Source organism: Arthrobacter sp. BG3, from assembly GCF_056680185.1.
On record NZ_CM155270.1, the window covers coordinates 859,199 to 974,541 of the forward strand.

The 115,343-nt window shown below is 68.6% G+C and carries 91 protein-coding genes and 2 tRNA genes (1 of these 93 cut by a window edge); 34 read left to right on the top strand and 59 right to left on the bottom strand.

All coding sequences use genetic code 11. The annotated features are described in order from the left end of the window. The 5 genes from cobA to AC1MFL_RS03870 form a co-directional block, all read left to right on the top strand. Positions 1-468, top strand: partial view of a uroporphyrinogen-III C-methyltransferase gene (gene cobA / locus AC1MFL_RS03850; protein WP_479813548.1) — the 3' end only. Its footprint begins 567 nt before the window's first position; the window shows 468 of its 1,035 coding nt (coding positions 568-1,035); its start codon lies beyond the left edge, outside the window; it ends in the stop codon at positions 466-468. Positions 469-473: 5 nt separating this feature from the next. Beyond that, entirely contained in the window at positions 474-1,679 is a 1,206-nt protein-coding gene (locus AC1MFL_RS03855) for a uroporphyrinogen-III synthase (protein WP_479813549.1), read from the top strand. 149 nt (positions 1,680-1,828) lie between these two features. Next, a complete protein-coding gene (locus tag AC1MFL_RS03860) occupies positions 1,829-2,689 on the top strand; it encodes an FAD-dependent oxidoreductase (protein ID WP_479813550.1) in 861 nt (286 codons plus the stop codon). Between the two features lie 193 nt (positions 2,690-2,882). Continuing rightward, positions 2,883-3,623 (top strand): deoxyribose-phosphate aldolase, encoded by a 741-nt coding sequence (gene deoC / locus AC1MFL_RS03865; protein ID WP_479813551.1) that lies wholly within the window; start codon positions 2,883-2,885, stop codon positions 3,621-3,623. A gap of 63 nt (positions 3,624-3,686) precedes the next feature. Then, positions 3,687-3,920 carry a hypothetical protein gene (locus tag AC1MFL_RS03870; RefSeq protein ID WP_301228907.1) on the top strand — a complete coding sequence of 78 codons (234 nt, stop codon included), beginning with the start codon at positions 3,687-3,689 and terminating at the stop codon, positions 3,918-3,920. A 78-nt stretch (positions 3,921-3,998) separates the two neighbouring features. On the opposite strand, the gene AC1MFL_RS03875 is transcribed toward AC1MFL_RS03870, so the two are convergent. Next, the gene (locus AC1MFL_RS03875) at positions 3,999-4,832 is read right to left on the bottom strand and encodes a metal-dependent hydrolase (RefSeq protein ID WP_479813552.1); all 834 of its coding nucleotides are present in this window, start codon (positions 4,830-4,832) and stop codon (positions 3,999-4,001) included. Positions 4,833-4,835: 3 nt separating this feature from the next. Then, on the bottom strand, positions 4,836-8,528 hold the full coding sequence (gene mfd, locus AC1MFL_RS03880; protein ID WP_479813553.1) for a transcription-repair coupling factor: 3,693 nt from the start codon (positions 8,526-8,528) through the stop codon (positions 4,836-4,838). Positions 8,529-8,823: 295 nt separating this feature from the next. On the opposite strand from mfd, the gene AC1MFL_RS03885 reads away from it, so the two are divergent. From AC1MFL_RS03885 to AC1MFL_RS03895, 3 genes are read left to right on the top strand one after another with little or no spacing between them, the layout of a single operon-like run. Continuing rightward, on the top strand, positions 8,824-10,359 hold the full coding sequence (locus tag AC1MFL_RS03885; protein ID WP_479813554.1) for an SDR family oxidoreductase: 1,536 nt from the start codon (positions 8,824-8,826) through the stop codon (positions 10,357-10,359). 48 nt (positions 10,360-10,407) lie between these two features. Further along, positions 10,408-10,905, top strand: coding sequence for a DUF2505 domain-containing protein (locus AC1MFL_RS03890; RefSeq protein WP_226761901.1), 498 nt, complete (start codon positions 10,408-10,410; stop codon positions 10,903-10,905). Between the two features lie 3 nt (positions 10,906-10,908). Beyond that, positions 10,909-11,130, top strand: a complete 222-nt coding sequence (locus tag AC1MFL_RS03895; protein WP_479813555.1) for an SCO4848 family membrane protein — start codon at positions 10,909-10,911, stop codon at positions 11,128-11,130. Between the two features lie 63 nt (positions 11,131-11,193). On the opposite strand, the gene sufU is transcribed toward AC1MFL_RS03895, so the two are convergent. The 11 genes from sufU to AC1MFL_RS03950 form a co-directional block, all read right to left on the bottom strand. After that, positions 11,194-11,664, bottom strand: a complete 471-nt coding sequence (gene sufU, locus AC1MFL_RS03900; RefSeq protein ID WP_479813556.1) for a Fe-S cluster assembly sulfur transfer protein SufU — start codon at positions 11,662-11,664, stop codon at positions 11,194-11,196. Between the two features lie 12 nt (positions 11,665-11,676). Further along, positions 11,677-12,990, bottom strand: a complete 1,314-nt coding sequence (locus AC1MFL_RS03905) for a SufS family cysteine desulfurase (protein ID WP_479813557.1) — start codon at positions 12,988-12,990, stop codon at positions 11,677-11,679. A 134-nt stretch (positions 12,991-13,124) separates the two neighbouring features. After that, positions 13,125-15,959, bottom strand: a complete 2,835-nt coding sequence (locus tag AC1MFL_RS03910) for a helix-turn-helix transcriptional regulator (RefSeq protein ID WP_479813558.1) — start codon at positions 15,957-15,959, stop codon at positions 13,125-13,127. Positions 15,960-16,025: 66 nt separating this feature from the next. Beyond that, on the bottom strand, positions 16,026-18,809 hold the full coding sequence (locus AC1MFL_RS03915) for a LuxR C-terminal-related transcriptional regulator (RefSeq protein WP_479813559.1): 2,784 nt from the start codon (positions 18,807-18,809) through the stop codon (positions 16,026-16,028). Positions 18,810-19,760: 951 nt separating this feature from the next. Then, complete coding sequence (locus tag AC1MFL_RS03920; protein ID WP_479813560.1) at positions 19,761-22,469, bottom strand: helix-turn-helix transcriptional regulator; 2,709 nt, start codon at positions 22,467-22,469, stop codon at positions 19,761-19,763. After that, a complete protein-coding gene (locus AC1MFL_RS03925) occupies positions 22,456-25,200 on the bottom strand; it encodes a helix-turn-helix transcriptional regulator (protein ID WP_479813561.1) in 2,745 nt (914 codons plus the stop codon). The genes AC1MFL_RS03920 and AC1MFL_RS03925 overlap by 14 nt, the downstream gene beginning before the upstream one ends. A gap of 178 nt (positions 25,201-25,378) precedes the next feature. Then, a complete protein-coding gene (gene pth, locus AC1MFL_RS03930; RefSeq protein ID WP_479813562.1) occupies positions 25,379-25,966 on the bottom strand; it encodes an aminoacyl-tRNA hydrolase in 588 nt (195 codons plus the stop codon). Positions 25,967-26,075: 109 nt separating this feature from the next. Then, entirely contained in the window at positions 26,076-26,678 is a 603-nt protein-coding gene (locus AC1MFL_RS03935) for a 50S ribosomal protein L25/general stress protein Ctc (protein ID WP_479813563.1), read from the bottom strand. 259 nt (positions 26,679-26,937) lie between these two features. Continuing rightward, the gene (locus AC1MFL_RS03940; RefSeq protein WP_226761891.1) at positions 26,938-27,918 is read right to left on the bottom strand and encodes a ribose-phosphate diphosphokinase; all 981 of its coding nucleotides are present in this window, start codon (positions 27,916-27,918) and stop codon (positions 26,938-26,940) included. A gap of 5 nt (positions 27,919-27,923) precedes the next feature. Then, on the bottom strand, positions 27,924-29,405 hold the full coding sequence (glmU, locus tag AC1MFL_RS03945) for a bifunctional UDP-N-acetylglucosamine diphosphorylase/glucosamine-1-phosphate N-acetyltransferase GlmU (protein WP_479813564.1): 1,482 nt from the start codon (positions 29,403-29,405) through the stop codon (positions 27,924-27,926). A gap of 212 nt (positions 29,406-29,617) precedes the next feature. Continuing rightward, positions 29,618-29,689 (bottom strand) — tRNA-Gln (locus tag AC1MFL_RS03950). A 215-nt stretch (positions 29,690-29,904) separates the two neighbouring features. On the opposite strand from AC1MFL_RS03950, the gene AC1MFL_RS03955 reads away from it, so the two are divergent. Continuing rightward, positions 29,905-30,504 carry a TetR/AcrR family transcriptional regulator gene (locus tag AC1MFL_RS03955; protein WP_479815291.1) on the top strand — a complete coding sequence of 200 codons (600 nt, stop codon included), beginning with the start codon at positions 29,905-29,907 and terminating at the stop codon, positions 30,502-30,504. Positions 30,505-30,823: 319 nt separating this feature from the next. Here AC1MFL_RS03955 and AC1MFL_RS03960 read toward each other — a convergent pair whose 3' ends face one another. From AC1MFL_RS03960 to AC1MFL_RS03980, 5 genes are all read right to left on the bottom strand, one after another. Beyond that, positions 30,824-32,650, bottom strand: coding sequence for an ABC-F family ATP-binding cassette domain-containing protein (locus AC1MFL_RS03960; protein ID WP_479813565.1), 1,827 nt, complete (start codon positions 32,648-32,650; stop codon positions 30,824-30,826). Between the two features lie 105 nt (positions 32,651-32,755). Beyond that, positions 32,756-33,718 (bottom strand): 4-(cytidine 5'-diphospho)-2-C-methyl-D-erythritol kinase, encoded by a 963-nt coding sequence (locus tag AC1MFL_RS03965; RefSeq protein ID WP_479813566.1) that lies wholly within the window; start codon positions 33,716-33,718, stop codon positions 32,756-32,758. 80 nt (positions 33,719-33,798) lie between these two features. Then, positions 33,799-34,710, bottom strand: coding sequence for a 16S rRNA (adenine(1518)-N(6)/adenine(1519)-N(6))-dimethyltransferase RsmA (gene rsmA / locus AC1MFL_RS03970; protein ID WP_479813567.1), 912 nt, complete (start codon positions 34,708-34,710; stop codon positions 33,799-33,801). Positions 34,711-34,890: 180 nt separating this feature from the next. Continuing rightward, a complete protein-coding gene (locus AC1MFL_RS03975; RefSeq protein ID WP_479813568.1) occupies positions 34,891-36,069 on the bottom strand; it encodes a transglycosylase family protein in 1,179 nt (392 codons plus the stop codon). A 281-nt stretch (positions 36,070-36,350) separates the two neighbouring features. Further along, the gene (locus tag AC1MFL_RS03980) at positions 36,351-37,238 is read right to left on the bottom strand and encodes a TatD family hydrolase (RefSeq protein ID WP_479813569.1); all 888 of its coding nucleotides are present in this window, start codon (positions 37,236-37,238) and stop codon (positions 36,351-36,353) included. A gap of 207 nt (positions 37,239-37,445) precedes the next feature. Here AC1MFL_RS03980 and AC1MFL_RS03985 point away from each other — a divergent pair, with 207 nt between their 5' ends. The 3 genes from AC1MFL_RS03985 to AC1MFL_RS03995 are packed head-to-tail and all read left to right on the top strand — an operon-like array spanning position 37,446 to position 42,710. Further along, the gene (locus AC1MFL_RS03985; RefSeq protein ID WP_479813570.1) at positions 37,446-38,603 is read left to right on the top strand and encodes an AAA family ATPase; all 1,158 of its coding nucleotides are present in this window, start codon (positions 37,446-37,448) and stop codon (positions 38,601-38,603) included. A 13-nt stretch (positions 38,604-38,616) separates the two neighbouring features. Continuing rightward, positions 38,617-40,131, top strand: coding sequence for a DUF58 domain-containing protein (locus AC1MFL_RS03990; protein WP_479813571.1), 1,515 nt, complete (start codon positions 38,617-38,619; stop codon positions 40,129-40,131). Next, positions 40,128-42,710 (top strand): transglutaminase TgpA family protein, encoded by a 2,583-nt coding sequence (locus tag AC1MFL_RS03995; RefSeq protein ID WP_479813572.1) that lies wholly within the window; start codon positions 40,128-40,130, stop codon positions 42,708-42,710. Before AC1MFL_RS03990 ends, AC1MFL_RS03995 begins: the two co-directional genes overlap by 4 nt. A 23-nt stretch (positions 42,711-42,733) precedes the next feature. On the opposite strand, the gene AC1MFL_RS04000 is transcribed toward AC1MFL_RS03995, so the two are convergent. After that, a complete protein-coding gene (locus AC1MFL_RS04000) occupies positions 42,734-44,233 on the bottom strand; it encodes an NAD-dependent succinate-semialdehyde dehydrogenase (protein ID WP_479813573.1) in 1,500 nt (499 codons plus the stop codon). Between the two features lie 192 nt (positions 44,234-44,425). Further along, positions 44,426-45,247, bottom strand: a complete 822-nt coding sequence (rsmI, locus tag AC1MFL_RS04005) for a 16S rRNA (cytidine(1402)-2'-O)-methyltransferase (RefSeq protein ID WP_479815293.1) — start codon at positions 45,245-45,247, stop codon at positions 44,426-44,428. Positions 45,248-45,468: 221 nt separating this feature from the next. Here rsmI and AC1MFL_RS04010 point away from each other — a divergent pair, with 221 nt between their 5' ends. Further along, the gene (locus tag AC1MFL_RS04010) at positions 45,469-47,181 is read left to right on the top strand and encodes a dolichyl-phosphate-mannose--protein mannosyltransferase (RefSeq protein ID WP_479813574.1); all 1,713 of its coding nucleotides are present in this window, start codon (positions 45,469-45,471) and stop codon (positions 47,179-47,181) included. 58 nt (positions 47,182-47,239) lie between these two features. Further along, entirely contained in the window at positions 47,240-49,069 is a 1,830-nt protein-coding gene (locus AC1MFL_RS04015) for an AMP-dependent synthetase/ligase (protein ID WP_479813575.1), read from the top strand. 134 nt (positions 49,070-49,203) lie between these two features. Here AC1MFL_RS04015 and AC1MFL_RS04020 read toward each other — a convergent pair whose 3' ends face one another. The 6 genes from AC1MFL_RS04020 to AC1MFL_RS04045 form a co-directional block, all read right to left on the bottom strand. Next, the gene (locus AC1MFL_RS04020; RefSeq protein ID WP_479813576.1) at positions 49,204-50,514 is read right to left on the bottom strand and encodes a TIGR01906 family membrane protein; all 1,311 of its coding nucleotides are present in this window, start codon (positions 50,512-50,514) and stop codon (positions 49,204-49,206) included. Positions 50,515-50,706: 192 nt separating this feature from the next. Continuing rightward, positions 50,707-51,906: a L,D-transpeptidase gene (locus AC1MFL_RS04025; RefSeq protein WP_479813577.1), complete on the bottom strand. Its 1,200-nt coding sequence runs from the start codon at positions 51,904-51,906 to the stop codon at positions 50,707-50,709. A 152-nt stretch (positions 51,907-52,058) separates the two neighbouring features. Further along, complete coding sequence (locus AC1MFL_RS04030; RefSeq protein WP_479813578.1) at positions 52,059-53,285, bottom strand: L,D-transpeptidase; 1,227 nt, start codon at positions 53,283-53,285, stop codon at positions 52,059-52,061. 193 nt (positions 53,286-53,478) lie between these two features. After that, complete coding sequence (gene ahcY, locus AC1MFL_RS04035; protein WP_479813579.1) at positions 53,479-54,966, bottom strand: adenosylhomocysteinase; 1,488 nt, start codon at positions 54,964-54,966, stop codon at positions 53,479-53,481. A 123-nt stretch (positions 54,967-55,089) separates the two neighbouring features. Beyond that, the gene (locus AC1MFL_RS04040; RefSeq protein WP_479813580.1) at positions 55,090-55,368 is read right to left on the bottom strand and encodes a Trm112 family protein; all 279 of its coding nucleotides are present in this window, start codon (positions 55,366-55,368) and stop codon (positions 55,090-55,092) included. 82 nt (positions 55,369-55,450) lie between these two features. Beyond that, positions 55,451-55,840 (bottom strand): DUF3499 domain-containing protein, encoded by a 390-nt coding sequence (locus AC1MFL_RS04045; protein ID WP_479813581.1) that lies wholly within the window; start codon positions 55,838-55,840, stop codon positions 55,451-55,453. 106 nt (positions 55,841-55,946) lie between these two features. Here AC1MFL_RS04045 and AC1MFL_RS04050 point away from each other — a divergent pair, with 106 nt between their 5' ends. Beyond that, the gene (locus AC1MFL_RS04050) at positions 55,947-56,483 is read left to right on the top strand and encodes a metallopeptidase family protein (protein WP_479813582.1); all 537 of its coding nucleotides are present in this window, start codon (positions 55,947-55,949) and stop codon (positions 56,481-56,483) included. A 100-nt stretch (positions 56,484-56,583) separates the two neighbouring features. On the opposite strand, the gene AC1MFL_RS04055 is transcribed toward AC1MFL_RS04050, so the two are convergent. The 3 genes from AC1MFL_RS04055 to AC1MFL_RS04065 are packed head-to-tail and all read right to left on the bottom strand — an operon-like array spanning position 56,584 to position 62,304. Continuing rightward, complete coding sequence (locus tag AC1MFL_RS04055; protein WP_479813583.1) at positions 56,584-58,371, bottom strand: DUF5719 family protein; 1,788 nt, start codon at positions 58,369-58,371, stop codon at positions 56,584-56,586. Continuing rightward, positions 58,364-61,762: a glycosyltransferase family 2 protein gene (locus AC1MFL_RS04060; RefSeq protein WP_479815295.1), complete on the bottom strand. Its 3,399-nt coding sequence runs from the start codon at positions 61,760-61,762 to the stop codon at positions 58,364-58,366. Before AC1MFL_RS04060 ends, AC1MFL_RS04055 begins: the two co-directional genes overlap by 8 nt. After that, a complete protein-coding gene (locus AC1MFL_RS04065; RefSeq protein WP_479813584.1) occupies positions 61,762-62,304 on the bottom strand; it encodes a WhiB family transcriptional regulator in 543 nt (180 codons plus the stop codon). Before AC1MFL_RS04065 ends, AC1MFL_RS04060 begins: the two co-directional genes overlap by 1 nt. Positions 62,305-62,653: 349 nt before the next feature. Here AC1MFL_RS04065 and AC1MFL_RS04070 point away from each other — a divergent pair, with 349 nt between their 5' ends. Beyond that, positions 62,654-63,358, top strand: coding sequence for a TIGR03089 family protein (locus AC1MFL_RS04070; RefSeq protein ID WP_479813585.1), 705 nt, complete (start codon positions 62,654-62,656; stop codon positions 63,356-63,358). Positions 63,359-63,443: 85 nt separating this feature from the next. On the opposite strand, the gene AC1MFL_RS04075 is transcribed toward AC1MFL_RS04070, so the two are convergent. After that, positions 63,444-64,037 carry a GtrA family protein gene (locus tag AC1MFL_RS04075; RefSeq protein ID WP_479813586.1) on the bottom strand — a complete coding sequence of 198 codons (594 nt, stop codon included), beginning with the start codon at positions 64,035-64,037 and terminating at the stop codon, positions 63,444-63,446. Positions 64,038-64,291: 254 nt separating this feature from the next. Here AC1MFL_RS04075 and AC1MFL_RS04080 point away from each other — a divergent pair, with 254 nt between their 5' ends. The 5 genes from AC1MFL_RS04080 (at position 64,292) to AC1MFL_RS04100 (ending at position 70,058) form a co-directional block, all read left to right on the top strand. Next, positions 64,292-65,440, top strand: a complete 1,149-nt coding sequence (locus AC1MFL_RS04080; protein WP_479815297.1) for a 5-(carboxyamino)imidazole ribonucleotide synthase — start codon at positions 64,292-64,294, stop codon at positions 65,438-65,440. 89 nt (positions 65,441-65,529) lie between these two features. Then, positions 65,530-66,054: a 5-(carboxyamino)imidazole ribonucleotide mutase gene (purE, locus tag AC1MFL_RS04085; RefSeq protein ID WP_479815299.1), complete on the top strand. Its 525-nt coding sequence runs from the start codon at positions 65,530-65,532 to the stop codon at positions 66,052-66,054. A 10-nt stretch (positions 66,055-66,064) separates the two neighbouring features. Then, positions 66,065-67,711: an LCP family protein gene (locus AC1MFL_RS04090; RefSeq protein ID WP_479813587.1), complete on the top strand. Its 1,647-nt coding sequence runs from the start codon at positions 66,065-66,067 to the stop codon at positions 67,709-67,711. A gap of 57 nt (positions 67,712-67,768) precedes the next feature. Then, entirely contained in the window at positions 67,769-69,061 is a 1,293-nt protein-coding gene (gene manA, locus AC1MFL_RS04095; protein WP_479813588.1) for a mannose-6-phosphate isomerase, class I, read from the top strand. 4 nt (positions 69,062-69,065) lie between these two features. Next, the gene (locus tag AC1MFL_RS04100) at positions 69,066-70,058 is read left to right on the top strand and encodes a lipid II:glycine glycyltransferase FemX (RefSeq protein ID WP_479813589.1); all 993 of its coding nucleotides are present in this window, start codon (positions 69,066-69,068) and stop codon (positions 70,056-70,058) included. Between the two features lie 246 nt (positions 70,059-70,304). Here AC1MFL_RS04100 and galE read toward each other — a convergent pair whose 3' ends face one another. Beyond that, the gene (gene galE, locus AC1MFL_RS04105) at positions 70,305-71,285 is read right to left on the bottom strand and encodes a UDP-glucose 4-epimerase GalE (RefSeq protein WP_479813590.1); all 981 of its coding nucleotides are present in this window, start codon (positions 71,283-71,285) and stop codon (positions 70,305-70,307) included. A gap of 106 nt (positions 71,286-71,391) precedes the next feature. Further along, the gene (glpX, locus tag AC1MFL_RS04110; protein ID WP_426979832.1) at positions 71,392-72,414 is read right to left on the bottom strand and encodes a class II fructose-bisphosphatase; all 1,023 of its coding nucleotides are present in this window, start codon (positions 72,412-72,414) and stop codon (positions 71,392-71,394) included. Between the two features lie 219 nt (positions 72,415-72,633). Here glpX and AC1MFL_RS04115 point away from each other — a divergent pair, with 219 nt between their 5' ends. The 3 genes from AC1MFL_RS04115 to AC1MFL_RS04125 all read left to right on the top strand — a co-directional run bounded on the left by AC1MFL_RS04115 (position 72,634) and on the right by AC1MFL_RS04125 (position 75,514). Continuing rightward, entirely contained in the window at positions 72,634-73,380 is a 747-nt protein-coding gene (locus tag AC1MFL_RS04115) for a DUF4245 domain-containing protein (RefSeq protein ID WP_479813591.1), read from the top strand. A 10-nt stretch (positions 73,381-73,390) separates the two neighbouring features. Next, a complete protein-coding gene (locus tag AC1MFL_RS04120) occupies positions 73,391-74,005 on the top strand; it encodes a carbonic anhydrase (protein ID WP_479813592.1) in 615 nt (204 codons plus the stop codon). 72 nt (positions 74,006-74,077) lie between these two features. After that, on the top strand, positions 74,078-75,514 hold the full coding sequence (locus tag AC1MFL_RS04125) for a class II fumarate hydratase (RefSeq protein WP_479813593.1): 1,437 nt from the start codon (positions 74,078-74,080) through the stop codon (positions 75,512-75,514). Between the two features lie 106 nt (positions 75,515-75,620). On the opposite strand, the gene AC1MFL_RS04130 is transcribed toward AC1MFL_RS04125, so the two are convergent. Both AC1MFL_RS04130 and AC1MFL_RS04135 read right to left on the bottom strand, forming a co-directional pair. Next, entirely contained in the window at positions 75,621-76,283 is a 663-nt protein-coding gene (locus AC1MFL_RS04130; RefSeq protein WP_479813594.1) for a VWA domain-containing protein, read from the bottom strand. A 124-nt stretch (positions 76,284-76,407) separates the two neighbouring features. Then, positions 76,408-76,971, bottom strand: a complete 564-nt coding sequence (locus AC1MFL_RS04135) for a prepilin peptidase (protein WP_479813595.1) — start codon at positions 76,969-76,971, stop codon at positions 76,408-76,410. A 60-nt stretch (positions 76,972-77,031) separates the two neighbouring features. Between AC1MFL_RS04135 and AC1MFL_RS04140 the strand changes: the two genes are divergently transcribed. Together AC1MFL_RS04140 and AC1MFL_RS04145 are read left to right on the top strand one after the other, a co-directional pair. Then, positions 77,032-77,859: a hypothetical protein gene (locus AC1MFL_RS04140; protein WP_479813596.1), complete on the top strand. Its 828-nt coding sequence runs from the start codon at positions 77,032-77,034 to the stop codon at positions 77,857-77,859. Positions 77,860-77,907: 48 nt separating this feature from the next. After that, positions 77,908-78,561 carry a GNAT family N-acetyltransferase gene (locus AC1MFL_RS04145; RefSeq protein WP_479813597.1) on the top strand — a complete coding sequence of 218 codons (654 nt, stop codon included), beginning with the start codon at positions 77,908-77,910 and terminating at the stop codon, positions 78,559-78,561. Between the two features lie 237 nt (positions 78,562-78,798). Here AC1MFL_RS04145 and AC1MFL_RS04150 read toward each other — a convergent pair whose 3' ends face one another. Both AC1MFL_RS04150 and AC1MFL_RS04155 read right to left on the bottom strand, forming a co-directional pair. Then, entirely contained in the window at positions 78,799-80,241 is a 1,443-nt protein-coding gene (locus AC1MFL_RS04150; RefSeq protein ID WP_479813598.1) for a PhoH family protein, read from the bottom strand. 233 nt (positions 80,242-80,474) lie between these two features. Further along, positions 80,475-81,236, bottom strand: coding sequence for an isoprenyl transferase (locus AC1MFL_RS04155; RefSeq protein ID WP_479815301.1), 762 nt, complete (start codon positions 81,234-81,236; stop codon positions 80,475-80,477). 214 nt (positions 81,237-81,450) lie between these two features. Between AC1MFL_RS04155 and trhA the strand changes: the two genes are divergently transcribed. Further along, positions 81,451-82,113 (top strand): PAQR family membrane homeostasis protein TrhA, encoded by a 663-nt coding sequence (gene trhA / locus AC1MFL_RS04160; protein WP_479815303.1) that lies wholly within the window; start codon positions 81,451-81,453, stop codon positions 82,111-82,113. A 48-nt stretch (positions 82,114-82,161) separates the two neighbouring features. On the opposite strand, the gene AC1MFL_RS04165 is transcribed toward trhA, so the two are convergent. From AC1MFL_RS04165 to mca, 4 genes are all read right to left on the bottom strand, one after another. Continuing rightward, positions 82,162-82,383 carry a hypothetical protein gene (locus tag AC1MFL_RS04165; RefSeq protein ID WP_479813599.1) on the bottom strand — a complete coding sequence of 74 codons (222 nt, stop codon included), beginning with the start codon at positions 82,381-82,383 and terminating at the stop codon, positions 82,162-82,164. Next, positions 82,380-84,659: a thioredoxin domain-containing protein gene (locus AC1MFL_RS04170; RefSeq protein WP_479813600.1), complete on the bottom strand. Its 2,280-nt coding sequence runs from the start codon at positions 84,657-84,659 to the stop codon at positions 82,380-82,382. Before AC1MFL_RS04170 ends, AC1MFL_RS04165 begins: the two co-directional genes overlap by 4 nt. Further along, positions 84,637-84,996, bottom strand: coding sequence for a hypothetical protein (locus AC1MFL_RS04175; protein WP_479813601.1), 360 nt, complete (start codon positions 84,994-84,996; stop codon positions 84,637-84,639). The genes AC1MFL_RS04170 and AC1MFL_RS04175 overlap by 23 nt, the downstream gene beginning before the upstream one ends. A gap of 110 nt (positions 84,997-85,106) precedes the next feature. Then, a complete protein-coding gene (gene mca, locus AC1MFL_RS04180; protein WP_479813602.1) occupies positions 85,107-86,012 on the bottom strand; it encodes a mycothiol conjugate amidase Mca in 906 nt (301 codons plus the stop codon). A gap of 107 nt (positions 86,013-86,119) precedes the next feature. Here mca and AC1MFL_RS04185 point away from each other — a divergent pair, with 107 nt between their 5' ends. Together AC1MFL_RS04185 and greA are read left to right on the top strand one after the other, a co-directional pair. After that, on the top strand, positions 86,120-86,578 hold the full coding sequence (locus tag AC1MFL_RS04185) for a DUF4307 domain-containing protein (protein WP_479813603.1): 459 nt from the start codon (positions 86,120-86,122) through the stop codon (positions 86,576-86,578). A 207-nt stretch (positions 86,579-86,785) separates the two neighbouring features. Beyond that, positions 86,786-87,280, top strand: a complete 495-nt coding sequence (gene greA / locus AC1MFL_RS04190; protein ID WP_301228816.1) for a transcription elongation factor GreA — start codon at positions 86,786-86,788, stop codon at positions 87,278-87,280. 142 nt (positions 87,281-87,422) lie between these two features. Here the strand turns inward: greA and AC1MFL_RS04195 are convergent, their stop codons facing one another. Genes AC1MFL_RS04195 through AC1MFL_RS04210 form a run of 4 tightly spaced genes read right to left on the bottom strand, consistent with a single transcriptional unit; the run spans position 87,423 to position 91,660 of the window. Next, the gene (locus AC1MFL_RS04195) at positions 87,423-88,049 is read right to left on the bottom strand and encodes a rhomboid family intramembrane serine protease (RefSeq protein ID WP_479813604.1); all 627 of its coding nucleotides are present in this window, start codon (positions 88,047-88,049) and stop codon (positions 87,423-87,425) included. Between the two features lie 5 nt (positions 88,050-88,054). Continuing rightward, positions 88,055-89,293, bottom strand: a complete 1,239-nt coding sequence (ilvA, locus tag AC1MFL_RS04200; RefSeq protein ID WP_479813605.1) for a threonine ammonia-lyase — start codon at positions 89,291-89,293, stop codon at positions 88,055-88,057. A gap of 45 nt (positions 89,294-89,338) precedes the next feature. Beyond that, positions 89,339-90,613: an AI-2E family transporter gene (locus AC1MFL_RS04205; protein ID WP_479813606.1), complete on the bottom strand. Its 1,275-nt coding sequence runs from the start codon at positions 90,611-90,613 to the stop codon at positions 89,339-89,341. 48 nt (positions 90,614-90,661) lie between these two features. Then, positions 90,662-91,660, bottom strand: coding sequence for an aldose 1-epimerase family protein (locus AC1MFL_RS04210; protein WP_479813607.1), 999 nt, complete (start codon positions 91,658-91,660; stop codon positions 90,662-90,664). A gap of 85 nt (positions 91,661-91,745) precedes the next feature. On the opposite strand from AC1MFL_RS04210, the gene galK reads away from it, so the two are divergent. Further along, complete coding sequence (gene galK, locus AC1MFL_RS04215; RefSeq protein ID WP_479813608.1) at positions 91,746-92,906, top strand: galactokinase; 1,161 nt, start codon at positions 91,746-91,748, stop codon at positions 92,904-92,906. A gap of 82 nt (positions 92,907-92,988) precedes the next feature. Here the strand turns inward: galK and AC1MFL_RS04220 are convergent, their stop codons facing one another. Next, positions 92,989-93,924, bottom strand: a complete 936-nt coding sequence (locus AC1MFL_RS04220) for a Bax inhibitor-1/YccA family membrane protein (RefSeq protein WP_479813609.1) — start codon at positions 93,922-93,924, stop codon at positions 92,989-92,991. 510 nt (positions 93,925-94,434) lie between these two features. Between AC1MFL_RS04220 and AC1MFL_RS04225 the strand changes: the two genes are divergently transcribed. From AC1MFL_RS04225 to AC1MFL_RS04240, 4 genes are read left to right on the top strand one after another with little or no spacing between them, the layout of a single operon-like run. Then, the gene (locus AC1MFL_RS04225; protein ID WP_479813610.1) at positions 94,435-95,718 is read left to right on the top strand and encodes a branched-chain amino acid ABC transporter permease; all 1,284 of its coding nucleotides are present in this window, start codon (positions 94,435-94,437) and stop codon (positions 95,716-95,718) included. Positions 95,719-95,727: 9 nt separating this feature from the next. Next, positions 95,728-96,699, top strand: a complete 972-nt coding sequence (locus AC1MFL_RS04230; protein ID WP_479813611.1) for a branched-chain amino acid ABC transporter permease — start codon at positions 95,728-95,730, stop codon at positions 96,697-96,699. After that, on the top strand, positions 96,696-97,778 hold the full coding sequence (locus tag AC1MFL_RS04235; protein ID WP_479813612.1) for an ABC transporter ATP-binding protein: 1,083 nt from the start codon (positions 96,696-96,698) through the stop codon (positions 97,776-97,778). Before AC1MFL_RS04230 ends, AC1MFL_RS04235 begins: the two co-directional genes overlap by 4 nt. Next, positions 97,775-98,548, top strand: coding sequence for an ABC transporter ATP-binding protein (locus AC1MFL_RS04240; RefSeq protein WP_479813613.1), 774 nt, complete (start codon positions 97,775-97,777; stop codon positions 98,546-98,548). Before AC1MFL_RS04235 ends, AC1MFL_RS04240 begins: the two co-directional genes overlap by 4 nt. An 89-nt stretch (positions 98,549-98,637) precedes the next feature. On the opposite strand, the gene glpK is transcribed toward AC1MFL_RS04240, so the two are convergent. The 14 genes from glpK to AC1MFL_RS04310 form a co-directional block, all read right to left on the bottom strand. Further along, entirely contained in the window at positions 98,638-100,155 is a 1,518-nt protein-coding gene (gene glpK, locus AC1MFL_RS04245; RefSeq protein WP_479815305.1) for a glycerol kinase GlpK, read from the bottom strand. 74 nt (positions 100,156-100,229) lie between these two features. Then, positions 100,230-101,984 (bottom strand): glycerol-3-phosphate dehydrogenase/oxidase, encoded by a 1,755-nt coding sequence (locus AC1MFL_RS04250; RefSeq protein WP_479813614.1) that lies wholly within the window; start codon positions 101,982-101,984, stop codon positions 100,230-100,232. Between the two features lie 418 nt (positions 101,985-102,402). Beyond that, complete coding sequence (locus tag AC1MFL_RS04255) at positions 102,403-103,758, bottom strand: ABC transporter substrate-binding protein (protein ID WP_479813615.1); 1,356 nt, start codon at positions 103,756-103,758, stop codon at positions 102,403-102,405. Between the two features lie 176 nt (positions 103,759-103,934). Continuing rightward, positions 103,935-104,008, bottom strand: a tRNA-Leu gene (locus tag AC1MFL_RS04260). Between the two features lie 32 nt (positions 104,009-104,040). Further along, the gene (locus AC1MFL_RS04265; protein WP_479813616.1) at positions 104,041-104,988 is read right to left on the bottom strand and encodes an N-acetyltransferase; all 948 of its coding nucleotides are present in this window, start codon (positions 104,986-104,988) and stop codon (positions 104,041-104,043) included. Positions 104,989-105,110: 122 nt separating this feature from the next. Then, positions 105,111-106,580 (bottom strand): NAD(P)/FAD-dependent oxidoreductase, encoded by a 1,470-nt coding sequence (locus tag AC1MFL_RS04270; RefSeq protein WP_479813617.1) that lies wholly within the window; start codon positions 106,578-106,580, stop codon positions 105,111-105,113. Positions 106,581-106,618: 38 nt separating this feature from the next. Beyond that, the gene (locus AC1MFL_RS04275) at positions 106,619-108,007 is read right to left on the bottom strand and encodes a S8 family serine peptidase (RefSeq protein ID WP_479813618.1); all 1,389 of its coding nucleotides are present in this window, start codon (positions 108,005-108,007) and stop codon (positions 106,619-106,621) included. Between the two features lie 139 nt (positions 108,008-108,146). Next, positions 108,147-109,094, bottom strand: a complete 948-nt coding sequence (locus AC1MFL_RS04280; RefSeq protein ID WP_479813619.1) for a Ppx/GppA phosphatase family protein — start codon at positions 109,092-109,094, stop codon at positions 108,147-108,149. Then, positions 109,091-109,810 (bottom strand): DUF501 domain-containing protein, encoded by a 720-nt coding sequence (locus AC1MFL_RS04285; RefSeq protein ID WP_479815307.1) that lies wholly within the window; start codon positions 109,808-109,810, stop codon positions 109,091-109,093. Before AC1MFL_RS04285 ends, AC1MFL_RS04280 begins: the two co-directional genes overlap by 4 nt. Before the next feature lie 101 nt (positions 109,811-109,911). Further along, the gene (locus tag AC1MFL_RS04290; protein ID WP_479813620.1) at positions 109,912-110,739 is read right to left on the bottom strand and encodes an FtsB family cell division protein; all 828 of its coding nucleotides are present in this window, start codon (positions 110,737-110,739) and stop codon (positions 109,912-109,914) included. 186 nt (positions 110,740-110,925) lie between these two features. Further along, positions 110,926-112,206 carry a phosphopyruvate hydratase gene (gene eno, locus AC1MFL_RS04295; protein WP_479813621.1) on the bottom strand — a complete coding sequence of 427 codons (1,281 nt, stop codon included), beginning with the start codon at positions 112,204-112,206 and terminating at the stop codon, positions 110,926-110,928. A gap of 157 nt (positions 112,207-112,363) precedes the next feature. After that, the gene (locus tag AC1MFL_RS04300; protein WP_479815309.1) at positions 112,364-112,987 is read right to left on the bottom strand and encodes a MazG nucleotide pyrophosphohydrolase domain-containing protein; all 624 of its coding nucleotides are present in this window, start codon (positions 112,985-112,987) and stop codon (positions 112,364-112,366) included. 64 nt (positions 112,988-113,051) lie between these two features. Beyond that, on the bottom strand, positions 113,052-114,206 hold the full coding sequence (locus tag AC1MFL_RS04305; protein ID WP_479813622.1) for an adenosine deaminase: 1,155 nt from the start codon (positions 114,204-114,206) through the stop codon (positions 113,052-113,054). Between the two features lie 103 nt (positions 114,207-114,309). After that, positions 114,310-115,236 carry a DedA family protein gene (locus AC1MFL_RS04310; protein WP_479813623.1) on the bottom strand — a complete coding sequence of 309 codons (927 nt, stop codon included), beginning with the start codon at positions 115,234-115,236 and terminating at the stop codon, positions 114,310-114,312. Positions 115,237-115,343: the final 107 nt, after the last annotated feature.

The following is a 115,343-nucleotide window of genomic DNA, read 5'->3' on the forward strand; positions in this document are numbered from 1 at the left end:
GCCTGCGTGAAGGCCGGTGTCCCGGTCCGCGTGATCTCCGGTGTCACGAGCGCCATTTCCGTTCCGGCCGCGGCCGGGATCCCGGTCACGCACCGCGAGGTCAGCCACATGTTCACCGTCGTCTCCGGCCACGCCCCGCTGACCGAGAAGGAGCACATGCACCTGGCCGGGCTGGGCGGGACCATCGTGGTGCTGATGGGCATCGGCACGCTGCACCAGCTCGCCGCAGGGCTGCGCCGGGCGGGGATGCGCGCTGACATGCCGATGGCCGTCGTCGAACGCGGCTACCGCCCCGGCCAGCGGACCACCGTGGCCGAGCTGGCCACCATCACCACGGCGGCTGCGGACTGCAGCAACCCGGCTGTACTGGTGATCGGCGACGTCGTCCGGGTGGCTGAGGCCAACCGCGGCTGCGCGGAGGCGGAAGCCGAACTGGACCGCCTGGCTGCTTCCCTGATGGGGGCGTGAAGGCCGTGAGCGCGCTCAACGCCATCGCCCCGGCCGGGCTGCCCGGCGCCGGCCCGGCACCGCAGACCGCGGAGCAGGCTGGGTCCGGGACGGTGACCGGGGCCGCGGAGCAGATTGTGGAGCTGCCGTTGGAGGGCTTCCGGATCGGCGTGACCTCGCACCGCCGTTCCCAGGACCTGATCGAGGCCCTGGAGCGGCGCGGCGCCGAGGTGCTGCATGCACCGGCGCTGAAGATCGCCCCCGTGCAGGAGGACCTGAGCCTGATCGAGGACACCCGCACCATCATCGCCGCACGCCCGGAACTGTGCATCGCCACCACCGCCTACGGCATGCGGCGCTGGTGCGAGGCCGCGGACACCTTCGGGATCGGCGAGCAGCTGCTGGAAACCCTCGGCGCCACCCGGATGTTCGTCCGGGGCCCCAAGGCCCGCGGCGCAGTCCGCGCGGCCGGACTGGCCGACGTCGGGATCAGCAGCGACGAAACCACCGCCACCCTGGTGGACCTGCTCCTGGCCGAGGGGGTGCGCGGCAAAACCGTCGCGGTGCAGCTGCACGGCTATACCGACGTCCGCCAGCTCGAACGCCTCCGGATGTCCGGGGCCACGGTCCTGACGGTCACCCCGTACCGCTGGGTCAAGCCCGACGGCGCCGACCGGCTGCCGCGGCTCATCGAGGCCGCCTGCAGCGGCAACCTGGACGTGCTGACCTTCACCAGCGCCCCCGCGGTGGACGCGATGTGGAGCACCGCCCACGAGATGGGCCTGTACAAGCAGCTCGTGGAGAGCCTGAAGACCACGGTGGCCACCGCCGTCGTCGGCCCGATCACCGCGCAGCCGCTCATCGATGCCGGACTGCAGCCGCTGATCCCGGAGCGGTTCCGGATGGGCGCCCTGATCCGGCTCGTGGTGGAGCACCTCGCCCTCAACCACGTCCGCCGCCTGGACACCGTGTCCGGCCGGGTGGAACTCCGCGGCCGCTCGCTGCGGATCGACGGCGGGTCCGTGGAGCTGGCTCCCGCGCCGCTGCTGCTGCTGCGGGCGCTGCTGGGCGCCGGCGGCGCTGTGCTGTCCCGGGAGTCGCTGTCCGAACTGCTGGAACTCCGCGGGTCCGTCCACGCCCTGGACATGACGGTCAGCAGGCTGCGCTCCGCCCTGCCGGACGGCCGGCTGGTGGAAACCGTGGTGAAGCGCGGCTACCGGATCCGGGTGTGACCCACGGCATTACTGGCCGGTAAACATTGGCGAACGGGCCGCGAAAATACGGCAACACCGTGGAAACACGCCGGAAAAATCGGCCGCCTACGCTGGGGACCAACAAGCAGTCAGGCCACACCAACGGCCCCCAGCGAAAGGGACCCACCATGTCCGCCACCCCCACCGCTTCCGCCGATTCCCAGACCCGGCCCAGGATTGTCATCGCCGGGGCCGGCCCCGCCGCGCAGGCCCTCGTCCGCCAGCTCACCCGGACCCCGTTCGCCGGCGGCATCACGGTGCTCAGCAACCGGGATGACGCCCCGGAGGAGCTCCTGGAACTCGCTGCCCTCCCGCAGGTCTCGGTCCGCTTCGGCCAGCCGGCCAGCTACGTTGACCCGGACAGCCGTTATGTCACCACGGCGGACGGCCTGGAATTCAGCTACGACCAGCTGGTCATCGCAACCGGGTCCTCCCCCGCGGGCGCACCGCTGGCAGGGGAAGGCCGGTGCCTGAACTACTCAACGATCGACGACGCCGCCGGACTGGGCGAGGCCGTCAAGGACGTCACGCGGGTCCTTGGCCGGCGGCCGCTGGGCATCCTGGTCGGCACCGGAACGGCCGCGGGCCAGGCCGAGGCCGTGCTGCGCGCCCGCGGTGTCCGCCCCCTCCGCACGACCCGGCGGCCGGCCGCCGTCGTTCCCACCCTCGCCGGGTCGGCCCTTGCGGCTGCCGGGATTGTGTTCGAGGACGGTTCCAGCATGGCCGGGGACCTCGTGGTCCTGGCCGAGGAACCGGTGGCCCGTGACGCCCTCGCGGTCAGCGCCGGGCTGAAGACAGCCCGTCAGGGCGGGATCGTCATCGGCCGTGACTTCCGCACCTCCGTCCCGGGAATCTGGGCCATCGGGGATGCCGCCGTGTTCGACGGCGTGCGCCTGGGCCTGCTGGTGGCCGCCTCCTCGGCGGCGTCCGTCTGCGCCTCCCAGCTGCTCCAGGCCGGCATGGCGGCGCCCCTGGCGAAAGCCGCCTGAACGCCTGCGCGGATGCCCTCCGGCGGGAGGGCCTGTTATGGCAAGATGGACACCTGAGAAGCCACGAAGAATGCGGTGTCTGCAGGCCCCAAGGCCCCCGGAGGGACAACCTTGGGGACAACCTCGGGGACAACCCCCGGGGGCAACCCCCGGGGGGCAATACAGTCCCAGGCCCGCCAGGAAAGGGACCACCATGAGCAACGAAGCCGCGACTGCCGGAAGGGCTGCCGCCGCTGCCGGGGAAGCCGTAACGCCCGGAACCCCGGGAAATATTGCCTCCCATATCGACCACACGCTGCTCAAGCCGGAGGCAAGCGAGGCTGAGATCCTCAAGGTCTGTGCCGAGGCTGCCGAATACCGGTTCAAGTCAGTGTGCGTCAACCCGGTCTGGGTCAAGACGGTCAAGAAGGCCCTGAGGGGCTCCGGTGTGCTGACCTGCTCCGTCGTCGGCTTCCCGCTCGGCGCCACCCCCAGCGACGTCAAGGCCTTTGAGGCCCGCGGTGCCGTACTGGACGGCGCCGAGGAAGTCGACATGGTGATCAACATTGCCGCGGCCCGGGCCAATGACAAGGGCGCCCTGGTCGATGACATCACGGCCGTCGCGGAAGCCGTCCACGAAGGGGGCGCCATCCTGAAGGTCATCATCGAAACGGCGCTGCTGGACGACGCCCAGAAGGTGCTGGCCTGCGAGGCCGCCGTCGAGGCGGGCGCCGATTTTGTGAAGACATCCACCGGCTTCAACGGCGGCGGGGCCACTGCCGCCGACGTCGCGCTGATGCGCCGGACGGTGGGCCCGGACCTCGGTGTCAAGGCCTCGGGCGGGGTGCGTTCGCTCGCCGATGCACAGGCTATGATTGCTGCAGGTGCAACACGTATTGGCGCCAGCTCCGGCATCGCGATCGTCAAGGGTGAACAGGGTTCCTCCGCGTACTGACTGCTATCCGATAACAACCGAAGCCGCCACAGTTTTGAGCCCCACGGGGCCGAGGAGGAACGAATGTCCAGCAACACCGCGAAGACCCAGCAGACCCCGCAGAACGAGAACGGCCTCGGCTCCAGCATCGTCCTGTTTGTCCTGATGATGGTCCTCTTCGGCGCTTCCCTTTACTCGCTGAGCTTCCTGTCGCTGGGCAACCCGTGGCCGATGGCCGCCTGCCTCGTCCTGTTCGCCCTGGCATTCTGGATACCGCAGACCATCACCGGCCGCTCTGACTCCGCGGGCGAAAGCTGAAGCGCCCGATACTTAAATGACTGAAGCTCCGGATCTTTCGGAGCTTCAGTCATTTAACCGGGGCCACCTGGCCGGCCGCTACGCGGCGGCGAGCAGCCCGAACAGGCTTTGGACCAGGCCGGTCCCGATGGCCACCGCGGCGGGCCAGTGCACCTTGGCCACGGCCAGCACCGCGCCGAACATGCCGATCATGGCGTAGGCACTGACCGGGATCAGCACGAACCACTCCCGCCGCGACCCGGCCCGGCCCAGCAGCGGGACCGAGAACGCCCCGTTGGCCTTCCAGACGTCCTTCAGCAGCGGCAGCTTCCGCAGGGCTTTCGGCGGCTTGATCACCAGCGGCCAGAGCAGCGGAACTCCCCCGGTCGTGATCATGTCCCCCACAATGTGCACCAGCACGCCGGTCAGCATGGAGACCGGCAGCCAGGTCCACTGGTGCGGCGCGAACCAGGTCACCAGTCCGGCCGTGGTGAGGGCCAGGACCCAGTTGCTGATCCAGCCGTACTTCGGGAAGAGCTTCAGGGCTTTCGCGGCGATGTTGATCATGAACATGCACAGCAGCCCGGCGCCCACCGACAGCAGGCCCCAGTCCGTCTGCAGCTGCAGCTGCCCCGCCAGCGCCGCGAGCAGCACGAAGAACGCGGCGCCGAGCAGGGAATGCGTGCCCTGGCGGTGCCCGCCGGAGACGTTCTCGATGCCGACTGCGATCACGTTCGACAGCGGCGGCAGCGAGTGCGCCACCGTGCTGGAGCGGTGGTCCCAGTCACAGACCAGTGCCGTCCCCGCCGTCGCCATCCCGCCGATCACAATTCCGGTCGGGTCCAGCGGATACCAGCCCAGCGTGTACGGACCGGTCGAGGCAATGGCCACCCACGCCGCGGCTCCCGACGCGGCGTGGTGTCCTCCCATCATTCTTTACTTCACCGCAAGCGGGGCGTCGGAGAAAATGTTGCGGATGACGCCGTTGGCCCATTCGAGGATCTCGGCGTCCTGCAGGTCGCGGCCGCCGATCCGCGCGGTCTTGGGCTTGGGGATAAGCACCGCGTCCAGGGCGGGTTTGGACTGCGATCCGGGGTACATCCGGGTGAGCCGCATCAGCTTCGACTCGGGCAGCTGTGCCGGGGAGAACTTGATGAAGTTCCCCTGCAGGGCGACATCGCTGAGACCGGCTTCGCGGGCGCCGACCCGGAAGCGGGCGACGTCGATGAGGTTCTTCGCGGGAAGCGGCAGCTCACCGTAGCGGTCCACGAGCTCGGCGAGCACTTCCTCGATCGCCTCGTAGGTGATCGCCCCGGCAAGCTTGCGGTACGCCTCGAGGCGCAGCCGCTCGCCCGGCACGTAGTCGTGCGGCAGGTGCGCGTTGACCGGCAGCTCGATCTTCATCTCCGCGGCCTTCTCCTCGGCCTCGCCCCGGTATTCGGCCACGGCCTCGCCGACCAGGCGGATGTAAAGGTCGAAACCCACGCCCTGGATGTGGCCGGACTGCTCGCCGCCGAGCAGGTTGCCGGCGCCGCGGATCTCGAGGTCCTTCATGGCCAGCTGCATGCCGGCGCCGAGCTCGTTGTGGGTGGCGACGGCCTTGAGCCGTTCCAGCGCCACTTCGCCCAGCGGCTTTTCGGACGGGTACAGGAAGTAGGCGTAGGCGCGTTCGCGGCCGCGGCCCACCCGCCCGCGCAGCTGGTGCAGCTGCGAGAGCCCGTACTTGTCGGCCCCGTCCACGATCAGGGTGTTCGCGTTGGAGATGTCCAGCCCGGTTTCGATGATGGTGGTGCAGACCAGCACGTCGAAGCGCTTCTCCCAGAAATCCACGATGATCTGCTCGAGCCGGCTCTCGGACATCTGCCCGTGCGCCACCTCGACCCGGGCCTCCGGGACCAGTTCGCGGATCTTCGCCGCGGTGCGGTCGATCGTGGACACCCGGTTGTGCACGAAGAACACCTGGCCTTCGCGCATGAGTTCGCGGCGGATCGCCGCGGAGGTCTGCTTGTCCGTGTACGGGCCCACGTACGTCAGCACCGGGTGGCGTTCCTCCGGCGGGGTGGCCAGCGTGGAGGTCTCGCGGATGCCGGTCAGCGACATTTCCAGGGTCCGGGGAATCGGGGTGGCGCTCATGGCGAGGACGTCCACGTTGGTGCGCATCTTCTTCAGCGCCTCCTTGTGTTCGACGCCGAACCGCTGTTCCTCGTCCACGATCACCAGGCCGAGGTCCTTGAACGCGAAGTCCTTGGACAGCAGCCGGTGGGTGCCGATCACCACGTCCACGGACCCGGCCTTGACGCCCTCGGCGGTCTCTTTTGCCTCCTTGGCGCCCTGGAAGCGGGACAACGGCTTGACCACCAGCGGGAAGCCGGAGAACCGTTCGGTGAAGGTTTCGTAGTGCTGCTGGGCGAGCAGCGTGGTGGGCACCAGCACGGCGACCTGTTTGCCGTCCTGGACGGCTTTGAACGCGGCGCGGACCGCGATCTCGGTCTTGCCGTAGCCCACGTCGCCGGAGATCAGCCGGTCCATCGGGATCTCCCGCTCCATGTCCGCCTTGACCTCGTTGATGGTGGTCAGCTGGTCCGGGGTCTCCACGTACGGGAAGGCTTCCTCGAGCTCGCGCTGCCAGGGGGTGTCGGGGCCGAAGGCGTAGCCGCGGGAGGCCATCCGTGCCGAGTAGAGCCGGATCAGTTCCCCGGCGATTTCCTTGACGGCCTTGCGGGCCCGGGACTTGGTGCTGGCCCAGTCAGCGCCGCCCATTTTGCTCAGCGCGGGGGTGTCCCCGCCGACGTAGCGGGTGACCTGGTCCAGCTGGTCGGTGGGCACGAAGAGCCGGTCGCCGGGGGCGCCGCGCTTGGACGGCGCGTATTCCAGCACGAGGTATTCGCGCACACCGTCGCCTCCCCCGGCCACCTTGCGCTGGATCAGTTCCACGAACCGGCCGATGCCGTGCTGTTCGTGCACCACCGAATCGCCGGCCACGAGCTGCAGCGGGTCCACGGCGTTCCGCCGCTTCGACGGCATCCGGCGCATGTCCTTGGTGGAACCGGCCGAGGTCCGTCCCAGCAGGTCCGCCTCGGTCAGCAGGGCGAGCTTGAGCGGCTCCAGGACAAAACCGCGTCCGACGGCGGCCGTGGTCACCTCGATCAGCCCGGCCTGCGGGTCCTCGTCCAGGGAGTCGACCCGGGCGCAGGGGATGTCGTTGTCGTGGAAGAGTTCGGCGAGCCGCTGCGCCGGGCCGGGACCCTCGGTGACGACCACGATGCGCCACTGGTCCCGGACGTGGGAGCCGATGAAGTCCATCATTTCGGCGACGTTGCCCTGGTAGCCGCGGGGTTCGCGGGCGTGCAGGTTCAGGACGTCGACGTCGGGCAGCAGTTCCTCGTCGGTGGCCAGCGAGGTGATGGACCACCAGGACACCTCGTGCCCGAGGGCCGCGGAGCGGGTATCGGTGAGGGAGCGGAAGCTGGCCGAGTGCAGGGCCTCAGACGCGGCGGAGCTCAAATCCAGGGGTGCGGTGCCGCCGTCGGACGCCGTCGACCAGGCTGCCTCAAGGAATTCCTCGTTGGTGGCGGCGAGGTCGTGGGCGCGGGTCCGGACTTTTTCCGGTTCGATCACCACGGCCATCGAGCCGGCCGGGAACTGGTCCAGGAACGGCACCATGGCGTCCACGAGCACCGGGGCCAGTGACTCCATGCCTTCGACGGCGATGCCGCCGGCGATCTTCTCCAGCATGTCCGCGGCGGCCGGCAGCTGTGATTTCAGTGTCGCGGCGCGGGACATCACCGAGGGAGTGATCAGGATTTCACGGCACGGCGGGGCGTGCAGTTCGGTGGGGTGGTGCACCCCCGGCGCGCTCAGCGAGCGCTGGTCCGCGACGGCGAACCAGCGCATCTGGTCCACTTCGTCGCCAAAGAACTCCACCCGGATGGGGTGGTCCTCGGTGGGCGGGAAGACATCAAGCATCCCGCCGCGGACAGCGAATTCACCGCGCCGGGTGACCATGTCCACGCGGGCGTAGGCGGCGTCGGCCAGGCTCCGCACGACGCTGCTGAACGGGGCCTCCTGGCCCACCTTCAGGGTGACCGGCACCAGCTCGCCGAGGCCGGCGACGATCGGCTGCACGACCGCCCGGACCGGGGCGACGACGACGCGCAGGGCGCCGGCGCTGGAGGTTTCCGGGTGCGCGAGCCGGCGCAGCACGGACAGGCGCCGGCCCACCGTGTCCGAGCGCGGTGACAGCCGTTCGTGCGGGAGCGTTTCCCAGCTGGGGAACTCGGCGACGGCGTCGGCCGGCAGGAAGGCGCGCAGCGCTTCGGTCAGGTCCTCGGCTTCACGGCCGGTGGCGGTGATGGCCAGGACAACCGGCGCGAGGCTGCCGCCGCTGCCTTTCGCCGCATCTGCCGCGGTGTCTGCTGCGGTGGCATCCGCGGTGACTCCCGCTAGGGCGGAGAGCCCGTCGGCCATTTCCGCCAGCAGGGCCGAGCGCAGGCCGGCGGGGGCGCTGATCTGGTAGTCCTCGCTGCGGTCCGCGAACCCGCGGGCCGCTTCGGCCCGGACGCGGGCGTAGTTCCGGTCTTCGGCGAGGACACGGCGCAAACCGGTGAGTGAGGGGCCGTTGAGGCTCATGACGGTAGCTCCTGAAGGGATCACGGGGGACGCAGGCAACACGAATAGCCGGAATTCGCGAGAATCCCGGGTACCCCCAGCCTACCGCGCGGCCCGAAGTCACCGGATGCAGCGTCCCGCCGGAACAACGCGGGGTCACGTAGCGCCCATCCGGAGGGCCATTATGGGCGCTAGGTGACCCCGCGTTGCTAGACCGGCCTGCCGGCGCCAACGGCCCCCGGGCTAGGCTGGCAGGACACGCGGCCGTCCAGACGGCCTGGCGCTCCGAATGCTTTGTAGACGACAAGGAGTCACCATGACCGGCACCCCCGAATCCGCACAGACACCGACCGCTCCCACCGGCAAGCCGAAGACGGTGCTGGTCACCGGCGCCACCGGCTATATCGGCGGCCGGCTGGTTCCCCGCCTGCTGGAAGCCGGGCACAAGGTGAAGGTCCTGGTCCGCACGCCGGCGAAGATCGCCGGCGTTCCGTGGCTTGATCACGTCGAAGTCATCCAGAGCAGCCTCGACGACGGCGATGCCCTCCGCGCGGCGCTGGACGGCGTCGACGTCCTCTACTATCTGGTCCATTCCATGGCGGCCGGGGCGGGCTTCGAATCCAAGGAAAAGGCGATGGCGGAGATTGCGGCGCGGGCGGCAGCCGACGCCGGGGTGGCCCGGATCGTCTATCTGGGCGGCCTGCACCCCGCGAACGCTGAACTGTCCACCCATATGCGGTCCCGCGAAGCCGTCGGCAGGGTCTTCCTCGACAGCCCGGTGGACGCCATCGTCTTCCAGGCCGGCGTCGTGATCGGCTCGGGCTCGGCGTCGTTCGAGATGATCAGGCACCTCTCGGAGACGCTCCCCCTGATGCCGGCCCCCAGTTGGGTCCGCAATAAGATCGAGGCGATTGCCGTGCGCGACGTGCTGCACTACCTCGTGGGTGCCGCATCGCTCGAAGGCCCGATCAACCGCACCTTCGACATCGGCTGCCGCCAGGTCCTCAGCTACGCGGGAATGATGCAGGAATACGCTGCCGAGGCCGGGCTCCCGCACCGTGTGGTGCTGGCGCTCCCCATTCCCGCGCCCAAGCTCGCGGGCATGTGGGTGGCGTTGACCACGCCGATCCCGCTGTCGATGTCCCTGCCGCTCGTGGAGTCCCTCCAGCACGATGCCGTCTCCCGGGAACACGACATCGACGCGTACATCCCGCCGCCCGAGGGCGGGCTGACCCCCTACCGCGGCGCCGTCGCGCTTGCCCTGGCCAAGGAGCGCGACGGTCAGGTCGAGACGACCTGGGCCAGCGCCGGGGCCGACGCCGATCCCCTTCCCAGCGACCCGGACTGGGCCGGGCACCGGGTGTACCTGGACGAACGCACCTACTCCAGCCCGGTGGATCCGAAGTACGTCTGGACCATCATCGAAGGCATCGGCGGCCGCAACGGCTGGTATTCGCTACCGCTGGCATGGCGCGTCCGCGGCTGGCTGGACAAGCTCACCGGCGGCGCCGGGCTGCTGCGCGGCCGCCGGCACCCGCACCTGCTGGCCGAGGGCGAAGTGGTGGACTGGTGGCGGGCGGAGCGGATCGACCGCGGCCGGCTGCTCCGGCTGCGCGCGGAAATGCGGGCGCCGGGCCGGGCCTGGCTGGAGCTGTCCGTGGAGCCGGAGGGAACCGGCAGCCGCTACCGCCAGCGGGCAATCTTCTTCCCGAAAGGCCTCAGCGGGCGCCTGTACTGGCTCGCGGTGCTGCCGTTCCACAGCCTGATCTTCCCGGCCATGTCCCGGAATATCACGGCTGCGGCCAAGGATCTCCAGGACCTCGAATCGGAGCCGGCCCGGCACACCGCGTAGGATGTTTGGAGCCCGAAACGACCAGTTCCACCCCACGGAGGACCCCCAATGGCATTGAGTGCATCCACCAACCTTCCGCACAGCGTTGACCGCGTGACCGCGGTTTTCGTGAACGAGGACTTCCTGCGCCACACGAGCGAACTCGTCGGCGGCACCCTTGAGTCCTTCGTCGTCGACGGCGACACGGCCGGCGCCTTCAACACCACCACCGTGCGGACCATCCCCACCAACCGGATGCCGGATATCGCCCGGAAGTTCGTCGGCGAGAGCCTGAAGGTGACACAGCTCGACAGCTGGGACGCCCCAGCCGCAGACGGCTCGCGGCTGAGCAACATCACCCTGAAGGTGTCCGGCGCGCCCCTGGACGTCAACGCCGTCCAGCGCCTGGTCTCCGACGGCGGCAGCACCCGGATCGAACTGGAGGGCACCGTCACGTCCTCCGTGCCGTTCCTGGGTGGCAAGATCGCCGAAGCGGCCGAACCGATGGTGGGCAAGGCCCTGAACATCCAGTCCACCCAGGCCCAGGCCTGGCTCGAAAGCCACTAGCGCGTGGAGCTGCCGGCAATCCTGGCCGTCGTCCTGATCGTGGCGGGCCTCTGGTCCCTCGCCGTCTGGCCGCAGTTTCTGCGCCGGGTCATGAAGGATGAGCGGTCCCGCGACGCGAACGGCAAAGCCACCCGCTTCCTCACGGTCCACGTCGTCCTCGTCAGCATTTCCATGCTGCTCGGGGCGGCGACGGCGGCCATCGGGGTTGCCGGCCTGCTCGGCTAACGAGCCGGCCGGCCGCTGCCAGGGTGCCGCGGGGCTGGGCGCCAGAGTGCCGGCTGGCCGCTGCTAGGGTGCCGCGGGGCTGGGCGCCAGTGCCTGGGCGAGGGCGTCTTCGGCCGCCACCCAGGAGATCATGGCGCACTTGACCCGGGCGGCGTATTTCGAAACGCCTTCAAAGGCTGACGCGTCGCCGAGGATTTCGGGGTCCGCGGCCAGTTTCCCCCGGGACCGCAGGACTTCGCGGAAGTTGTCGATGACCGTCGTGAAGCTGCCGACGTCCATTCCTTCGGCGAGGTCGGCGAGCACGGAGGCTGAGGCCATGGAAATCGAACAGCCCGCCCCGTCCCAGCGCAGCTGGGCGACCTTTCCCTCAGACACCGCCACCCGGACGGTGATTTCGTCCCCGCAGACGGGGTTGAGCTGGTGGGACTGCCCGGATGACGCCCCCGCCGGAACAGGAGCCTCCGCCAGTCCACTGCCGGTACGCAGTTTCGCGTGTTCCAGAATGATCTGCTGGTACAGCTGTTCAAGGCTCATGCGGAAAAATCCTTAGGCTCCAAAGTAGGCTCGGACCTCGGCGACAGCCGCGAGGAAAGCGTCCACATCAGACGTTGTGTTGTACAGGTAGGTGCTCGCCCGGGTGGTGGCTGTCAGACCCAGGCGGCGGTGGAGCGGCTGCGCGCAGTGGTGTCCGACCCGGACCGCGATTCCTTTGCTGTCAAGGAACTGGCCGACGTCGTGCGCGTGCACTCCGGCGACGTCGAAGGAGGCGAGGCCGATCCGGTCCTGTCCCGGGGCCGGGCCGAGGACCCTGATGCCGGGAATCGATGCCAGACCCTCGACGAGGCGCTGCCCGAGCAGCGATTCCCAGGCATGGATGCGGCTCATCCCGGTCTCCGTGAGGTAGTTCGCCGCCGCGGCGAGCGCGATGGCCTGGGAGACTTTCTGGGTGCCTGCCTCGAAGCGCTGCGGCGAAGGCAGGAACGCGGCACGTTCCATCGTCACCGTGGTGATCATCGATCCGCCGGTGAGGAACGGCGGCATCGCGTTCAACAGTTCGGACCGGCCGTACAGCACGCCGATGCCGGTGGGCCCCAGCATCTTGTGTCCCGACAGGACCGCGAAGTCCACACCGAGGTCCTTCACGTCCAGCGGCAGGTGCGGCGCGGACTGGCAGGCGTCCAGCACGGTGAGGGCGCCCGCCTGGCGGGCCATCGCCACGAGCGTTTTAACCGGGTTGATTGTGCCCAGGACGTTTGAGGCGTGGCTGAAGGCGAGGACCCGGGTGGCGGGGTTGATGATGCCGGCGGCGGCCTCGAGGTCCAGGACGCCGGCATCGTCGACGGGGATGAACCGGAGGGTCGCGCCGGTCCGCTCCGCGAGCTGCTGCCACGGGATGAGGTTTGCGTGGTGCTCCATCTCGGTGACCACAATCTCGTCGCCGGCGCCCAGCGCGAATTGTGCCGCCGGCGCCCCGGCGCCCGGGAGGGACGCGTTCAGGAACGAGTAGCTGAGCAGATTCAGGCCCTCGGTGGCGTTGGAGGTCCAGATGATCTCATCGGCCCCGGCGCCCAGGAAAGCAGCAAGAGTTTCCCGGGCGTCCTCGAAGGAGTCCGTGGCTTCGACCGCCAACAGGTGGGCCCCGCGGTGCACGGCGGCGTTCCGCTGCTCATAGAACTCCTGCTCGGCCTCGATCACGCTGACCGGGTTCTGCGAGGTGGCCCCGGAATCCAGGTAGATCAGGGCGTGCCCGCCCATGGACCTGGAGAGGATGGGGAAGTCGTTGCGGATCCGCAACACCTCGTCGTCGCCCAGGGCAGGCGTGAGCAGTGCCTGGGACTCTGACGTCGCCGTAAATGCCACGCTGGTCTCCTCGGATCGGGTGAAATGGACTACTGTCCATCATCCCACGGAACGGCACCCCCTGGTTGGCAGCCGGTTCCGCGGGCGGCCGGCGGGTGGTTCCGACCGGGACCCGGAGTGTCCCGCTGGGGGCCTCAGGGCCGGTGGGAATCGCCGCCGGTGTCAATGAGGTCAACCCGCCGGCTGACGCCGAGTTTGGCGAAGACCCGGTAAAGGTGTCCTTCCACGGTCCGCTGGGACACGCAGAGCCGGCTGGCGATCTCGGCGTTCGTGGCACCGCCGGACACCAGATCCAGGATTTCTGTCTCCCGTGCCGTCAGTTCCGCGTCCTGCTCCGGACGGACCAGGTCAATGTGGGCAGCCATCCCGGCAGCAGTCATCCGGTTCTGGATCTTGCGCTGGACGGCCAGCAGTTTGCGCTTGTCCGTGGTCTCGGCCAGGCACCGTTCCGCCTGCTGCGCCGCCTCCAGTGCCAGCAGCACGTAGCCGGCACGCAGTGCCTTGTCACTGATCCGGACGAGTTCGGCGTCGTCGGCATGCAGCACGGCGAGCGCATAGTCGTGCAGCATGCCGGCTTCCCGCCCCTCGACCGCGAGGCTGCTGAGGGCAAGGCCGTCCGCGGCTTCGGTGTCTCCCCGGCGCACGGCAAGCCTCCTGATGTCTGTCTCCACCGCCCGCAATCCCTGCCGTTTGGCCTCCGCTGCCAGGCCGGTGAGTCTCCTGCTGACATCGCCAACCCCGCCGGGTGCCCCGCTGGCCGCGGTGGAATACGCCTCGGCGAGCAGCGGAACGGCCCCCGGCCCCCGGTATCGGGACAGCCGGAAGGCGGTCGCATGCTCCTCAGCCTCCCGCATGTGACCCACCACGGACGCGGCATAGGCTGCCACGGCATGGGCCAGCGGCAGGAGCTCCCAGGGGTCGGCAATCGTGAGTTCCTCGACGCCGAGAACAAGTTCGGCAATGCCCTCGGGCATGCGTCCCTGACGGACGCGGGCGAGGCCCCTCATCAGGTGCAGGATGCCCCCGCTAAGCAACAGCCTCCTAGGGTAATGAGCCTCGTACTCATCGAGGGCAGCGGCGAGCGCCTCCCACTCCCCCGCCCAGTTCAAGCTCAGGCTGTAACGGACCAGCAGGTCTTCGTAGACGAGCGGCAAGGCCGCGCCCCAGTCCTGCGCCCCCTGCCAGGCATCGCGGGCGAGCCCAACGCCCTCCACGACCCTGCCCTTGGCACAGAGCAGCTCGGCGAGCAGCGATTCCGCCGGAAGCTTGATTTCGGGCCGCTCCCCTGCGGCCACGACCAGCCGGCTTAGCCTGCCCTCCCGGTCCTCATGGCTGCCTTTCAGCTGGCTGCCGGGGATTCCCGCTGCACCGGCGACCGGGGCAAGATCCAGCCACGACGGGCCCGCCGCGGCATCGATTTGAGCGGCCGGATGGCCGGCCCGCGGAGAGCCGACCTCGGGTGCCGCGACAGCGGGAACTGCTGCTGCCGTTTCGCTTCCGGCCGGAGCCGTTGCGGCGGCCAGCCAGGCTGCCGGTTCTGTTGGGGGTGCAGGCCCCCCGGCCGGAGCCGCTGCGGCGGCCGGCCAGACGGCCGGTCCTGTTGGGGGTGCAGGCCCGGGGGCACCGGCGGAGGAGGCGCCGGTTGCCCTCGCCTTTGCAGCTCCGCCCAGGCGACCGGACAACAGCGCCGCCAGATAGCGGGATCTTTCGTTGATGAGGGGTTCCGCGAGCTGAAGGAATTTCTCGGACTGCTCGCGGTCGCCCAGCAGATACCGTGCATAGGCGATCTGCAGCCGGGCCTCGGGAATCATCGCATCGTCGGAAATGGCCTCAGCGGTCCTCAGCGCGGCCGGGGCATCAAGGTTGGCATTAGCCGTACACGCCGCTTTAAGGAGCTGGTCCGCCGGGACGACAGCCCCGCAGTCCAGCGCCCACCGGACCCGGTTGAGGAATGCGTCCGGGGGCACCGTTGCTCCCGACGGAAGTGACACGAAGCTGGCACGCAGTCCCGCGCTCCTGCCGGCCGGCACCCAGCGGCGGATGATCTCGCCGATCAGGGGACTCGCGGGGCGCACGGTCCGGTCGCCGCTGCGGGAAACGCTGATGATGCCGGCCCTTTCCAGGGCGTCGACGGCTTTCGGGCCGCCAAATCCCAGGAGCTGGCCGAGCGAAAGTGGTCCGGCCAAGGCAACAATGGCGGCAGCTGTCCTTTCCTCGGGCGACATCGACCGCAGTTCGTGGCCAATCAGGTCAGCGACGGGGATATCGGACATGCCGGGAGCTGAAAGGAGGAACCAGATGCCGTGGCGCAGCCCCAGGGCCCCGGTCTTCCGGGCGTGTTCAATCAGCGAAAGCAGCATAAACGGATTCCCGGCTGACGCATCCGCGAACACTGCGCTGGCCCAGGGCGAGACATCGGCGCGGAGGACTTGCTCGCAGAGCTGGTGCACCTCGGCCCGGGTGAGCGGCTCCAGGTCAAACTTCGCCAGGATCCCGTCATCCCAGAGTGCCAGGAATTCCTCGGGGATCAGCAAACCCGGCCGGCAGGTGGCCAGCACGCTGGCGGCACCTGTGGCAACGGCCTGGGCGACAAGCTGCGTTGTCCCGCGGTCCAGGCACTGGGCATCGTCGATCACGAAGAGCGGCCGGCTGGGCTGCGCCTTGATATTGTCGGTCACGGCCTTGACGACGGCGGAAAAGGAGTCCAGGTCGTGCGCGGGCAGCTGGCCGAGATAGGGCGACAGCGCACCGAACGGCACGGCCGACAGTGCCGGAGTTGCTGCGAGTCGGATCACGGCAGTATGCGGCCGGAGTTCCCGGATGACCGCCCGGGAAACTGCCGTCTTCCCCGTGCCCGGGTTGCCCACGATAAGGGCACCGGATTTCCCCTCGTCGCGCAGGCATCTGACAATGTCCTTCACGATGCCGGAGCGGCCAACCAGCGTGGCGGACTCAGTCAGGCTTTCCACCAGCCGCCCTCCCTGCTGCGGCGCGGCGGTTCCCGAACGGGCCTGGACACTGGCGGGCCGGGTCGGTTAGCCGAGGCGGGCGTGTTCCACGGGTCCGGAGATGACATCTTTGAGCTCCGACCTGCTTGCGACGTGGAGTTTGGCGTACACCTGGTACAGATGTCCCTCAACCGTGCGGACGGATACGTGCATCTCATCGGCAATCTTCCGGTTGGAGGTACCCGCGGCCGCCCGGACCGCAACCTCGGATTCCCGGGCCGTCAATGTGGAGGTCAGCAGGGAGAGCACACCGTTCCTCGGATTCCCGAACCGGTCTTCCAGGGACTGCTGGGTGCGCTGGGCCATCCTGAGGGAGATGCGGTTCCCGGCGTCGTTGGCGCAGCTGACAGCTTTTCTCGTCACGTCACGGGCGAAGACGGCGTGTCCGGCGGCATCGGCGTCCTTGGACGTGGCCAGCAGTTCCTCGCTGTCGGCATCCTTGAGCCCGTCTGCGAGGCGCGAGCACAGGCCGGCGAAGTGCCCCGTAACCTGGCCCGCAAGATCGCTCAGTTTTTGGCCGGCCTGGCGGTCCCCCAGCCTGGCCACCGCCGAGAGGAACTGGAGCCCGGTGGCAAGCGCGGAGGCTTCGGCGTCAGTGTCGGCTTCCTGCTTCAGCGCGCGGAGTGCCTCGGTCTTCTGACCGATTTCCGCTTTGGCGGACAGCTCGAAATACCGCGTGATCCGATTTACGAGCCACGATGCCCGCGGCATGGGTTCCTCGACTTCCATCAGCAGGGCCCCGGCTTTTTCCTCGTCGCCCTGGAGCGCGAACGCATAGGCGCATGCGGCCGATGCGAGACCGGCCACAGCATCCGGATCGTGCACGTTGAGCTGCCATACCCCGGCCTGCAGCCGCTGGATTGCCCGGGTGAGGTAACCCCGGTGGAGGTCGACGATCCCCTGCCCGATCTCGAACATGCCGCCCAGCCTGGCCTGCTCGTCCCAGGACTCAGAGGTGGCGGCGATGAATTCCGCGGCCTCCCGGAACTTTGCCGAGAGCAGCAGGAGAAGCAGAAACCGGCCCCTGACATCCCGGATCGACCCATCGGCCAGATCCAGCGTGCCGGCGGCGAATATAACCTGCCTGCCCAGCCCCACAGCGCCGAGGATGTCTCCGGTGACAGCCATCGCCTCACACAGCAGGCTCGCCGCCATGATCTTGGCTTCGCTGCCCAGATCGGTGGAATCCACATCCTGGAACATTTGCAGTACATCACCGTACCGGCCTTCGAATACAGCGAGCTCGGCATATGCCAGGCGTACCCGCTCAGCAACGGGGCCCAGCTTCGCCCCGGCATCCCCGGACATCGTGAGCCGCAGCTCGATCTCCTGCAGCCTGGCCAGTGCGTTTGACGCCGCCACGGGGCTGCGCCTGTCCAGCTCCGCCCACAGCAGCTGAAGGGCGGCCCACTGGTCCAATGCCAGACTGTCACCGGCCCGCTGTTCAACGTCAGTGAGAGTTCTTCGGGCTGCTTCGTCGTTGTGCAAGGAGATGAAGGCGCGGGCAGATTCAACGGCCACATCCGCCAGCTTTTCCCGTCCGGCGATCTCCCGGGTGAACCGCAGGGCGGTCTGCGGGTCGGACGCGTTGTTCGCGAGGCGGGCCGCGGCCAGGGCAAGCCGGGGATCCACCTCTTCCCCGCAGTCCAGTGCCCACGCGACCGCGGTGGATCCCGTATATTCCTCCAGGTCCAGGTCTTGGAGCACAGCCCCGAGCCGACGGCGGAGCTCCGCGCTGCGGCCGGGCGGAACGACGCTGGCGACGATGCCGGCAGTCACCGGGTTGGCGATGCTCACCATTGGCGGATGTTCATGGCTGACGCGGATCAGCGCGCGCTCCTGGAGGGTGTCAATGTCCTGCGCCTTGGAGACGCTCATCAGGGTCTGCAGGGGCAGGGCTCCGGCGAGCGATAAGAGTTCAAATACATCGCGCTGCCCCGGGCTGAGCCGGTTGAGGCGGGCTTTCAGCACGTCCCGGATTTCACCGGCCAGCGCCACCGGGCGGTCCCCCAGAACCCAGGAGTCCTCGTGCCGGACAATCGTTCCCAGCTTGATCTGCTCCCGCGCCAGGGAGTGCAGGAAGAGCGCGTTGCCGCCGCTGGCGTTCCAGAGCGCGCGTGCCGCGGCGTGGGAGAAGTGTCCACCGTACTCCTGGGCGAGGCTGTCCGCCGTTTCGCGGAAGTCGAAGGGACCAAGGTCCACCCGGCGCAGCAGGTCGTCCTTCCAGAGACCCATGATGTCGCTGCCCAGATTGGGCAGGTCAACACACGCGGCAAGCAGCAGGACGTGGCCGCCGGCGCAGAGCTGCGCAACCATCATGGTGGAGAGTTCATCCAGGTCATGGGCGTTGTCGACAAAGAGAACGACGCTGCGGCCCTGGGCACGGGTATGGAGCAACTGGGTCAGGCCCCGGAGCACCATCAGCGGGTGCTCAAGGTGGGAGGCGTCGAGTTCGTTAAGCAGTACGCTGAGGGCGCCATACGGGAGCTTGGAGGATATGGAGCTGCCCCGGACCTGAACCACCAGGTACTCGTCACCGAGCTTTTCGAGGGCCCGCTGGGCAATAAAGGACTTCCCGGCTCCGTGTTCCCCCACAATCACCGCCCCGCAACCGGATCCCGAGGTCAGTGCCGCAACTACGTCAACAACGGTTTTGTGTCGTGTGTAGTGCTTCCCTTGCCACGCCTTCCCCTGGCGTTGGGCGGCTGAAATCACATCTGTTCTGCCGCTGCCCGAAGACAGGCCGGCTTCTTGCTGAAACATGAGAGAGACCTTCGCAATCAAAGTATTGACTACCGATAGCTCCAACATATTGACCGCAGGAAAGTTAGGGATGCGTATGCGCTACTCGATTACCAGCGCAGGGTTTTGACCCGGGCTACGCGGATGTACTCAGGGTCCGCGGGCAGTGCGGTGATCAAAACCAAGTAGTCAGGCCCGTCCGCGTGGCGGGCGCCGGCGCGCTCTTCGCCGCGGGACGCCGCCCCCTGGGCGAAGGCTGCGGAGGGCTGCCGTTTGGGCTGATTCTGCGGCTCCGGACGGCTGCCGTTGGGCCTTGTTTCGGCGGGCTCCGGACGGCCGCCGTTTGGGCCCTTCTTCTGCGCCCTGTTTCCGCGGCTCGATGCCTACACAGTCCTGGCACGGCCGCCCGGCCTGCGGGCGGCCGAGCCAGGACTGGGGCCACTGAAAACTTTAGGGAGCCGACGGCGGCTGGGGGGAGGAACCTCGGTCTCAGAAGGTTCCGACGCCGTCGGCTCCGTCAAAGGGGTTCACGCACTCGGCGGGAACCATTTCGGGAGACCATTTCGGAATATGTTTAGTGTCTATGGCACCAGCGCGGACCGTCATTCCCCACATCTGCGGTCCTGGCAGCTTCATCGGAGGGCCTGGGCCGCATCTGCGTTGATGGCTCCACGTTCAAAGTCCTTTGTCGTGTGGTTCCTGGTGCTGACTACAATCTAGCGAACGGGACGCCGGCCGCGCACCGGTAGTGCGTACTCGAATTCATGGCGGCTTCCGAACGAACTGCGATCGAAGGTACTTGTCCTGGCGGCCGGCTTCCAACGCTTCCGCGGTCCGGCTACGCGGTCCCCATACCCGGCCGGCTTGGAGCCTACTTGCCGGACCCCGCGAGCTACGCACGCCGGGCGGGCAGCGGCGGGTGGATCCTTCCGGGCGCCGGACATCCGGGGCGCCGCGGTGGGCGGAAAGGCGCCACAGCGGGCGGAAATAGGCCACGGCGGGCGGAAAAGGGGCGGGAGGCTATGAGGGGGACACTCCAGGCAACTGATCCCTGCCCTTGACGTTGAGCTTGGCGTAGCTGCGGTACAAGTGGCCCTCGACTGTCCGGATGGACACCTGCAGTTCGGCGGCGATCTGGCGGTCGCTGAGGCCCCGCACGGCCAGTGCCACGATGTCGCGCTCACGCCGTGTCAGCAAACCGAGGGCGTCGGTCTCGGTTTCCTGTTCCTGGCCATCAACGCTGTCTGCCCTGTCCAGGCACCGCTTCCGCTGGGACATCGCCATGCGCTCCCGCAGGGTGTCGCCGGCTGTCCGGAAGCTGTTCGCAGCGGCATCATAGGCCAGGGCCGCAAAGCCCCAGAGCTCGGCATCTTCGCAGCTCTTGCCTGCGTCCAGATAGTCCCCGGCCCGATCGGTGCTGATCGCCGCCGCATAGCGACAGATCGCGGCAGCCCGGGGACCCTCCAGACCAGGCTGCAGTTCAAGCAGCCGGGAAGCGGAGTTCCGGTCCCCCAGGGCGAGGCAGAAGGAAAGCGAATCGAACTCCAGGCCGGCCGTGGAAGCATCCCCATGCGGCCGGCCCAGCGCCCGGAGCTCGTCGACGGTACCCGGGTTTTTGCCAAGTCGGGCTTTTCCGTACGTGACTGCCATTTGTGAGAGGATGCGCAGGTAGCGTGAGACGGCCCGCGGCGCTGCCTCGTAGTCTCCGAGGAATGCTGCGGCCCTGTCTTTGGCGCCGACTTCAGCGGCCGCAGCGAAGGCCATCGAGGCCGTCAGGGCAAAGAGCTGCTGGGGATCCGCGAGGCGCAGTGATTCCAGCGCCGCGCTGAGGGTGTTGACGGCCTGGGCGGCCTTGCCCTGGTACAGCAGGATGATGCCGTGGGCGGCGTGGACTCCCCCGCCGAACGAGATGAGGTTCGGTCCCTGGCCGGCGGCCGCTTCGGCCAGGAGGGTTCCGGCTGCGTCCCAGTCGCCGCCGTGGATCACGGCCGCTGCTGCCCGGGCCACGAGGAACTCCGTCAGGACGTACAGTTCGTCGTGTCCGGTGCCTGCCGTCTCCAGGGCCTTGGACGCCGCGGCGAACGCCTGGACCGCTTTGCCCTGCACCAGGAGCTGCTCCGATTCCAGGGCCAGCCTGAACGCGGCCTCCAGGGAGTTGGCCGGCGGTTCGGCCTCCGGTTCGGTCCCCGTGCCGGCACCGTCCGGGTACTCGCCTGCCAGCGCGGACACCATGGCCTGCATGGTGGCGTAGCGTTCCCTGGTGGCCCCGAGGATTACTTCGGCATCTTCCGGATTTTCGCTGGCCAGCCGCTCCCCTGCCGCCAGGAGGGCCCGGGCGCGGTCCATGATCTCGGCCGGCGAATGGCCGAGAGCGGCCAGCACCGCGGCCCACATCAGGGTTCCGGTGAGCAGCACAGCCACACTGTGTCCCTTGGCGAAATCGGTCTCCAGGATGTCCCGGGCGGCCGCATAGTCCGAGGTGTTGAAGTAGGTCCGTGCCGTGACGGCCCGTGCCGCCACCTGCAGTTCCGGGTCCTTGACCAGTGCTGCGGCCTTGCGTGCCAGCTCGTCCTCGTAGAGCCGGCTGGCCAAAACGGCTGCGCGCAGCAGCTGCCGGTCATCCACTTCTGCCCCGCATTCCAGGGACCAGCTCACCTGGCGCAGCAGGCCTTCTGCAGACGTCGGCTCGCTGTCCATGAGCCGAAGGAGGCTCTGGCGCAGCTGGAGGCTGCGCGCCGGCGAAATCAGGTTGCGGAGCGTGTCGGCGTAGATTGTGTGCCACAACCGCAGTTGAGGGTGTGGTGCCGGCGTGACGCGGATCAATTCGTGCTCGATTAGTGCAGCCACCGGGACCTCGCCCACGGTCGACTCAATGAGCTCTCGGGACACTGGTTCGGCCAGGGCAATCAGGTTCAGGGCCTGGCGTTCTTCCGGCGAGCGCCGGAGCAACTGCCGGCGCACAACGTCGGTCAGGCGGTCCCCGTGGCTGTTGAGCGGACGCGTCAGCAGCCACACTCCGTTGCGCTGCAGCAGTGAACCGTCACTCTTCGCGTCATCGATCAGCCCGCTGAGCAGCAGCGGGTTGCCTTCAGAGGCTTCCCAGAGGATTTCTGCGGTGTTCGGAAGTATCCGGGATCCCAGCGCGCGTTCCAGTATGCCGTTCGTCTGCTGCTGGGTCAGCGGACGGAGGTCGATGCGTTCCGCAATGCCTTCAAACCACAATTGCAGCAGCGGTTCCGGCAGGCCCGGGCGGGTGGCCGCGGCGACAAGAAGTTTGGCCCAGCCCGCGGCGGCGAGTTCCACTAGGATCCCGGCCGTCGACTCATCAAGGTCGTGCGCGTCATCGACGATCAGCAGCAGGGGCTTCTGGGACACGCGGCGCTCTTCCTCCAGCCGGGACCAGAAGGTCCTGAGCACCGCCAGCTGCGAGGTGGCATCCTGAACTGGCAGTCCGACGATGAAGGGTCCCAGGACGCCGTACGGAACGTTCGCCAGCGCAGGGCTGCCGTGGATGCGGACGGGCGTCACAGCCGACTGCAGTTCCTCCACCACGGCTTCCAGCAGCGCGGTCTTGCCGATCCCGCTGTCGCCGAGCAACAGGGCCGCGACGTGGGTGCTCCCCTGGATGGCCTCCACCGCCGACCGCAGGTCCTCCGTCCGCCCGGCCAGGGCGTCCTTGGGTTCTTCTGTCGCGTCGGGGGCGGCTGCACGGTTCCTAGATAAGTCCAAGCAGATCACTTCGCGAAGAAACCCCGAGCTTGGTGAACACCTGGTACAGGTGGCCTTCCACTGTTCTGACGGAGATGCCGATGGCCAGGGCAATGTCCTTGTTCGAAACGCCGTTCCCGGCGAGGGTGGCTATCTGCCGCTCCCGGTCTGTGAGCAGCGGCCCCTTGTTCCGGGGCATGATCGGCAGCGCCGGTACGGAGTCGGCAAGGCCCTCCAGGATGGCGTGCGCGGCGCTGGCTTTCCCGCTCAGGCCCGCGAGCTTGGCGAAGTCGAAGGCGAGGGCGGCGCATCTGGCCTGCACTGCGTCGAGTTCCATGGCCGCGGCCTGGGCTGCGGCTTCGAGCATGATGGCGGCGTCCTTCTTGCGGCTGCCCACCGCAACCGTCCGGGACAGCTCCGCAAGCGGACCCTGCCGCAACGCCGCGATCTCCTCCATGAACTGGAAGTCCTTGGTGGTGCCGTTGACCGTCGCGCCGAGCATGCAGATGCCGGCCAGGGTGTAGCGGCCTGCCCGGTAGTGTTCCTCGGCCGAACGGACCAGCCGGTCCTTCGCCTCCGGGTCCCCGAGCCAGCGCGAGGCCATGTCCAGGCAGAAGTCCGCGGAGCTGCTGACCGCAAAGCGGGCGGGGCCATCGGCTGACCGGGCCCGGTCCAGGTAGACGGTGGCCTGCACCGAATTTCCGGTCTGGGCGTAGGCGAAGGCAGTGGCCGCGTAGGCCTGCCGCAACGAGTGCAGGCTCGCCCGGACTTCGAGTTGCGCGATCGCGGCGAGGAGGGGGTCGAGGGCCATGTAGCCGCGGCCCGCGTAGACGTAGGCGAGTCCCACGGCCAGATCAGTGGCCGCGCTGCCGGAATGCAGCCCGTGGCCGGCCCGGCCGCTGGCGTCCTTGAGCATGTCGATGCTCTGCCGCCATTGTCCGGACAGCAGCAGCACGTTGAAGGACCGCCAGGCGTAGTTCTCGCGGATCCGCGGGACGTTGGACCATTCCCCCAGCTGCCCGCCGATGTCGCGCATCAGCTTGCGGGCATCGATTTCCTTGCCCGTCATGCAAAGGGCTTCCATCAGGATGATCCCCGACCTGAGCCGGTGGACCGGGTTGATGTCCTCCGCATCCGGGGAGGCCGCCGCGGCGAGCCGGTCCATCATGGGCTGGTAGTCCCCGATGAAGGAGAGGTAGTTGAATTCGCAGAGGTCCAGGCACAGGCCGGCCCGGGTCAGCTCCTGCGTTGACGCTGCCTGCTGGATCTCGCCGAGTTCGTGGAGCCGCAGCCGGGCCTGCCGGAGCAGCTCGGGGACCTGCCCGGTCCGGTCCTCGAGCCACGCCATGCAGTCCGCTTTTGCGGCGATCAGTTCCGCGTACGCCTCCGCGCCGAGGCTGTTGAGCTGGGCCTCGGAGACGTCGTCCAAGGCAGCCATGGCCTGCAGCGGCAGCCCCAGCTGGAGGTAGGCGGCGGACTTCTGCAGCTGCCCCTCGGTCCATTCCGGTTCCTCCGGGCTCAGGCTGCCGGCGCATTTGAGGGCAAACTTGGGGTCAAAGAGTTTAACGGCAGCGGCAGCAGCCGCCACGGCGTGGGCAGGTGCCAGCGGCGCGTCGCAGTCGTGGGTCCAGGCGGCGTAAGCCAGCAGGTCCTCCACGGTCAGCTCATTCAGCTCGTCCTGCTGGTGCCCCGGTACCTTGTCCCGCAGCTCAAGCCTGCGCTCCACGCTGAGCCAGTTGCGGACGATATCCCCCAGGTAGCGGTCCCCGAGCGAAACACGGTGCCGGTCCGTCCGGTCCACCACTATCTGGCCCGCATCCTCCATGTCCGCGATAATCCCGGGGCTGTACATCCGTGCCAGCCGGGCCAAGGGCAGCGTCCTGGCGCAGGACAACACCTCGATGAGCTCCCGGGCGACGGGGGTTTCCCGTGCATAGCGCGCGCGGACGATGTCCTCCAGCGCCGTGCGTCCGTCGAGGACCACCTCATCCACCAGTGTCCAGACGGATCCGGACAGGACGAGGTTGCCGCGTTCGATCTGCTCCGAGACCACGGCCTGCAGCAGGGTCGGGCTGCCGCCGACCAGCTGGTGCAGCTGGCTCGCCAGCGCGCTGGAAACCCGGTGCCCGAGCGCTGCCTTGAGCACCTCGAGGGTTTCGACCTCCGTGAGGTTGGCGAGCCGGACCTCGGCCAGCTGCCCGGAGGTGATGAGCCGGTAGAAGTCCGGCGGCAGGTCCGTCGTGCGCTGGGCAGTGGCGACGAGCCGCGCGGTGCGGGTCTGGAGCAGGTTGAGCAGGACGCCCGTGCTCAGTTCGTCCAGGTTTCCGGCGTTGTCCAGCAGGATGACGCACTTGCGTCCGGCGGCATCGTCCCGGATCAGGGAGGTGATGCCGTGCAGGATGGCGGTCGGCGATCCGAGGGAGCTCTGGGGCAGGCGGGCGAGCGTGAAGGCCAGGCACCCGTAAGGGGTCGCCGAGCCCGGTCCGGAGGTGCGCAGCTGGAGCGTGTAGACATCGGGTCCGAAGCCCGCGATCGCAGTGCGTCCTACCTGGGTCTTGCCCACGCCGCGGTCGCCGGTGATGACGACGCCCATGCGGTCGTCCGCGAGCAGGACGTTGCGGACCCGGTCGGCGTCGGCATTGCGCGCGAGCCCGGTCCACCTGTGCCGGTCCAGCGGACCGGTTGAAGCTTCTTCTTCGGCGGGTGCCAATGTAGTGGAAACATTTCCCCAGCCCAGCGATTCCCTCGACATCTAGTTTCCTTCGTACCGCTTGGCGGACAGCAAAACCGATACCGTCCGCTTAGAAGTAGCGTATCTCTATCCCCCGACATGAGAGTAGAGCGATCATATCGGCATTTCTGGACGCGTGGAAGCAATTCAAGGGCTGGCGGCGGCGCGTTACGCGGCGGAAGTGCCGCCCGCGTTCGGCCTAGGGTGCCTTCGCGGGGTGGAACTGCTGCTGGGCCGCCAGCAGGCCGTCCCGGACCAGGGCTTCCACGGCGTCGGCTGCGGTGTCGATCAGGAACGGCAGTTCCTTCTTCTCCGAACCGGAAAAGTCCTTCAGTACATAGTCGGCGGTGTCCATCCGGCCCGGGGGCCGGCCCACGCCGACCCGCACCCGCAGGTAGTCCTTGGTGGCGATGGCCTTGGAGATATCCCGGAGCCCGTTGTGGCCCCCTTCGCCGCCGCCGAGCTTCAGTTTTACCGTGTTAAAGGGGATGTCGATTTCGTCGTGCACTGCCACGACGTGGCCGGGGTCGATGTCATAGAACCTGGCCAGGGCCGAGACCGGGCCGCCGGACACGTTCATGTAGCTCAGCGGCTTGGCCAGCACGACCCGCGGTCCGCCGATGCCGAGGCGGCCCTCGAGGACCTGGGCACGGGACTTGTGGGACTTGAAGCCGCTCCCGATCCGGGCTGCGAGTTCATCGAGGACCATTTGTCCGACGTTGTGCCGGTTGTGGGCGTACTCCGCTCCCGGGTTGCCAAGGCCTACGATCAGCCAGGTGTCAGTCATGGGTCAGTCCTTTGGTGGGGCAGTGCGGGCCGGCGGCCAGGATGGGCACGCTGAGCAAACGACGGCGGCCGGGTCCCATCGGGACCCGGCCGCCGCAAAATCGCCGGAATTAATCGGCGGCGACTGCGACCGAAGAACCTTCGGTGGTGTCAGCGGATGCTTCTTCCTCGGAAACCTCGGTGGCCTCGGAGATGTGAACGACCAGCGCCTCGGCGTCGGCCAGCAGGACGGAGCCCTTCGGCAGAACCAGGTCGGCAGCGTGGATGTGCTCGCCGGCGGTGCGGCCCTCGATGCTGACCTCGACAGCGGTCGGCAGGTGGGTTGCCTCGGCCTCGAGGGAGACGGTGTTCATTTCCTGGTTGAACACGTTGCCCGGTGCCAGCTCGCCGGTCACGTGCACGGGAACGTCCACGGTGACCTTCTCGCCGGTGCGGACGGTCAGGAGGTCAAGGTGCTCGATGATCTGCTTGATCGGGTCGCGCTGGATGTCCTTGACCAGGGCGAGGTGCTGTTCGCCGTTGATGTCCAGGGTCAGCAGCGCGTTGGCGCGGCGGACAGCCAGGGTGGTGGACTTCGACGGCAGGGTGATGTGGATCGGGTCGGCGCCGTGGCCGTAGATGACGGCCGGGATCAGGCCTTCCATGCGGGCGCGGCGGGCGAAGCCCTTGCCGAATTCGGTGCGTACTTCTGCTGCGAGCTTCTGCTCAGACATGGATATCTCCTAGGGTACTAGCGGTGATCAGCAAGGGCGGAGGTCTGTTTGCGACCTTCAACGCCGGGTGGCCGTGCGGCCGCCCTTCCGAAGGGAGATTCAGACCCAGTCGATAACGGAGACCAGCAGTCCGGTTCGCCGCGAATACGGTTACCGGCGCTCTCCCTCGCCAAGGTTCGGTTCAAGGCTACCAGTGCGGGGCCGTATTCCTATAAACGGCCCCGCACCGGGGGTCGGTTGAGCAGGCTCAACCCGGGGGTCAGGCGATGCCGTCGAACAGGCTGGTGACGGAGCCGTCGTCGAACACTTCGCGGATGGCGCGGGCGATCAGCGGTGCGATCGACAGCACGGTGAGCTGCGGGAAGCGCTTGCTGGCCTCAATCGGCAGGGTGTTGGTGACGACGACCTCGCGGGCGCCGGACTCCGACAGCCGCTGGGCCGCGGGGTCGGAGAAGACGGCGTGGGTGGCGGCGATGATGACATCCTTGGCGCCGGCGTTCTTGAGCACCTGGACGGCGCCGGAAATGGTTCCGCCGGTGTCAATCATGTCGTCGATCAGGACGCAGGTGCGGCCCTCGACCTGGCCGACGACCGTCTTGGAGATGGCCTGGTTCGGAACGGTCATGTCGCGGCTCTTGTGCACGAAGGCCAGCGGCGCGCCGCCGAGGCGCTCGGCCCACTGCTCGGCCACCCGGACACGGCCGGTGTCCGGCGAGACGACCGTGATGTTGTCCGCCGCGACGCGGGTGCGGATGTAGTCCGCCAGCAGCGGGATGGCCATGAGGTGGTCCACGGGACCGTCGAAGAAGCCCTGGATCTGCGAGGTGTGCAGGTCAACGCTCATGATGCGGTCGGCGCCGGCGGTCTTGTACAGATCGGCGATCAGGCGCGCGGAGATGGGCTCGCGGCCGCGGCCCTTCTTGTCCTGCCGGGCGTAGGGGTAGAAAGGCGACACCACGGTGATGCGCTGGGCGGAGGCCCGCTTGAGCGAATCGATCATGATGAGCTGTTCCATCAGCCAGTTGTTCAGCGGTGCGGGGTGCGCCTGGATGACGAAGGCGTCGGTGCCCCGCACACTCTCCCCGGCCCGGACGTAGATCTCGCCGTTGGCGAAGTCATAGGCGTCCAGGGGCAGCAGCTCGGTTCCGAGCTCCTTGGCGATTTCCCTCGCCAGCTCAGGATGCGCGCGCCCAGCGGCAAGCACCAGCTTCTTCTCGCCGCGTGCCGTAATTTCGCTCATTTTTGCTAGCCCTCTTCTGTAGATGCCGGAGTACTGGAGGAAGTTGTGGTGGCGCCGGCGGCCTCGGCCAGGGACGCGGAAATCGAGCCCGGGCGGTTCGCGAGGACCCAGCCCTCGGAGTTCTGCTGCTTGGCCAGGGACAGGACCAGGGCACCTGGGGGCACGTCGCCGCGGATCACGGCGCCGGCGCCGCTGTAGGCGCCGTCACCGACCTGCACGGGTGCCACGAAGACGGTGTTGGAACCGGTGCGCACGCCGGAACCGATGACCGTGCGGTGCTTCTTCTCACCGTCGTAGTTCGCGGTGATGTTTCCGCAGCCGATGTTGGTGTCCTCACCGATCTCGGCGTCGCCCGCGTAGCCGAGGTGGGAAAGCTTGGATCCCCGGCCGATGGTGACGTTCTTGGTCTCGTAGAAGGCGCCGATCTTGCCGGTCTCGCCGAGGACGGTGCCGGGGCGCAGGTAGGTGAACGGCCCGACGCTGGCCTTGGCACCGATCGTGGCGCCGGAACCGTGGGTGCGGACCACCTTTGCGCCCTCCCCCACGTGGACATCGGTGAGGGTCGTGTCGGGGCCGACGACGGCGTCCCGCGCCACCGTGGTGGCGCCGTGCAGCTGGATGTTGGGCAGCAGCCGCACGTCCTCGTCGAGGGTCACGGTGGCGTCGATCCAGGTGGTGGCCGGGTCCACGACGGTGACGCCGGCCCGCATCCAGGCTTCAACGGTCCGCCGGTTGAGTTCCGCGCCGAGCGCCGAAAGCTGGACCCGGTCGTTGGCGCCTTCAACCTGCCAGCGATCTTCCGTGACGACGGCGGCGACGCGGCCCCCGGCGGCACGGGCCAGGCCGAGCACGTCGGTGAGGTACTTTTCGCCCTGGGCGTTGTCGGTCGTGACGTGGGCCAGCGAGTCGCGGAGCACTGCGGCGTCGAAGGCGTAAATGCCGGAGTTGACCTCCCGGATGCCGCGTTCGGCGTCCGTGGCGTCCTTGTGCTCCCGGATTCCGGTAACCGATCCGTCTGCGGCACGGAGGATGCGGCCGTAGCCGGTGGCGTCGTCCAGGACTGCGGTAAGGACGGTGACGGCGTTGTGCCCGGCCTCGTGGCTGGCGACGAGTTCGGCGAGCAGCTGGCCGGTGAGCAGGGGGACGTCACCGTACGTGACGACGACGGTACCGCTGAGCGGCGCGCGTGCATCCAGCGCCTGGAGGGCGGCTTCCACGGCCCGGCCGGTGCCGGGAACCTCGTCCTGGTCCACGATCAGGGCGGCCGGGTCGACGGCGTTGATGTGGGCGGCCACGAGGTCGCGTTCATGACGGACGACGAGGGCCAGCTCCTGGGGCCGGATGGTGCGGGCTGCATGGAGGGCGTGGCCGACGAGGGACCGGCCGCCGATCTCGTGGAGGATTTTAGGGGTACGGGACTTCATCCGGGTACCGGCACCTGCAGCTAGGACGATTACGGCGGCTGGGCCGGACTTCTCGGGGCTCACGTACGGGCTCTCCTTGCTCAGTGGCTTAGCTCATGCCGCTGCTCGGTGGATCTGGGTGGCCGGCGGCTGAGGCCTGGTGATGCACCTCGGTTGCCGGATCCGCGCGGTTTGGCCGGACAAGAGTCCGGCCGGGGCGCCAGATTCATCCTACTGGACCCGCACCAGCCCGCGCCCGCCGGGTGCCGTTCCCGGTACTTCAAAACGCGCCGCAGTTCCGCCCATAGGACTCGAACCTATACTCCACGGCTCCAAAGGCCGGGGTGCTGCCATTACACCAGGGCGGACCATGCCAAGGCGGTGAGCCTGTGGCACGAGAGTCAATTCTGCCATACTGCGTTGCAGCCGAGTGTTGCCCCACGGACGGTACGCGGTTGCGCCCCTCCCGGTGGTTGATCTGGGGCATGATGGACCTGTGAGCAACAGCACAGGGGTATCCGGAGGGGCGGAAGGCCGCAGCGGCAGGCCCGTGCGGTCCGCTGACTACGTACCCCGGATCCGGATGACAGGGCCCCAGCGACGCAGCCAGCTGATCGGCGTCGGCCGGGGGCTCTTCGCGCTCCGCGGGCTGGACGGGACCACCATCGAGGAGATCGCCGCCGCGGCAGGGGTGTCCAAACCGGTGATTTATGAGCACTTCGGTTCGAAGGAGGGCCTGTACACGCAGGTCGTTGACTTCGAGTTCCGGATTCTGCTGGGCTCCATCAACGACGCGCTGTCCGAGGAGGCCAAGCCGCGCGTTCTGGTCGAGAGAGCCGCACTGGCACTGCTGAGCTACATCGAGGACCGCGCCGAAGGCTTCCGCATCCTCATGCGCGATGCGCCGCCGACGCAGCCCGAAGGAGCCTTCTCCACCCTGCTCTCGCACGTCGCGGCCCGCGTGGAGTACATCCTCGCCGACGAGTTCGCCCGCCGCGGCTTCACTTCGGCCGACGGCGCCATGTACGCGCAGATGCTGGTGGGAATGGTGGCGATGACGGGCCAGTGGTGGCAGGACAGCCGCACCCCGGACAAGCGCGAAGTAGCCGCGCACCTCGTCAACCTCGTCTGGAATGGCCTCACCGGCCTCCAGAAAGACCCCGAACTCCGCAGCGACGACTAGCGCCCCGCAGGACATGCCCTCCCCTGGCCCCAGGAATGGACATAACGCCACCATGTCCAACCGTGGCCTGCGCCAGGGGACATGTCCAGAGAGCTCCGGGTCCCCCGCAGGACATGCCCTCCCCTGGCCCCAGTACGGGCCCTGGTGACACAGGGCGCCCCGCGGGACATGTCCTCCCGTGGCCTCCGCGGAGGGACATAACACCACCATGTCCAACCGTGGCCTGGGCCAAGGGACATGTCCAGGGGGCTCGGAGTTGACCGGGGGACATGTCCAGCCGTGCCGCAGCACACTGGGCATGTCCCCCGGGTCCGAACAGCTATTCGCCGAGGACTTCGAGGGCTCCGAGCCATTCGAGTTCGAGCGCTTCGCGTTCTACCGACAGGTCCTTGAGCTTCTTGTTCAGCTCGCCGAGCTTGCCGGCGGCGGAGGCATCGGCGGCCGCAGCGGTCATCTGGGCGTGGAGCTTGTCTTCCTGCTGCTTAAGCTTGCCCAGCTGCCGGTCGATCCGGTTCTTGGCCTTGCGGGCGTCCCGCTTCTCGGCTTCCGAGGGTCCGGCTGTGGGGGCCGAACTGCCGCTGGCGGCGATGACGGGGTTGCCGCCGCCGGTGATCGTGGAGCCGGCCAGCGCCGCTTCGCGCAGTTCAAGGTACTGGTCCACGCCGCGCGGTAGGGCACGGATCTTGCCGTCGCCCAGGAGCGCCATCTGGTGGTCCGTGACGCGCTCCAGCAGGTAGCGGTCGTGGCTGACCACAACGAGGGTGCCCGGCCAGCCGTCCAGCACATCCTCGACGGCGGCCAGGGTGTCCGTATCGAGGTCGTTGGTCGGTTCGTCAAGCATCAGCACGTTCGGCTCCCCGACGAGCAGGCGCAGGAGCTGCAACCGGCGCCGTTCGCCACCGGAGAGGTCCTTGACCGGGGTCCACTGCTTCTCGTTGGTGAAGCCGAGCTGCTCCACCAGCTGGCCGGCGGTGAATTCCTTGCCGCCGACGTTGAAGGAACGCTTCTCGCGCTCGATCACTTCGATGACGCGCAGGTCCGAGACGTCGTCGAGCTCCTTGACCTCCTGGGTCAGGACCGCCGTGACCACTGTCTTGCCGCGCTTCACCGTCCCGGAGGTGGGCTGGATTTCGCCGTTGAGCAGCTTCAGCAGGGTGGTTTTGCCGGCGCCGTTGACGCCCACGAGGCCCAGCCGTTCACCCGGGGCGAGCCGCAGCGTGATGTTGTCGAAGAGCTTCTGGCCGGGTTCGCCGCCGAGGAAGTCGAGGGAGAGGTTCTCCAGGTCCAGGACGTCCTTGCCGAGCCGGGCGGTGGCCATCTTGCTCAGCGCCGTCGAGTCGCGCGGCTCGGGGACGTCGGCGATCAGGGCATTGGCTGCCTCGATCCGGAACTTCGGCTTGGCGGTGCGGGCCGGGGCGCCGCGGCGCAGCCAGGCGAGCTCCTTCTTGACAAGCTGCTGGCGCTTGCTTTCCACCACGTTGGCCGAGCGGTCACGCTCGGCGCGGGCCAGCACGTAGGCGGCGTAGCCGCCGTCGAACGGGTCCATGATGCCGTCGTGGATTTCCCAGGTCTTGTTGCAGACTTCGTCGAGGAACCAACGGTCGTGGGTGACGACGAGGAAGGCGCCCTGGTTCGGCCGCCAGCGGGTCTTCAGGTGCCGGGACAGCCACGCGACGCCTTCGACGTCGAGGTGGTTGGTGGGCTCGTCGAGCATGATGACGTCATGGTCCTCGATCAGCAGCTTGGCGAGCGCCACGCGGCGCTTCTGCCCGCCGGAGAGCGCGTGCACGTTGGCGTGCCAGTCGACATCGGACACAAGGCCGCCCATGACTTCGCGGATCTGGGGGTTGCGGGCCCATTCATAGTCGGCCTGGTCGCCAACGATCGCAGCGCCGACGGTGAGGTCCCCATCGAGCACGTCGCTCTGATCCAGATAGCCGATGTTGACCTCGCTGCGCTTGGTCACCCGGCCGGAGTCAGGGGTGGCGCGCATTGCCAGCAGCCGCATGAGGGTCGACTTGCCGTCACCGTTGCGGCCCACCATGCCGATCCGGTCGCCCTCTTCAAGGCCGAGGGTAATGCCGTCGAGGACGGTACGGGTTGCATACGAAACCGTGAGGTTCTCGCCGCCGAGCAGGTGTGCCACTGGGAACTGCTTTCCTAGAGAAAAATTATGTCGAGCTAATTGGCCAGGCCGAAACGGCCCCAAGCCAAAGACGCCGTGCGGGAGACGACAATCCTATTAAACCTATTAAAGGAGCGTATCGGAGATGATGCGCGCCCCGTGAACCGGGCCGTGCACCGCGATGGCCTCGAGACCATGGTGCCGGAGGTCTTCGGCCAGCCCCTCCGCCGCCGCCGGGCTGTGGGACAGTAGCGCGACCGTGGGTCCGGAGCCGGAGACGATTCCGGCGATGGCGCCCAGCGATTCACCGAGTCCGAGGGTGTCCCGGAGGCTGGGCGCCAGCTCAATCGAGGCACGCTGGAGGTCGTTGACCAGCACCCGGCTCAGGGCATCGGCGTCGCCGCCGCGCAGGGCCTGGAGGATCATCGGGTCCACCGCGGCGGGCTCCTCGACCACGGCACCTTCGGCTGCGCGCAGCCGGTCCAGGGTCCGGTAGACCTCCGGGGTGGGCAGGCCGAAGTCCGCGGTCACCAGGACCCAGTCGGTCTGGGCCTTGACGAGGGCGGGCGAGAGCTCGTCGCCCAGGCCGAGCCCGACAGCCGTTCCGCCGAGCAGGGAGAACGGCACGTCCGCGCCAAGTTCCGCGGCCAGGTGGGCGAGTTCGTCCCGCGAAAGTCCGCTGTTCCACAGCGCGTCGCAGGCAAGAAGCGTGGCGGCCGCATCGGCCGAGCCGCCGCCCATGCCTCCGGCGACGGGCACCCGCTTGGTGATCTCAAGATGGACACCGGTGGAGTGCTCGGAGACGTCGGTCATGATCGCGGCGGCCTTGTAGGCCAGATTGCGCTCATCCAGGGGGATGTCGACGCCGTCGAGGTCGAGGGTGCTCGCCGGGCTGAGGCTGACCGTTATTTCCCCGGTGTCGGTGCTGGTGGCCGCGACTTCCTCGTAGAGGGATACCGCCAGGTAGACACTGGCCACCGAGTGGTAGCCGTCCGGCCGCAGGGGCCCGACGTCGAGTGAGACGTTTACTTTGCCGGGAGCCTTGACCCGGACAGTCCTCGCGGCAAAGCGCCCTCTCACTGCGTTCATGGCTCCACGCTATGGCATGGCAGGGTCAGGGTCCAAGCACAGCCCCGGCCAGCCTTCAGCTTCCGGGGCCGCCGCCGGGCCTACGGGAGCGGCCGCTCGTGTGCTTCCGCGATCCTGGAAAACGCCGCAATGTCGATCACTTCACCGCGGGCGGTGGGGTCCACGCCGGCGGCACGCAGGCAGCGTTCGGCCTCCGCGGCGCTGCCGGCCCATCCGGCCAGCGCCGCGCGGAGCGTCTTGCGGCGCTGGGCGAAGGCGGCATCGATCACGGCGAACACCTGTTCCCGGGTCGCCGTAGTGACGGGCGGTTCCCGGCGGGTGAACGCCACCAGGCCGGAGTGGATCTTGGGCGCGGGCCAGAAGACGTTCATGCCGATCACCCCGGCTTTGCGCATGCTGCTGTACCAGGCCGCCTTGACCGACGGAACGCCGTAGGTCTTGGACCCCGGCCCGGCAGCAAGCCTGTCGGCCACCTCGTCCTGGACCATGACCAGGCCGTGGCGCAGACTCGGAAAGTGTTGCAGCAGGTGCAGGACCACCGGGACGGCAACGTTGTACGGAAGATTCGCCACGAGCGCGGTCGGCTCCACCGGGAGGTCCGTGACCCGCATCGCGTCGGCGAGGACGAGGTGGAAACCCCCGACGGCGTCCGGGCGCCACTCGGCGACGGTGGCCGGGAGTTTGGCCGCCAGGACCGGGTCGATCTCGACGGCGACGACCGAGCGGGCGGCGTCCAGCAGCCCCAGGGTCAGGGATCCCAGCCCGGGGCCCACTTCCAGGACCGTCTCATCCGGGTGGATGTCCGCGGCGGCGACGATCCTGCGGATGGTGTTGCCGTCAATGACGAAGTTCTGCCCGAGGGACTTGGTGGGACGGATCCCGATTTCCTCGGCCAGCCTGCGGATGTCCGAGGCTCCCATCAGGGGCGCGGGAGCGGTCGCGGGCGCAGGGGCCGGCGTACTGCCAGGCGCGGAGGGGGTCGGTTCAGTCACCTAGGTATCCTATCCCGCCGGCCAGCCCGGGCATGGCGAAGGCCGGGTCCGAGAAACCGGACCCGGCCTGTGCCGGGGGTCCGCCGCTGTGGTCAGCCGCTGCGGATACCCTGTCTTCATTTGTCCGCCGGGCGGAGCCAACCGGTGCCCTGGCCGGAGCCGGGGGCGGCGTGGCCCGCCTTAGCTTGTGGCTGCCCAGCCGCAGCCCCAGGGCTGCAGGCCGCGCTGCGCGTAGATCCGGTTGGCGATGTCGATCTGCTGTGCCTTGGTGGCCAGGCTGGCATTCGGGGCGTACGCGCCGCCACCGGCTCCGAGCCAGGTCCGGATGTCGAACTGCAGTCCGCCGTAGTAGCCGTTGCCGCTGTTGACGGACCAGTTGCCGGTGGACTCGCACTGCGCGATCTTGTTCCACATGGCTTCGTTCATCATCGACGGGGCTGCGGCGCCGGTGTTGGCGCCGGCGGCCTCGGCGGCGGGCTTGGGCTTGGTGCCGACGGTGACCTTTTCGGTGACCGGCTGCGTGCTCACCGACTGGGACACCAGCGTGCGGGAGGCTTCGCGGCCGTCGACGAGGACCAGCTTGAAGCTCTTGTTGAGGGTGCCGGCCACGCCTGGCTGGGTCACCTTCTTCTCACCCTTGGCCATCCCGGCGTCCTCGGTGGTGAGGGTGTCGAAGGCAACGGCTTCGGTCGCCTCGGCCGTCTGGCTGGCATCCACGCGCGAGACCTTGATGACCATGTCGTTCACGACCGGCGCGTTGCCGGGCTGGGAGAGGCGGTCGCTGGCGCCCAGCGAGATGCCGGCGTCGGCGAGGAGCTGGGAGACGCTGGCGGCCGTCGTCGTGGTCTTGTCGGCCTTGCCGTCAGCGACGATGCTCACGCTCTTCGGCGTGGAGATCGAAACGAAGGAACCGGAGACCGCGAGCTGCGCGTCCTTCGGGACGGACAGCTCGGAGGAGCTCGCGACGCCGAGTTCCGTCACGAGGCCTTCGACGGTGGGCGAGGTGGTGTTGATGGTTTTCTCCGCGCCGTCCAGGCTGACCTTGACGGCCTTGGCGAGGTTGACGTTGATGACGGAGCCGTCCTGTACATGGGAGTCCGCAGCGGGCGTGACCCTGTCCGAGGACTGGAGTTCAAGGTTGGCGCCCTTGACGACCTGGCCGACGGTACCGCCGAAGGTCTGGACCGAACTCACTTTGCCGTCGACGTTGAGGGTGACTGTCTTGTTGTTGCCGACGAAGGCGACGAGCCCCAGCACGAGTGCCACGAGCACGACGAACTGCGTGCCGACTTTGACGACGCTGACCTTGCCATCCGATGTAAAGAACTTGACCACGATTGCCCGTATCTCTTGGACCATCCGGGCACGGGGAAAAGCGCACAGGTTCACCCGCCGCGGACAGCCCTGGGGCGGCACCCCCAGGGTGCATGATGTCCGCGGCAGCTGTGTGCACTGCCACACTCACAAACGAGAGCGCGCCCATGGTTCGTTGGCCACGATGCGCGCCCTGCAGGAGTGAAATTATCCGTTGGCCTTCCCCGACCCCGGCTAATAGTTGTCCACTGTAACCGGAGCGTTATAAAGCAGCCAACAAATTGTGCATACGCGGTATCTGTCTAACGGGGCCAGTTTTCGTCACATCAGTCCCAAGATCCGTATGCCCGCACCGTATTTCCGGCAATCCGGGAACACAGTTCCGAGAGCTCCCATCCAGTCAATTCGGCCATCGCCCGGACCGTGTAGGGGACCATATAGCTCGCATTGGGACGTCCGCGGTGCGGGTGTGGGGTGAGGAACGGGGCGTCAGTCTCGACGAGGATCCGGTCCGGCTCGGCGATGGCCAGGGCGGCCCGGAGGTTGGCGGCGTTTTTGAAGGTCAGGGTCCCGGCGAAGGACATGTACCAGCCCTCCGAATTGCAGATCCGGGCCAGCTCGTCCCCGCCGGAGAAGCAGTGGAAGACCACCCGCTCGGGGGCGCCCTCCTCACGCAGCACCTGGACGACGTCGTCGTGGGCGTCGCGGTCATGGATCTGCAGCGTCAGCCCGAGGCGTTTGGCGATATCGATGTGGCGCCGGAAGGAATAGCGCTGATGGGCCAGCCCCTCACCCTCGGTACGGAAGAAATCCAGGCCGGTCTCCCCGATGGCCCGGATCCGCGGGTGCGCCGCGAGGGCCTCGATTTCGGCCAGGGCATCCTCCAGTTCGCCCCGGGCGGCGTATTCCGGCGCGTCGTTGGGGTGCAGGGCAACGGCGCCCAGCAGCCGCGGATCCAGCTCCACCGCCTGCACCGTGAACCTGGACGATTCGAGGTCGCACCCGACCTGCACAGCACCCTGGACCCCGACGGCTGCGGCGGCATCAAGGGCGTCAGCGATGCTGACTTTCAGGTCGGCGCTGGGGAAATCGAGATGTGTGTGGTTGTCCATGACCGGCACGGGAAGCGGTTCCGGGGCCGGCGGGTATCCCTGCCGGCCGGTGCCATCGCTGCCGGGCGCACGGAACGGGACGGGGGTGCGGGGATTGATCATCTGTCCACCTTAACTTCCGGTCCCTCGCCCGGATGAACCGGGCCCGCACCGGGAGTTAACCCAGACGCACTATCTCCGGGCCCGCGCCGGGGCCCAGATTTCCCGGGAACTCTCTGTCAGGCCCGGCAGTTGTGTTAGTACTCTGATATAAACACCGGCTGCAGGACAACGGAAGGTCGGGAACCCACCAGGGCTGAGAGGCTACCGATGGACTACCACCGCATCTCCCTAGACGAAGCTCTCCCGGAAGGCCAGGGCCGCCGGGAGGACTCCGCCGCGGCCGGGCTCCCGGCCCCGCGGCGCCCTGCCCAGCCGCCCGCCGCCCTGGATGCGGAGGAGTTCCGCTCCGCCAGCGAGCGCATCCTGGGGGCCATTAACACCGTGATTGATGGCAAGGCGGAAGCGGCCAAGCTGGCCCTGACCGTGCTTCTGGCGCAGGGCCATCTCCTGCTTGAGGACGTCCCGGGGGTCGGCAAGACCCTGCTGGCGAAGACTCTGGCCCGGACCATCGACTGTTCGGTGAGCCGCATCCAGTTCACCCCTGATCTGCTCCCCTCGGATGTCACCGGCGTGTCCATCTACAACCAGGCGTCGAGGTCTTTTGAGTTCCGGCCCGGGGCGGTGTTCGCCAACATCGTCATCGGGGACGAAATCAACCGCGCCTCGGCCAAGACGCAGTCAGCCCTGCTGGAATGCATGGAGGAACACCAGGTCACCGTGGACGGCAAGTCCTACAAGCTCGACGAGCCCTTCATGGTGGTGGCCACGCAGAACCCGATCGAAATGGAGGGGACGTACCCGCTCCCGGAGGCGCAGCGGGACCGTTTTATGGCCCGGATCTCCATGGGCTACCCGGACAAGGATGCCGAGATGGAGATGCTGGAGACACACCAGTCGACGTCGCCGCTGACCAGGGTCACCGCCGTCGTCACCGCCGGCGAGGTCGCCTCCATGATCGCCACCGTGCGGCAGGTGTACGTTTCCCAGTCGATCAAGGAATACACCGTGTCCCTGGGGCGCGCGACGCGGGAAAGCGGGATGCTGCGGCTCGGCGCCAGTCCGCGGTCCATGCTCCAGCTGCTGCGCGCGGCCAAAGCCACCGCGGCCCTGGAGGGCCGGGACTTTGTGCTGCCGGATGACGTCGTCAGCGTGGCCGAATCCGTTCTGGCGCACCGGATCATCCTGGACCGCAAGGCCGCCAGCATGGGCGAGACCGCCCAGAGCGTCATTCGTGCCATCCTGGCGAAAATCCCGGTCAGCCCGGACATAGCGACGGCATCCGCATCGGGCGCCGGCCGTGGCGCCCGTGACCAGGCTGCCGGCGCGGCGGCCGCTCCGGCTGCCTCCTTGCCGAATCGCCGCTAGAGGTGGCTCGGCCATGGCGCTGATTGCCCGGTTCCCGACCCAGATCTTTACCAGCCGCGGCTGGGGGCTGCTGGGCGCGGGAGCGGTCTTCCTGCTGGCGGCCCAGGTGATGGGACGCCGGGACCTGTTGGCGCTGGCCATCCTGCTGCTTGTCCTGCCGCTGCTCTCGCTGGCCGGAACCCGCGTGCTGAAGCCGAATTTCCAGGTCTACCGGGAGTTCAGCCCCGCCAGCGTGGAAACGGCGGCGACGACGACGGTCCGGCTGGCCGTCGCCCGGACCGGAATCGGCTCCGGCCATGCGCTCATGGTCGAACGCCTGCCTGCGCGGTTCGGCGAATCCCCGGTGTTCCGGTTCCCGGCGCGCTCGTCCGCGGGCGGGACCAGCCGGTACGAATACCATTTGCGCTCCAGTAAACGCGGCCAGTTCCTGATCGGTCCGGTCACGGCCGAGTTCAGCGACCCGTTCGGGTTGTCCCTGCACCGCCATGCCATCGACGACGGCGACATCCTCACCGTAACGCCAGCCGCGCTCGGGCTTCCCGTCACCGGGCTGGCCGGCGCCCGGGGGCACGACGGCGTCACCGCCACGCGCATCCGGGCCAACCCGAGCGACGACGACGTCATGACCCGGGAATACCGGCATGGAGACCCGATGCGCCGTGTGCACTGGGCGGCGACGGCCCGGCACGGGGAGCTGATGGTCCGCCAGGAGGAGTCCGTCACCACGCCGGAGGCGACCATCATCCTGGACCAGCGGCTTTCCGCCTTCACCCGCGGCGCCTTCGCTGCCGGCCCGAATGCGTTCCTCACCCACCATCCTTTGGGCGGCAGCCCGCGCGGGACGGACAACCGCCGAGGCGGCCACCGCGGCGCCGCGGGCCCGGACGGTCAGGAACCCCTGACCAGCGAGGCCTTCGAGTGGGCCGTGACGGCCGCAATGTCCATCGGCGCTCACCTCGCCGAGCGCAACTACGCACTGCGTTTCCTCGACACCGCCGGCGAGCCCGCGTTCCGGCATTCACCCTCGGCCCCTGAGCCGGAGGCCGAGGAATACGTCGGCGCAGCCGGGCTGCAGTCCGTCGCCGAGAGCCTGGCGGCGATCCAGCTCACCGGGTCCCACCTCAGCCGCAGGGACCCGAAGGAGCCGGTTTCGCAGCGGCACCCGGGCCGCCACCCAGCGGGCGGCGAGACCGGCCCGCAGCCTTTTGATGACCGGCTCCTGGACAGGCTGTCCGCCCACCGGATGCGCGGACCCGTGCTGGCGATCCTCGGCAGCCTCACGCCGGCCGAGGCCCGGTCGCTGGCCCCGGCGGCCGGTTTTGCAGCCAACGCCTTCGCCCTGGTCGTCACGGAGCGGGTCCGGGAATCCGACGATGCGCTCGAGGCCCTCCGGCTTGGCGGCTGGCGGGCGGTGGCCGTCTCCCCGTCGACACCGCTGGGCGCCGCGTGGACGTCCTTCGATGAGGCCGGGACCGCGCCGCTGGCAGCCGCGGCTGACCTGCGGCGCGGAACGGGGTTCCGGCGATGACTCTGACACCCCAGCGCAGCGCCGGTGCCCGCTCCGGCCAGTCCGGGCCGGCTGCGGGTGCCGGCTCCGCCGACCTTGGCCCGGGTTCCCTCCGGCCGGGCCGGAAGGGCCTGACGAAGGTCGGGGCGCAGCCGTGGCTGATGGCCCTGGCGGTGGCACTCGCCGTGGCCGGTGCTGCGCTGAGCCTCAACGGAGTGCTGCGGGGATGGGCATGGTACTCCCCCGTCCTCTCCACGGTCCTCACGGTGGCCTTCACCCTGGCAGCGCTCCGGGCGCTCCGGTGGCGCAGCGTTTTCGTGACTGCCGGGGCGCTGGCAGCCCTGGCCCTGATCCTGGCCTTCACCTTCTTCCGCCCGCAGAGCATCATGGGCTTCATTCCCTCCGGCGCCACCATGGCGCAGCTGGGCCGGTACCTGCGCCGTGCCAGTGAGACGGTCCTCGCCGAAAGCGCCCCGGTGGCGCCGAATGCCGGCATCGTCCTGCTGGCCTGCGCCGTCCTTGGGCTGCTGGTAATCCTGATCGATGCCCTGGCCTATCCGCTGGCCCTGCCGGCGACGAGCGGCCTCGGGATCCTCGCCATCCTCATTGTTCCCGCCATGATCAAACCGCAGAGCGCCGGCGTGCTGGGTTTCGCGGCGGCCGCCGCGGGCTATCTCATGATCCTCGGCTGCAGCCACTGGTTCGCGCCCGACTCACGGACCGGAGCGGACACCGCGCGCAACCCGGGCCAGTTCCGCCGTGGCGCCCTGACCGGGGCGGCGGCCCTGACCGTGACCCTGCTGCTCCAGCTGGTCATCCCGGGATTTGACCAGGGCCTTTTCCCGCAGGGCTCGCGGCTGAACCCCTTCGGCCCCGCCACGGGACTCAACCCGATGATCAGCCTGGGCAACAGCCTGCGCAGCCCCACCGGCGACGGAAGGATCACCTTCGCCACCAATGCAGCCACCACCCCGTACCTGCGCTCCGTGACCGTGGACAGTTTCAACGGCGACAACTGGGCCCCGGAGGACCGCAATGAGACCCGCCGGCTGGGCACGGGCCGGATGGAATCAGGCGTCGAGTCCGCCGCCACGGAAGTCCGGGTGGTCACCACGGTCAACACCGGCCAGTTCACCAGCCCCTATCTGCCGGTGCCCTACGCCCCGGAGGCCGTCAATGGCCTCACCGGCCGCTGGAGCTGGGACCCTGCCACGCTGAGCATCAAGGGGGTCGACACCAACTCCCACGCCCAGCAGTACGTCGTGCTCTCGGTGGCCCCGCAGCTCACCCCGGACCTGCTCGCCCGGGCCACCGGGCCGGTGCAGGGCGTGCCGGACCAGTTCATCCGGCCGCCGGACAATGTCCCGGAGATCATCCGCACGACCGCAGCGACTGTGACCGCGGGCAGCGCCACCCCCTACGCCCGGGCCCTGGCAATCCAGCGGTACCTGCGCTCGGCAAATTTCAGCTACTCGCTGCAGTCACCGGTCCAGGGGGGCTATGACGGCAACGGACTGTCGGTGCTGGCGGACTTCCTGACCCAGAAGAGCGGATACTGCATCCACTTCGCCTCGGCCATGGCCGTGATGGCCCGGCTGGAAGGGATCCCCAGCCGCATTGCCGTCGGCTACGCGCCGGGCCGCCCCACCGGCTCCACGGTCTCGATCGGCGGCCAGGGCGCCCTGCCGGAGTTTGAGGTCGATGCCCGTGACGCCCATGCCTGGCCGGAGCTGTACTTCCAGGGACTTGGCTGGATCCCCTTCGAACCCACACCCTCACGCGGCGTGGTTCCGTCCTATGCCGAGGACGCCGCCTCCCCCGGCGGCGCCAGCACCAACGAAACCAACGATGGCCTGGTTCCCGGCAACCGTGCCACCGCCGCACCGCCGCCCAGTGTCGCGCCGCTGCCGCTCCCGGGGAGTGCGGCCGCGCCGGCGGACGCGGCAAGCCGGATCCTGCCCGTGCTGTACGGCGCCGCTGCCATGCTGTTGCTGGGGCTGCTGGTGGCGTCCCCGCACCTGGCGCGCACCGCAGTGCGCCGCCGCCGGCTCTCAGGTTCCGGGGCCAGCGGTGCCGCGGCGTTGCGGGCGTGGGCGGAACTGCGCGATCTGGCGATGGACTTCGGTGTGGCGCCGCGGGACAGTGAAACCCCCCGCCGTTTCTCCGACAGGCTGCGCTCCTCGGGGGCACTCGGAGAGCCTGAGGGCCCGGACGCGGACGGCCACGAGGCTGTCCGGTCCCTGGCCGCGGATTTCGAACGCGCGCAATACGGCCGGCCTCCGTCCGCGTCCGACGTCGGCGGCCTGCCCGGAGGCGCCCGCAAGCCTCCCGGTGCCGGGGCTCCCGCCGGCGGTCCCGGGGAACCAGCCGCCCACTGGATCGCAGCGGTCCGCGCCTCGCTGCGGGCCCATGCCGGGCCGCTGGTCCGGTTCCGCGCAGCGTGGCTGCCGCCTTCCCTCCTGTCCGCCTGGCGCAGTGCCGCCACGGCGCCGTTCCGCGCCGCCCGCCGCACAGCAAAGCGCACCCGGCGCGGCCTCGCGGGTGCCTGGTCAAGGACCCGCGGGGGGTTGCGCCGGGTGCGCTGGCTGCGCCGGAGCTGAGGCAGCTCCGGCCGGGATGGTTCCTAGCCGGCGTAGGGGTCTGCGATGCCGATGTACTGGGTGTAGAGGTATTCCTCGATGCCTTCGAGGCCGCCTTCACGGCCCAGGCCGGACTGCTTGACCCCGCCAAAGGGTGCCGCCGCGTTGGAGACGACCCCGGCGTTCAGGCCCAGCATGCCGGTCTCGAGGCGTTCGCCCATCCGGATGCCGCGGTTGAGGTCCCGGGTGAAGACGTAGGCGACCAGGCCGTACTCGGTGTTGTTCGCCAGCCGGACCGCCTCATCCTCGGAGGAGAAGGTGATGATCGGGGCGACGGGACCGAAGATTTCCTCGGACAGGATCCGTGTCCCCTCGGTGACGCCCTTGAGGATGGTGGGCTGGTAGAAGTAGCCCGGGCCCTCGACAGCGGCGCCGCCGATGACCGCGACCGCACCGGCGGACACGGCATCCGAGACGAGCTCGTGGACCTTGTCACGGCTCTTCGCATCGATCAGCGGGCCGACCTTGGAGGCCGCCTCGGTGCCGCGGGCCGTGGTCATGTCCGCCATCTTCGCGGCAAACTTCTCCGCGAACTCGTCGGCGACGGATTCGTGCACAATGAACCGGTTCGCGGCCGTGCAGGCCTCGCCCATGTTCCGCAGCTTCGCCAGCATGGCCCCGGCGACGGCGGCGTCGACGTCGGCGTCCTCAAACACCACGAACGGGGCATTGCCGCCGAGTTCCATCGAGGTCCGCAGCACGTTCTCGGAGGCATCGGCGAGCAGCCGGCGGCCGACCTCGGTGGAACCGGTGAAGGAAAGCTTGCGCAGCCGGGAGTCCTTGATCAGCGGACCCGTGGTGGCGCCGGCAGTGGAGGTGGGGATGACGTTCAGCACCCCGGCCGGCAGCCCGGCCTCCATCATCACGGCGGCGAACAGCTGGGAGGTCAGCGGGGTCAGGTTCGCTGACTTCAGCACCATGGTGCAGCCCGCGGCGACGGCGGGGGCGACCTTGCGGGTCGCCATGGCCAGCGGGAAGTTCCACGGCGTGATCAGCAGGCACGGGCCCACCGGCTTCTTCGTCACGAGCAGCCGGGACTTCCCGTCCGGGGAGACCGAGTAGCGGCCGAAGGCCCGGACGGCTTCCTCGGAGAACCAGCGCAGGAACTCGGCGCCGTAGGTGACCTCGCCGCGGGCCTCGGCCAGCGGCTTGCCCATTTCCAGGGTCATCAGCAGTGCGAAGTCCTCGGCGCGTGCGGTGACGAGCTCGAAGGCCCGGCGCAGGATCTCGCCGCGCTCCCGCGCGGGGACCTTCGCCCAGGACTCCTGCGCGGCGGCCGCCGCGTCCAGGGCAGCGGCGCCGTCCTCGGGGCCGGCGTCGGCGATGCTCAGCAGGACCTTGCCCGTCGAGGGGTCCTCCACGTCGAAGGTCTTCCCGGACGCGGCCGGACGCCACTGGCCGCCGATCAGCAGACCGGTGGGAACAGAGGCCAGCAGGGCGCTTTCACGCTCTGCGGTAACAATGGGCTGGGCAGTTACAGTCACGGTTGACTCCCTCGTCAGCGATTCGGGGTGAATGGGATTGGGTTCAGCACTGCCCGAGTTCACACTCAACAGGTGCTGATTTACTGCCACGGTACTGCCGTGCTCTCCGGACTGTCTACGCATGCCCGCACTACGTCGTACCGGATCCGCTGTGCAGCTGCACAGCGGATGTTCCGGCCGGGGCCGGCCCTGCTACCGGGCGGCAAGCACCGCGGAGTAGAGTTCCCGCTTGCTGACCTTGGCGTCCTCCGCCACGGCCGCGACGGCTTCCTTCAGCCGGATACCCTGCGCCATGAGCGCGTTGACGTCGGCCACGTGGTCTTCCGGCTTGCCCGGTTCCCGTTCCGGGGCGCCGCCCACAACGACGGCGATCTCGCCGCGCACCTCGCTGGACTCGGCCCACTCCAGCAGTTCGCGCAGGGTGCCGCGGATGACCTCCTCGTAGGTCTTCGTCAGTTCCCGGCAGATCGCGGCATGCCGGTCCGCACCGAACCGCTCGCGCAGGGCCCGGAGCATGGGTTCGAGCCGGTGCGGGGCCTCGAAGAAGACCATGGTGCGCCGCTCGGCGTCGAGGTCCGCGAGCCGGGAGGACCGTTCCCCGGCCTTGCGCGGCAGGAACCCCTCGAAGCAGAAGCGGTCGGTCGGCAGGCCGGAGAGCGCGAGGGCGGTGAGCACGGCGGAAGGTCCGGGGGCGGCGGTGACCGTCAGCCCGGCGGCCACGGCCCCTTCGACCAGGCGGAAGCCGGGGTCCGAGACGGACGGCATGCCGGCGTCGGTCACCATGACGAGGGTCTTGCCGGCGCGTACCTGGTCCAGGAGTTCGCCGGTCTTGGCGGCTTCGTTGTGCTCGTGGTAGCTGATGATCCGGCCGGCCACGGTGATGCCCAGGTTCTGGACGAGGCGGTGCAGCCGCCGGGTGTCCTCCGCGGCGACGATGTCCGCCGTGGTCAGCAGTTCGATCAGCCGGTAGGTGGCGTCTCCGACGTTCCCGATGGGGGTCGCCGCCAGCACGATCCGGCCGGGGCCGCCGCGTGGCGCGACGGCCGGCGCCGCGGGGCTTTCCTCGGGCCCGGGACCTGCGCCGTCCCCGACGTCGTCCGGCGCGGCCGCGCCATCGCTGGGAAGATTCGGGGCAGTGCTGAGTTTAGGATCCACACGACCAGCCTACTGGCACAGGGCGCGGGCGGACGGCGGGGCTGACCACCTGGCCAGCGGCCACAGCCGCGAAAGGTAGCATGGGCAACGTGACGCAGACCCCCACGCGGCCTGTCGAGACCGGTCCCACCGGTTCGGCGCCCCCAGCCACCAGCACCGGACGCAACCTGGAGGGGCACCGCTGGGTCAGCCGCCCGGCGGAGGCGTTCACCCCCGAAGCCCTCCGGGACCGCCTGATCGGCAGCATCCAGAGCTGGCGGGACTATCCGCCCTCACTCCGGCTGTGGTTCTGGCTCATTCCGGCCATCACCGCGGCCCTGGGCGGAATCCTCCGCTTCGTCCGGCTGGACACGCCGCGCAGCCTGGTCTTCGACGAGACCTATTACGTCAAAGACGGCTACTCGATGCTGGTCAGCGGCTACGAGCGGGCCTGGCCGGAGAAGGCCAATGACGCCTTTGCCGCCGGCAATCCCGGCGTGCTGCTCGACTCGCCCGAGTACGTCGTCCACCCGCCGGTCGGCAAGTGGATGATCGCCGCCGGCATGTGGCTCTTCGGCCCGGACAATCCTTTCGGCTGGCGGTTCGGAGCGGCCCTGACCGGCACACTGTCCATCTTCCTGCTGGCCCTGATCGCCCAGAAGCTCTTCGGCTCCCTGACGCTCGGGGCGGTGGCGGGCCTGCTGCTGGCGGTGGACGGCCACCACCTGGTGATGTCCCGGACCTCCCTGCTGGACATCTTCCTGATGTTCTGGGTCCTTGCCGCGTTCGGCGCCCTGCTGATGGACCGCGACGACGGCCGGCGCCGGCTCGCCGCGCGGCTCGGCCGGCAAGCCGCCGCCTCCCCGGACGGACGGCCCGGACTGCTCCAGCTGGCGTCCGGCCCCTGGCTGGGGATCCGCTGGTGGCGGATCGCGGCCGGCGTGTGCCTGGGACTGGCTGTCGGCACGAAATGGTCCGCCCTGTTCTTCCTGGCCGGCTTCGGGCTGCTGACGGTCTTCTGGGACCTGAGCGCGCGGCGCATCGCGGGGATCCATGGCTGGATCAGCGGCGGGATCCTCAAGGACGGGGTTCCGGCCTTCCTCAGCATCGTCCCGGTGGCCGCCCTGGTGTATGCCGCCACGTGGACCGGCTGGTTCCGCTCCACAAACGCCTACTTCCGGCACTGGGCCGAAACCGTTCCGTCGGCGGAATGGGGCTGGCTGCCGGATGCCGTCCGGTCCCTGGCGCACTACCACCTGGAGGCCTACAAGTTCCACCAGGGGCTCAGCGCCGAGCACCCCTACGAGGCCAGCGCCTGGAGCTGGCTGGTGCTCGGACGGCCCACGTCGTTCTTCTACGAATCCCCCAAACAGGGCAGTCCGGGGTGCGACACGGCCAGCTGCACGACGGCGATCCTCTCCGTCGGCAACCCGCTGATCTGGTGGGCCGCCGCCGTCTGCCTGGGCGTCCTGCTGTTCTGGTGGGCCGGGCGGCGCGACTGGCGTGCGGGGGCGGTCCTGGCCGCGGTGGCGTCCGGGTACCTTCCCTGGTTCCTGTACCCGGAGCGCACCATGTTCTACTTCTACGCCGTGTCCTTCGAACCTTTCCTGGTGCTGGCCCTGGTGTATTGCCTGGGACTCGTCCTGGGGCAGCGCACCGATCAGCTGTGGCGGCGGCGTTCCGGGCTCTACCTCGTGGCCCTCTTTGTGGTCACCGCCGTCGTTGTGTCGGCGTTCTTCTATCCGATCTGGACCGCCGAGACCATCTCCTACCAGGATTGGCGGTTCCGGATGTGGATGCCGTCCTGGATCTAGGGCAGGATTGCAGGGGACGTCCACCACCGCCAGGCGGACCCGGAACGGAGAAACGGTCGTGAGAGAAGCAAGCACCGCACTGCTCGTCGAGCTCGACCCGGGCAGCAACGTGACGGACCTGCTCCTGGAACAGCACGCCAAGGATCCCGTGCATGCGCTCTACTCCCGCAAAGGACCGGCCGGCTGGGCCGATGTCACCGCACAGCAGTTCCTGGACCAGGTCCGGGCACTGGCCAAGGGCCTGATTGCCGGCGGCATCACCCCGGGGGAAACCGTGGCGGTCATGTCCGGCACCCGCTACGAGTGGACCGTGGTGGACTTTGCCATCTGGTTCGCCGGCGGCGTTACCGTCCCCATCTACGAAACGTCCTCGGCCAGCCAGATCGAATGGATCCTGCACGACTCCGGCGCCCTGCGCATCTTCGCGGAGAACGAGGCGAAGGCCGGCCTGCTCCGGGAGGTCCTGGACGGCGCATCCCTGCTTGGCGCCACCGTGCTCCCCGTGGTGCGGATGGACTACAACGGCGCGGCACCGAACCTCGCCAGCCTGGCCGCGGCGGGCGCCGGAGTCGGCGACGCCGAGCTGGAACGGCACCGGTCCGCCGCCGGACTCGCGGACGTAGCCTCGCTCGTCTACACCTCCGGCACCACCGGCCGGCCCAAGGGCTGCGAAATCACGCATGGGAATTTCGCCCTCGTCGCCAAGAACATCGTGCTGTTCCTGCCCGAAATCCTTTTGCAGCCCCGCTCCAGGACCCTGATGTTCCTCCCGCTGGCCCACGTCCTGGCCCGCGCCGTCCAGGTGATCTGCCTGAGCGCCGGGACCACCCTGGGCCACTCCGCCAGCGCCAAGGAACTGCTTGAGGACCTCGCCAGCTTCCGGCCCACCTTCCTGCTCGTGGTGCCCCGGATCTTCGAGAAGGTCTACGCCGGTGCCGCCCGCAAGGCGGCCCTGGCGGGGAAGCAGCGTTTGTTCGACCTGGCAGCCGCCGCCGCCATCGAATACTCGAAGGCCCTCGACGCCGCGGCCCGGGGCAACGGGACGGGCCCCGGCGCCGTGCTCCGCGCCAAGCACGCCCTTTTCGACCGGCTGCTGTACCCCAAGCTGCGGCAGGCCTTCGGCGGCCAGTTGGGCTATACGGTCTCCGGTGCCAGCCCGCTCAGCCCCCACGACGCGCACTTCTTCCGCGGTGCAGGCATCCCGGTCCTGGAAGGCTACGGACTCACCGAAACCACGGCACCGTGCACCGCCAACACCCCGACGCGGACCAAAGTGGGCACGGTGGGCATCCCGGTGCCCGGAACCACCATCCGGGTCGCGGAGGACGGCGAGATCCTGGTCAGGGGCATCGGGGTCTTCAAGGGCTACCACAACAACGCCGCAGCCAATGCGGAGGCGTTCGTGGACGGGTTTTTCCGCACCGGCGACCTCGGGTCCCTGGACAGCGACGGTTTCCTGACCATCACCGGCCGGAAGAAGGACCTGCTCGTCACCGCCGGCGGCAAGAACGTCGCCCCCGGGCCGCTCGAGGAGAAGATCCGCGAGCACGAACTCGTCCTGCAGGCCGTGGTGATCGGGGACGGCAGGCCGTTCGTCTCAGCCCTGATCAATCTGGACCCCGAGGGCCTGGAAAGCTGGTGCGCCGTGCAGAAGATTGCCGCGATGAGCCCCGCCGAAGCCAGCCGCGACGCCCTGGTCCGCAACGCCCTGCAGCGTGCCGTGGACGAGGCGAACGCGCTCGTCTCCCAGGCCGAGTCGATCCGCAGCTTCGTGGTGCTGGACGCCGACTTCACGGTGGAATCCGGGCACCTGACGCCGTCGCTCAAACTCAAGCGCGCCGCCGTCGTGCGTGACTTCGAAGCGCAGATCAACCGCATCTACGGCTGATCCTCTGCCGATGTCCCACCGGGGAGGTGCGGAGGGCACACACGGAGTTTAGGCGCAGAGGACACGCAGAGAAGCGGCCTCCACCGCAGTGCCGGCCGCTTCTGCTGCCTGTCAGACGCCGGTTTGCGGTGTGCCTAGAAGGTGCTGGAGTATCCCCGCGTCGGGGTGTCATGCGATCCGGTGTCCGGCGACCCGGTGGTTGTGGAGCTCCCGGCAGCTGAATCCGGTTCGGAGGCAGCCGCGGCAGCCGCTTCGCCGGCCTTGTCCCGGCGGAAGAGCGACCGCTTGGCCGGGACAGCGCCCGCGGTCTCAGCATCAATCGGGTCAGCGTCGGTGGTTTCGTCCCCGGCCGGGTCAACTGCCGCTGCGCCGCGTTTCGGCAGCCCGCGGCGCTTGCGCGTCGGCCAGGTAAGGATCAGGGTGACGAGCGAGGTGACCAGCACCAGGCCGCCGATCACGATCCCGCCGTCCACCCAGAACTGGGCCGGGAAAAGCCGGATCAGGGTGTCCTGCAGCGAGAACGTCCAGGTGCCGCTGGCGAAGAAAATGCTGTGGAACTCGGCGAAGAACTGTTCCCAGCCGAGCACAGCCAGTACGCCGAGGCTGAGGATGACCACGAGGGTGATGATGGACCCGGCGAACAGCCCGCGCCGCACTCCCCCGGGGCTCCGGCGCCGCAGGTAGATGACGGCGATCAGGCTGAGCAGGATCAGCACGAGGCCCGCGCCGAAGGTGGACAGGATGACGAGCTTAACGTCGGCCATGTGGCTGACTTCGCCGCCCCCGAACAGCTTGTCGCCGCTGCGGTTGACGAGCTCGCCAAGGTACCGCGGTCCGGCCCAGTTGCTGAGGTAGTCCACGGCATAGGAGCCGTAGGTCATACGGTCGTCGGTGTTGAAGCCGTAGCCGTCTCCCGGGAAACCGGGGCGGTTGTACTCCACCCAGAGGAACAGGGGGCTGGCGACGGCCCGGACGGCCAGCACCAGCAGGATGACCGGGAAGCAGACGGCGAGCAGGACCTGCATCACGCGCGGGGCCACCGGTTTGGCGTTCGCCGCGTGTTCACGTTCGGCGTTCCGGCGCCGCACTTCCTCCTCCGGGGGACGGATCTGCAGCGCCGAGGTGGGCAGCGGTTCGCTGAAGTGCGCGCCGTTTTCCTGCGGGGTCGGTTCGACGGCGGCTTCCGCGGCCTTGCGGTCGGCGCGGCTGCCGGCCTGGCGCCAGGCCGGGTCCGGCGCGGAGGATTCGGGGGTGCTGTCAGTCCGAGGCGGGGGTTCCGGGGCGGTACCGCCGGCACCACTCCCGGGGGCGCGGTCGGAGGCCGCGGCGGAACGCTTGTCCGTGGTGCTCGGCTTCATCCAGTCGAAGGCGGGTTCGTCAGCGTCATCGGGCGGATCCAGCTGCGGATCCTGTCGGTTCGGAGGGGTGGGACTTGAGTCAGTCACTGCGGCTTCGCTTCCGTAGGCGTCCGCGCTCCCGGGCGGGGCCCGGCAACGCTACTTCTTCTGCCTCCGAGCCTACCGCCAGAGCCTCGGAGTGGGCGAGGTGCCACCCCGAAGCGGACCGGGAATCAGCGGACCGGGAATCAGCCGGGACTCAGGCGACCGGGGTGCAGCCGGCGGGCCCGGGCCGCCCGGTCAGCGCTTGGCGTACTGTGCCCAGGGGATGTTCCAGTCGCCGAAGCCTTCGAGCGGTTCCACAGCCGGGGCCCCGGTGTTGAGGGTCTGGACGACGTCGCCGGTCTTCATGTTGTTGAAGAACCAGGCGGCGTCCGCCGGGAGAAGGCCGACGCAGCCGTGCGAGACGTTCGACTTGCCCACTACACGCCACGCCGATTCGAGCGCCTGGTGTACGTACACTCCGGAGCTGGTGAGCCGGTTGGCGTACTCCACGGTCAGGGGCGGGTAGTAGCCCTTGTCGCCGGGCTTGAGCCCGATGCTGCCGGCGTTGAACCTGGAGTTGCGTTCCTGCTCCATGATGACGGCGAAACCGGTGGGTGAGAGCCAGTCGGCGTCCCCCAGCGTGACCGGCGCGGTCCGGACCAGCTGGCCGTCGAAGTACACGTTCATAGTCTTGGTGATGTCATCAACGACGGCGAGGCGCTGCGGCCCCACTTTGAAGGAAACCTTGGTGTCGGCGTTGCCGATCATCCCGTTGCCGAAGTCGACGCCGAAAAGCTGCAGGTCCACGGTGATCCCGCTGTTGGCGGCCCAGAACGTTTCGGGGCGGATCCGGACACGGCGGTCCGAATACCAGCGCCACGCCACAGCCTGGCCGGAGGACGAGCTGACGGCGACGGCCTTCTCCATCGCCCCCTTGTCCAGCACCGGCTCGCTGAAGACAATCTCGATGGGCTGGCCGGCGCCGACCGTGGTGCCGTTGAGCGGATACACGGCGGCGTCCGCTTCGTGGGCTTTGGCGACGGTGGCGAAGGTCTGGGCCGTCCGGGTCTCGCGTCCGGCCCCGTCCACGAGGGTGAAAGTGAACTTGTACTTCGTGTCGAATTCCAGGGGATCCCCGGCGGTCCAGGTCGAGCCGTCCGGGCTGGTGGTCCCCGGGACGCGGCCGCCCCCGGCGGCCGGGACCAGCACGACGTCCTTAACGACCCCGTTGACCGCCTTGACCGAGGGCGGGGCGGCGGGGTTGACGGCCTTGGCGCCGTCGGCCGGGGTCACTGCGAGTTCCACGAGCTTCACCACGGGGGCGGCGAGGCCGGCGACATTCCGCATCGGCGCCGCTGATTCTGACGGGATTTCCGCCTCGGCCCGGCCGGGCGCCGTTGCGATGCCGATCCCGCCGGCACCGACGGCGGCGCAGAGTGCCAGCACCCCCAACATCCTCCCGCTGGTCCGGCGGCCTCTGCGTGGCTGCGGCCGGCCTGCTGGGTCCCCGCCCCGGCGCGCCGCGCCGGGTTTCCTCACTATCTCGTCCATTATCTTGTCCCCCAAGTGGATTGTCCGCCCTTCGCGGGGCTGTCCGCGGCCTGGGCTCAGTTGGCGTACTGCGCCCAGGGGATGTTCCAGTCCCCGAAGCCGTCGTCCACGGCGGCGAAGTCGCCGTCGGTGTTGACCACCTGCACCACGTCACCGCTCGTCATGTTCTCGAAGACCCATGACGCACCGTCCGGACCCAGTCCCACGCAGCCGTGGGAGAGGTTTGCCTTGCCCAGAAACGGCATCGCGGAGTCCGTGGCCTGGTGGATGAACTCCCCGCTCGGGGTCAACCGCGTGGCGTAATTGACATCGAGCTGGCCGTAATAGGCCGGGTCACCCGGCTTGAGCCCGATCGTGGAGGCGTCCATGTGTTCCACCCGGTATTTCTCCATGAAGACGAGATACCCGCGGGCCGAGGGGAAGCGTGTGTCGCCCATGGTCGCGGGCCACTGGCCGACCTGCTGGTCATTGACACTGGCCGTGAAGGTGTGGGCCGCCGCGTCCGCGACGGCGACCTTCTTGTCGCCGATGTGGACGGTGACCAGCTTGTTAAAGTTGCCGATCTGCCCGTTGCCAAGATCGACTCCGAAGAGCTGCAGGTCCATCGTGACAGTGCTGTTCGCGGTCCAGAAGTTTTCCGGACGGTACCGGACCATGGTGTTGCTGAACCAGTGGAACTCGCCGGCCTGGCCGGAGGTGGAGCTGATCTTGATGGCCTTCTCGACGGCGTCCCGGTTCAGGACGGGCTCGCTGAAGGTGATCTGCAGCGGCTGCGCCACACCGACCTTCATGCCGTCCAGCGGGTAGATGGCGGCGTCGGCTTCGTTGGCGGTGGAGACCGTGGTGAAGCTGCGTGTGGTGCTGCTCTTGCGGCCGGCGGCGTCCACCACGGAGAACGTGTAGCTGTAGCGGGTGTTGAACTTCAGCGGTGCGGCCGCCGTCCAGCTGGAGGCATCTGCGCTGAGGGTTCCGTCCACGGCGTCGCCGGAACCGCTGGTGAGCGCCACGCGGTCGATGCGGCCGTTCTTGACCTTCAGGGTCACGGGCGCGGCCGGGTTGACCTGCTTGGAACCGTCCGCCGGGGCGACGTCGAGCTGGGCGAGGGCCACCACCGGGAAGGCGAGTCCCGGCGTCGACCGTTCCGGCGAGACCGACTCGGACGCGAAGGAGGCGTGGGCCATCCCGGGGCCCGCCGCGAACACTCCGCCGGCCGCGGCCAGAGCGCAGACTGCTCCGAGCAGGGCGAGTTTGCGGCCGGTGCGCCGGCTTTTCGGGGCGTTCACGATTCTCGGGTCCTTCCAGACGTTACCTTGAAAGCATAAGTGAATTTCCGCGGCGCCCGGCCCCGGGCCAGCCACGATCAGGTCACGAAGAGGGCCCCGGACGCAAGCCGGAGCCCTCTTTCGCAGTCACCTGCCGGTGCCGCTGCCGTGGTGGCAGCCCGCCGGCACGGTTTCTAGTAGCGGTACACGGTTTCTAGTAGCGGTAGTGGTCCGGCTTGTACGGGCCGGAAACCTCGAGGTCCAGGTACTCGGCCTGCTCCTTCGACAGCTCGGTCAGTTCAACGCCAAGGGCGTCGAGGTGCAGCCGGGCGACCTTCTCGTCGAGGATCTTCGGCAGCACGTAGACCTGCTTTTCATACTCCCGCTCCCCCTCCGGCTGGTCGCGCTTGGTGAAAAGCTCGATCTGCGCGATCGTCTGGTTGGCGAAGGAGTTACTCATCACGAAGGACGGGTGTCCGGTGGCGTTGCCGAGGTTCAGCAGGCGTCCTTCGGACAGCACGATGATGGAACGGCTGCCCTCTCCGGTGGCCGGGTCCGCCCCGAAGACCCACTCGTGCACCTGCGGCTTGATCTCAACCTTCTTGATGCCGGGAATCCGGGACAGCCCGGCAATGTCGATCTCGTTGTCGAAGTGGCCGATGTTGCCCACGATCGCCTTGTCGCGCATCCCGGCCATGTGCTCGGCCATGATGACGTCCTTGTTGCCGGTCGTGGTGATGAAGATGTGGCCCTCGCCGAGGACGGATTCCAGTTTCGCGACCTGGTAGCCGTCCATGGCTGCCTGGAGCGCGCAGATGGGATCGATCTCGGTCACGATGACTCGGGAACCCTGGCCGCGGAAGGCCTCCGCCGCGCCCTTGCCCACGTCGCCATAACCGCAGACGACGGCGACCTTGCCGCCCATCAGGACGTCGGTGGCGCGGTTGATGCCGTCGGGCAGGGAGTGCCGGATGCCGTACTTGTTGTCGAACTTGCTCTTGGTGACGGAGTCGTTGACGTTGATGGCCGGGAACAGCAGCTTGCCCTGCTCCGCGAGCTGGTAGAGGCGGTGCACGCCGGTGGTGGTTTCCTCGGTGACGCCCAGCAGCCGGGAGCCGATCCGGGTCCACTTCTGCGGATCAGCCTGCAGCGAGGCGCGCAGCACCTCCAGGAAGACCCGGCCTTCCTCGGACTCGTCATCGGCGGTGGCCGGGACGGCGCCAAGGGCCTCGAAGTCGACGCCCTTGTGGACCAGCATCGTGGCGTCTCCGCCGTCGTCCAGGATCATGTTCGGGCCGAGGTCCGGGTTGGCGTCGGCGCCGGGCCAGGTCAGGATCTGCTCCGCGGTCCACCAGTATTCCTCCAGCGTCTCGCCCTTCCAGGCGAACACGGGAACACCCTGGGGGTCCTCGACGGTGCCGTTGCCGACCACAACGGCGGCGGCGGCTTCGTCCTGGGTGGAGAAGATGTTGCAGGAGGCCCAGCGGACCCCGGCACCGAGCGCGGTGAGCGTCTCGATCAGCACGGCGGTCTGCACTGTCATGTGCAGCGACCCTGCGATCCGGGCGCCCTTGAGCGGCTGGCTGGCGCCGAACTCCTCGCGCAGTGACATCAGGCCGGGCATTTCGTGCTCGGCGAGGCGGATCTGGTGGCGGCCCGCCTCGGCCAGGGAGATGTCCGCAATCTTGTAATCGAGAGTCATATGAATCCTTTGCTGTGGCCGGCGGGCAGGTCCGGGACCTGGCTGCCTGTGACGAAGGTGAACGTGCTTATCGGTGGCTGTGAAGTACTTCGGTGCCGAACGGCGAAGCGATGGGCCGGCAGCCTAGCCGGCGTTGTGCCGGGATCCGGCGTCGTCCTGGCCCGGCTCAGCCTGGCCGGCGCCGGGCAGGGCGCCGTCGTGCTGGAAAGCAGGCGCCGCAGCGGCGGCGGGGAGGAGTTCCGGCGGCAGCAGCAGCGGGATGCCGTCCTCGATCGCGTAGCGCAGCTTCTCTCCGGAGGGGCCGGCCGTCGTGGTGACGAGTTCCTCGCCGTCCTGCACCAGGGGTGAGCCGGTGACGGGGCATCTCAGGACAGACAACAGTTCCGGACTGATCTTCGGCATGGTGAACGCTCCCTGGTGGACGCCGCAGCAGGCGCCGGTGGCTTACGGATTTTGCAGTTTCCAGCCTACCGCCAGTTGCAGCCTAGGACGGTTCGCGCAGCACGCGCAGATGCCCCCGGCGGGCGCCCTCGGCCGCGGCCGGCGCTGCCAGGGTCGGGTGGACCCCGCGCTGGCCCTGGCCGGATTCCGGTGCGGCGGGCCGGGTGGCCGCCTCCCGGACAGCGTCCGCAAGGGCGGCGAGGTCATCGGGTCCGGGGCCTGCAGGGGTGGCCGGCATGGCCAGCCGGAGCACTTCCCAGCCGCGCGGGACGGTCAGGGATCCGGCGTGCTGTTCACACAGGTCGTAACAGTGCGGTTCGGCGTAGGTGGCCAGCGGCCCCAGGACTGCGGTGGAGTCGGCGTAGACGTACGTCAAAGTTGCCACCGCTGAATTGCGGCAGGCTGACCTTGAACAAAGACGAATGGCACCCACGACATCACAGACTACTCCCCCGGGCCGCCGGACGCCGTGCGACGCGCTGGCGGCGGGTCGCGCGGCCCGTCTCGCGTAAACGATTCGCCGGGTTTAGAGTCGAGATATGCAGTCACCGCACCAAGATCCGGGTTTTACGGTCCGATTGGCTGACCCGGACGCCGGACGTCACGACGCCGGTTCCACACCGGACGGTTCCGCGCGCGCCACGGCGCCACGGAGCTTCCGCCAGCGGCGGAGGAACCGGCACGGCCGGGGGCTCCGCGGCGAACTGATGCTGCCCACGCTGCCCGGCTACCGCACCCGCTCGGACCGCTTCGACGACTTCGTGCTGGACTCGGCCGAACGGCTGCATGACATCTGGGGCAAGCCGCTGGACGGCGTCCGCTTCGCCGTCGACGAGATCCCGCCCGGACTCGAACAGCTGGTGGCGGACCGCACCGTCGCCCCGATGGGCGCATACTCCCCCGCCACGCCGGACGAGGGGCCGGTGATCACGGTGTACCGGCGCGTTGTCGAGCAGGCCTGCGGCAGCCGCGAGGAACTCCAGGACCTGGTCCATGACGTCGTGGTGGAGTACACCGCCGAGATGCTCGGTGTGCCGCCGGAGTCACTGGACCCGGTCTACCGCCGCCGCTACTAGGGCCGTTTCCCTGACAGCGCCGCCGGCCCTCCGCGGCCCGGCCCCCGGGACGGGACGGCCGGCGGAACAGCGCCGCCGGGCCCGGTCAGTGGCCCGGAGATCAGTAGCCGAGGGTGACCGGGACCTGCTCCTGGCCCGACGCCCCGGGGGCAATGGCCATCGTCGAGACATCCTGCCTGCCATCCTCCTGCAGCAGCACCGCGCCGTAGGCGGGTTCCCCGGCGGCGGACACGAGGTAGCCGACGAGCGGCGAGCCCTCGACCTCGGCCGGGACCTTGATGGAAGTCGTGGTGCCGCCTGCGATGTCGGCGGCCGCGGCTGCGCGGACCTTGCCGTCGGCCGTGATCGGCGTATAGGAAATCGTGGCCCGGCCGTCGGGGGCGCCGAAAATGAGGTAGCGCTCCCCCGAGCCGGGGACGGGGACAACGTGTTGGCTGCCCAGCCGCGCCGAGGCCGCCGACCAGGCGAAGTCGGTGGCCTCCTCGGCCTTGAGGCCCCGGGTCACACGCGCCGCCGCCGTAAAGGAGACGTCGGAACTGGCAGCGACGGTGTAGGGCCCGGCCGGCACACCGGACAGCGGAACCTCGGTGACGGACCCGGCCTTGGCCGTGACCACTCCGCCGCCGGGCAGGGCCTTCTGGCCGTCCCGTCCGAACAGCTTGATCGAGACGACAGCGTCGGCGGGCCCGGGCACGGTGATCTGCAGGGCCGGTCCCGCATCTGAGAAGCCGGTTTTGCCCGTGAGGTCCGCCAGTGCGGCCGGATCCTGGATGTCGACCCCGGAAACCACCTGGCGGAGGGCCGGAGCCGCGGCAGCGGCGATGAACTCGACGCCGCCGGGCGTCAGCCCGCGCAGCACGCTCTGCTGGATGACCGCGGCCACCGGGCCGCCTGCGCTGCGCACCCGGACGCTGAGCCGCTCCTGGCCCGGGGCGAGGCCGGCCAGGATGACGGAGCGGGTGGTGCCCGGCGCGACGAGGAGGCCGCGGCTGCCCGGAGCCTGGATCGGGCCCTTGGCTCCGAAGAGCTCGAGGCTGACCGTGGCCGGGCTGCTGGAGGCGTTGCTGAGGTTCAGCACGGCCGTCCGGCCCAGCGCGGTGTTGGCGCCCACAAGCCAGAGATCGTTGGCGGGCTGCTGGCAGGCAGTGGCCGCGGAACCACGGAGGTCCCCGTCCTCGGCCGCGTAACGCATGACGGCCCCCGCGGAGGCCTGGTGGTCGGCCTGTGCATCGGCGCTCAGGACCGTCGCGGCGTCGACGCTGCGCCGTGAGAGCACGCCGGCCGTCGGGACCGCGCCTGCGGGCCTGGGCGTGGCCGTGCTGTCGGAGGCCGGCGGGGCCTTGGCAATTTCGACCAGAGTGCTGCCGGTGAGCGAGGCGAGCCTGCTGCCGGGCAGGACGCCGGCACCGGAACCCAGCACCAGGGCGTTGACGTCGCTCCTGGCGGTGGCGGACTCCGGGCTGAACTGCGGATCGTTGCCCACGGGGGCGCCGTCGAGCAGACGTGCCGGTCCCGGGCAGACGCCGAGACTGCTGCCGGCGGGGACCGCCGTCAGCGGGGCCGCAACGGGCCGGCTGCTGCCCGGGCCCTGCGGGGTCAGTGCCGCGGCGGACACGAGTCCGCCGCCGGCCGCGACGAGGACGACGGCGGACAGGACACCGGCCAGCCGCCCGGCGCGCGGACCTGCCTTCAGCCGGGGCAGCCGCGCCCCGGCCGCCCCGCGCACGGGCCGGCCGGTTTGCGTCGGCGGCGGCCCGGCGGGGCTCCCGCCGTCGTCGGGTGTGACGGCGGCGAGGCTCCCGTCGTCCTCTGGTGTGACGGTGGCAGGGCTGCCGCCGTCGTCGGGTGTGACGGTGGCGTCGTTCGCGGGGGTGTCGTCCCTAGGCATGTTGATGTTCCTTACGCAGGGAGCCTTCGTCCCTGGAGAGGCCGGTGTTCGGCCGACGGGCAGGCATGGGGATGGCTAGCAGGGCGGTCAGGCCAATGATGACGGCCTGTGCAACGCCGGTCCAGATGGCCCACGGCGCCTCGTAGCGGATACTGAGCTGGCCGCCCTGCGCGGTCAGGGTGAAGGCCTGTGCCCAGCCGGAGGTGGTGGCGGTGAGGCGCCGGCCGTCGAGCCAGGCGCTCCAGCCCGGATCGGCGCGTTCCGCCAGCACCACGAGCCGGCCTTCCGGCCCCGCGGGCACCGCGGCATCGGCGGATACCGGCTGGGACGGGATCAGTCCGACGGTGGCACCCGCGCCGTCGACGATCCGGACGCGGTGCGCGACGTCGGCGGCCTGGATCACCGGCTGGTTCAGGGGGCTGATCCGCCAGAGCCAGCCGACATCGGTCTTGCCGACGGCGACGAGCCCGGGGACCGCGTCCATCCGGCTCGCCGTCAGCTGCGCGGCGGTGTCTGCGGCCCGCAGCACCACGAAGCCGACGCCGAGCTGCTCGAGTTCCGCGCGGGGATCGACGCCCTGGCCGGCCACGATGGTGGCCACGACGCTGCGCACGGACGCCGCAACGGCGTCGTCGTCCCGGACGGTTTCCTGCCCCGGCGCACCCATGATCGGGCGGGCGGCGGCGATGGTGGACAGTCCGTCGAGCGTGGTGCCGGCACCGCGCATCAGCGCGGCGTCATACGTTTCGTTTTCGCCGGTGGAAATGATCAGGGTGCGGGCCTGTTCCGGCCCCTCGCCGCGGTCAATGGCCGTCGCCGGGAGGGTCCGGGACTCGGCTGGCTGCACCAGCCGCAGGGCGCCAAGGGAACCCGTGCCGGGCATCCCGGAACCGGAGGCTTCCGGGATGGCCGGGGTGGCCTGCGGCGCAAGGTTTTGCGCCGCCCACACCGTCAGGCCCGCAAGCGGGCCCACCAGCAGGAGGACCATGGCCGTGACGGCGGTGGTGCGGACCAGAATCCTGCGGCCCACCGTTGCGGCGTCGGCCCGGTCTCCGGAGTCCAGCAGGCCCGCCGCGCCGATCAGTGCCGCGCCAAGGATGACGAAGGCCGCGGCCGATACGGCGGGTCCCGTGAAGGGAGTGACCAGGACGCTGGCGCTGGCTCCGGTGGCCACCTGGCCGCTGAGCCAGCCGCCGGCCAGCAGCAGCAGTGCCGCGGTCCAGAGGGCGCGGGCAGTCCGCGCCGACCGGCCCGGCAGGAACAGTGCCGCCACCGCCAGAAGCAGGACGGGCAGACCGATCAGCAGGGCGAGCAGGAGCGCCCAGGGCACGGACGAGTCTGCGCCGAATAGTGGCAGGCCGGTGAGACCGCCGTCGGCCGCGAAGCGCAGCGGCTGGCCCAGGGCCTGCTGCCACAGCGGTGCGGCGTCAAAGCCCAGCGGCAGGCCGGGGTCCGCGAGCAGGGCCCGGGGCCGGTCGATGGTGGAGGCCAGGAACGGCACGAACAGCGCGAGGCTGGGCAGCAGCGCCCACCAGACGGTGCGTCCGCGGCGGCCCAGGAGGGTCCCGCAGAGTGCCACGAGGACGACGGCGGGGAGCAGCAGGGACGGCGCGGATGCGGTAACGACGGCCAGTGCCATGCCGGCGGCCGCCGCAGCAGTCCACGAGGCGGTGCCGTTGACCCCGGGCTTGATCGGGGGCGCCTCGGTGAAGCGGCGCTCCCCCGGTGCCGGAACGGCGTAGCGTCCGCGTCCCGCGGCAGTGCCGGTGGCACGCAGCAGGGCCAGCACCAGCAGCGGCATCATGACGTGGACCAGCAGCGCCCCGACGCGTCCCTGGTTGAGCGCAACCTGCAGGGCCGGCGCGGCGGCCCAGATGAGGGCGGCGGCCAGGCGGAGACGCCGGCGCTGCGTCAGGGCACCAGCGGCGAACCAGGCGCCGAGGGCGGAGAGGGGCATGGCGAGAAGCAGCAGCCAGCCGAGGGCACCGTTGGCGTTGCCGGCACCGAGCACGCCCAGCACCCACAGGACGTAGCCGAAGGGGCTGCCGTGGCCGGGAAGTCCGGCGCCGAGGGTGATCCACCAGCCGGAGGCATGGTTCCAGATCTCACCCAGCCGCAGCGAGACCGGAATCAACGCGCCGCCGGAGACGGCCTCGACCCGGAAAAGGCTCAGCAGGCCGATCAGGGAGGCCGCCGTGGTGATCAGGATCGCGAGCAGCGCGCCGTTGCCGACCCAGCCCCGCTCGGTGGTGGTGAGTGCGGCGAAGTCGTCGGCCGAGTCGCCGGAAGGTTGTTCGGCCAGCGGGTCGTTCCCGGCCGGGCTGTCCCCGGAGTCGTCCGCGCCGAGGGCTTCCATCAGGGAGCGGCGGTGGGCCCAGACCTCCCGCCGCGGGGTCTGCAGCCCCTTGATCACGGAGCGCCGGATGCGGCGCGTCCGGGCAGCGTTCCGCCGCCCCCGGATCACTGCCGCGGGGCGTCCGAGAGCGCCGAATGTTGCCAAGAGCTGCGAGAAGCCGTGCCCCGGATCTTTGACCGCAATGCTCAGGACCAGTTTGAAGAGGCTGCCCAGCAGGGCGCCGGCCGCGTGCAGCGGCACCTTCCAGGCGGGGGCGTGCTTGAGCCTGAGGTACACCTGGGCCTTCCGGGCCGCCGTCGCGTTGCCCAGGGCGTGCGGGCGGTGCGAGACGTGGAACATCCTGGCTCCGGGGACCACCACCACACGGTGTCCTGCCAGCCGGTTCCGCCAGCAGAAGTCGACGTCGTCGCCGCTGCCGGGCAGGGCCGGGTCGAAGCCGCGGAGGTCCTCCCAGACGTCACGGCGGACAAGCATGCCGGCAGAATTGACTGCAAAAGTATCGCTTCGGCCGTCGTACTGTCCCTGGTCGAGCTCGTCGGCTTCGATGAGCGTCAGCCGCTCGGCCCAGCGGCTCGTGGAGAGCCCGACGTCGATCAGACGGCGTTCCGAATGCCAGTCCAGCTGCTTGCAGCCGGCCACGGTGACGGACGGCGCCCGTTCCACGGCCTGAAGCAGCTCGGCGAGGGCCTCGGGAGCAGGGGCCGCGTCGTCATGCAGCAGCCAGATCCACTCAGCCGCCGGGCCGGCGGCCCGGCCGCTGCCGGGCATGCCGCCGTCGCCCCAGGGCGCGAGGGCGCTGAGGCCTGCCTGCACGGCTGCGCCCATGCCGCTGCGGGTCTGGTCGAACATGGTGACGTTGGCTGTGCCGAAGGCCTGCTCGAGGAGGGCCGCGGAATTGTCGCGGGAACCGGTGTCAACCCCGATGCAGGTGTCCGCTGGCCGGGTTTGAGCCGCCAGCGCAGCGAGGGTCCTGGGGAGAAAATCACCGCCGTCGTGGGAAACCACGACGGCGGTGACTCGTACTTCCTGAAGAATTAGATTGCTCGCTTCCTAAGCCGGCGCCGCTCGCGCTCGGAGAGGCCACCCCAGATTCCGAAACGCTCGTCGTTGGACAGAGCGTATTCGAGGCACTGCGAGCGGACGTTGCATGCACCGCAGACCTTCTTGGCGTCGCGGGTGGAGCCACCCTTCTCGGGGAAGAATGCCTCCGGGTCAGTCTGTGCACAGAGGGCGTCCGTCTGCCAGCCCAGCTCGCCTTCATCGTCGAAGTCCTGCTGGGAGGGCAATCCGATCCATACCGGCTGCGCGGTGGTGCCGGCATGTAGGGTCTGGAGTTCCATCGGCGGGTCGTGGAGATCGTTGTCCTGGTCGGAACCGGACAGAAGTTCGTCGTGCGCCGCGAGGAAGGCGGTCGCCTGGTCCTGCAGCGAGTCCTTGGTGTGTTCGTTGTAGCGTTCGGCCGCGTCCGGATCTGCCGGATCTACATACCAGTCGCTCGGCACTCCGCGTGAACGGTATTTGGCCGTGGCCTGCCCAGCAACGACGGCCTCTTCATGGATACGCTCTGCTAGCCCCATTGGCGTTTCCTCTCTGATTTTGCAGCCTTAGACAGACCCTTGGACACTCGGTTGAGTGCCGGTTTCTGCACATTGGCTTTCGATACCTAATTACACGTGTGTAAGTATCCGGGAGTCAAGCCAAGGCGGAGATAATAATCAACCCAATCCGCAAATCCGGGGCACGCCACGCCCGGGATTTTTCCGCCCCGGCCCGAAGAACACGCGGAATAATCAGGGTGCTGAGCAGTTTGCAGAATTTTTCCTGAATTTCCGCGGAACTTCTCCACACGGGCCGGGGGCGGAGCCCGGCCGCCCCCGGGACGCGTATGACGGAGATCACACCCCGACGCCGTGGCAAGATGAAACCATGAGCATTCCGGCAATCGAACTGATGACAGCCCTGCGGTCCGGCCAGTCCACCTCCCCCCGGCTCACCTGGTACGGGCCTGAGTCCGAGCGGGTGGAGCTCTCCGGCCGGGTGCTGGACAACTGGGTGGCAAAGACCGGAAACCTGCTGCAGGACGAGCTCGACGCCGAGCCCGGGACACGGCTTCGGCTGGACCTGCCGGCCCACTGGAAATCCCTGATCCTGGCCCTGGCCGCCTGGCAGCTCGGCATGGAGGTTGTCTTCGACGACGCCGAGGCCGAGCTGCTGGCAACCGCCGATCCTGGCCCCGGGGCGGCGCAGGGAGCCTTCGATGCCGTCCTGGCAGTGGCGCTGCCGGCGCTGGCCATGCGGTGGCCGGGCGAGCTGCCCACCGGCGTCGTGGATTATGCCGCCGAGGTGCGCTCCCACGGTGATGTCTTTATGCCGCACGTGGATCCGGAAGCATCACGGCGGGCCGTCCTGGGTGCAACAGGGACGGCGCACACGCACGGGGAGCTGCTGGGATCCTTCGCCGCCTCGCATGGCACAGGTGTGCGGCTGCTGGTGCCGGCGGGCGACGGGCTGGAGCACGCCCTGGCCCAGTCCCTGGGTGCTTGGAAGAGCGACGGGTCCGTGGTGCTGGTGCACCCCGCCGTCGCGGTGACGGAGAAGCTGCTCGCGGACGAACGGGTCAGCGGCAGCTGACCGCATCCCCGGGGCAGCTGAAAGCTGCCCCGGGGCGGCTGGACGTTCTTCCCGGCTAGCGGGACACATCCTGCGGACGAAGCCCCTAGGCGGGCGGGCCCGGCAGTTCCGGATCCTTGACGGCCCGGCTCTCCACGACCCGGGTCTCCACGGCGCGACCCCCCACGGCTGCGCCGGGCTGGGTGTGCGGATGCCGTTCAATGATCTCGTGGTCGTGGGAGAACTCCGGCTCATCGTCGAGTTCCTTGTTGAAGACCAGGAACCGGTAGGCGAAGAAGCGCACCACGGTGGCGACCAGGATGCCCACAATACCGGCAGCGAACAGCATGTTCTTGTCCGTGACGCCGAAGCTGTACTTGGCCAGGGCGGTGAAACCGGTGGAAATGCCGATCCCGATCCCGTTGATCAGGATGAACATCCCGAACTCGCGCAGCACATTGTCCTGGCGGCGGTGCCGGAAGGTCCAGAAGCGGTTCGCTATCCATGAGAAGACGGTTGCGATGCTGGCACCGACGAACCGGGCCTTGGCCTCGCTGTCGGTCATCGGGCCGTGCATCAGGTAGTACGTGAGTCCGTTGTCAATGATGAACGCAACACCGCCCACCGCACCGAACTTGGCCACTTCGCGCCAAAAGAGCGAGGCTAGCCCATGCATGCGCTCGGTAAGTGTAGTAATCATGACCCTCCGTGGCCCTCTTGTACTGTCGGCCTTTGGGCCAACTGCCCATTTTAGCGCCGTTTGCCGGGAACTCGCCCGGAGCCTGGTTCGCAGGCCGCGGCTGCGCCGGGTCAAACCCCGCCGGAAAGCGCCGGATTACCCTTGCGACCCCGCACCAGGACTGCCAAAAGCCGGGATTGGGCGAGGTTTTCGGTAGGCTGGGGCTTGTGACTTTTCCTGTGATCGGTGTTGTTGGCGGCGGCCAGCTCGCCCGAATGATGGCCCCGGCGGCCACCGCCCTGGGCTTTGAGCTCCGCGTCCTTGCCGAAGGTGAGGACGTCTCAGCCGTCTCAGCCGTGGCCAATGCCCCGGTCGGTGATTACACCGACCTGGATCATTTGCTCGAGTTCTCCCGCGGCCTGGACGTCCTGACGTTTGACCATGAGCACGTCCCCACGGAGCATCTCCGTGCCCTGCAGCGGGCCGGCGTCAACGTCCACCCCGGACCGGATGCGCTGGTCCATGCCCAGGACAAACTCGTGATGCGGGCGGCGATCGACAGGCTCGAACTGCCCAACCCGCGCTGGGCCTCCGTTGACGACGTCGCCGCGCTGATCGCATTCGGCGACGACACCGGATGGCCGGTAGTGCTGAAGACCCCGCGCGGCGGCTACGACGGCAAGGGCGTGCGGATCGTGGATTCCGCGGCGGACGCTGCGGACACCGCGGACTGGTTCGAAGCGATGTCGCCGCTGCTGGCCGAGGCCAAGGTGGAATTCAGCCGCGAACTCTCCGCACTGGTGGCACGCACCCCGGACGGTGAAGCGCGGGCCTGGCCCGTGGTCCACACGATCCAGGTCGACGGAGTCTGCGACGAAGTCATCGCCCCGGCCCTGGACATCCCGCTGGAGGTTGCGGCCGCGGCGGAGAACGCCGCCCTCCGGATCGCCAGCGAGCTTGGCGTCACCGGCGTGATGGCCGTGGAATTGTTCGAAACCCCCGGCGTGGGAACTGGATTCCTGATCAACGAACTCGCCATGCGTCCGCACAACACCGGCCACTGGACGCAGGACGGTTCCGTGACGAGCCAGTTTGAACAGCACCTCCGGGCGATCCTCAACCTGCCCCTCGGCGCCACGGACCTGCTGGGCCCCGTGGTCGTGATGAAAAACTTCCTGGGCGGCGAGAACCAGAATCTGTTCTCCGCCTACCCCGCAGCCCTGGCCAGCGACCCGGCGGCCAAGGTCCACTGTTACGGCAAGGCCGTCCGGCCGGGGCGCAAGATCGGGCACGTCAACCTCGTCGGCGGTTCAGTAGCCGACGTCGACTCCGTCCGGGAACGCGCCACCACCGTCGCGAACATCATCCGGAACGGACGGGCCCGTCCCCGCACCACAGGCGGAACCCACGAGGAGAACGCATGAGCGCGAGCAACACCAGCAGCACGGCACAGTCCACGGACCCCCGGTTCGCGGCGGCGCCCGACGCCGACGCCCCGATCGTTGGCCTCGTGATGGGTTCGGACTCCGACTGGCCCGTGATGGAGGCCGCCGCCGAGGCCCTCGCAGAATTCGGCATCCCCTTTGAGGCCGACGTCGTCTCCGCACACCGGATGCCGCTGGAAATGATCAGCTATGGCCAGACGGCCCACGGGCGCGGGCTGCGCGTCATCATTGCCGGCGCCGGCGGCGCCGCCCACCTGCCGGGCATGCTCGCCTCCGTCACACCGCTGCCCGTCATCGGCGTGCCGGTGCCGCTCAAGACCCTCGACGGCATGGACTCCCTGCTCTCCATCGTCCAGATGCCCGCCGGCGTCCCGGTCGCGACCGTCTCCATCGGCGGCGCCCGGAACGCCGGTCTTCTGGCAGTCCGCATGCTCGCCTCCGGCACGGATCCCCTCGCAGACCGGCTCCGCGCCGAACTGCTGGACTTCGCCCAGGAACTCAATGACGTTGCCACCCGGAAGGGCGCGACCCTGCGGCAGAAGGTAAGCGAAGTCTTTGCCGACGCCAACGTCGTCACCCGGGGCAGCCGTTAGGGATCGCCAGATGACCAACAGTTACGCCCCCGCCCGTAAGCAGGAGCCCCGGAACCGGACGGCTGCGCCGTCGCTCTCGGATCCTGTCCGCCATCCCTCGGGAGCGGCTGCTCCGGTCCTGACCAAGCGCGCCTTCCTGCTGGTCCTGATGACACTGCTGGTGCCCGGCAGCGCCCAGATCGTCGCCGGCAACCGGCGGCTGGGGCGGACGGCGCTGCGCGTCACGCTCACGGTCTGGGCGCTGGCCATCCTGGCGGCAGTGCTGCTCGTGGTGTCCCGGCCGACGCTGATCAACATGATCACCGGACCGGTCACCTCGCTGCTGCTCGTCATCGGCCTCGCGGCACTGGCGATCGGCTGGGCGGCCCTGTTCCTGAACACCCTGCGGCTGATCCGTCCCGTGCTGCTGACGCCCCGGGTGCGCCCCGCCGTCGTCCTCACTCTCGTGCTGGCGATGGTCCTCAGCAGCGGTTCGCTGGGCTACGCCGCGTACCTGCTCAACGTCAGCCGCGACGCTATCGGCAACATCTTCTCCAACGGTCCGACCATGGAACCCTCGGAGGGCCGGTACAACTTCCTGATGATGGGCGGCGACGCCGGGGCGGACCGCACCGGCCGGCGCCCGGACAGCCTCTCGGTCATCAGCGTCGACGCCAAGACCGGCAAGACCGCCATCATCTCAGTGCCCCGCAACCTGCAGAACGCGCAGTTCAGCGAAGGCTCCCCGATGCGCAAGCTCTACCCCGACGGCTACAACTGCGGCGACGAATGCCTCATCAACGCCATCAACACCGAGGTCACCAACGAGCACCAGGACCTGTACCCCGGGGTGGCGGACCCGGGCGCGCAGGCCACGATGGAAGCCGTGTCCGGGACCCTGGGCATCAAGGTCCAGGCCTACGTGCTGGTGGACATGGAGGGCTTTGCCAAACTCATTGACGCCATGGGCGGCATCCGGATCAAGGCCGGCGGCTGGGTCCCGCTCAGCGGCCCCACGGTGGACGAGGCCAACGGCATCCACGGCATGCCGATCGGCTGGATCCGCGCCGGCGAACAGACCATGGACGGCTATCACGCGCTCTGGTACGGCCGCTCGCGCGAGTTCGTCGACGACTACGCCCGCATCCAGCGCCAGCAGTGCGTCCAGCAGGCCATGCTGAAGCAGCTGGATCCGGCCACCCTGCTGGCCAAGTTCGAGGACATCGCCAAGGCCGGCACCAAGGTGGTGGAGTCCAACGTTTCCGCGGGCCAGCTCGGCAGCTTCGTGGACCTCGCGATGAAGGCCAAGGGCCAGGAAATGAGCCGGCTGACCATCGGCCCGCCCGATTTCGACGCGTCCTTCTCGACCACCCCGGACTTCGACCAGATCCACCAAAAGGTCGATGCCCTGCTGGCGCCTGCCCCCGCGGCCGGCGCGGCGGACGACAGCATCCGCCAGCAGGACGCGGCGCCCGGGCCGCTGTCGGCAGCCGGCGCGTTGCCGCAAACCCAGCCCGGCACCCAGCCGGCGGAGTCGGCGTCGGACTTCACTCCGGTGACCACCACGCCGGACGGCGAGCCGATCACGGTGGAGATGCTGAACCAGTTCAAGCGCAACGGCGATGAACAGTCCATCCGCGACCTGGTCGCCACCAACGGCCAGTGCGCGCCGCTCTAGCTCCAGTGACGAATCTTTCCGCAGCAGGCTTCCGTAACAGATAGGGACACCCAGGCAGTGTACGAACTCGAGAATGTCCTCCGGCCCTATGCCTGGGGCTCCAGGACAGCCATTGCCGGGCTGCTCGGCCGGGCGGCTTCCGGCGGCCCCGAGGCGGAGCTGTGGGTCGGCGCGCACCCGGACTCCCCGTCGGTGGCGCTCAGCCCGGCCGGTGCCGGATCGATGGGCGCCCACGCCGCGGTCGCGGACGACGGCGGACGTCTGGCTTTGGATGCGCTGATCGCGGAGGACCCGGAGCACCATCTGGGCAGCGACAGCGTGGCCGAATTCGGTCCCCGGCTTCCGTTCCTGCTCAAGGTCCTGGCCGCCGACAGCCCGCTCTCCCTCCAGGTGCACCCGACCCTCGAGCAGGCCCGGGCAGGGTTCGCCCGCGAGGAGGCCGCCGGCGTCGACCGCGCAGCGGCCGAGCGCAATTACAAGGACAACAACCACAAGCCGGAGATGATCTTTGCACTGACACCGTTCGAGGCGCTGTGCGGCTTCCGGCCCGCGGCGGACGCCCGCGCGGTCTTCCAGCTGCTGGTGGCCGATTTTGAACTGGCCGGCCTGGCACTCCCCCCGCTCATTCCGCTGCTGCTGGCGGATCTTTCCCAGCCCGGGGAGGCCACGGCCTTGCGCTCGGCCTTCGAGCGGCTGATTTCCGGCGGCGGCGAGGTGGCGGAGGCAACGGCCGCGATTGTCGCTGCCCTGACGTCCGGCGCCCCGACGGCGCCCTACCAGGCCGAGCTGTCCACCGTTCTCACCCTCAATGCCCAGTACCCGGGCGACCCGGGAGTGCTGATTTCCCTGCTGCTCAACCGGGTCTCCCTGGCGCCGGGCGAGGCTGTCTACCTGCCGGCCGGAAATGTCCATGCCTACCTGCACGGCCTCGGCATCGAGGTGATGGCCTCCTCGGACAACGTGCTGCGCGGCGGGCTGACCCCGAAATTCGTCGACGTGCCGGAACTGCTCCGCACCATTTCCTTCCAGAGCGCCGTCGTGCCGATGCTCAGCCCCGAGACCACCATGCTGGGGCAGGAAATCTTCCGGCCGCCGTTCCGCGAGTTCCAGCTGCAGCGCATCGAGCTCCGGCCCGGCGCGGAGCCAGTCCCGCTGGCACAGTCGGGAGCCGCCGTCATCATTGTCGTGGCCGGATCCCTGCTCCTGGACTCGCCCAAGGGCGAGCTGCGGCTGGAGCGCGGCGCGAGCGCCTTCCTCCCCGCGGCCGAGGCCCCGGTCAATGCCCACGCCGCCTCCGGCGCAACCGGGACAGCCCTGGCCTTCGCCGTCACCACCGCCCTGAAAGCCTGAGACCGTGGACCACTTCCTGCAGAGCCCCGGATGGGCCAGTTTCCAGCGCAGCCTTGGCCGGACCGTGCACGAGCGCTCCGGCCCCGGCTGGAGCTTCCTGGCCATCGAGGAAAGCAACCCGGCCGGGAAACTCCTCTACGCGCCCTACGGCCCGGTGGCCGCTTCCCTCGCCGCGTTCGACGCCGCGCTGGCGGCACTGACGGCGCTGGCCCGCAGCTGCGGGGCCGTGTTTGTCCGGATTGAACCGGTGGACGCGGGCTTCACGGCCGCGGACGCCGATGCCGTCCTGCGCGCACGCGGACTCCGGCCCGCCCCGGCCAACCAGCAGCCCGAGCTGAGCTGGGTCGTGGACCTGGACCGGGACTTCAAGGACGTCCTGGCGGACATGAAGCCGGTGAACCGCAACCTGTACCGGAACATCCACAAGAAGGGCGTGACGTTCCGCGCCAGCCAGGACCCGTCCGAGATCTCCGTGCTGCTGGACTTCCTGCACCTGACGGCGGCGCGCAACGGTTTCAAGCCGCAGAGCGATGACTACCTGACGCAGGTCGCCCGCTCGCTGATGCCGGCCGGTGCCGCGACGCTCTTCATTGCCGAGCTGGAGGGCGGGCCCATCGCCGCCGCCCTGGCCTACGACTCCGGTGACACCCGCACCTATGCCCACGCCGCCCTGGATGACACCCACCGCAAGCTCAGCGCCGGAATTCCGCTGCTGGTCACGCTGATGGCCGATGCCAAGGACAAGGGCCTGAAGCATGTGGATCTTTGGGGCGTGGCACCGGCGGACCAGCCCGAGCACAAGTGGGCAGGGTTCACGGCTTTCAAGAAATCCTTCGGCGGCCGGGAGGTCTCGTACCCCGGAACTTGGGATCTGCCGGTGCGGAAGCTGCGCTACGGCGGGTACCAGCTGGCCAGACAGGGCGCACAGGCCGCCCGCCGCGGCCTCCGGTCAGCCCGGAAGCTCCCCCTCCGGCTGCGGAGCGCCCTCCGCCGGTAGCCCCCGCCCCAGGCAGCGCACCCCAGGCAGCGCACCCCAGGACTGGACATGCCCCGCGCTGGCCCTGGCACGCGGACATATACCCACTATGTCCAACCCCGGGCCCGGCCACTGGACATGTCCCCCGGAGGCAGCGCATGCCCGCACTGGACATGCCCCGCGCTGGCCCTGGCACGCGGACATATACCCACTATGTCCAAACCCCGGGCCCGACCACTGGGCATGTCCCCCTGGGTATGGCGGCCTCTAGTGCTGGCTCCGGGTGGAGGCTGCGCGCTTCTGGGCCTCGTAGGCGCTGGCGACCATGTCCTCGACGGAGTGGCGCATCTGCCAGTCCAGGTCACGCGCGGCCAGGGTGCCGTCGGCCACGATACGGTCCGGGTCGCCGGCCCGCCGGGGGCCGATCTCCGGCTCGAAATCGATGCCGGTGACCTTGGCCATCGCCGTCATGATCTGCCGGACGGACAGCCCGTCGCCGGACCCAAGGTTGTAGACGCGCTCCAGCGGCCGGCCGGCGGCGAGGGCCCGGGCCGCGGCAACGTGCGACGCCGCAAGGTCGGCCACGTGCACGTAGTCGCGCACACAGGTGCCGTCGGCGGTGTTGTAGTCAATGCCGTTGATACGCGGCGTCTTGCCTGCCGTCAGTGCACGGAGCACGATCGGGAAGAGGTTGTGCGGGCTCGAGTCGTAGAGCTCCGGCGAGCCGGATCCGACGACGTTGAAGTAGCGCAGCGAGGTGTGCTTGAGCCCCCGGGCCTTGCCCTGGTCCCGGATCAGCCATTCGCCAATGAGTTTGCTCTCCCCGTAGGGTGACTCCGGCTGCGTCGGGGTGTCTTCGGTGACGACGTCCCCGGTGGGGGTGCCATAGGTGGCGGCGGAGGAGGAGAAGACCAGGTTGCCGACCTCGGCCAGCTCCATCGCCTTCAGCAGCTCCGCCGTGCCGGTGACGTTCTGCTCATACGTGAGCAGCGGCTCCTGCACGGAAACGCCGGCGTATTTGAACCCGGCGAGGTGGATCACCCCGGTGACGGCGTGGTCCAGCATCGTGCGGGCCACAAGCTCAGAGTCGAGGATCGTGCCGTGCACGAACGGCACGTCGTCCGGGACGAACTCGCGGTGCCCGCTCGAGAGCGAATCGACCACCACCGCCTGCATTCCGGCCCCGCGCAAAGCGGAGACCACGTGAGAACCGATATATCCTGCGCCACCTGTAACGAGCCATGTCATGGTCCCACCCTACCCAACGCCACCGGTCCGCAACCCGCCCGGAAACGCCGGAACCCGGGGGCGCGTTTCGCGCCCCCGGGTTCCGGGTGTTCCAGTGCGGCAGGTGCTAGTTCTTGCGGGCGTAGCCTTCCCACTTGCTGGCCTGGTGCTCGCCGTCCACGAATCGGATGGTCCCGGACTTGGAACGCATCACGATGGACTGGGTGAGGACCTTGTCCTTGGAGTAACGCACGCCCTTGAGCAGGTCACCGTCGGTGATGCCCGTGGCCGCGAAGTAGCAGTTGTCGCTGGAGACGAGGTCGTTGGTCGACAGCACCCGGTCCAGGTCGTGGCCGGCGTCGATGGCCTTCTGCTTCTCGTCGTCGCTGGTGGGCCACAGCCGGCCCTGGATCACGCCGCCGAGGGACTTGATGGCGCAGGCCGAGACGATGCCTTCCGGCGTGCCGCCGATACCCATGAGGGCGTCAACTCCGGTGCCGGCACGCGCGGCAGCGATGGCGCCGGCGACGTCGCCGTCCATGATGAATTTGGTGCGGGCACCGGCTTCGCGGATTTCCTCCACGAGCCCCCGGTGGCGGTCCCGGTCCAGGATCATCACGTTGAGCTGGTTGACCTTGACGCCCTTGGCCTTGGCGATCAGGTGCAGGTTCTGTTTGACCGGCAGGCGCAGGTCGACCATGTCGGCGGCCTCAGGTCCGGTGACGAGCTTCTCCATGTAGAAGACCGCGGAGGGGTCGAACATGGAACCGCGCTCGGCGACGGCGAGGACGGCGAGGGCGTTGTTGATGCCCAGTGCGGCCAGCCGGGTTCCGTCGATGGGGTCGACGGCGACGTCGCATTCGGGGCCGGTGCCATCGCCGACGTTTTCGCCGTTGAATAGCATCGGGGCTTCGTCCTTCTCGCCTTCACCGATGACGACAACACCGTTGAAGTGAACGGTCTGCAGGAAGGAACGCATGGCGTCGACGGCGGCGCCGTCGGCCTTGTTCTTGTCCCCGAACCCGACCCAGTGGCCTCCGGCGATGGCGGCGGCTTCGGTGACGCGGACCAGTTCCAGAGCAAGGTTGCGGTCCGGCTCGTCGATGCCGACGGCGAGCGACGGGGAAAGCGTGGAGTACTTCTGGGTCATTGGCGCTGGTGTCACGTGAACCTCTTCTTCGAGTGGGGATCATTGAATCCGAACGGACAGGATCGCTCCGTCGCGGTGATTCGTTGGTTTGTGATCTCGTCTGTAACTGATCATAGTCGCGGAGGAAAGCCTCGTCTTGGAATGACCATTCCGTGAAACGGCCCGGCCCCGGCTCCACCCGCTCCCGCCGGGCCCCGCCGAATGTGAGATCGGCCCGGAATGGGCGACTATAGAGGGGTGAGTGAATTGCAGGAAACGCCCCCCGCCCCCCCAGCTTCCCCTGCCGGCACATCCGGCCAGGCGGCTTCCGGCGCGCCCGGCGGGCCTCCCGTCAAGCCCGTCCTGAGCGCCGGAGCGGCCAAGCGCGCGAACGCCTCGGTGATCGGGATGATCATCGCCCTGGTTCTGAGCATCGCCGCTTTCCTGCCGATCGTCCTGATGAACCCGTCCCCCAAGACCGACGGCTACCGCCCCAACATCGACGTCGGCGCCGTGGCGCAGAACGCCGCCGGTGTGGCGGGATTCACACCGGCGGCCCCGGATACCGGCGACACATTCCGCGCAAATTACGCCCGGTGGGAATCCGGCACGGGCAGCGGCGTCCCGACCTGGGAGGTCGGCTACCTTACCCCCAAGGAATCCTTCATCGTCCTGGTGCAAACGCGGCAGTCCAATCCCACCTGGCTGTTGCAGCAGGTGAAGAGCGCGCCCGTGACCGGCACGCGCAGCGCCGGCGGGCGTGAGTGGGAACTTCGCGACACGGGCAAGGGGGAGAAGAGCATGGTGCTTCTCGACGCCGGCGGCTCCACCGTCATCCTCACCGGTCCCGCCCAGCTGGACGAATTCACGGCGCTGGCAGCCGCCGTCGTCAAGGATCTCGCGAGCGGTTCCCGCACGGCCGGCAGCGCGTCACCGGTGAGCACCCCGGGAGCAACAGTTTCGCCCTCCCCCACCCCTTCACCGTAAGGTAAAGGCCGTGGCCACTTATCTCACTCCAGCCCTTGCCTGGCGCCGTCTCCGCGAGGGCAATGAACGTTTCGTCTCCGGCAATTCGTCCCATCCCAACCAGGACGCGTCCCGCCGCTCCTCCCTGGTGGAGAACCAGCACCCGTTCGCGGTGATCTTCGGCTGCTCCGACTCACGGCTGGCCGCCGAGATCATCTTCGACCTGGGCCTGGGCGACGCTTTCGTGGTCCGCACCGCGGGCCATGTGATCGACGACGCCGTGCTCGGCTCGCTCGAATACAGCGTCAGCGTTCTCTCGGTGCCGCTGATCGTCGTCCTGGGACACGACAGCTGCGGGGCGGTCACGGCCACCAAGAACGCGATGGAGACCGGCGAGATGCCCGTGGGCTTTATGCGCAGCCTCGTGGAACGCATCACACCCGCTGTGCTGACCTCGCTGCGCAACAACCAGCACGAGGTCAACGAGATGGTGGTCGAAAACGTCAAACAGACCTCGCAGCGGCTCGTGGACAGCTCGCGGGTGATTTCCGAGGCTGTCGGGAGCGGACGGGCAGCAGTGATCGGGCTCGCCTACAGCCTGGCCGATGGCCGCGCGGACCTCGTTTCCGGAATCGGCGACCTCTAGGTTCACGCAGCGGCCAGGTAGCAAGCCCTTCACGGTTTTCGATGCAGCGGCTCCGCCCAATAAGCTAGCCCCATGACTTCCACAGAAGAGTTGAACACCGAAGAGTTCCGCATCGAACACGACACGATGGGCGAAGTCCGCGTCCCCGTGAACGCCCTGTACCGTGCCCAGACGCAGCGTGCGGTCGAAAACTTCCCGATCTCAGGCAAAACCCTGGAGCGCACCCACATCGAGGCCCTCGCCCGGGTCAAGAAGGCGGCAGCCCAGGCGAACGCAGAACTGGGGGTGCTCGACGGCGAGCTCGCCCAGGCCATCGCCGATGCCGCCGACGAGGTTGCCGCCGGGAAGTACGACGGCGACTTCCCGATCGACGTCTTCCAGACCGGCTCGGGCACGTCCTCCAACATGAACACCAACGAGGTCATCGCCGAGCTCGCCTCCCGCGCCCTCAAAGCCGCCGGCAGCGAGAAGGTGGTCCACCCGAACGACCACGTCAACGCCTCACAGTCCTCCAACGACGTCTTCCCGACCTCGGTCCACGTGGCCGCCACCTCCGCCCTGATCAACGACCTGATCCCGGCGCTGGGTTACCTTGCCGACTCACTGGAGCGCAAGGCCGTCGAGTTCAAGGACGTCGTCAAGTCCGGCCGCACCCACCTGATGGACGCCACCCCGGTGACCCTGGGACAGGAATTCGGCGGTTACGCCGCCCAGGTCCGGTACGGCGTCGAGCGCATCAACGCCTCGCTCCCCCGCGTCGCCGAAGTTCCGCTCGGCGGCACCGCCGTCGGCACCGGCATCAACACCCCCGCCGGTTTCCCGGAGCGTGTTATCGAACTGCTCGCGGCCGACACCGGGCTGCCGCTGACCGAGGCCCGCGACCACTTCGAGGCCCAGGCCAACCGGGACGGCCTGATCGAAGCCTCCAGCCAGCTGCGCAACATCGCGATCTCCTTCATGAAGATCAACAACGACCTGCGCTGGATGGGCTCCGGCCCCAACACCGGCCTCGGTGAAATCGCCATCCCGGACCTGCAGCCGGGCTCCTCGATCATGCCGGGCAAGGTCAACCCGGTCATCTGCGAGGCCTCGATCATGGTCTGCGCCCAGGTCATCGGCAACGACACCACCATCGCCTGGTCCGGCACCAACGGCGCGTTCGAGCTCAATGTCGGCATCCCCGTGATGGCCGCCAACCTGCTCGAATCCGTGCGGCTGCTGGCCAACACCAGCCGCGTTATGGCGGACAAGATGATCGACGGCATCACCGCCAACGTCGAGCGGGCCCGCTTCCTCGCCGAGGCGTCACCGTCGATCGTCACGCCGCTGAACAAGTTCATCGGTTACGAGAACGCCGCGAAGATCGCCAAGAAGGCCGTCGCCGAAGGCCTGACCATCCGCGAAACCGTCGTCGCCATGGGCTTCCTGGAGCGCGGCGAACTGACCGAGGAGCAGCTGGACACCGCCCTGGACGTTATGTCCATGACCCGTCCGCCGCACAAGGCCTGACACCCACCCCGCCGCTGCGCCCTCCCGGTGCGGCGGCGTCCGACGGCGGCCGGCACCTTTCCAGCGAAAGGCGCCGGCCGCTGTTTTGTCCGCTGCCTGCGCAGGCCTAGAGCGGCCCGCCGCCGGCGGCCCGGCGCTCCTCGGCGGTGTAGGCCGCGGCAGCGGCGGCGTCCGCCATGCTGGCACCGGCCAGGCGGGCCTCCCGCAGCCTGCGGGTCTTGGCCGACTGCCCGGAGAAGGCTGCGTCCACATTGCCGGCCGCGTACGTCAGCGCGTCCTCGGCCCGGATGCCCAGCCCGTGCGCCGTCAGCACGGCGTCCTGGTTGGCGCCCAGATACGTGAACTGCCAGCCCCACTGGCTCTGCTGCCGCTCGACGAGGGCCTTCACCATCGGGCCCGTTGCCTCCCGTGAGGCGTTCTCGTGGCCGTCGGTCAGGACTGCCACCAGCACCGTCCCCGGGCGCTGGTCCTCGGGCAGGGCCGCCAGTTCCTCCCCGGCCTCTCCGATCAGCCGGACCATGGCGTCATGCAGGGCGGTGGAGCCGCGGGGCTGCAGGTCCAGGGGAGGCACCTCCTGGATGTCCACCGCGGTGTAGACCCGTTCGTAGCTGTCGTCGAACTGGGCCAGGGAGAGCTGGCAGCGGCCGGCCACGGACCGCTGCTCACGCACGAAGGACGCGAACCCGCCCACCGTGTCGTCGGCAATGGCACTCATGGACCCCGACCGGTCCAGGAGGACGTAAACCTGTGTCAATGCAGCATCTGTCATGCTTCCCCATTTCCGGTCCGGGCGCACCCGGACCAACTTTTGCCAGCGGCTGGCTGGACATCATCAGGCTAGGGCAGGGCACCGACAAAAAGGGGACGGGCCAAATCACGGCAGCGGCCGCGCCTCAGGCGGCCGGCAGGAGCACCATGGCCGCGGCGGTGCCGGCGAGCATGAACGGCCCGAAGGGGATGCTGGATTTCAGGGTGCCGCGCCGCGAAACCAGCAGGGCAAGGCTCCACAGCCCGCCGAAGAGGAACGCCGCGAAAGTCCCGGCAAAGACGTGCGGCCAGCCGAGAAACCCCAGATACATGCCGAGGACACCGGCGAGCTTGACGTCGCCAAAACCCATCCCCGGCGGGTAAACGGCCCGCAGCACGAAGTAGAACAGCCACAGTGCCGCTCCACCGGCCACGACGCGCAGTCCGGGCACCCCGAAAAGGCCGGCACCGCCGTCGGGCACCGCGGCCGCGGCTGGCGCTCCGGACACTATGTGGACCAGCACCGCCCCCAGCAACAGCACCGCGGCGACGGCGTAGGACGGAAAAACGATCCGGTCCGGCAGCAGGTGGTGCCGGACGTCGATGACCGTGAGCCGCACGGCCACGACCGCCAGGTAGATGCATGCCAGTAGAACCAGCCAGAAGGCCAGCGGGGTCGCTTCGCCAAGTCCGCCGAGTCGTTGGATCATTCTCGGATGCTACTGGAAAATTCCGGCTGCCATGGCCGGGCCCGCGCGTAAACTGTGGATATGGCCGGATGGGACACCTCGAACCCGCGCGGGCGGCGCGCGCCCGGGGACCCCGCGGAACAGGCGGCCTCCTTCCGGAACCTGTGCCGTTCCTCGCCGTGGAAGTGGCACTCCCTGCGCTTTGAATACCTCGACCGGCCGCTCGCCGCCAAGACCGGACCCGCCGAAACAGCGCCGGCCCCGGATCTGGTCCGCGCGTGGCTGCGGCGCCCGGGAGCCCTGCGGCTGGAAACCGCCGACGGCCTGGTCCTGCAAAGCACCACCGGCATCAACGATTCCCGCGACGTGTTCTACGTCCGCTCCACCCGGAAGACCTGGCTGCGCCCGCCGCAGCTGGTCACCCCGGTCTACGACGACCGCGGCCTGGTCCGGCGCCGCCCCGAAGCGGCCTACGGCGAGCCGGGCTTCGGCAACGGGCGCTTCGCCGCAGCACTGGACCCGGTGGAGCTGGCAGGCAATGCCCCGGTGCCGCTGGAATTCCCCAATTCCAATGCCGTGGAACTGGGCCCCATCACCGAGGTGATCCACGAAGGCCGCCCCGCGCTGGAAGCGACCGTGACCCCCAACCCCGGCTACCGCCCCAGCGACCCGGGCGCGCCGCTGTGCCGGCCGGGCCGCACGCTGGTGAGGATCGACGCCGGCACGGGAGTTTGCGTGGCTAGCCACTGGCTGGAGGGCGGACAGGAAGGGAACGGAGCGGAGGAGTATGGACACTGGCTCCGGATCCTCGCCGTGGACGAGTACATGCTGGATGACCTGTTCCTCGCCGAGTCCATGAACCTCACGGATGTCCGCCGGCACATCAGCTGGGAACTCCCGGCCGGCTGAGGGCGCGCGTGACTGGCTGAGTGCGGGCAGCGCCGCTAGGCTTCCGGGATGACTGAGCTCGCTCCCTACTGGCCGCCCTTCGGCCTCACCCTGGCCACACCCCGCCTGGTGCTGCGGCCCATCCGCGACGAGGAGATCCCTGCGGCTGCGGAGGCGGCCCTGAGCGGCATCCACGAACCAGGCCGCAGCCCCTTCAGCAGGCCGTGGGCTGAGGCCCCTGCCGAGGAGCTCGGCCGCAATATGGCTCAGTGGTACTGGCGGTGCCGCGGCACCATGGCGCCCGGGGAATGGACCCTGCTGCTGGGCATCTGGCACGAGGGCGCATTCATCGGCTGCCAGGACATCGCGGCCAGCGACTTCGCCACCCTGAAAACCGTCGGCACCGGTTCCTGGCTGAGGCAGAGCGTGCAGGGCCGGGGTCTCGGCAAGGAGATGCGCGCCGCAGTCGCCCTCTATGCCTTCGATTGGCTCGGTGCGGAGGTCGCGGAATCGGAGGCGGCCGTCTGGAACCGGCAGTCCCTCGGCGTCTCCCGTTCCCTCGGCTACGAACTCAACGGCGTCACCCGCGTCACCTGGGGCGGCCAATGCCAGGAAGCCCAGAAGGTCCGCCTCACCCCGGCCACCTTCAAGCGCCCCGGCTGGCAGCTGCAGGTGGAAGGCCACGAAGCCACGGCCAAATACCTGGGGATCGCCCCGCAGTAACGCCTGCCGAAAGGGCGACCGGCGCACCCGCCGTGACGCGGTCCTTCGCAAAGGAGCGCATCGCGGCCGCAGACTGCAGGCGTGGCGGCGGTGTTCCGCAAAGGAGCGCATCGCCGACCAAAGCGAAGCGGAGGTCGCCCAGCGACCGCAGTGCAGCGGCGGGAGGTGTCTAAGCGACGGCGGGACGACGCCGCCGCGCGAAAGTGACCCTCCCGCCGGCCCCAGGCGGAACGAGCCCTAAATCTCGGCCCCCTCAAGCAAATCCGTCACCAGCGCCGCGATCGGCGAGCGCTCCGAGCGGGTGAGGGTGACATGGCCGAACAGCGGGTGGCCCTTGAGCGTCTCGACGACGGCGGCAACGCCGTCATGCCGGCCGACCCGGAGGTTGTCGCGCTGGGCGACGTCGTGGGTCAGGACGATCTTGGAGTTCTGACCGATCCGGCTCATCACGGTCAGCAGCACATTCTTTTCGAGCGACTGGGCCTCGTCCACGATGACGAACGCGTCATGGAGCGACCGCCCGCGGATGTGGGTCAGCGGCATCACCTCGAGCATGCCGCGGTCCATCACTTCCTCCACGACCTCCTGGCTGACGAGGGCACCGAGCGTGTCGAAGACGGCCTGCGCCCACGGGTTCATTTTCTCCGCCTCGGAGCCGGGCAGGTAGCCCAGCTCCTGCCCGCCCACCGCATAGAGCGGCCGGAAGACAATCACCTTGCGGTGCTCCTGGCGTTCCAGGACGGCTTCGAGGCCCGCGCACAGGGCCAGCGCGGACTTGCCGGTGCCGGCCCGCCCGCCGAGGGACACAATGCCCACGGAGGGGTCCATCAGCAGGTCAATCGCCAGCCGCTGTTCGGCCGAACGGCCGTGCAGCCCGAACACGTCGCGGTCGCCTTTCACGAGGCGGACCTGCTTGTCGGCCCCCACCCGGCCCAGGGCGGATCCCCGCTGGGAGAGCAGCACCAGCCCGGTGTTCGTGGGCATCTCGGCCGCTTCCGCGATGAAGACCGGCTCATGGCCGTAGAGCGTGGAGACTTCCTCCTCGCTCGCGTCGATTTCCGCGACGCCGGTCCAGCCCGAGTCCTTGACAAGTTCGTTGCGGTACTCGTCGGCCTGCAGCCCCATGGCCGAGGCCTTGACGCGCATCGGAAGGTCCTTGGACACCATCGTCACGTCCCGGCCCTCGTTGGCGAGGTTCTTGGCGACGGCGAGGATCCGGCTGTCGTTGTCCCCGCCCCGGAAGCCGGCCGGGAGCACCTCGGCGGAGATGTGGTTCAGCTCCACCATGAGGGTGCCGCCGTCGTGGCCGAGCGGGATGGGGCGGTCGAGTCCGCCGTGCTCGACCCGCAGGTCATCGAGAAGCCTGAGGGCCTTGCGGGCGAAATAGCCAAGCTCGGGGTCGTGCCGTTTGCCTTCGAGTTCGGTGATGACGACGATCGGCAGGATCACTTCGTGCTCCGCGAAACGCAGCAGGGCCCGCGGGTCCGAGAGCAGCACCGAGGTGTCGATGACGAAGCTCCGGGCCGGTTCGCTGTTTGCTGTCCCTTCCCCGGAAACAGCAAGACCGGCTGCAGCGCCGCTATGGGCTGCACCGGTCGTTGAGGTGGCTCGCTTGGCGCGAGAGGTAGCTTTCTGTCCCTGGTCGGTCACGACGTCGGGCAGTTGTTCAGAAATAGCCACATCGACTCCAGCCCCGGGGCGCATGCCCGGAATTGTTATTGGTGAGGCGGTTCGGCCTTGAGGCCGGACGCGGCCTCCCATACACCCGGTGCGAACTTCCGCTCCATGTACTGGCCTCCCCGATCAGCCGGCGGTTTGCCTGCTGATGGGATTACCGTACGTCCGGGGTACGACGTTCTGACGCCAATTATTCGGCGATTCTTGTTGCCATCGGGTGAACACCGGATGACGGCTCAGGAGCCGTAGCGGCGCTGCCGGCCCGCGTAGTCGCGGAGGGCCCGGAGGAAGTCCACCTTCCGGAAGGCCGGCCACAGGGCTTCGCAGAAGTAGAACTCGCTGTACGCGCTTTGCCACATCAGGAATCCGGAGAGGCGCTGCTCCCCGGACGTCCGGATCACGAGGTCCGGATCGGGCTGGCCCCGGGTGTAGAGGAACCGCGAGATGTCATCGACGCTGAGGTCATCGGCCAGTTTTCCGATGTCCGCACCCCGCGCGACGGCGTCGTGCAGCAGTTCGCGGACGGCGTCGACGATTTCGCGCCGTCCCCCATAGCCGACGGCGACATTGACGTGGAGTCTCTCACGCGCCGGGGTGCGGGCCGTGAGCCGGTTGAGCCGGGCGGCGAGGTAGTCGGGCAGCAGCTCCGGGGCTCCCATCGCGTGGACCGAAATTTCGGCGTCCTCATCCAGCCGGTCCAGGGTGTTGGCGATGATGCCCATGAGCAGGTCGAGTTCCTCGCCCGATCGGTTCATGTTGTCCGTGGAGAGCATGTACAAAGTGACCACTTTGATGCCGAGTTCCTGGCACCAGCCGAGGAATTCGTGGATCTTGTCGGCGCCGGCCTGGTGCCCCTGGCTGGTCGGGGCGTTGAACTGCCGGGCCCAGCGCCGGTTGCCGTCGACCATGACGCCGATGTGCCTGGGGATGCGCTCCGGGTCCAGGGACCGCTGCAGCTTGCGCTCGTAGAAGCCATAGAGGAACCCGGGCATTTCCATCCGGAGATTCACCTGGCTTCCTTGAAGTACGACTGCAGTGCACATCCTAGGCTACCCGCCGGAGCGCAGACCACGGCGCAGGATCGTCGCGATGTTGCCCATAGAAACGCACTACCCGCGGGTAACTTACTGGACCGTAGTTTATTATTGCCGCATGGAAAGCAACAGTCCCGAGCCGCGGCAGGAGCAGCCCGCGGACCGCAAATCCGGCCCGATGGACGACGCCGCGGTCCGGCTGGCCGAACTCCTGATGATCAAGCCCAAATGGCGCGGCTGGATCCACACCGTGACGGCTCCGCTGGCGCTGGCCGCCGGGCTGGTGCTGGTGATTCTTGCCCCCACGCCGGACCTGAAGATCGCCTCCGCCATCTACGCCTTCACCGGGGTCCTGCTGTTCGGGATCAGCGCCATCTACCACCGGGGCAACTGGTCCCCGGGCGTCAAGATCGTGCTGAAGCGGCTGGACCATACGAACATCATGCTGGTGATCGCCGGGAGCTACACGCCGCTGGCCTGGGCCCTCCTGGACCGGCCCAAAGCCGAAGTGCTGCTGTGGGTGATCTGGACCGGGGCCATCCTCGGGGTGCTGTTCCGCCTGCTGTGGACCCACGCCCCGCGCTGGCTCTACGTGCCGATCTACATCGCCCTGGGCTGCGGCGCGCTGTTCTACCTGCCGGATTTCTTCGCCGCCAATGTTGCCTCCGCCGTGCTGATCTGTGTTGGCGGCGCCCTCTATATCACCGGCGCCGTCTTCTACGCGCTGAAGAAGCCGAACTTCAGCTACGAACACTTCGGCTTCCACGAGCTGTTCCACGCCCTCACCGTTTTTGCCTTCGCTGCCCACTACATCGCGATCGCCCTCGCCGTCCTGAGCTGACGCCCCCGACGGCGGCGTGCCCGGGATTGTGTCGCGGCGGCTGCTGCGTCAGGGGCGTCCGGCGTCGATGAGGCCCAAGTGCTCTTCGACCGCGGCGGTGAAGTCGGCCTCGCTCCTGCCCACGAAGCGCCCCACGATCTCTTCCCGTTCCAGCTCCCAGCCGAGGTCGGCGAGGACCAGCTGGTCCACCCGGACGGCGATCACTTCGGAGTCGACCAGCACGCCGCCGCAGTCGAAAACCACAAGTTCGAAACCGGCGCGACGAGTCATTCCGCCATCCTAGCCAGCTGCTCCCGCACCTCGCCGGGAGTGCCGACGGGAAGCCCGCAGACCATCCCGCGGCACAGGTAGACCAGGGGTCCCCCGTCGGGGGCCGCGCCGCGGCCGCGAAGCAGCGGCACACCGCCGCCGTCGCCCTCCGGCCCCGCGCCGGGGGCACGCGAGTCGTCCTGCAGGGCGACCACCAGCCCGGGGCTGGGAGAGCGCAGCAGCTCGCGGTGCAGTGCCGCCCGCTCCGGCGTGTCCGGGCCGGCGACGGCGGCCTCCACCGGGCCGGCGAGCGCGGCCTGCGCCGTCGCGAGCAGCCACCCTGCCGCCCGCGGCGCGCGGGTGGCCAGCGGCGGCAGCACCGAAAGGATGTTGCCGGCGAGGGCACGGTGTTCAGCGGAACCGGAGAGCGCCGAGCAGGACAGCAGTGCGCCGGCGAACGCGGCGGCTCCGCTGGGCGTGGCATTGTCGAAGAGCTCCAGCGGCGCGCGCCCGCCCTGGGCGTTGGACACCTGTTCCGACTCCCCCGCCGTGTCCGTGAGCGCGCCGTCCGTCGTGAACCGCGCGCAGGCGGCCGCCAGGATGTCCTCCGCCAGCCGGTACCAGCGGGTCCGGCCCGAGACCGCGTAGAGCGCGATCAGCCCCTCAACAGCAAAAGCGTAGTCCTCCAGCAACCCGCCGATCCCCCAGGCCAGGCCGTCGTGGGAGACCCGGATCAGCGCGCCGGCCTCGCCCGCGGCGCCCGGCCGCCAGTGCACGCGGTCCAGGTAGGCCGCGATGTGCCCGGCTGCCGCCACCAGCAGGGGCTGCCCCAGCACCGCCCCGGCTTCGGCCAGCGCGGCGACGGCCAGCCCGTTCCAGCCGGCCACGACTTTGTCGTCACGGGCGGGCTGGGGCCGGCGGAGACGTTCGGCCAGCAGCACCGGCCGGACCCGCCGCCACAGGTCCGCTTCGGCGGTACTGAGTGCCCGGACGGGGTGCAGCGGCGAGCCGTCCGCGGAGACGGTGCCGCGGGATCGGACGTTCATGAGCCGCGCGACGGCGGCGCCGTCACCGGGGCCCAGGACGGTTGCCAGAGCTGCCGGGGTCCAGAGGTAGCTGGCGCCCTCGGAGTGGACGCCGGCCACGACCGTGTCGGCGTCGAGCGAGGAGGCCAGGGCTTCGGGAAGCCCACCGGCGGTCCCGGGCAGCGCGTCATGGCCGGCGTCGTCCGTGCCGAGCCCCAGCGAGGCGAGCAGCCAGCCGGCGGTGCGGCGGGCGACGTCGGCCGCTTCCGCTGCCGGATAGTCGGCCGTGCCGCCCAGCCTGACCCAGTGGACGTAGACACGCAGCAGCTGGGCGTTGTCGTAGAGCATCTTTTCGAAGTGCGGCACGGACCAGTCCCGCGTCACCGAATAGCGGGAGAAGCCGCCGTCGAGCTGGTCGAACAGTGCCGAACGCGACATCGCGGCGAGCGTCCGGGCCGCCAGATCGCGGGCCTGGTCCGGGGTCCCCGGGCCGGCGGCACCCGCGGCCCCGGCGGCACCCGAGGTCCCCGCGGCCCCCGAGGTCCCGGCGGCGGCGTGCCGGATCAGGAATTCCAGCACCGCCGAGGGCGGGAACTTCGGTGCATCGCCGAAACCGCCGCCGGACGGGTCTTCGGAGTCCGCCAGCGCGCGCACGGCCTCCCCGGGCAGCGACGGATCGACCGGCGCGGGCACACCGTCCAGCCTTACGGCGGCGCCCAGCTGCGACGCGGCGAGGCCGCGGGCCAGCGCCTCGGCGTTCTGTTCCACGGCGTCCCGGCGCTCCCGCCACGCCTCCACCACGGCCTCAAGCACCTGGCGAAAGGAGGGCCTGCCCGGCAGCGGCCGGGGCGGAAAGTAGGTGCCGGCATGGAACGCCCGGCCGTCCGGGAGCAGGAAGACGGACATGGGCCAGCCGCCCTGGCCGCTGATCGCCTGGGTCGCGGCCAGGTAGACGGCGTCCACATCGGGTCGCTCTTCACGGTCCACCTTCACGGCGACGAAGTTGGCGTTCAGGAAGTCAGCGGTGTCCTGGTCCTCGAAGGATTCCCGGGCCATAACGTGGCACCAGTGGCAGGCCGCGTAGCCGACCGAGAGGAAGACCGGCACATCGCGGGCGGCGGCGAAGGCAAAGGCCTCGTCCCCGAAGGGCCGCCAGTGCACGGGGTTGCTGGCGTGCTGCCGGAGGTAGGCAGAGGGCTCTCCGCCCAAGGCGTTGGCGGCCTCGGGGAAGCGCGGGGGCGTGCCGCCGTCAGCGGTTTCCCGGCCCGGCATCGCCATTTACTTCCGGACGGTTGCCGGCTTCCGGACGGCTGCCGGGCCGGCCGGACGGATCCTGGACCCCAGGGGCCGCCGTTCCGGCCCCGGCGGCCAGCGGAGCGTCCCCGGCAGCCTGTGCGGCGCGTTCCTCCTCCACCTGGGCGCGGTAGCGGACGCGGCGGATGCGCCGGACCATGTCGACAATCAGCAGGGCCGTCAGCACCACGATAAAGGCGGTCAGGAGGAAGCCCAGCAGGCCGGGCGTCACCTGGTCCTGGGACAGTCCCGGGCGCAGCGACGGCGTAGGGGTGGGCGCCGGAGTTGTTGCCAGGGCGATGAGCGAGGAATACACGGTGGGGACCTTCTATGGGGGCTGAATGGCAACCCGACGCCACTGCTGGCGGCGGGGCCGGAACGGTTTCCACGACGACTTCTACGCGTCATAGAAAAGGCCTGATGGGTCTATCTTAGTCCGGCGAAGAAGTCCTTTTCAGGCAACTCTGCTGGGACCCGGGACTGGATCAGCGAGTAGTCCTCCCACGGCCAGACGCGGCGCTGCATCGCCGGCGAGACGGCAAAGAAGAACCCTTCCGGGTCGACCTGGGTGCGGTGGGAACGCAGCGCATCGTCGCGTGCTTCAAAGAAGTCGCCGCACTCGATCTGGGTCGTGGTGGGGTGCGTCGGCGCGGGCGGGGTGTGGCCCTCGGCGTCGGCTTCCAGCCACGCCGCGAGCCGTTCGGCATAGGGCGACTGGAGGCCGGATTCCTCCAGCGCGATATGCAGGGCGCGGAACCGTTCGGGGCTGAAAGCACGGTCGTAGTACAGCTTGCCTGGCGCCCAGGCATCCCCCGTTCCCGGGTATCGGGCCGGATCCCCGGCGGCTTCGAAGGCCTCGACGGCGACCCGGTGCGCCATGATGTGGTCCGGGTGCGGATAGCCCCCGTTCTCGTCGTAGCTCAGGATTACCTGCGGCTTAAACCGGCGTACCAGCCGGACCAGCGGGGCGGCCGCCCGTTCCAGCGGCAGCGTGGCGAAGGAGCCGGCCGGCAGCGGCGGCAGCGGATCGCCTTCCGGCAGCCCCGAATCGACGAAGCCAAGCCACCGCTGGCGGACGCCCAGGACCTTGGCGGCGTGCTCCATCTCCAGCCGGCGCGCGCCGGCCATGTCGCGTTTGGGGTGCGGCTCGCCCGCCATCGCCGGGTTCTGGATGTCACCGCGGGAACCGTCGGTGCAGGTGGCCACCAGGACATCGATGCCGGCCGCGGCGTACATCGCCATCGTGGCGGCGCCCTTGCTGGATTCGTCGTCGGGATGAGCATGGACAGCCAACAGTCGAAGCGGTGCTGACGGGCTGGTGGACGCTGTCATCGTGGGACGGCTCCTCTTTGTCTATTGGTGTGCTGTTAGGGACGTGCTTCTGCGGGTGGCCCGGACGAGCGGACATTTCCCCGCCGGATCCACACTAAACTGGACTGGTGACTTCCCAGGATCAGCCTGCCGCGACTGCGCCGGCATCTCCCAGCCTAGCCAATCGCTACGGCGGCCAAAAGCGAACACTCACCGGCAAGGCCAAACGGAACATCCTGATCCTGGCCCTGGTGGCCGGGATGGCCTTTATGGCCTGGATCTCGACGTCGAATGCCACGGCCACGGTCACCTACAAGGACATCGGCTACAGCACGCCGGACGCCACCCTCACCGAGGTCGATTTCGAGGTCACCAAGGAACCCGGGACCGCCGCCAAATGCGCTGTCAAGGCGTTGGACGCCAAGTTCGCCGTGGTGGGCTGGAAGGTTGTGGACATCCCCCCGAACGCCGCCGATGCCGGCTCCGACGGCGGACGCACCACTGCCCAGCGGGCGACGTTGCACACAGAATCCCAGGCCGTGTCCGGCATCATCGACAGCTGCTGGATTCCCGACGCCGCCAAGTAGGCCCCTCGGGCCGCCGCCGCACATCCCTCCGGGCTGTGCGGCAGCGGCCACGGTAACACGGTGTGATCCACATCCCAGCGTTCTTTGGTTTATCCACAGGATTGACTACAATGGATCAATACCTTTCCCCCGCTGAGCTGGTTACTGAGTCCCATAAGTGGCCACCGTGGCGGGGTCTTTGTTTGTTTGACCATGAAGGAGAAGTCCGTGTCTACCACCAACAGCGCAACTGCAGCTTGGCTCACCCAGGAAGCTTTTGACCGCCTGAAGGCAGAGCTGGACCACCTCTCCGGCCCCGGCCGGGCGGAAATCGTCCAGAAGATCGAGGCCGCGCGCCAGGAAGGCGACCTCAAGGAAAACGGCGGCTACCACGCGGCCAAGGAGGAGCAGGGCAAGATCGAGGCCCGCATCCGCCAGCTCACCGCGCTGCTCCGGGACGCCCACGTGGGCGAATCCCCGGCCGACGACGGAATCGTCGAGCCCGGCATGATCGTCGTTGCCAAGATCGCCGGGGACGAGGAAAGCTTCCTGCTCGGCTCACGGGAAATTGCCGGAGACTCCGAGCTCGACGTCTTCAGCGAGAAGTCCCCCCTCGGCGCAGCCATCGTCGGCCACAAGCAGGGCGACCAGCTCAGCTACACCGCCCCGAACGGCAAGGTCATCACGGTGGAGATCATCTCCGCCAAGCCGTACGTCGGCTAATACGGTACAGACACCGCTGCAGCCCTGCGACGGACGACGCCGGCCCTCCCCTAGCGGGAGGGCCGGCGTCGTTGTTTGTTGCCGGTGCGGGGCGAAGGCCTGTGTCCGGACTGGTGCTGCCCGGGGCGGTGGTGCGTGGGCGCTAGTGCCCGGCGCGCAGCGTTCCCGCCCGCGGGGCGCTCAGGAGCAGGGCGGCCAGCACCCCGCCGACCGCCCCGCCCAGGTGCGCCTGCCAGGAAACGAAGCTCGCCACGGTGGGCAGGATCCCGAACAGGACCCCGCCGTAGGCCAGGAACAGCACCACGGAAAGCAGGATCTGCCACCAGTTGCGGTTGAAGAAGCCCCGCACCAGCAGGAACGCGAAGAGCCCGAAGACCAGGCCGGAGGCCCCGACCGTGATGTTGAAGCCGCCGATCAGCCACACCACCACCCCGGAGGCCAGCCAGCTCAAGGAGAGGGTTGTGAAGAACACCCGCAGCCCGGAGAGCAGCACCAGGAAGCCGAAAACAATCAGCGGCAGCGTGTTGGAGAACAGGTGCGCCAGGTTGGCGTGCAGCAGCGGGAACGTCAGGATGTCCAGGATCCCGTCGAGGTTGCGCGGGCGCAGGCCAAAGGTGCGGTTCAGCGAATGGAGCATCAGGGTGTTGATGATCTCGATGATGTAGAGCACCAGCACGAACAGTCCCACCACCAGCAGCCCCGTGCGGGCGCGGCCCGCTGCGGTGTCTCCGGTGCGTGGGGTGCCGTTCCGGGCGGGCTCCAGCGTCATGGCGCCTAGTGCACCACGATCGGCTGGAAGCCTTCGGCCCGGAGCGCCGCGAGGACCTGCTCGCAGTGCTCGTGGCCCTTCGTCTCCAGGTTCACGGTGATGGACACATCGCCCATGCTGATCGAGCCGCCCACCCGGGTGTGGTCCAGGCCGGTCACGTTGGCATCGTTCTCGGCGATGATCCGGGCGATCGTTGCCAGCGAGCCGGGCCGGTCGTCCAGCATCATCCGTACGGTCATGTAGCGGCCCGCGGCGGAGAGGCCGCGCTGGATGACCTTGAGCATCAGCATCGGGTCGATGTTGCCGCCCGAGAGCACCACGGCCACGGTGCCGGGGTTCTCGATCTTGCCTTCCATCAGCGCCGCGACGCCCACCGCGCCGGCGGGCTCGACGACCATCTTGGCGCGTTCCAGCAGGAAAATGAGCGCCCGGGCCAGGGCGTCCTCGCTGACAGTGACGACGTCGTCGACGAGTTCCCGGATGATGCTGAAGGGCAGCTGGCCGGGCCGGCCGACGGCAATGCCGTCGGCCATGGTGGAGACCCGCTTGAGCGGCACAAGGGCGTCCGCGGCAAGCGAGGGCGGGTAGGCGGCCGCGTTTTCGGCCTGGACACCGATGATCCGGATCTCCCGGCCCAGTTCCTTGGCCCGGGCCTTCACGGCCACGGCGACGCCGGCGAGGAGCCCGCCGCCGCCCACACCCATCAGGATGGTGTCGACGTCGGGGATCTGTTCGAGGATTTCGAGTCCGACGGTGCCCTGGCCGGCGACGACGTCGACGTCGTCGAAGGGGTGGACGAAAACAGCGCCGAACTCATCCGCGTAGCGCTTCGCTTCCGCGAGGGCCTCGTCGACATTGTGGCCGTGCAGGACCACCTCTGCCCCGTGGCTGCGGGTGGCGGCGAGTTTGGGCAAGGCGACACCCAGCGGCATGTAGATCCGGGCCTTGATGCCCAGGCTTTTGGCCGCGACGGCCACACCCTGGGCGTGGTTGCCGGCCGAGGCCGCCACGACGCCGCGCTTCTTTTCCGCCGGGGAGAGCTTGGCCATCCGGACGTAGGCGCCCCGGACCTTGAAGGATCCGGCCCGCTGCAGGTTCTCGCACTTGAGGAAGACCTCGCCGCCGACCATGCTGCCGAGGGCGCGGGAGGATTCAACCGGCGTCCGCGTAATAATCCCGTCGAGCAGCTTCTGCGCCTCCAGGACATCGTCCAGCGTGACGGGCAGGCTCTCAAGGGTGTTCACGAACTAGTCTCCTTCTTCGGATCTGTCTTTTGCTCGGTCTTCGGCTCAGGGGGTGGATCCGGGGGCAGGGATGCCCTGCTGGCCCGCGGGTGCCGGCGCACTTTCATGTTCCCACGTTCTGCCGGCAATGTAGCGAATCGACGAGTTTGCTACGGCGAGGATGGGGACCGAGAACAGTGCTCCGGGAATTCCGGCGAGGTAGGAACCGGCGGCCACGGCCAGGATGACGGCCACCGGGTGCAGCTTGACCGCCTTGCCCATGATCAGCGGCTGAAGGATGTGACTTTCCAGTTGCTGGACCAGCAGCACCACCCCCAGCATGATCAGGGCATTTACCCACCCGTTGGCGACCAGGGCCAGCAGCACCGCGACGGCGCCGGTCACCAGGGCGCCGACGATCGGGATGAACGATCCGAGGAACACCAGTACCCCCAGCGGAAGCGCCAGCGGCACACCGAGGATCGCCGCCCCCACCCCGATACCGACCGCGTCCACGAAGGCGACGAGCATCTGGACCCGGACGTAGCTCACCATGGAGGACCAACCCACCCGGCCGGCCCCGTCCGCCGCGGCGCGGGCCTTCCGGGGCAGCAGCCGCACCAGGAAGGACCAGATGCGATCGCCTTCCAGCAGGAAGAAGATCAGGATGAACAGCGCCAGGATCATCCCGGCCGCGAAGTGCCCGGCGGTGCTCCCGAAGGACAGCGCGCCGCTGAGAATGCTGCTGCTGTTGTTCTGCAGCGCTGCGGTTCCCTCTTTCAGGTACTGGTCGATCTGGGCAGCGGTGAGGTGCAGGGGGCCGTCCGCGAGCCAGACCTGGATTTTCTGGACTCCGGTCAGAGCCTCGCTCCAGAGCTCGGCGAAGCCGGACACGAGCTGCCGGCCCACGAGAGCCAGGGCCCCGCCAACCAGGCCGATGAAGCCCACGACGGTCATGGCGACGGCGAGCCCGTTGGGGACGCGGTTCCTGAGCCAGTTCTTCACAGGTGACAGCAGCCCGGCCAGCAGCGCGGCGACCATCACGGGAATCAGCAGGAAGCTGACCCTGCTGAGCAGCCACACGAGCGCGGCGGCCATGAGAATGATCAGTCCGAGGCGCCAGGACCAGGATGCGGCGATCCGCACGCCGTACGGGATGTCCTGGTCGATTTCGCGGTCCGTGACAACGCGCACATGCGCAGAGTCACTGGCAGAGCCACTGTCGGGGGCACTGGCAGGGCCGCGGTCCGAGATGCTGTCAGAGACGCCGTCGGAGAAGCTGTCGGCGGCGCTGGCTGCGTCGGGGCGGATTCGCGGGGCGGAATTGTCAGCTGGCGTCATAGCCCCATGATTCCCCAGCGCCGCCCGGATGGGAAACCCGGCCGCCGCTCAGTGCTCCAGGGCCGCGCTGATCCCCCACGTCATGGCGAACCGCTCCCCCGGGGGCAGCCAGCGCAGTCCATCGCCGCTGTTGAAGGCGTTGGCCGGACCGGTCATCGGCTCGATCGCCACCGCCTTGGTGCGGCCGGGGAACTCGGTGGTGACGAAAACGTGGACGTAGCCGCAGCTCGCGTCCTGCCAGAGGCTCACACTCCGGCCGTCCGCCGCACTCAGCGTGTGGCGGGCGATGCCGTCGTCGAACTCCAGGTCCGTGTAGGCGGAATCGAGTTCCAGTTCAGCGACCAGCCGGCCGGCGCGGAGGTCGAAGTCCCCGCCCACCGGTTCCTTGCTGCGCGGGATCAGGCGCCCGTCCGTCACGAGCCTGGTGCCGGCGTGGACGGTGACGGTCAGCTCCTCGCTGGGCAGCTCCCCCAGCCGCAGGTAGGGGTGGGCGCCGAGGACGAACGGGGCAGGTTCCTGGGAGTCGTTGATCAGCAGCTGCCGTACCACCAGGCCCAGGTCCCCGGCCAGTTCGTAGCGCACGCGGTGGCGCAGCAGGAAGGGGTAGCCGTGCTGCGGGAACACGGGCGCTTCGAGGGTGACCGAGAATTCCGATTCGTCGACAAGGTCATAGGAGGCGTTGCGCAGCAGCCCGTGGCTGGCATTGTTGCGGGACACTTCGGTGATGTCCAGCTGCTGCTTCTTGCCGTTGAGGTACCAGACGCCGTCCTCCACCCGGTTCGCCCATGGCGCCAGCGTGATGCCGGCGGCGCCCGGTGAGATCTCCGCGTCCCCGTAGCTTTCCGTCAGCTGCGTTCCGCCGCGGCTGTACAGCCTCAGCCCGGCGGCGAGTTCGGTGACGACCGCGAGCGCGTCGCCGCGCCGCAGCTCGTACTGCCGGCCGGAGGCATAGCGCCGGGCGGAGGCGTCCGCTCCGGGGGCATCGGGGCCGTCGCTGGGGCTGTCGCGGTGTGGGGACTCCGGGGAAACGGGGGGCAGCAGGTTCATGGTCACCACCGTACCCAGCCGCACGCCGCGGCGTATACCGTGGAGCCATGATCAGCATTTCCAGGACCGAAACCGGCGGCCCGGCGTGAGCCTCCCCCTCGACGCCCGGCAGCTGGCGGCCCGGTTCGCTTCCGTCTTCGGCTCGGCTCCGGACGGCGTCTGGCAGGCGCCCGGCCGGGTCAACCTGATCGGGGAGCATACCGACTACAACGAGGGCTTTGTGCTGCCGTTTGCGATCGACCGGTCGGCCCGCGTGGCGGTCCGCCTGCGGCCGGACGCCGGCATCCGGCTGTTGTCCACCTTCGGGAACCAGGGATTGACGACGGCGGATGCCGGCTCCCTGGCCCGCGGAACAGCGCGGGGGTGGACCAAGTATCCGCTGGGTGTGCTGTGGGCGCTTCAGCAGTGCGGGCTTCCGGTGCGCGGCCTGGACTTGCTGCTGGACTCCGACGTGCCCCGCGGCGCCGGGCTGTCCTCTTCCCACGCGATCGAGTGCGCCGTTATTTCAGCGTTCAACGAGCTCAGCGGGGCGGGGCTGGACGTGCAGGACATGGTCCTGGCCACGCAGCGCGCGGAAAATGACTTCGTCGGCGCCCCCACCGGGATCATGGACCAGTCCGCGTCCCTGCGCGGCGCGGCGGGACATGCCCTCTTCCTCGACTGCCGGGACCAGAGCGTGCGGCTGGTGCCGTTCGACGCCGAAGGTGCGGGCCTGGTGCTGCTCGTGATTGACACGAAGGTGTCGCATTCCCACGCGGACGGCGGCTACGCCTCCCGGCGTGCCGCCTGCGAACTGGGCTCCGAGGTCCTCGGTGTGAAGGCCCTGCGCGACGTCGGGCTGGAGGATCTGGAAGAGGCCAGCGGCCTGCTGGACCCGGTGACGTTCCGCCGCGTGCGGCACGTCGTGACGGAAAATGAGCGGGTCCTCCGGACGGTCGGGCGCCTGGAGAGCACCGGGCCGGCCGCGATCGGCCCGCTGCTGGATGCCTCCCATGCCTCGATGCGGGACGACTTCGAGATCTCCTGCCCCGAGCTGGACCTCGCCGTGGAGGCCGCCCGCTCCGCGGGGGCGCTGGGTGCCCGGATGACCGGGGGCGGCTTCGGCGGTTCCGCGATCGCCCTCACCCCGGCGTCGGCCGAGCAGGCGGTGCGCGCCGCCGTCGAGCATGCCTTCGCGGCGGCCGGGTACGCGGCGCCGGAGATCTTCAGTGTCCGCCCCGCGGCAGGGGCGATGCGCCTGGCTTAGGCCGGGCCAACAGACGAGGAGCCCCGCCTTTCGGCGGGGCTCCTCGTGGTCAGGCTTCAGCTACCGGCTGCAGGCGGTGCTGTTAGTCGTCACCGCGGAGGATGGCCAGCAGCCGGATGATCTCGACGTACAGCCACACCAGCGTCACGGTGAGGCCGAAGGCCGCGGTCCAGGAGAAACGCTGCGGGGCTCCGCTGCGGACACCGGCTTCAATGCTGGTGAAGTCCATGACGAGGGAGAAGGCAGCGAGGCCGATCGCGAGCAGGCCGATGAAGACGCCCAGCGGGATGCCGAAGATCTCCACGCTCGTGCGCAGGCCGAAGGGGGAATCGACGGCGCCGGTCCACATCATCACCATGTTGATCAGCGCGAAGACGGCGTAGCCGATGGTGGCGATCATAAAGAAGCGCATCGCCTTCGGCGTTGCCCGGACCTTGCCGTTCTTGAACAGCACCAGGGTCACCGCGAACACGGAGAGCGTGCCGATCACCGCCTGGAGGCCAACGCCCGGGAACATGCCGTCGAGGATCCGCGTCAGGCCGCCGAGGAAGAGTCCCTCGAGGCCCGCATAGGCGAGGATCAGCGCCGCTGAGGGCTGCTTCTTGAAGGTGTTGACGAGGGCCAGGACGAAGCCGCCCAGGGCGCCGATGATCATCAGCAGGTTGGCGAGGCCGGGTGCCACCAGGAGGGTGACGGCCGCACCGGCGACGACGGCGCCAAGGCAGGCCGCGGTCTTCATGATGACGTCGTCATAGGTCATGCGTCCCGTGTCGGCGGGTCCGGCGGCGGGCCGGTTGTACATGTCCTGGAGCTGGTCCTGGGTCATGCCCTGCTGGGCCGGGTTCCAGCCGGCCTGGGTCTGGCCGTACTGGCCATACTGGGACGACTGGCCATACGGGGCCTGGCCGTAGCTGTTCTGGCCGTAGGGGGCCTGTCCGAAAGCCTGCGGGGCAGGCGGTGCCTGGGTTGCTCCACGGAAGTTCTTTCCGTTGAAGACTGGGTTTCCGCCAAGTGCCATTGCGGGTGTCCTCCAAATAAAGGGGGTAGGTGATGATCGGGTGGTGTACGTACCTGTTGCTACACGCTACCAATTGCAACAGCCGACGGTCAGCGTTAGTTCCCCGGCCCTGCCTGCCGCAACCCAACCGTGACCTCCCCGCCATGTTTCCGGGCCGGGCGCCGCACTGCGCATCCCGACTGTTTAGGCATACTCAGGATCAACAAAAGTTTTCTTTAGAGCGGGTAATGCACCATGCCGCCCGGGCTTCACTGTTGTTACCCGATCGCGACGTTCTGCCTGCTCGCGACGGCATTCATTGCCCCGAACGGGCTGTAACATGGGCCAAACAGGGTGACGGATATCACAGCTCAACAGCTCCACCGCATCGCACGGGGCACATCCCCGTCACCCTGACCGTTCGCAGTGGTTGCAAGGGCGCAACCCACACCACCCCATGTGGAGGTTTTCATTTTGAGAAGCACACCGAGAGGCCTGTCGCACAGACGGCGCGGCAGACTGCTGAAAGCTGTGGGGGCTGTATTTGCCGCCGTAGCCGCGCTTTTGCTGATCGTCGCGCCGGCATCGCAGGCCACGAGCCCCGCACCGACACCATCCCCGTCGGCAACCACATACCAGAACAGCATCAGCGGCTTCCTGCGCGGCGACGACCGCGCCCCGATCGTTGGCGTCACCCTCACGGCCACGAGCGGCGACTTCACCGGAACCGCCAAGTCCGGCGCCAACGGCGCCTGGACCATCGGGGTACCCACCCAGGGGACCTACGAGGTCAAACTGGATGAATCCACCCTGCCGCAGGGCATCAAACTCGCCGACGGCCAGGAAAACCCCCGCAAGGTCACCTTCAGCCAGACCTCCAACCTCTCGGTGATCTTCGCCTTCGGCAAAGGCATCGTCATCCAGCAGCAGGACTTCGGCCAGAACCTGATCAACCGGCTCGTGGCGGGACTGAGCTTCGGCCTCCTGCTCGCCCTCGCCGCCGTTGGCCTGTCACTGATCTTCGGGACCACCGGCCTGACCAACTTCGCCCACGGTGAGATGGTCACCCTCGGCGCCGTCCTGGTCTTTGCCTTCAATGCCATGAACCTTCCGTTCTGGCTGTCCATCATCCTCGCGCTGCTGGGCGGCGGCCTGTTCGGCTACGTCCAGGACGCCGGGCTGTGGAAACCGCTCCGGCGCCGCGGGACCGGCCTGGTTCCGATGATGATCGTCAGCATCGGCCTCGCCCTGGCCGTGCGGTACGTCATCCAGTTCTTCTTCGGCGGAGCCACCCAGCAGCTCCCGTTCGCCCAGAGCGCGGAGATCCAGCTTGGCCCGGTCTCCATCTCCCCGAACAACCTCTGGTCCCTTGTGATCAGCGCCGTTGTCATCGCCCTGCTCGGCATCGTCCTGCTCAAGACCCGGCTCGGCAAAGCCACCCGCGCGGTCGCCGACAACCCGGCGCTGGCTGCGGCCTCGGGCATCGACGTCGACTCCGTCATCCGGATTGTCTGGGTGACCGGCGGCATGCTGGCCTCCCTCGGCGGCATCCTGTGGGCGTACTACCGGCCCGGCGTCACCTTCGATATGGGTTCGCAGATCCTGCTGCTCATCTTCGCCGGCGTCACCCTGGGCGGCCTCGGCACAGTATGGGGCGCCCTGATCGGATCCATCATTGTCGGTATCTTCGTGGAGCTGACCACCGTGTTCGGCCTCGCCGCCGACCTCAAATACGTGGGAGCACTGTTCATCATGATTATTGTCCTTCTGATCCGGCCCCAAGGCATCTTGGGCCGGCGCGAGCGCGTGGGTTAGGAGACAGCCATGGACTTCGGATTCATATTTTCCAGTGCTGCCGGTGAACTGTTCAGCCCGACGACGGCGGCGTACGCCCTCGCCACTCTCGGCCTTGCGGTTCACTTCGGCTATTCGGGCCTGCTCAACTTCGGCCAGGCCGGCTTTATGGCGGTGGGTGCCTATGGTTTCGCCATCTCCACCCTGACGTTTGGTGTTCCCTTCTTCGTCGGCCTGCTGATCGCCGTGGTCAGCTCGGCCATCTTCGCCTTGCTGCTCGGTATTCCCACCCTCCGGCTGCGGGCCGACTACCTCGCCATCGTCACGATCGCGGCGGCGGAAATCGTGCGCTACATCGTCACGACCAACCAGCTGACCGCCATCACTGGCTCCGCCAACGGCCTCGCCGCGTTCGAGGGCGACTTCTACGCCATGAACCCCTTCCCGCCGGGCACCTACCTGATGGGAATGAACAACCGGGACTTTTTCATCCGGGTGGTCGCCTGGGTGGTCGTGGCCCTGTGCTGCACCCTGGTCTGGCTCCTGATGCGCAGCCCCTGGGGTCGAGTCCTCAAGGGCATCCGCGAGGACGAAAACGCCGTCCGCTCCCTCGGCAAGAACGTCTACGCCTACAAGATGCAGGCCCTGATCATCGGCGGCGTCCTCGGCGCCCTCGCCGGCATGATCTTCACCCTGCCCCGCGGGGCGGTCCAGCCCGCGAACTACGGCACTGAACTGACCTTCTTCCTCTACACCTGCCTGCTCCTCGGCGGTCTGGGCACGGTGCTGGGGCCGGTCGTCGGCGCCATGATCTTCTGGGTCGTGCTGTCCCTCACCCAGGGCATCCTGTACGGCCTCATCGAATCCGGCACCATCACCTGGCTGAACACGGTCCAGGCCGGACAGCTGCGTTACATCCTCGTGGGTGTCGCGCTGATGCTGCTGATGATCTTCAGGCCCCAGGGAGTCCTCGGCAATAAAAAGGAGCTGGCGTTCGCATGAGCACGCAGAGCGAAGAAACTGGCATTAACTACATGACGGACACGCGTCCGATCGCCGCCGGGGAAATTGCGCCCGGCTGCAAGAAGCGCGACCCGATCGTGGTGGCTGAAAACGTCACCCGCAGCTTCGGCGGCATCAACGCCGTCGACGTCGAGTACCTCGAGATCCCGCGGCACAAGATCACGGCGCTGATCGGCCCCAACGGCGCCGGCAAGACCACCCTGTTCAACCTGCTCACTGGCTTCGACACACCCAACTCGGGCAAGTGGCAGTTCGAAGGCAACAGCCTGGCCGGGGTCTCCTCGTACAAGGTTGCCCGGATGGGCATGGTCCGCACCTTCCAGCTGACCAAGGTCATGGGCAAGCTCACGGTGATGGAAAACATGCGCCTCGGCGCCTCGAACCAGGCCGGCGAGCGGCTCTCCAAGGCCCTGTTCAAGGGCATCTGGGGCGGCCAGGAGAAGAAGATCACCGCGGACGCCAACGTGCTGCTGGAGAAGTTCAAGCTGGATGCCAAGAAGGACGACTACGCGGCGTCCCTCTCCGGCGGCCAGCGCAAGCTGCTGGAAATGGCCCGCTCCCTCATGGTGCGGCCCAAGCTGGTGATGCTCGACGAGCCGATGGCAGGCGTCAACCCCGCGCTGACCCAGTCGCTGCTGGACCACATCAAGAACCTCAAGGCCGAGGGCATGACCGTCCTGTTCGTCGAACACGACATGCACATGGTCCGGCACATCGCAGACTGGGTAGTGGTGATGGCCGAGGGCAAGATCGTGGCCGAAGGCCCGCCCGCCGAGGTCATGAAGAACCCGGCCGTGATCGACGCCTACCTGGGCGCCCACCACGACGTGGACCTCGGCGACGCGCAAGGCATCAAGGAGCTCGCCGCCGAACTGGTCGCCGATGAGGAGTCGATTGTCGGCACCGAGAACGCCGGCATCATCTCGCTCGACGTCGTCGCTGCGGAAACCGACAAGCCGACGGGCCCGGGCAGCACCGAACCGGCGCGCGGCAGGCGCAGCGCCGACGAGCCGACCCGCGGCGAGCAGCCGCACAGCACAGAGAAGGACACAGAATGAGCGCCACCAGTGCGGCACCCGCCGCCCAGCCCGTGCACGATGAGGATTCGGTCGTCAAGGTCACCGATCTGGTGGCGGGCTACATCCCCGGCGTCAACATCCTCAACGGCTGCAGCATTGAGGCCCGCAAGGGTGAACTGATCGGCATCATCGGCCCCAACGGCGCCGGCAAGTCCACACTGCTGAAGGCGATGTTCGGGCTGGTCAAGGTCCACTCCGGTTCCGTAGTGGTCCGGGGCCAGGACATCACCGGGCTCAAGGCCAACAAGCTGGTCAGCCGGGGCATCGGCTTTGTGCCACAGAACAACAATGTGTTCGCGGCGCTGACCATCGAAGAGAACCTCCAGATGGGCATGTTCCAGCGTCCCAAGGACTTCGCCAAGCGCTTCGACTTCGTCACGGGCCTGTTCCCGGAACTCGGCAAGCGGCGTGCCCAGCGCGCGGGCTCGCTCTCCGGCGGCGAACGCCAGATGGTTGCGATGGGACGGGCCCTGATGATGGACCCGGCCGTGCTGCTGCTCGACGAGCCCTCCGCAGGCCTCTCCCCCGTCAAACAGGACGAGACTTTCCTCCGGGTTCACGAGATCAACCGCGCCGGCGTCTCGGTCATCATGGTTGAGCAGAATGCCCGGCGCTGCCTGCAGATCTGTGACCGCGGCTATGTCCTGGACCAGGGCAAGGACGCGTACACCGGCACCGGCCGGGAGCTCATGAAGGACCCCAAGGTCATCCAGCTGTACCTGGGCACCCTGGCCGACACCGTCGAGTAGTCCCGGGCCGTTCCGGGCAGGTCCGCACGAACAGGAGGGCCGTCACCAGCCGGTGGCGGCCCTCCTGTGTGCCCCGTGGCCGGCGGGGCCTACTGCACGTCCTCGTCGACCCAGTCCATGGACTTGGTGACGGCCTTTTTCCAGAGACGGAGCTGGCGGAAACGCTCGGCCTCGTCCATTTTCGGTGTCCAGCGCTTGTCCTCGCCCCAGTTGGCGGTGAGCTCCCCGAGGTCCTGCCAGAAGCCGACAGCCAGGCCGGCCGCGTAGGCGGCACCGAGCGCCGTGGTTTCAACGATCCTGGGCCGGACCACGGCAACACCGAGAATGTCGGCCTGGAACTGCATGAGGGCGTCGTTGGCGACCATGCCGCCGTCGACCTTCAGCTCGGTCAGCGACACCCCGCTGTCGGCGTTGACGGCCTCCAGTACCTCGCGGGTCTGGAAGGCCGTCGCCTCCAGCGCCGCCCGGGCGATGTGCGCCCTGGTGACGAAGCGGGTCAGCCCGACCAGGGCGCCACGGGCATCCGGACGCCAGTACGGAGCGAAGAGCCCGGAGAACGCCGGAACGAAATAGGCGCCGCCGTTGTCCGGGACCGAGGCGGCCAGCGCCTCGACCTCCGGCGCGGAATCGATCAGGCCAAGGTTGTCCCGCAGCCACTGGATCAGCGATCCGGTGACGGCGATGGATCCTTCCAGGGCGTAGTGCGGCTTCGCATCGCCGAGCTTGTAGCCGAGTGTGGTCAGCAGGCCATTGCTGGAATGGACAATCTCCTCCCCGGTGTTGAAGATCAGGAAGCAGCCGGTGCCATAGGTGTTTTTGGCCTCGCCCTTGCCAAATGCTGCCTGCCCGAAGGTGGCGGCCTGCTGGTCGCCCAGGATGCCGGCAATGGGAACTCCGCGCAGCAGCTGGGACGGGTGGACAGTGCCGTAGACCTCGGAAGAGGATCTGATTTCGGGCATCATGGACCGGGGCACGTCGAAGGCCTCAAGGATGCTGCCGTCCCACTGCAGTGTTTGCAGGTCCATGAACATGGTCCGGGACGCGTTGGTGACGTCCGTGACGTGGAGGCCGCCGTCGGTGCTGCCTCCTGTCAGGTTCCAGATCACCCAGGAGTCGGTGGTGCCGAACAGCAGGTCCCCGGCCTCGGCCTTGCCCCGCGCACCCTCGACGTTGTCCAGAATCCATTTGATCTTGGTACCGGAGAAGTAGGTGGCCAGCGGCAGCCCGACCTGCTTCTTGAAACGGTCCACACCGCCGTACCTGGCCAGCTCGTCCACGATGTCCTGGGTGCGGGTGTCCTGCCAGACGATGGCGTTGTACACCGGGCGGCCCGTTGTCCTGTCCCAGACGACGGCAGTCTCACGCTGGTTGGTAATCCCCACGGCGGCGATGTCGTGGCTGGTGAGGTTTGCCCTGGACAGCGCTGAGCCGATGACTTCGCGGATGTTGTCCCAGATTTCCACCGGACTGTGCTCCACCCAGCCGGCCTGGGGAAAAATCTGTTCGTGTTCCTTCTGGCCGCTGGAGACAATGTTGCCGCTGCGGTCAAAAACAATGGCTCGGCTGCTGGTGGTGCCCTGGTCGATTGCTATTACGTACTGCTTCATCATGACGTCCTTGTCGTAGGTGATGCCGGGGGCAGAGCTGTGGTGCGGAGCTGGGTGCCTCACCGTGCTGTGGGTCAGGAAATTTGGCTTTGTACCGGAAGCCCGTGGAAACGCTGCAGCACGTCGTGTGCGTGTGTGATTTCCTGGGCCGTCCGGTCCGTGTCCCAGCCGAGCGGTCCCGCAAGGGCCTGGGCCAGTTCGGTGACGAGTTCGGCGGTGACCAGGCCGCGGAAGGCCAGCGAGGTGCGCCGGATGAGGACGTCGATCACGTGGCCGATCTGCTCGTGCCGGACCATGAACTCGACTTCGCGCCGGCTCAGCTCGCGGGTCGAGTCCAGGACACGGTCCTCGCCGGCGGTGAGGTAGGCGATGACCTCGGTTGCCCGGGTCCCGTAGCGGGCCAGGAGTCCCTCGACCCGGGCCTCGTCCAGATCACCGGAGACATGCCGCGCGATCCATGCCTGTTCGTCGGCCCGTGTGGCCGGGAAGTCAGCTCCGCCGCCGACCGGAAGCTTGGCGGTGGATACTGTCCGGTTGTGGCCGAGGATGGCCAGGACATCGTCGGTCATATGCTCGGACAGCGCCCGGAAGGTGGTCCATTTGCCGCCTACAAGGCTCAGGACCGGGACGTTGCTGCCGGAGATGGCCCGCTCGCTGCGTTCGATGCGGTAGTCGCGGGAGACGAACCCGGGGTTCTCGGCATCGTCACGCGGGAGCGGGCGGACGCCGGCGAAGCTGTACACGATGCTCTCGCGGGTGATCGTGATGTCAGGAAAGACGTGTTTGATCAGGTCGAAAAAGTAGCTGATCTCCTCGTCAGTGCAGACGGCGTCCGCCGCCATGTCCGCCCGGGTGTCTGTGGTGCCGACCAGGACACGGTCCCCCATGGGGTAAATCAGGACGATCCGTCCGTCCGTGTGCTCAAAGAAGATTTCGCTGCCGTTGCAGGCCTCGAGCAAGGCGGGATGGTCCAGCACAATGTGGGATCCCTTGGTCCCGCCCATAAAGAGGGATGGCGAGCCCAGCGCCGCATTGGTCAGGTCGACCCAGGCCCCGGTCGTGTTCACGATCACGTCGGCGGTGAAGGAGAACGTTTCCCCGGTGAGTTCGTCGCGGAGCTGGACGCCGTCGTCGCCGATGCCCGTGACGCCGACGTAATTGGCCGCGCGGGCTGTGTCCTTGCCGGCGGCGGCCCTTTGTCCGTCCTGGAGGACATCCAGGGTGAGCCGCTCCGGGTTGTGCACCGACGCGTCGAAGTAGGTGGCCGTGTACTTCACGCCGGGGTTGAGGTCGGGGAGTTCCTGCAGCGCCCGGGCTCGTCCCTTGAACTCATGCCGCGGGACACTGCCGCCGTCGCGGGAGAAGGAGTCATACAGGCTCAGCCCGATCTTGATCAGGAAGGCCCCCCGCTCCTTGGGTGTGCCCTGCTGTTTGTGGGTCAGGAACCGCAGCGGGGCGGCCAGTACGCCGGAGAACGTGCTGAAGATCGGAATGGTGGTTTTCAGCGGTTTCACATAGTGCGGGGCGAGCCTGAGGAGCCGGTTGCGCTCGGTGACCGATTCCTTGACGAGGCGGAATTCGCCGTTTTCCAGGTAGCGGATCCCGCCGTGGATCATGTGGGACGAGGCGCCGCTGGCGCCCTGGCAGTAGTCCCCGCGTTCCACCAGGGCAACGTCCACGCCCTGCAGCGCCAGGTCCCGGAACGTGCCAACCCCGTTGATGCCCCCGCCAATGATCAGCACCTTCGCCCGGGGGCGTTCGCGCAGACCGTCAACGCTCGTGCGGGCCTGGGCCGGACTGCGGTCACCGGTGGATTCGTGCTTGCTCAAAGTTGCTCCCTTGCAGCTTCTTCTTTGCGCCCTGCGGCGCCTTCCCTTTCATTCTTCGAACAGGGCGGGAATATGTTCAAGCGTTCTGCACAAACGTGCAACACAGGAGTTTGCGGCGATTTTCCCCTGCTGCGGAGCCGAGCCGGGCGGCCGCGGTTCCCCCGATGGGCCCCGCTAACGGGGAAAATGTGGGGTTTTCCGCGGGGGCCAGGCCTGTTGACGGGTGGGGCCGCAGGCATCCTCCGAGGGCATGTGCCAACCGCGCGACACTGGCGGGCCGGACATGTTGGTCCTGACTGGCGGACGGATATGCACGTTGTCCCGGCGCCGGGGCACCCGAACCCGGTGCGGCTCCCCCGCACGCAGAAGACCCCCGTCCGGAACGGACGGGGGTCTTCTGCGGCTAGGTAAGGGGGCTTTACAGCTTGCCGAATTCTTCCTTGACCGGCTTGTACGTGTTGTCATCCTGGTACTGGTAGATGCCGATGTAGGCCTCGGTCGGGTCCCCGGCGTCGGAGAAGGTTACGGGGCCGGACTGGCCGTCGTAGTCGATGTCCTTGCCGTTGCGGAGCAGGGTGACGCAGGACGGGAAGGAGTTGCACTTCTCGCCGCCTTCGGACACGTCCTTGAGGTGCGCCGCAATATCGACGCCCTTGGCGCTCTTCGCTTCCTCGGCCGCCAGCGCGGTCAGGTTCACGGCGTCGTAGGACTCGCCTGCGTAGCTGTAATCCTTCAGCGCGGGATCAATGGCGAGGAGCTTCTTCTTGAAGTCATCCTTGGCGAAGGTGCCGGGGATGGTGCCCTGGGCGCCCTTCAGGGTGCCTGGCTGGAAGTCCTTGCTGTAATCGGACATGTTGCCGTCCACCATGAAGATCTGGGTGGGCTTGATGCCCTTGCCAGTCATCAGCGGAATGATGCTCTTGGCCTGGTCAAAGGTGATCAGGGCAATGGCATCCGGCTTGGCTGCGAGGACGGTGTCGACCTGGCTGCTGAACTGGGAGTCGCCTTCGTTGAAGAGTTCCTGGGCAACAATCTTGCCCCCGGCCGCCTCAACTGCATCGTGCACGTTCTTTGCCAGGCCGGTTCCGTAGGCGTCGTTCAGGACGATCATGCCGACGGTCTGGGCGCCACAGGAGGCCATGTAGTTGCCGAGGACCTTGCCCTGGAGGACGTCCGAGGGCGCGGTGCGCCAGTAAAGGCCCTTGTCATCCCAGGTGGTGAAGTCAGGGGAGGTGTTGGCCGGAGAGAACTGGACGACGCCGGCACCGGTGATCTGGTTGATCACGGTCTTGGAGACGCCCGAGGACGCGGCGCCGATGATCGCGCCGACGCCCTGGCCGAGGAGGGCGCTGGTGGACTGGGTGGCGATGTCGGTCTTGGTGTCACCGGAGTCGCGGTGGATGACCTCTACGGGCTTGCCGAGCACGCCGCCGGCATCGTTGATTTCCTTGATGCCAAGGTTGACACCTGCGATTTCGGGCGGGCCGAGGAAGGCCAGCGATCCGGTGGTCGGCAGCAGCGAGCCGATCTTCAGCGGGGTGTCAATGGTGGTGGATGATGCCGGCACGGGCCCGGTGGCTGCGGCGGCAGTGGTGGAGCCGGCCGTTGCGCTCGGTGCCGGGCAGGCGATGCCTGCGGCGCTTGCCGAAGCGGATCCGGATCCGGTCGACGTCGGGGTGGGCGAGCCACCACAAGCCGTAGCCAGAAGGGCGACGCCGATGCTGAGCGCGGTCAGCTTAGCGATGCGGGGCGCCACCTGGGGGAGTGAAGTCATTTACAAGCTCCTCGATCTAAAGGTGCGAACGGCCTTTGATGCGAAAGATCAGGTGTTCCTGATTTAACTTCAAGCTAGTGCAATTCCGGCCCGAACCAAAGTGACTACGGTCACATCCTTATAACACTCGTTGCATAGAGGAAATCTGCCCTGATTCGGACGGGCGCCAGGAAGTGTGCCCCAGGTGGGACTCGAACCCACAACACGCGGATTTTAAGTCCGCTGCCTCTGCCAATTGGGCTACTGGGGCGCCCGGTCCATGGTATCCCGTCCGGACCCGGTCTAGGCGATGCCGAACGGTTTGGCGAAGCGGAATGTTCCGCTCACGCCGCCCGGCCAGACGGCCAGCGGAAGCAACTGGAAGTGCGCACCCCAGCCCGGATCGGGGGCGTCCACGCCGAGGGACGTGGACGTCACAAAGCCGAACCGCGAATAGTACTCCGGGTCCCCCAGCAGGGCGATGCCGCGCTCCCCCGCGGCGTTGGCCCGAGCAATCGTTTCCTTCATGAGCGCACCGCCGACGCCGTGGCGCTGCAGGCGGGGCACTACGCCGATCGGGCCGAGGCCCAGGAGTTCCAGGTCCCCCACCCAGCCGCGGGTGCTGATTACGTGCCCGACGAGCTCCCCGTCGAGCTCCGCAACGACGCTGAACTCCGGCAGGTATTCCTCACAGTCGAAGAGTGCGGCCAGGAGCCGCACCTCTTCGGGTTCGCCTTCGACCGGCAGCCCGGTGACCGGTGAGACGGCGAAAGCAGCGGCGGTGAGGGCGAGAAGGGCGGGCCGGTCGCCGGGCTGTTCGCTGCGCAGCACCAGCTCCGGGGCGGGTTTGTGCTCCCCGTTGGCTGCGGCCAGCTCGTGCAGCACTTCGAGCGCCCGGTCAGCGTCAGCGATCGGAACCAGGAGATGGTCATGGTGGAAACCGGCGAGGACATTGCAGCTGATTTTGGCCTCGGTCAGGGCGGCGCTGACGGCTGCTGTCAGGCCGATGGCTTCCAGCGGGGAATGCACCTGGAGGGTGATCCAGGCGCCGACGAAGTCGTAGCTCAGCCCGAGGCTGTCGGCTTCGGCCCGGGGCAGCACAACGGTCAGCCCTTCGGCTTCGCGGACGGCGGCCGAGATCGCCCTGGGGAGGGGGCGGCCATCCGGCCAGAGGACGTAGACGAACTCGCCTTCGCGGATTTCCGGGTGCATGGTGGCCAGCAGTGTGTGAAGGTCATTTTCAGCTGTCATCGTGCCAGTCTAGGGGCCTGCCCGGGCCCGCCCGGACAGGCCGGGCGAGCCCGAATGCCGCTTTACGGCGACGGCGGCCGCTCCCCCGGAAGGGAACGGCCGCCGTCGGATGCTGCTGGAGGCTACTTGGAGTCAGCCGGGACTGCTTCCTTGTTTGCTGCCTTGCCGGCCTCTGCAGACGGCTTCGCGTCGGCAGGAGCCGCGGGGGCTGCAGCCGGCTTGGGGGCCGGCGTCGCAGCGGCGACGAAGGCGCCGCGCGGGTTGTCCAGGTCGATCAGCTGGGTGGTGTCGCGGCCCATGAAGAAGGCCAGGATCCAGCCGAAGATGACCCGGATCTTGCGTTCCACGGTCGGCATGGCCAGGCCGTGGTAGCCGCGGTGTGCCAGCCAGGCCAGCGGGCCCTTGAGCCCGATGCGGCCCAGAAGGTTGATGTTGGCAACACCCTTCCATTCGCCGAAGCCGGCGACGGCACCGAGGTTCTTGTGCTTGTAATCCTTGAGCGGCTTGTCCCAGCGGGAGGCCCACAGGTTCTTGGCGAGGAGCTTGGCCTGGCGCAGCGCGTGCTGGGCGTTCGGGACGCAGGTGCCGTCCGGCAGGCCGTTGCCCGTGAGGTCCGGCACTGCCGCGACGTCGCCGGCAGCCCAGGCGTTCTCGATGATGCCTTCGTCACCGGCGATGCGCAGGTCCGCGAGGACCCGGACGCGGCCGCGCGGTTCGAGCGGGAAGTCGGTGGAGCGGACCATCGGGTTGGCCTGCACGCCGGCGGTCCAGACCAGGGTGTCGGCCTGAAATTCCTGGGCCGCGGACTTGTCCGGGAGGTTGATGAGCTTCAGGGAGCCCTCGGCGTTGTCCAGCGAGGTGTTGAGCAGGACCTCGATGCCGCGGCTGCGCAGGTGCTCGACGACCCATTCGGCCTGGCTGGCGGTGACCTCGGGCATGATGCGTCCCATTGCTTCAACCAGGACGAAGCGGACTTCCTCCTGCTTGACGCGGGGGTTGTTCTTGACCGCGGCGCGGGCGAGGTCTTCCATTTCGGTGATGCACTCGATGCCGGCGAAGCCGCCGCCGACCACGACGAACGTCAGGGCGCGGGCGCGCTCGGCCGGGTCCGTCATAAGCGAGCCGGCTTCGATCCGGTCGAGGACCTTGTTGCGCAGGGCAACGGCTTCCTCGATGGTCTTAAGGCCGATGCCCTTGTCCGCGAGTCCCTTGATCGGGAAGGTCCGGGTGATGGCGCCCGCGGCAACCACGACGTCGAAGTAAGGAACCTCGAAGTTCTCGCCGCCGTCAGCCGGGGCAACCACGGCAGTGCGGTTTACGTGGTCGATCGAGAGGACGCGGCCCTGGATGAGTTCGGTCTGCTTGAGGTGCTGGCGGTGCGAGACAACGGCGTGGCGTGCCTCGATGTTGCCGCCGGCAACTTCGGGGAGGAAGGGCTGGTAGGTCATGTAGGGCAGGGGATCTACGACAGTGACGATGCCACCGGCATTCGCGATCTTCTTCTGCAGTTTGAGGGCTACGTACAGGCCGACGTACCCGCCGCCGACGACGAGTACCCTGGGACGGTCCTGGAGCTGAGGGGAGGATGCCATTCCCCAAGAATACCGTAGTTTGTGAAAAACTTCACTAACTACGGTTTCCCGCGGGAATCCACCGAATCACGCACTCCGGTGTCCGGGTCCCCGGGGCCGTCGGGGCCTTCCGCAGGGGGCATGCGCGCCGCCCGGCGGAGCTGGAAGACGGCGGCGGCCACGATGCACAGGAACAGTCCGCCGAATCCGAGCACCACCATGGCCGGCACGGCGCTGTCGAGTTCGGACGGGGGCTCCGCGACCGGGACGGTGGCCTCGGGGAGGGTGGGGGCCGCGCTGGACGGGGCCGCCGCGGCGGCGGCCGGCGTCGTGGCCAGATTGCCCCGCCGGTGGACGCGGATCCAGTCGGAGATCGAACCCAGCGGATTGGTCCGGCTGTCGGCGACGTCGGCCTTGAGTGCGGCCTCGGCGTCGAGGATGCCGAATCCGTAGAGCGGGTCCTTCCCCGGGGCGCCGGCGTCCTTCGCGGTGCTGACGATTCTGTTGATGACCTGGCTGGCCGACATGTCCGGCCATTTGGAGCGGATCAGGGCCGCAACGCCGGCCACGATCGGGGTGGCGCCGGACGTGCCGGCCCATTCCGCGTAGCCGCCGCCGGGCAGGCCGCCGATCAGGTTTTCCGCCGGGGCCGCGACGCCGATGCTGATGCCCTGGGATGAAGAATCAATGCTGGCGGTCCCCTTGCGGTCCAGGCCGGCGACGGTCAGCACGCCGGGGATGGTGGCCGGGGCCCCGACCTGGATGTTGCCCCCGCCCCGGTTGCCGGCGGCGGCGACGATCACCACGTCCTTCTGCTCGGCGTAGAGGAAGGCCGCATCCCAGCTTTGCGGCCATTCCGGTGAGGTGCTGCCCAGCGAGATGTTGATGACGCGGGCTCCGTTGTCGACGGCCCAGCGGACGGCCTGGGGGATCTGGTCCTGGTCGCTCTTGCCGCCGGGGTTGGCTGATCCGAGCCAGGTGGAGACGGACAGCAGCTGCGCTTCCGGTGCCACCCCGACGATCCCGTCCGGGCTGACGGACGGGCCCGGGCTGGGACTGGGCTTCGCGGTCGAATCGGGGGGCTGGTGGCCGCGGCCTGCCAGCATGGTGGCTACGAGGGTGCCGTGTTCGGGCTTCGCGCCGATGCTTTTCTGGCCGTCCGGAGTTCCGGCGCCGGAGATGTCGACGCCGCCGGCCAGCACTCCGGCGAGGTCGGGGTGCTTGCCGTCCACGCCGCTGTCGATCACGGCGACCTTGACGTTGGCGCCCTTGGAGACTTCCCAGGCTTTGGTGATGCCGGATTCGGCCAGCCAGTATTCCTTGTCGCGCCAGGCGTCGGCGTGTGCGGCCGGGGCTGCGGTCAAGGCCGTTGTCAGGGTGCCGCCCGCAAGCGCCAAGGCCATTAACGCCGAGGCGGTCCGGCGGCGCCGGGCTGTTGCTCTGGTCATTTCAGGTCCTATCGGCGGGACAGCAGTGGTGCTGCGGATACGGTGGCGCTGCGGACTGCCGGAGGGATCCGGGCGGGGATGTCGGAAGGGGCGCCTGGGCGGCGCGTCCGGCGGACACACAGTCCAGCCAGTCTGTTGCCTAGCTGATGCTCAAGGCAATTCCGTCAAGAATATCGTGTTCGCTGGTGACGGCCGTCGTGACCCTGTGGCCGGTGGCCCCGGCCAGCCGTTCCAGGATGCGCCGCCACACGAGGGCGCCTGCCCCGATCACGTCCACCCGGCCCGGGTGCATGTAGGGCAGCGCAGCCCGTTCCGCATGTGACATCGCCAGCAGTTCGCTGCAGGCCCGGCGCACGACGTCGAGCGGGAGTTCGGTCCCGTGGATCGCCGCCGGGGAGTACTCCGGCAGGCGGAGCGCGTGGGCCGTGATGGTGGTGATGGAACCTGCCACCCCGACGACGGCGGCGCTGCGGTCCAGCGGGACGGTCCGGGCCGCCTCATCGATGGCCGCGTCGACGTCCGCCTCCGCGGCGGCAATCTGTTCCGCCGTGGGCGGGTCGCTGCGCAGGTGGCGCTCGGTCATCCGGACACAGCCGATGTCGACGCTCCTGGCTGCGATGACGCCGCCGGCATTGCCCAGCACGAACTCGGTGCTGCCGCCGCCGAGGTCGACCACGAGGACCGGGTCCTCGCCCCGGGAGGGCAGCACGCTGCTGGCGCCGGCGAAGGACAGTGCGGCTTCCTCGTCCCCGGTGATGACCTCGGGTTCGACGCCGAGGATCTCGCGGATGCCATCGACGAAGACCTGCCGGTTGCCGGCGTCACGGGTGGCGGAGGTCGCGACGAAGCGGAGCTTGGTCGCCCCGTGCCGGCGGATCTGCCCGGCGTAGTCCGCGGCGGCTGCGAAGGTCCGGTCCAGCGCCTCCTGGGCGAGTTCTCCGGTGGCGTCCACGCCCTGGCCGAGCCGGACGACGCGCATTTCGCGCACGAGATCGGCCAGCCGGGGAGCCGCGCCGTCGGTGTCCGCGTCGGCGATGAGCAGGCGGATCGAGTTGGTGCCGCAGTCGACGGCGGCCACGCGGGTCACTGGGCGGCCCCGTCTGCCGGGGCGGTTCCGGCGTTGGGGGTATCGCCGGGATCTGCGGCGCGCGCCTTCCGGACCGGGGCCGGACGGCCCACGATCCCCGGGAGTCCCTGCGGGCCGTGCCGGCTGAGGTCCTGCGAGGGGGCTTCACCGCCGGTGTCCCAGGCGCCGTCGCAGTAGCAGCGGTCCTTGGTCCACCATTCGCCGATGGCCGCGATGGCCTCGTCTCCAAGCGGGTTCACGCCCGGTCCGGCGGCCAGCGAATGGCCCACCAGGACGTGCAGGCATTTGACGCGGGTAGGCATGCCGCCGGCGGAGATGCCGTCGATCTCGGGGACTGCGCCGATCCCGGACCTGGCCCCGATCTCGGCGCGGGAGGCCAGGTACGCTTCGTGGGCGGCGCGGTAGTCCGCCGCCAGTGCCGGGTCTCCCCCGAGCCGGTCGTTCATCTCATTCATCAGGCCCGCCGCCTCGAGGCGCGACACCGCCGAGGTGATGACCGGGTGCGTCAGGTAGAAGGTTGTGGGGAAGGGTGTGCCGTTGCTCAGCCGCGGGGAAGTGGCCGCCACCAGCGGGTTGCCGCAAACGCAGCGGGCCGGAATCTCCACGACGTCACGCACCGGGCGGCCCAGTTGCCGGCTCAGGACATCGAGGTCGCGGGGCGAGGGCCGGCGGGATTCCGGCGTGGAGCCGGCGGTCTCCGGCGTTGCCGGGTGCACTGCCAACAGGTTCTCGTCCACTGGGTTCTCGTCCACGGGCGCGGCACCTTCCTGCCCTGTCTGGCTTGTCCGGTGGACAATCCTGCGGCGGGCGCCGCGTCTTAGTCTGTCGCCGAGCGCCGGACGGAGTCCCAGAGGGAGTCCACCCAGGGCAGCTCGGCCGGGTTCTGTACTGATCCTGCACCGGCCGCGCCACTGGAGGCTCCGGCCGGCAGATCGCTGCCGAAGACCCAGTAGCCCGTCTCTCCGGGCATAACCATGTTAATGCGGTCGCGGGCCTGCTGTTTCACGTAGTTCGGATCCTGCCACCGGGAGACCTGGAGCCGAAGGTCACTCTGCTGGGACTGTTTGGCCGAGATGTCCGCCTGAAGGGCGGCGATTTCGGCCCGCTTTTCGAAAAAGATCTTGACCGTGGGCGCCAGCATGATGGTGATGGCAATCATGACGACGAACAGCGCCAGCATCCGGCCGGAGAAAGCCTTGGCGGGGACCGGGCCGAGGTGCTCCCCCGCGTGCGCGGAGCCGTCCTTGGACCGTTTGGCAGTGCCGGGCTTGGCGGCGCCTGACTTCGCAGCGCCGGGCTTGGCAGCGCCGGGCTTGGCAGCGCCGGACGCCCCTGGACCTGACTTCGTCTCTGGCTTCGGGGTGGCGGGTGCCGTGCCGGACCTGGCGGTGCCCGGCGTCGCCGTGCCCGATTTCCTTGGGCCTGCCGTCGCCGCGTTCTGCCGGCCGGCGGCCGGCGGAGCGGCGGCCTGCCGCGGGGATCCGCTCGTGTGTGCGCCGGCCGTGCGGGCGTTGCCGGACGCGTGGGGGTGGGCCTCGCGGGAAACGCCGAAATCAGCCTGGATGACGTCGCCGCCGTCGTTTGTGTCCGGAGCCTTCGGGGCCCCAGCCGTGGCCCGGGGAACCTTGGGTCGACGGGTAGCCATGTCACTCCTGTAATGCCGGGTTCTCACCCGGCCGGCTTGCTGTGTGCAGTGCTGATCCCCGTGGCCTGTGCCGGCACGGACCTGAGCCGGCCGGAACCGGCTGTGCGGCACCACAAGAGCGCCAAAAAAGGAACCGGTGGCCATGGTCTTTCAACCATAGCCACCGGTTCGCAGTTCCTGCGGTTACTAGGCCTTGAAACGCGGGAAAGCGCTCCGGCCGGCGTAGCGTGCGGCGTCGTCGAGTTCTTCTTCGATGCGCAGCAGCTGGTTGTACTTGGCGACGCGCTCGGAGCGGGCCGGGGCACCGGTCTTGATCTGGCCCGCGTTGGTGGCAACGGCGATGTCAGCGATCGTGGTGTCCTCGGTTTCGCCGGAGCGGTGCGAGGTGATGGTGGTGTAACCCGCGCGCTGGGCGAGGGAGACGGCATCCAGGGTCTCGGTCAGGGAACCGATCTGGTTGACCTTCACGAGCAGCGAGTTGGCCGTCTTCGAATCGATGCCGGTCTGCAGGCGCTCCGGGTTGGTGACGAAGAGGTCGTCACCGACGATCTGGACCTTGTCGCCGATGGCGTCGGTGAGGGTCTTCCAGCCCTCCCAGTCGTTTTCGTCCAGCGGGTCCTCGATGGACACCAGCGGGTAGTCGGCGACGAGCTCGGCGTAGTAGGCGCTCATCTCGGAGGAGCTGAGGGCCTTGCCTTCGAACTGGTAGGCGCCGTCCTTGAAGAACTCGGAGGAGGCCACGTCGAGGGCGAGGGCGATGTCCTTGCCCGGAGTGTAGCCGGCGTTGCGGATGGCTTCCTGGATGAGGTCCAGGGCCGCACGGTTGGACGGCAGGTTCGGTGCGAAGCCGCCCTCGTCGCCGAGGCCGGTGGACAGGCCCTTGGCCTGCAGGACAGCCTTGAGCGCGTGGTAGACCTCAACGCCCCAGCGCAATCCTTCGGAGAAGGTCTCGGCGCCGAGCGGGACAACCATGAATTCCTGGATGTCGACGTCGGAGTCGGCGTGCGAGCCGCCGTTGAGGATGTTCATCAGCGGCACGGGCAGGACGTGGGCGTTGGGGCCGCCGAGGTACTTATAGAGCGGCAGGTCGGCGGAGGCCGCGGCGGCGTTTGCGACGGCCAGGGACACGCCGAGAATGGCGTTGGCGCCGAGCTTGCTCTTGTTGGCGGTGCCGTCCAGGTCGATCATCGCCTGGTCGATGCTGCGCTGGTCGGTCGCGTCGAAGCCGATCAGGGCCGGGGCGATCTGGTCGATGACGGCGTCGACGGCCTTCTGGACGCCCTTGCCGAGGTAACGGCCCTTGTCGCCGTCGCGGAGCTCAACGGCCTCGTGCTCGCCGGTGGAGGCGCCGGAGGGAACTGCTGCGCGGCCGATCTGGCCGTCCGAGAGCAGGACTTCAACTTCTACGGTGGGGTTGCCACGGGAATCGAGGATCTCGCGGGCGTGGATGGCATCGATAAGCGCCATGGGTAGGCTCCTTTGGGTGAAGCGATCTGCTGGGAATCTGATGGGAAATCAAGCTGGGATCATGCTGAAAAACCGACGTCCTCGTCGCTACCCAGCCTAGTCGAGAGTGGGATAGGTTACGGAAACCTATCCAGTCCCCGGACGTCATTATGGCGGGTCACGGCGTCGGCGGCGGGGAGTGGCTCTGCTGGAAACGGCGGTTGGCGCCGCGCAGGGCGCGTTCGGCGTCGAGCCCCCGCGTGCGGGCGGCGGCGGCGACCGCGAAGAGCAGGTCCCCGAGGTCCTGTTCCGTGGACGGTATCCCGACCGGCTCAACGGGTGCGGGGAGGCCCGCGCGTTCGGCGCGGTCCAGGAGTTTCTGGGCCCGGGCCAGCGCCGGAAGGGCGGCGGGGACACCGCCGAGGGGCCCCCGGCTCAGGGAGGGGTCAGTGCCGGAGTGCGGGTGCCCGGAGTGCAGCACCTGCTCCGAACGCTTGACCGCATCCCATTTCCGCACGATTTCCTCCACCGTGGCCGGGAAGGTCTCCTGCAGCGAGCCGTCCGGCCGGAAGACATGCGGGTTGCGCCGGATCATTTTGGCGGTGAGGCCGCGCGCGACGTCGTCGAGGTCGAAGGCGGAGCGTTCCTGGGCGAGCCGGGCGTGGAGGACCACCTGGAGCAGGACGTCGCCCAGTTCGGCCTTCAGCTCGGCGTCGCCGGCGGCCGTCTCGATGGTTTCCGCCACCTCGTAGGCCTCCTCGAGGAGGTACTCCACGAGGGATTCGTGGGTGAGGGCACCCATCCAGGGGCAGTGGACGCGCAGCTGGGCTATAACCCCCACCAGCGCGCCCACTGGGTTGTCCTCGTTAGCCAAGGTCGGCGTAGGCCTCGTTGATGTATTCGACGAGGGCTTCCTTCTCCTCAAGCGGCAGGAAGGCTGCCTCGGCTGCGTTCAGCGTCAGCTCCAGCAGGTCGTCGAGGTCGTAGTCGAACGTCTCGACCAGCAGTTCGAACTCGTCCGTGAGGGTCACGCCGCTCATGAGCCGGTTGTCCGTGTTGATGGTGACGTTGAAGCCGAGCTGGTAGAGCATGTCCAGCGGGTGGCTTTCGATTCCCTCGCCGAAGCCGGCGACGGCGCCCGTCTGCAGATTGGATGACGGGCAGATTTCCAGCGCGATGCCGCGGTCGCGGACCCAGCTGGCCAGCTCACCGAGGGTGACCATGCCGATGTTGTCGTCGGCCTCATCGCTCTCGGCGTCGGCATCTTCGTCTTCGAATTCAACGGTGATGTCCTCGGCGATCCGGACGCCGTGCCCCAGGCGCAGGGCGCGTCCGTCGACCAGGGCAGACTGGATGCTTTCGAGCCCGGCGGCTTCCCCGGCGTGGACCGTGGCCGGGAAATTGTGCTGGGCCAGGTAGGTGAAGGCGTCCTTGAAACGGGACGGCAGGAAGCCGTCCTCGGCACCGGCGATGTCGAAGCCGACGGCGCCGTTGTTGCGGTGGCGGACGGCCAGCTCGGCGATTTCCTGGCCGCGGTCGGCGTGGCGCATCGCAGTGATCAGCTGGCCGACCTGGATGTCGCGGCCGGTCTCGGCGACGGCGTCGACGCCGGCGTCGAGGCCAGCCTGCACGGCCTCGACGGTGTCGTCCAGGCTCAGGCCCTGCTGGAGGTGCTGTTCCGGGGCCCAGCGTACTTCGCCGTAGACCACGCCGTCGTCGGCGAGGTCTTCGACGAATTCCTTGGCGACGCGGAAGAGGCCTTCCTTCGTCTGCATCACGGCGATGGTGTGGTCGAAGGTCTCAAGGTAGCGGACCAGCGAGCCGGAGTCGGCGGATTCGCGGAACCACTCCCCCAGGGCGACGGGGTCGGTGGAGGGCAGGGTGTGTCCCGCAGCCTCGGCAAGTTCAATGATGGTGGCCGGACGGAGTCCGCCGTCCAGGTGGTCGTGAAGGGAAACCTTGGGGAGGCCCTTCAGGTCGAAGTCGAGGTCAGGGGCAGCGTCAAGAATTATCTCAGTCACGCTCCAACCTTAGGGTCGGGGGCCCGGCAATGCCAGCCGGTCAGGCCGCGGACGCGGCGGATCCCCAGCCGGTAGTGCGGGCTGCGCGCCTGCGGTCGGGGATTCAGGCCTCGGCGTCGGCCGGCGCCGCCAACTGTGCGGGGAAGGACATGGTTCCGCCGGCCTGGCGGGGCGCGGCGCCGGCCTCGCTGGGCGCGGCTGTGGTGGCCGCCTTCGTGGCCGGCACGGCCGTGGTGGGCCCGGCTGGCTCGGCGTCTGTGGTCTCGGGCGCCGTCTGCGGGTCCTTGGCGGGTGTGGCCTTGGTGGGTGACGGCTGGGCGGGCGCGGCCTTGGCCGGCGCCGGTGTCGTCGACGAGGCGGTGTGGGTGTGTGCGGCCTTGGCTTCGGCAGCCATGGCGGCGGCCCGGCCGGCCGCAGCGGCGGCACCCCGGGTGTCGCGCCAGCGGTGCAGCCAGGTCAGCGCGTGGTCGATCACGATGCCAAGGACGACGGCAAAGGCGACGGCGATGCCGACCCCGAGCAGCGGGTGCTCGTGGACCCAGTTCCCGGCGATGATGCCGACGCCGGCCGAGTAGGCGACCCACGTGACGGAGGCGATGATGTCGAGGAGAACGAAGCGGCGGCGCGGGTAGGCGGTGGTGCCGGCGATCCAGTTCACGGCCACGCGTCCGACCGGGATATAGCGGGCGGTGAAAATCAGCATTGCGCCGCGCTTGTCGAGCTCATAGCGTGCCCAGTTCAGGGCGCGCTGGACCTTGGGTTTGCGCATCCAGCGGAAGCGCTCGACGCCGACATGGCGGCCCAGCAGGTAGGCCATGTTGTCGCCCGCGACTGCGCCGAGGGCGGCCGCGGCCATCACGAACCACATGTTCGGCTGGCCGGAGGTGACGGAGAGGGCGCCCAGGGCGACGATGAGGGTCTCGCTGGGCAGAATCGGCACAAAACCGTCGATGAAGCAGAAGACGGTGAGGATCGGATAAATCCACCATTGTCCCGCGGCATGGAGGATAGCCTCATTGATGAATTCCACGCGGGACATGCTCCTAGGAAAGTTTCGAAAAGCGCTCTTCAGTGTCCCATGACCGGAAGGGATGCGCTACGTTCGCTTCAGATAAATCTTACGTTTGTCGTGGCCTC

Coding starts and splice junctions, on each gene's coding strand:
- mfd (WP_479813553.1), bottom strand. CDS start 8,528: ATGAGCCTCAACGGCCCCTCACTCACCGGTTTGCGCCGTGTCCTCGCC.
- AC1MFL_RS04145 (WP_479813597.1), top strand. CDS start 77,908: ATGACTGAGCTCGCTCCCTACTGGCCGCCCTTCGGCCTCACCCTGGCC.
- AC1MFL_RS03925 (WP_479813561.1), bottom strand. CDS start 25,200: ATGTCGAGGGAATCGCTGGGCTGGGGAAATGTTTCCACTACATTGGCA.
- AC1MFL_RS04140 (WP_479813596.1), top strand. CDS start 77,032: ATGGCCGGATGGGACACCTCGAACCCGCGCGGGCGGCGCGCGCCCGGG.
- AC1MFL_RS03965 (WP_479813566.1), bottom strand. CDS start 33,718: ATGAACGCAGTGAGAGGGCGCTTTGCCGCGAGGACTGTCCGGGTCAAG.
- AC1MFL_RS04165 (WP_479813599.1), bottom strand. CDS start 82,383: ATGACTCGTCGCGCCGGTTTCGAACTTGTGGTTTTCGACTGCGGCGGC.
- AC1MFL_RS04220 (WP_479813609.1), bottom strand. CDS start 93,924: ATGGCACTTGGCGGAAACCCAGTCTTCAACGGAAAGAACTTCCGTGGA.
- AC1MFL_RS04115 (WP_479813591.1), top strand. CDS start 72,634: ATGGGCGACTATAGAGGGGTGAGTGAATTGCAGGAAACGCCCCCCGCC.
- AC1MFL_RS03875 (WP_479813552.1), bottom strand. CDS start 4,832: ATGATGGGAGGACACCACGCCGCGTCGGGAGCCGCGGCGTGGGTGGCC.
- AC1MFL_RS03890 (WP_226761901.1), top strand. CDS start 10,408: ATGGCATTGAGTGCATCCACCAACCTTCCGCACAGCGTTGACCGCGTG.
- AC1MFL_RS03955 (WP_479815291.1), top strand. CDS start 29,905: ATGACAGGGCCCCAGCGACGCAGCCAGCTGATCGGCGTCGGCCGGGGG.
- AC1MFL_RS03980 (WP_479813569.1), bottom strand. CDS start 37,238: ATGATCAATCCCCGCACCCCCGTCCCGTTCCGTGCGCCCGGCAGCGAT.
- AC1MFL_RS04075 (WP_479813586.1), bottom strand. CDS start 64,037: ATGATTACTACACTTACCGAGCGCATGCATGGGCTAGCCTCGCTCTTT.
- AC1MFL_RS04040 (WP_479813580.1), bottom strand. CDS start 55,368: ATGCCGAAGATCAGTCCGGAACTGTTGTCTGTCCTGAGATGCCCCGTC.
- AC1MFL_RS04265 (WP_479813616.1), bottom strand. CDS start 104,988: ATGACAGCTGAAAATGACCTTCACACACTGCTGGCCACCATGCACCCG.
- AC1MFL_RS04080 (WP_479815297.1), top strand. CDS start 64,292: ATGATGGCCCCGGCGGCCACCGCCCTGGGCTTTGAGCTCCGCGTCCTT.
- AC1MFL_RS03915 (WP_479813559.1), bottom strand. CDS start 18,809: ATGTTGGAGCTATCGGTAGTCAATACTTTGATTGCGAAGGTCTCTCTC.
- AC1MFL_RS04050 (WP_479813582.1), top strand. CDS start 55,947: ATGCAGTCACCGCACCAAGATCCGGGTTTTACGGTCCGATTGGCTGAC.
- AC1MFL_RS04135 (WP_479813595.1), bottom strand. CDS start 76,971: ATGATCCAACGACTCGGCGGACTTGGCGAAGCGACCCCGCTGGCCTTC.
- trhA (WP_479815303.1), top strand. CDS start 81,451: ATGGACGACGCCGCGGTCCGGCTGGCCGAACTCCTGATGATCAAGCCC.
- AC1MFL_RS03860 (WP_479813550.1), top strand. CDS start 1,829: ATGTCCGCCACCCCCACCGCTTCCGCCGATTCCCAGACCCGGCCCAGG.
- AC1MFL_RS04195 (WP_479813604.1), bottom strand. CDS start 88,049: ATGACGCTGGAGCCCGCCCGGAACGGCACCCCACGCACCGGAGACACC.
- AC1MFL_RS04270 (WP_479813617.1), bottom strand. CDS start 106,580: ATGGCATCCTCCCCTCAGCTCCAGGACCGTCCCAGGGTACTCGTCGTC.
- purE (WP_479815299.1), top strand. CDS start 65,530: ATGGGTTCGGACTCCGACTGGCCCGTGATGGAGGCCGCCGCCGAGGCC.
- AC1MFL_RS04240 (WP_479813613.1), top strand. CDS start 97,775: ATGAGCGCCACCAGTGCGGCACCCGCCGCCCAGCCCGTGCACGATGAG.
- AC1MFL_RS04290 (WP_479813620.1), bottom strand. CDS start 110,739: ATGGCTACCCGTCGACCCAAGGTTCCCCGGGCCACGGCTGGGGCCCCG.
- AC1MFL_RS04210 (WP_479813607.1), bottom strand. CDS start 91,660: ATGAACCTGCTGCCCCCCGTTTCCCCGGAGTCCCCACACCGCGACAGC.
- glpK (WP_479815305.1), bottom strand. CDS start 100,155: ATGAAGCAGTACGTAATAGCAATCGACCAGGGCACCACCAGCAGCCGA.
- eno (WP_479813621.1), bottom strand. CDS start 112,206: ATGGCGCTTATCGATGCCATCCACGCCCGCGAGATCCTCGATTCCCGT.
- AC1MFL_RS03940 (WP_226761891.1), bottom strand. CDS start 27,918: ATGAGCGAAATTACGGCACGCGGCGAGAAGAAGCTGGTGCTTGCCGCT.
- AC1MFL_RS04155 (WP_479815301.1), bottom strand. CDS start 81,236: ATGGAAATGCCCGGGTTCCTCTATGGCTTCTACGAGCGCAAGCTGCAG.
- AC1MFL_RS04205 (WP_479813606.1), bottom strand. CDS start 90,613: ATGACGCCAGCTGACAATTCCGCCCCGCGAATCCGCCCCGACGCAGCC.
- AC1MFL_RS04010 (WP_479813574.1), top strand. CDS start 45,469: ATGGGCAACGTGACGCAGACCCCCACGCGGCCTGTCGAGACCGGTCCC.
- AC1MFL_RS04025 (WP_479813577.1), bottom strand. CDS start 51,906: ATGTTGGGGGTGCTGGCACTCTGCGCCGCCGTCGGTGCCGGCGGGATC.
- AC1MFL_RS03935 (WP_479813563.1), bottom strand. CDS start 26,678: ATGTCTGAGCAGAAGCTCGCAGCAGAAGTACGCACCGAATTCGGCAAG.
- AC1MFL_RS04125 (WP_479813593.1), top strand. CDS start 74,078: ATGACTTCCACAGAAGAGTTGAACACCGAAGAGTTCCGCATCGAACAC.
- pth (WP_479813562.1), bottom strand. CDS start 25,966: ATGACTGACACCTGGCTGATCGTAGGCCTTGGCAACCCGGGAGCGGAG.
- deoC (WP_479813551.1), top strand. CDS start 2,883: ATGAGCAACGAAGCCGCGACTGCCGGAAGGGCTGCCGCCGCTGCCGGG.
- AC1MFL_RS04170 (WP_479813600.1), bottom strand. CDS start 84,659: ATGCCGGGCCGGGAAACCGCTGACGGCGGCACGCCCCCGCGCTTCCCC.
- AC1MFL_RS04055 (WP_479813583.1), bottom strand. CDS start 58,371: ATGCCTAGGGACGACACCCCCGCGAACGACGCCACCGTCACACCCGAC.
- AC1MFL_RS04130 (WP_479813594.1), bottom strand. CDS start 76,283: ATGACAGATGCTGCATTGACACAGGTTTACGTCCTCCTGGACCGGTCG.
- ahcY (WP_479813579.1), bottom strand. CDS start 54,966: ATGACTCTCGATTACAAGATTGCGGACATCTCCCTGGCCGAGGCGGGC.
- AC1MFL_RS04300 (WP_479815309.1), bottom strand. CDS start 112,987: ATGGGTGCCCTCACCCACGAATCCCTCGTGGAGTACCTCCTCGAGGAG.
- AC1MFL_RS04070 (WP_479813585.1), top strand. CDS start 62,654: ATGAGCATTCCGGCAATCGAACTGATGACAGCCCTGCGGTCCGGCCAG.
- AC1MFL_RS04235 (WP_479813612.1), top strand. CDS start 96,696: ATGAGCACGCAGAGCGAAGAAACTGGCATTAACTACATGACGGACACG.
- AC1MFL_RS04090 (WP_479813587.1), top strand. CDS start 66,065: ATGACCAACAGTTACGCCCCCGCCCGTAAGCAGGAGCCCCGGAACCGG.
- sufU (WP_479813556.1), bottom strand. CDS start 11,664: ATGAGCCTTGAACAGCTGTACCAGCAGATCATTCTGGAACACGCGAAA.
- AC1MFL_RS03975 (WP_479813568.1), bottom strand. CDS start 36,069: ATGGTCCAAGAGATACGGGCAATCGTGGTCAAGTTCTTTACATCGGAT.
- AC1MFL_RS03870 (WP_301228907.1), top strand. CDS start 3,687: ATGTCCAGCAACACCGCGAAGACCCAGCAGACCCCGCAGAACGAGAAC.
- AC1MFL_RS03885 (WP_479813554.1), top strand. CDS start 8,824: ATGACCGGCACCCCCGAATCCGCACAGACACCGACCGCTCCCACCGGC.
- glpX (WP_426979832.1), bottom strand. CDS start 72,414: ATGACCCAGAAGTACTCCACGCTTTCCCCGTCGCTCGCCGTCGGCATC.
- AC1MFL_RS03995 (WP_479813572.1), top strand. CDS start 40,128: ATGACTCTGACACCCCAGCGCAGCGCCGGTGCCCGCTCCGGCCAGTCC.
- AC1MFL_RS04275 (WP_479813618.1), bottom strand. CDS start 108,007: ATGACCAGAGCAACAGCCCGGCGCCGCCGGACCGCCTCGGCGTTAATG.
- AC1MFL_RS03990 (WP_479813571.1), top strand. CDS start 38,617: ATGGCGCTGATTGCCCGGTTCCCGACCCAGATCTTTACCAGCCGCGGC.
- AC1MFL_RS04065 (WP_479813584.1), bottom strand. CDS start 62,304: ATGGGGCTAGCAGAGCGTATCCATGAAGAGGCCGTCGTTGCTGGGCAG.
- mca (WP_479813602.1), bottom strand. CDS start 86,012: ATGACAGCGTCCACCAGCCCGTCAGCACCGCTTCGACTGTTGGCTGTC.
- galE (WP_479813590.1), bottom strand. CDS start 71,285: ATGACATGGCTCGTTACAGGTGGCGCAGGATATATCGGTTCTCACGTG.
- AC1MFL_RS03985 (WP_479813570.1), top strand. CDS start 37,446: ATGGACTACCACCGCATCTCCCTAGACGAAGCTCTCCCGGAAGGCCAG.
- AC1MFL_RS04230 (WP_479813611.1), top strand. CDS start 95,728: ATGGACTTCGGATTCATATTTTCCAGTGCTGCCGGTGAACTGTTCAGC.
- AC1MFL_RS04255 (WP_479813615.1), bottom strand. CDS start 103,758: ATGACTTCACTCCCCCAGGTGGCGCCCCGCATCGCTAAGCTGACCGCG.